104 protein-coding genes and 3 pseudogenes (1 of these 107 running past the window's edge) are annotated in these 112,319 nt (G+C 72.4%); 60 read left to right on the top strand and 47 right to left on the bottom strand.

Annotated features, from left to right (window positions below):
• Window positions 1-47: 47 nt before the first annotated feature.
• On the top strand, window positions 48-710 hold the full coding sequence (locus R2E43_RS14200; RefSeq protein WP_003974105.1) for an RNA polymerase sigma factor: 663 nt from the start codon (window positions 48-50) through the stop codon (window positions 708-710).
• Entirely contained in the window at window positions 710-1,882 is a 1,173-nt protein-coding gene (locus R2E43_RS14195) for a hypothetical protein (protein ID WP_332056248.1), read from the top strand. Before R2E43_RS14200 ends, R2E43_RS14195 begins: the two co-directional genes overlap by 1 nt.
• A gap of 242 nt (window positions 1,883-2,124) precedes the next feature.
• On the opposite strand, the gene R2E43_RS14190 is transcribed toward R2E43_RS14195, so the two are convergent.
• A complete protein-coding gene (locus tag R2E43_RS14190) occupies window positions 2,125-2,970 on the bottom strand; it encodes a L,D-transpeptidase family protein (RefSeq protein ID WP_016327105.1) in 846 nt (281 codons plus the stop codon).
• Between the two features lie 261 nt (window positions 2,971-3,231).
• Between R2E43_RS14190 and R2E43_RS14185 the strand changes: the two genes are divergently transcribed.
• The gene (locus R2E43_RS14185; protein ID WP_003974103.1) at window positions 3,232-4,812 is read left to right on the top strand and encodes an acyl-CoA mutase large subunit family protein; all 1,581 of its coding nucleotides are present in this window, start codon (window positions 3,232-3,234) and stop codon (window positions 4,810-4,812) included.
• Between the two features lie 19 nt (window positions 4,813-4,831).
• On the opposite strand, the gene R2E43_RS14180 is transcribed toward R2E43_RS14185, so the two are convergent.
• Window positions 4,832-6,283: an FAD-dependent oxidoreductase gene (locus R2E43_RS14180; RefSeq protein WP_106518306.1), complete on the bottom strand. Its 1,452-nt coding sequence runs from the start codon at window positions 6,281-6,283 to the stop codon at window positions 4,832-4,834.
• 72 nt (window positions 6,284-6,355) lie between these two features.
• Between R2E43_RS14180 and R2E43_RS14175 the strand changes: the two genes are divergently transcribed.
• Window positions 6,356-7,006 carry a TetR/AcrR family transcriptional regulator gene (locus R2E43_RS14175; RefSeq protein ID WP_003974101.1) on the top strand — a complete coding sequence of 217 codons (651 nt, stop codon included), beginning with the start codon at window positions 6,356-6,358 and terminating at the stop codon, window positions 7,004-7,006.
• On the opposite strand, the gene R2E43_RS14170 is transcribed toward R2E43_RS14175, so the two are convergent.
• Both R2E43_RS14170 and R2E43_RS14165 read right to left on the bottom strand, forming a co-directional pair.
• The gene (locus R2E43_RS14170) at window positions 6,991-8,007 is read right to left on the bottom strand and encodes a class I SAM-dependent methyltransferase (protein WP_106518307.1); all 1,017 of its coding nucleotides are present in this window, start codon (window positions 8,005-8,007) and stop codon (window positions 6,991-6,993) included. The two genes, R2E43_RS14175 and R2E43_RS14170, sit on opposite strands and share 16 nt — an antisense overlap.
• A 111-nt stretch (window positions 8,008-8,118) precedes the next feature.
• Window positions 8,119-9,057 carry a class I SAM-dependent methyltransferase gene (locus tag R2E43_RS14165; RefSeq protein WP_319710175.1) on the bottom strand — a complete coding sequence of 313 codons (939 nt, stop codon included), beginning with the start codon at window positions 9,055-9,057 and terminating at the stop codon, window positions 8,119-8,121.
• 369 nt (window positions 9,058-9,426) lie between these two features.
• On the opposite strand from R2E43_RS14165, the gene R2E43_RS14160 reads away from it, so the two are divergent.
• From R2E43_RS14160 to R2E43_RS14150, 3 genes are read left to right on the top strand one after another with little or no spacing between them, the layout of a single operon-like run.
• Window positions 9,427-12,231, top strand: coding sequence for a YfhO family protein (locus R2E43_RS14160; RefSeq protein WP_332056247.1), 2,805 nt, complete (start codon window positions 9,427-9,429; stop codon window positions 12,229-12,231).
• Window positions 12,232-12,250: 19 nt separating this feature from the next.
• Window positions 12,251-13,201, top strand: a complete 951-nt coding sequence (locus R2E43_RS14155; RefSeq protein ID WP_003974097.1) for a glycosyltransferase family 2 protein — start codon at window positions 12,251-12,253, stop codon at window positions 13,199-13,201.
• Window positions 13,201-13,647 carry a GtrA family protein gene (locus R2E43_RS14150; protein WP_003974096.1) on the top strand — a complete coding sequence of 149 codons (447 nt, stop codon included), beginning with the start codon at window positions 13,201-13,203 and terminating at the stop codon, window positions 13,645-13,647. The genes R2E43_RS14155 and R2E43_RS14150 overlap by 1 nt, the downstream gene beginning before the upstream one ends.
• Before the next feature lie 24 nt (window positions 13,648-13,671).
• Here R2E43_RS14150 and R2E43_RS14145 read toward each other — a convergent pair whose 3' ends face one another.
• Both R2E43_RS14145 and R2E43_RS14140 read right to left on the bottom strand, forming a co-directional pair.
• The gene (locus R2E43_RS14145; RefSeq protein ID WP_030872141.1) at window positions 13,672-15,006 is read right to left on the bottom strand and encodes an alpha-2,8-polysialyltransferase family protein; all 1,335 of its coding nucleotides are present in this window, start codon (window positions 15,004-15,006) and stop codon (window positions 13,672-13,674) included.
• On the bottom strand, window positions 15,003-15,983 hold the full coding sequence (locus tag R2E43_RS14140) for a glycosyltransferase family 2 protein (protein ID WP_003974094.1): 981 nt from the start codon (window positions 15,981-15,983) through the stop codon (window positions 15,003-15,005). Before R2E43_RS14140 ends, R2E43_RS14145 begins: the two co-directional genes overlap by 4 nt.
• 198 nt (window positions 15,984-16,181) lie before the next feature.
• Here R2E43_RS14140 and R2E43_RS14135 point away from each other — a divergent pair, with 198 nt between their 5' ends.
• The 12 genes from R2E43_RS14135 to R2E43_RS14080 all read left to right on the top strand — a co-directional run bounded on the left by R2E43_RS14135 (window position 16,182) and on the right by R2E43_RS14080 (window position 30,976).
• Window positions 16,182-17,513, top strand: coding sequence for a DUF6716 putative glycosyltransferase (locus R2E43_RS14135; RefSeq protein ID WP_003974093.1), 1,332 nt, complete (start codon window positions 16,182-16,184; stop codon window positions 17,511-17,513).
• Window positions 17,514-17,665: 152 nt separating this feature from the next.
• A complete protein-coding gene (locus R2E43_RS14130) occupies window positions 17,666-18,940 on the top strand; it encodes an N-acylneuraminate cytidylyltransferase (RefSeq protein ID WP_332056246.1) in 1,275 nt (424 codons plus the stop codon).
• Window positions 18,941-18,953: 13 nt separating this feature from the next.
• Entirely contained in the window at window positions 18,954-19,892 is a 939-nt protein-coding gene (locus tag R2E43_RS14125) for an N-acetylneuraminate synthase family protein (RefSeq protein WP_003974091.1), read from the top strand.
• Between the two features lie 43 nt (window positions 19,893-19,935).
• Window positions 19,936-21,003 carry a hypothetical protein gene (locus R2E43_RS14120; RefSeq protein WP_003974090.1) on the top strand — a complete coding sequence of 356 codons (1,068 nt, stop codon included), beginning with the start codon at window positions 19,936-19,938 and terminating at the stop codon, window positions 21,001-21,003.
• A 239-nt stretch (window positions 21,004-21,242) separates the two neighbouring features.
• Window positions 21,243-22,475: a M20 family metallopeptidase gene (locus R2E43_RS14115; RefSeq protein ID WP_011029925.1), complete on the top strand. Its 1,233-nt coding sequence runs from the start codon at window positions 21,243-21,245 to the stop codon at window positions 22,473-22,475.
• Between the two features lie 195 nt (window positions 22,476-22,670).
• Window positions 22,671-23,714: a BMP family lipoprotein gene (locus R2E43_RS14110; RefSeq protein WP_030872147.1), complete on the top strand. Its 1,044-nt coding sequence runs from the start codon at window positions 22,671-22,673 to the stop codon at window positions 23,712-23,714.
• A 273-nt stretch (window positions 23,715-23,987) separates the two neighbouring features.
• Entirely contained in the window at window positions 23,988-25,034 is a 1,047-nt protein-coding gene (locus R2E43_RS14105; RefSeq protein WP_003974087.1) for a BMP family lipoprotein, read from the top strand.
• 236 nt (window positions 25,035-25,270) lie between these two features.
• Window positions 25,271-26,884 (top strand): ABC transporter ATP-binding protein, encoded by a 1,614-nt coding sequence (locus tag R2E43_RS14100; protein WP_329431164.1) that lies wholly within the window; start codon window positions 25,271-25,273, stop codon window positions 26,882-26,884.
• Window positions 26,884-28,008, top strand: coding sequence for an ABC transporter permease (locus tag R2E43_RS14095; protein WP_011029927.1), 1,125 nt, complete (start codon window positions 26,884-26,886; stop codon window positions 28,006-28,008). The genes R2E43_RS14100 and R2E43_RS14095 overlap by 1 nt, the downstream gene beginning before the upstream one ends.
• Window positions 28,005-29,279 carry an ABC transporter permease gene (locus R2E43_RS14090; RefSeq protein ID WP_011029928.1) on the top strand — a complete coding sequence of 425 codons (1,275 nt, stop codon included), beginning with the start codon at window positions 28,005-28,007 and terminating at the stop codon, window positions 29,277-29,279. The genes R2E43_RS14095 and R2E43_RS14090 overlap by 4 nt, the downstream gene beginning before the upstream one ends.
• Entirely contained in the window at window positions 29,276-29,668 is a 393-nt protein-coding gene (locus tag R2E43_RS14085; protein WP_003974083.1) for a cytidine deaminase, read from the top strand. Before R2E43_RS14090 ends, R2E43_RS14085 begins: the two co-directional genes overlap by 4 nt.
• A 30-nt stretch (window positions 29,669-29,698) precedes the next feature.
• Window positions 29,699-30,976, top strand: coding sequence for a thymidine phosphorylase (locus R2E43_RS14080; protein ID WP_332057117.1), 1,278 nt, complete (start codon window positions 29,699-29,701; stop codon window positions 30,974-30,976).
• Between the two features lie 57 nt (window positions 30,977-31,033).
• Here the strand turns inward: R2E43_RS14080 and R2E43_RS14075 are convergent, their stop codons facing one another.
• The gene (locus R2E43_RS14075; protein WP_003974081.1) at window positions 31,034-31,420 is read right to left on the bottom strand and encodes a hypothetical protein; all 387 of its coding nucleotides are present in this window, start codon (window positions 31,418-31,420) and stop codon (window positions 31,034-31,036) included.
• A gap of 156 nt (window positions 31,421-31,576) precedes the next feature.
• On the opposite strand from R2E43_RS14075, the gene R2E43_RS14070 reads away from it, so the two are divergent.
• The gene (locus tag R2E43_RS14070) at window positions 31,577-32,599 is read left to right on the top strand and encodes a winged helix-turn-helix domain-containing protein (protein WP_332056245.1); all 1,023 of its coding nucleotides are present in this window, start codon (window positions 31,577-31,579) and stop codon (window positions 32,597-32,599) included.
• A gap of 48 nt (window positions 32,600-32,647) precedes the next feature.
• Here R2E43_RS14070 and R2E43_RS14065 read toward each other — a convergent pair whose 3' ends face one another.
• Window positions 32,648-33,571, bottom strand: coding sequence for an AEC family transporter (locus R2E43_RS14065; RefSeq protein WP_011029931.1), 924 nt, complete (start codon window positions 33,569-33,571; stop codon window positions 32,648-32,650).
• 134 nt (window positions 33,572-33,705) lie between these two features.
• Between R2E43_RS14065 and R2E43_RS14060 the strand changes: the two genes are divergently transcribed.
• On the top strand, window positions 33,706-34,092 hold the full coding sequence (locus tag R2E43_RS14060) for an STAS domain-containing protein (protein ID WP_078653440.1): 387 nt from the start codon (window positions 33,706-33,708) through the stop codon (window positions 34,090-34,092).
• Here R2E43_RS14060 and R2E43_RS14055 read toward each other — a convergent pair.
• Together R2E43_RS14055 and R2E43_RS14050 are read right to left on the bottom strand one after the other, a co-directional pair.
• The gene (locus tag R2E43_RS14055; RefSeq protein WP_332056244.1) at window positions 33,985-34,989 is read right to left on the bottom strand and encodes a sigma-70 family RNA polymerase sigma factor; all 1,005 of its coding nucleotides are present in this window, start codon (window positions 34,987-34,989) and stop codon (window positions 33,985-33,987) included. The two genes, R2E43_RS14060 and R2E43_RS14055, sit on opposite strands and share 108 nt — an antisense overlap.
• Window positions 34,990-35,096: 107 nt before the next feature.
• Window positions 35,097-36,416, bottom strand: coding sequence for an MFS transporter (locus R2E43_RS14050; protein WP_193486536.1), 1,320 nt, complete (start codon window positions 36,414-36,416; stop codon window positions 35,097-35,099).
• A 63-nt stretch (window positions 36,417-36,479) separates the two neighbouring features.
• Between R2E43_RS14050 and R2E43_RS14045 the strand changes: the two genes are divergently transcribed.
• Window positions 36,480-37,433, top strand: a complete 954-nt coding sequence (locus R2E43_RS14045) for a LysR family transcriptional regulator (RefSeq protein ID WP_003974076.1) — start codon at window positions 36,480-36,482, stop codon at window positions 37,431-37,433.
• A 94-nt stretch (window positions 37,434-37,527) separates the two neighbouring features.
• Here R2E43_RS14045 and R2E43_RS14040 read toward each other — a convergent pair whose 3' ends face one another.
• Window positions 37,528-38,109, bottom strand: a complete 582-nt coding sequence (locus tag R2E43_RS14040) for a TetR/AcrR family transcriptional regulator (protein ID WP_326649987.1) — start codon at window positions 38,107-38,109, stop codon at window positions 37,528-37,530.
• Between the two features lie 109 nt (window positions 38,110-38,218).
• Between R2E43_RS14040 and R2E43_RS14035 the strand changes: the two genes are divergently transcribed.
• Window positions 38,219-39,097 (top strand): SCO6745 family protein, encoded by an 879-nt coding sequence (locus R2E43_RS14035; RefSeq protein WP_011029935.1) that lies wholly within the window; start codon window positions 38,219-38,221, stop codon window positions 39,095-39,097.
• Window positions 39,098-39,185: 88 nt separating this feature from the next.
• Here the strand turns inward: R2E43_RS14035 and R2E43_RS14030 are convergent, their stop codons facing one another.
• Window positions 39,186-39,947 carry an alpha/beta hydrolase gene (locus R2E43_RS14030; protein ID WP_326649983.1) on the bottom strand — a complete coding sequence of 254 codons (762 nt, stop codon included), beginning with the start codon at window positions 39,945-39,947 and terminating at the stop codon, window positions 39,186-39,188.
• A gap of 135 nt (window positions 39,948-40,082) precedes the next feature.
• On the opposite strand from R2E43_RS14030, the gene R2E43_RS14025 reads away from it, so the two are divergent.
• Both R2E43_RS14025 and R2E43_RS14020 read left to right on the top strand, forming a co-directional pair.
• On the top strand, window positions 40,083-41,273 hold the full coding sequence (locus R2E43_RS14025) for an adenosine deaminase (protein ID WP_332056243.1): 1,191 nt from the start codon (window positions 40,083-40,085) through the stop codon (window positions 41,271-41,273).
• Between the two features lie 140 nt (window positions 41,274-41,413).
• On the top strand, window positions 41,414-41,782 hold the full coding sequence (locus R2E43_RS14020; RefSeq protein WP_093456860.1) for an ATP-binding protein: 369 nt from the start codon (window positions 41,414-41,416) through the stop codon (window positions 41,780-41,782).
• Between the two features lie 87 nt (window positions 41,783-41,869).
• Here R2E43_RS14020 and R2E43_RS14015 read toward each other — a convergent pair whose 3' ends face one another.
• The 5 genes from R2E43_RS14015 to afsQ1 form a co-directional block, all read right to left on the bottom strand.
• Window positions 41,870-42,073: a PspC domain-containing protein gene (locus R2E43_RS14015; protein WP_003974070.1), complete on the bottom strand. Its 204-nt coding sequence runs from the start codon at window positions 42,071-42,073 to the stop codon at window positions 41,870-41,872.
• 95 nt (window positions 42,074-42,168) lie between these two features.
• Window positions 42,169-42,720 carry a VanZ family protein gene (locus tag R2E43_RS14010; protein ID WP_003974069.1) on the bottom strand — a complete coding sequence of 184 codons (552 nt, stop codon included), beginning with the start codon at window positions 42,718-42,720 and terminating at the stop codon, window positions 42,169-42,171.
• A 126-nt stretch (window positions 42,721-42,846) separates the two neighbouring features.
• Window positions 42,847-43,458: a lipoprotein gene (locus R2E43_RS14005; protein ID WP_003974068.1), complete on the bottom strand. Its 612-nt coding sequence runs from the start codon at window positions 43,456-43,458 to the stop codon at window positions 42,847-42,849.
• Window positions 43,458-45,065 carry a two-component system sensor histidine kinase AfsQ2 gene (afsQ2, locus tag R2E43_RS14000; RefSeq protein WP_003974067.1) on the bottom strand — a complete coding sequence of 536 codons (1,608 nt, stop codon included), beginning with the start codon at window positions 45,063-45,065 and terminating at the stop codon, window positions 43,458-43,460. The genes R2E43_RS14005 and afsQ2 overlap by 1 nt, the downstream gene beginning before the upstream one ends.
• Window positions 45,062-45,739, bottom strand: a complete 678-nt coding sequence (gene afsQ1, locus R2E43_RS13995) for a two-component system response regulator AfsQ1 (protein WP_003974066.1) — start codon at window positions 45,737-45,739, stop codon at window positions 45,062-45,064. Before afsQ1 ends, afsQ2 begins: the two co-directional genes overlap by 4 nt.
• A gap of 208 nt (window positions 45,740-45,947) precedes the next feature.
• Between afsQ1 and R2E43_RS13990 the strand changes: the two genes are divergently transcribed.
• The gene (locus R2E43_RS13990) at window positions 45,948-46,679 is read left to right on the top strand and encodes a SigE family RNA polymerase sigma factor (RefSeq protein WP_016327117.1); all 732 of its coding nucleotides are present in this window, start codon (window positions 45,948-45,950) and stop codon (window positions 46,677-46,679) included.
• Window positions 46,680-46,921: 242 nt separating this feature from the next.
• On the opposite strand, the gene R2E43_RS13985 is transcribed toward R2E43_RS13990, so the two are convergent.
• Entirely contained in the window at window positions 46,922-47,524 is a 603-nt protein-coding gene (locus R2E43_RS13985; RefSeq protein ID WP_016327118.1) for an ATP-binding protein, read from the bottom strand.
• A 192-nt stretch (window positions 47,525-47,716) separates the two neighbouring features.
• Here R2E43_RS13985 and R2E43_RS13980 point away from each other — a divergent pair, with 192 nt between their 5' ends.
• Window positions 47,717-48,121, top strand: coding sequence for a hypothetical protein (locus R2E43_RS13980; protein ID WP_210984233.1), 405 nt, complete (start codon window positions 47,717-47,719; stop codon window positions 48,119-48,121).
• A 157-nt stretch (window positions 48,122-48,278) separates the two neighbouring features.
• On the top strand, window positions 48,279-50,333 hold the full coding sequence (locus R2E43_RS13975) for a bifunctional serine/threonine-protein kinase/glutamate ABC transporter substrate-binding protein (RefSeq protein WP_030872177.1): 2,055 nt from the start codon (window positions 48,279-48,281) through the stop codon (window positions 50,331-50,333).
• A 100-nt stretch (window positions 50,334-50,433) separates the two neighbouring features.
• Here the strand turns inward: R2E43_RS13975 and R2E43_RS13970 are convergent, their stop codons facing one another.
• Genes R2E43_RS13970 through deoC form a run of 3 tightly spaced genes read right to left on the bottom strand, consistent with a single transcriptional unit; the run spans window position 50,434 to window position 53,769 of the window.
• A complete protein-coding gene (locus tag R2E43_RS13970; protein WP_030872180.1) occupies window positions 50,434-51,333 on the bottom strand; it encodes an aldehyde dehydrogenase family protein in 900 nt (299 codons plus the stop codon).
• Window positions 51,326-52,768: an aldehyde dehydrogenase family protein gene (locus tag R2E43_RS13965; RefSeq protein ID WP_093456863.1), complete on the bottom strand. Its 1,443-nt coding sequence runs from the start codon at window positions 52,766-52,768 to the stop codon at window positions 51,326-51,328. The genes R2E43_RS13970 and R2E43_RS13965 overlap by 8 nt, the downstream gene beginning before the upstream one ends.
• 5 nt (window positions 52,769-52,773) lie before the next feature.
• On the bottom strand, window positions 52,774-53,769 hold the full coding sequence (gene deoC, locus R2E43_RS13960; RefSeq protein WP_030872186.1) for a deoxyribose-phosphate aldolase: 996 nt from the start codon (window positions 53,767-53,769) through the stop codon (window positions 52,774-52,776).
• A gap of 115 nt (window positions 53,770-53,884) precedes the next feature.
• Here deoC and R2E43_RS13955 point away from each other — a divergent pair, with 115 nt between their 5' ends.
• On the top strand, window positions 53,885-54,589 hold the full coding sequence (locus tag R2E43_RS13955; protein WP_011029946.1) for a PH domain-containing protein: 705 nt from the start codon (window positions 53,885-53,887) through the stop codon (window positions 54,587-54,589).
• Window positions 54,590-54,692: 103 nt separating this feature from the next.
• On the opposite strand, the gene R2E43_RS13950 is transcribed toward R2E43_RS13955, so the two are convergent.
• The 3 genes from R2E43_RS13950 to R2E43_RS13940 all read right to left on the bottom strand — a co-directional run bounded on the left by R2E43_RS13950 (window position 54,693) and on the right by R2E43_RS13940 (window position 58,065).
• Window positions 54,693-56,333, bottom strand: a complete 1,641-nt coding sequence (locus tag R2E43_RS13950; RefSeq protein ID WP_332057116.1) for a phospho-sugar mutase — start codon at window positions 56,331-56,333, stop codon at window positions 54,693-54,695.
• A gap of 376 nt (window positions 56,334-56,709) precedes the next feature.
• Window positions 56,710-57,534, bottom strand: a complete 825-nt coding sequence (locus R2E43_RS13945; RefSeq protein ID WP_003974056.1) for a purine-nucleoside phosphorylase — start codon at window positions 57,532-57,534, stop codon at window positions 56,710-56,712.
• Between the two features lie 93 nt (window positions 57,535-57,627).
• Entirely contained in the window at window positions 57,628-58,065 is a 438-nt protein-coding gene (locus tag R2E43_RS13940; RefSeq protein WP_003974055.1) for a gamma-glutamylcyclotransferase, read from the bottom strand.
• Window positions 58,066-58,151: 86 nt separating this feature from the next.
• Between R2E43_RS13940 and R2E43_RS13935 the strand changes: the two genes are divergently transcribed.
• A complete protein-coding gene (locus tag R2E43_RS13935; RefSeq protein ID WP_030872192.1) occupies window positions 58,152-59,600 on the top strand; it encodes an NAD(P)H-quinone dehydrogenase in 1,449 nt (482 codons plus the stop codon).
• Between the two features lie 178 nt (window positions 59,601-59,778).
• Window positions 59,779-60,768, top strand: a complete 990-nt coding sequence (locus R2E43_RS13930; protein ID WP_063646593.1) for a DeoR/GlpR family DNA-binding transcription regulator — start codon at window positions 59,779-59,781, stop codon at window positions 60,766-60,768.
• A 100-nt stretch (window positions 60,769-60,868) separates the two neighbouring features.
• On the opposite strand, the gene R2E43_RS13925 is transcribed toward R2E43_RS13930, so the two are convergent.
• Window positions 60,869-62,641, bottom strand: coding sequence for an acetyl/propionyl/methylcrotonyl-CoA carboxylase subunit alpha (locus R2E43_RS13925; protein ID WP_003974052.1), 1,773 nt, complete (start codon window positions 62,639-62,641; stop codon window positions 60,869-60,871).
• Between the two features lie 374 nt (window positions 62,642-63,015).
• On the opposite strand from R2E43_RS13925, the gene R2E43_RS13920 reads away from it, so the two are divergent.
• Entirely contained in the window at window positions 63,016-63,498 is a 483-nt protein-coding gene (locus tag R2E43_RS13920; RefSeq protein ID WP_016327123.1) for a hypothetical protein, read from the top strand.
• Here R2E43_RS13920 and R2E43_RS13915 read toward each other — a convergent pair.
• The 4 genes from R2E43_RS13915 to R2E43_RS13900 form a co-directional block, all read right to left on the bottom strand.
• Window positions 63,467-64,087 (bottom strand): nucleoside triphosphate pyrophosphatase, encoded by a 621-nt coding sequence (locus tag R2E43_RS13915; RefSeq protein ID WP_003974050.1) that lies wholly within the window; start codon window positions 64,085-64,087, stop codon window positions 63,467-63,469. The two genes, R2E43_RS13920 and R2E43_RS13915, sit on opposite strands and share 32 nt — an antisense overlap.
• Window positions 64,088-64,119: 32 nt before the next feature.
• The gene (mmpB, locus tag R2E43_RS13910) at window positions 64,120-64,248 is read right to left on the bottom strand and encodes a morphogenic membrane protein MmpB (protein WP_003974049.1); all 129 of its coding nucleotides are present in this window, start codon (window positions 64,246-64,248) and stop codon (window positions 64,120-64,122) included.
• A 136-nt stretch (window positions 64,249-64,384) separates the two neighbouring features.
• Entirely contained in the window at window positions 64,385-64,594 is a 210-nt protein-coding gene (locus tag R2E43_RS13905) for an acyl-CoA carboxylase subunit epsilon (RefSeq protein WP_003974048.1), read from the bottom strand.
• A 9-nt stretch (window positions 64,595-64,603) separates the two neighbouring features.
• Window positions 64,604-66,196, bottom strand: coding sequence for an acyl-CoA carboxylase subunit beta (locus R2E43_RS13900; protein ID WP_003974047.1), 1,593 nt, complete (start codon window positions 66,194-66,196; stop codon window positions 64,604-64,606).
• A gap of 110 nt (window positions 66,197-66,306) precedes the next feature.
• On the opposite strand from R2E43_RS13900, the gene R2E43_RS13895 reads away from it, so the two are divergent.
• Together R2E43_RS13895 and R2E43_RS13890 are read left to right on the top strand one after the other, a co-directional pair.
• The gene (locus R2E43_RS13895) at window positions 66,307-67,182 is read left to right on the top strand and encodes a biotin--[acetyl-CoA-carboxylase] ligase (protein ID WP_106518863.1); all 876 of its coding nucleotides are present in this window, start codon (window positions 66,307-66,309) and stop codon (window positions 67,180-67,182) included.
• 115 nt (window positions 67,183-67,297) lie between these two features.
• Entirely contained in the window at window positions 67,298-68,440 is a 1,143-nt protein-coding gene (locus R2E43_RS13890; protein WP_003974045.1) for an adenylate/guanylate cyclase domain-containing protein, read from the top strand.
• Window positions 68,441-68,503: 63 nt separating this feature from the next.
• On the opposite strand, the gene R2E43_RS13885 is transcribed toward R2E43_RS13890, so the two are convergent.
• On the bottom strand, window positions 68,504-69,181 hold the full coding sequence (locus R2E43_RS13885; protein WP_332056242.1) for a hypothetical protein: 678 nt from the start codon (window positions 69,179-69,181) through the stop codon (window positions 68,504-68,506).
• A gap of 210 nt (window positions 69,182-69,391) precedes the next feature.
• On the opposite strand from R2E43_RS13885, the gene R2E43_RS13880 reads away from it, so the two are divergent.
• The 3 genes from R2E43_RS13880 to hutH all read left to right on the top strand — a co-directional run bounded on the left by R2E43_RS13880 (window position 69,392) and on the right by hutH (window position 73,097).
• On the top strand, window positions 69,392-70,192 hold the full coding sequence (locus R2E43_RS13880; protein ID WP_030870176.1) for an enoyl-CoA hydratase/isomerase family protein: 801 nt from the start codon (window positions 69,392-69,394) through the stop codon (window positions 70,190-70,192).
• Window positions 70,193-70,292: 100 nt separating this feature from the next.
• On the top strand, window positions 70,293-71,441 hold the full coding sequence (locus R2E43_RS13875; protein ID WP_030870180.1) for a GGDEF domain-containing protein: 1,149 nt from the start codon (window positions 70,293-70,295) through the stop codon (window positions 71,439-71,441).
• 117 nt (window positions 71,442-71,558) lie between these two features.
• Window positions 71,559-73,097, top strand: coding sequence for a histidine ammonia-lyase (gene hutH, locus R2E43_RS13870; protein WP_003974041.1), 1,539 nt, complete (start codon window positions 71,559-71,561; stop codon window positions 73,095-73,097).
• A gap of 141 nt (window positions 73,098-73,238) precedes the next feature.
• On the opposite strand, the gene R2E43_RS13865 is transcribed toward hutH, so the two are convergent.
• A complete protein-coding gene (locus R2E43_RS13865) occupies window positions 73,239-73,577 on the bottom strand; it encodes a hypothetical protein (RefSeq protein WP_016327130.1) in 339 nt (112 codons plus the stop codon).
• 109 nt (window positions 73,578-73,686) lie between these two features.
• On the opposite strand from R2E43_RS13865, the gene R2E43_RS13860 reads away from it, so the two are divergent.
• The 4 genes from R2E43_RS13860 (at window position 73,687) to R2E43_RS13845 (ending at window position 77,872) form a co-directional block, all read left to right on the top strand.
• A complete protein-coding gene (locus tag R2E43_RS13860; protein ID WP_016327131.1) occupies window positions 73,687-74,040 on the top strand; it encodes a hypothetical protein in 354 nt (117 codons plus the stop codon).
• A 232-nt stretch (window positions 74,041-74,272) separates the two neighbouring features.
• Complete coding sequence (locus R2E43_RS13855; protein ID WP_030870184.1) at window positions 74,273-75,517, top strand: L,D-transpeptidase; 1,245 nt, start codon at window positions 74,273-74,275, stop codon at window positions 75,515-75,517.
• A 147-nt stretch (window positions 75,518-75,664) separates the two neighbouring features.
• A complete protein-coding gene (locus tag R2E43_RS13850) occupies window positions 75,665-77,155 on the top strand; it encodes an ABC transporter permease (protein ID WP_030870186.1) in 1,491 nt (496 codons plus the stop codon).
• Window positions 77,156-77,188: 33 nt separating this feature from the next.
• Window positions 77,189-77,872 (top strand): ABC transporter ATP-binding protein, encoded by a 684-nt coding sequence (locus R2E43_RS13845; RefSeq protein ID WP_003974037.1) that lies wholly within the window; start codon window positions 77,189-77,191, stop codon window positions 77,870-77,872.
• A gap of 62 nt (window positions 77,873-77,934) precedes the next feature.
• Here the strand turns inward: R2E43_RS13845 and R2E43_RS13840 are convergent, their stop codons facing one another.
• Both R2E43_RS13840 and R2E43_RS13835 read right to left on the bottom strand, forming a co-directional pair.
• On the bottom strand, window positions 77,935-78,306 hold the full coding sequence (locus tag R2E43_RS13840; RefSeq protein ID WP_265699862.1) for a hypothetical protein: 372 nt from the start codon (window positions 78,304-78,306) through the stop codon (window positions 77,935-77,937).
• 801 nt (window positions 78,307-79,107) lie between these two features.
• A pseudogene (locus R2E43_RS13835) lies at window positions 79,108-79,206 on the bottom strand (transcriptional regulator); the annotation flags it as partial.
• 98 nt (window positions 79,207-79,304) lie between these two features.
• Here R2E43_RS13835 and R2E43_RS13830 point away from each other — a divergent pair.
• Window positions 79,305-79,542 (top strand): annotated as a pseudogene (locus R2E43_RS13830) (hypothetical protein); the annotation flags it as partial.
• A 74-nt stretch (window positions 79,543-79,616) separates the two neighbouring features.
• Here the strand turns inward: R2E43_RS13830 and R2E43_RS13825 are convergent.
• A complete protein-coding gene (locus tag R2E43_RS13825; protein ID WP_265699864.1) occupies window positions 79,617-80,135 on the bottom strand; it encodes a carboxymuconolactone decarboxylase family protein in 519 nt (172 codons plus the stop codon).
• Between the two features lie 180 nt (window positions 80,136-80,315).
• On the opposite strand from R2E43_RS13825, the gene sigJ reads away from it, so the two are divergent.
• On the top strand, window positions 80,316-81,230 hold the full coding sequence (gene sigJ / locus R2E43_RS13820; protein ID WP_093456873.1) for an RNA polymerase sigma factor SigJ: 915 nt from the start codon (window positions 80,316-80,318) through the stop codon (window positions 81,228-81,230).
• Window positions 81,231-81,286: 56 nt separating this feature from the next.
• Here the strand turns inward: sigJ and R2E43_RS13815 are convergent, their stop codons facing one another.
• Window positions 81,287-82,069 (bottom strand): MBL fold metallo-hydrolase, encoded by a 783-nt coding sequence (locus R2E43_RS13815; protein WP_030870191.1) that lies wholly within the window; start codon window positions 82,067-82,069, stop codon window positions 81,287-81,289.
• 101 nt (window positions 82,070-82,170) lie between these two features.
• Here R2E43_RS13815 and R2E43_RS13810 point away from each other — a divergent pair, with 101 nt between their 5' ends.
• Entirely contained in the window at window positions 82,171-82,773 is a 603-nt protein-coding gene (locus R2E43_RS13810; protein ID WP_003974034.1) for a TetR/AcrR family transcriptional regulator, read from the top strand.
• Window positions 82,774-83,275: 502 nt separating this feature from the next.
• Here the strand turns inward: R2E43_RS13810 and R2E43_RS13805 are convergent.
• Window positions 83,276-83,935 carry a TetR family transcriptional regulator gene (locus tag R2E43_RS13805; RefSeq protein WP_003974031.1) on the bottom strand — a complete coding sequence of 220 codons (660 nt, stop codon included), beginning with the start codon at window positions 83,933-83,935 and terminating at the stop codon, window positions 83,276-83,278.
• Window positions 83,936-84,099: 164 nt separating this feature from the next.
• On the opposite strand from R2E43_RS13805, the gene R2E43_RS13800 reads away from it, so the two are divergent.
• A complete protein-coding gene (locus R2E43_RS13800; RefSeq protein WP_332056241.1) occupies window positions 84,100-85,092 on the top strand; it encodes an aldo/keto reductase in 993 nt (330 codons plus the stop codon).
• A gap of 97 nt (window positions 85,093-85,189) precedes the next feature.
• Here the strand turns inward: R2E43_RS13800 and R2E43_RS13795 are convergent, their stop codons facing one another.
• Complete coding sequence (locus R2E43_RS13795; RefSeq protein ID WP_037897841.1) at window positions 85,190-86,065, bottom strand: helix-turn-helix domain-containing protein; 876 nt, start codon at window positions 86,063-86,065, stop codon at window positions 85,190-85,192.
• 168 nt (window positions 86,066-86,233) lie between these two features.
• On the opposite strand from R2E43_RS13795, the gene R2E43_RS13790 reads away from it, so the two are divergent.
• From R2E43_RS13790 to narI, 6 genes are all read left to right on the top strand, one after another.
• Complete coding sequence (locus tag R2E43_RS13790; RefSeq protein ID WP_003974028.1) at window positions 86,234-87,274, top strand: NAD(P)-dependent alcohol dehydrogenase; 1,041 nt, start codon at window positions 86,234-86,236, stop codon at window positions 87,272-87,274.
• Window positions 87,275-87,450: 176 nt separating this feature from the next.
• Window positions 87,451-88,242: an SDR family oxidoreductase gene (locus tag R2E43_RS13785; protein WP_329431122.1), complete on the top strand. Its 792-nt coding sequence runs from the start codon at window positions 87,451-87,453 to the stop codon at window positions 88,240-88,242.
• Window positions 88,243-88,458: 216 nt separating this feature from the next.
• Entirely contained in the window at window positions 88,459-92,166 is a 3,708-nt protein-coding gene (locus tag R2E43_RS13780; RefSeq protein WP_332056240.1) for a nitrate reductase subunit alpha, read from the top strand.
• Complete coding sequence (gene narH / locus R2E43_RS13775) at window positions 92,166-93,821, top strand: nitrate reductase subunit beta (protein ID WP_037897843.1); 1,656 nt, start codon at window positions 92,166-92,168, stop codon at window positions 93,819-93,821. The genes R2E43_RS13780 and narH overlap by 1 nt, the downstream gene beginning before the upstream one ends.
• Window positions 93,818-94,480 (top strand): nitrate reductase molybdenum cofactor assembly chaperone, encoded by a 663-nt coding sequence (gene narJ, locus R2E43_RS13770; protein ID WP_011029970.1) that lies wholly within the window; start codon window positions 93,818-93,820, stop codon window positions 94,478-94,480. The genes narH and narJ overlap by 4 nt, the downstream gene beginning before the upstream one ends.
• Complete coding sequence (gene narI / locus R2E43_RS13765) at window positions 94,477-95,190, top strand: respiratory nitrate reductase subunit gamma (protein ID WP_011029971.1); 714 nt, start codon at window positions 94,477-94,479, stop codon at window positions 95,188-95,190. Before narJ ends, narI begins: the two co-directional genes overlap by 4 nt.
• A 42-nt stretch (window positions 95,191-95,232) precedes the next feature.
• On the opposite strand, the gene R2E43_RS13760 is transcribed toward narI, so the two are convergent.
• Window positions 95,233-96,270 carry an aldo/keto reductase gene (locus tag R2E43_RS13760; protein WP_030870214.1) on the bottom strand — a complete coding sequence of 346 codons (1,038 nt, stop codon included), beginning with the start codon at window positions 96,268-96,270 and terminating at the stop codon, window positions 95,233-95,235.
• 144 nt (window positions 96,271-96,414) lie between these two features.
• Here R2E43_RS13760 and R2E43_RS13755 point away from each other — a divergent pair, with 144 nt between their 5' ends.
• Together R2E43_RS13755 and R2E43_RS13750 are read left to right on the top strand one after the other, a co-directional pair.
• Entirely contained in the window at window positions 96,415-97,011 is a 597-nt protein-coding gene (locus R2E43_RS13755; RefSeq protein ID WP_121717380.1) for a TetR/AcrR family transcriptional regulator, read from the top strand.
• 47 nt (window positions 97,012-97,058) lie between these two features.
• A pseudogene (locus tag R2E43_RS13750) lies at window positions 97,059-97,253 on the top strand (TerD family protein); the annotation flags it as partial.
• Window positions 97,254-97,275: 22 nt separating this feature from the next.
• Here R2E43_RS13750 and R2E43_RS13745 read toward each other — a convergent pair.
• Together R2E43_RS13745 and R2E43_RS13740 are read right to left on the bottom strand one after the other, a co-directional pair.
• A complete protein-coding gene (locus R2E43_RS13745; protein WP_332056239.1) occupies window positions 97,276-97,869 on the bottom strand; it encodes a DUF4291 domain-containing protein in 594 nt (197 codons plus the stop codon).
• A gap of 130 nt (window positions 97,870-97,999) precedes the next feature.
• The gene (locus R2E43_RS13740) at window positions 98,000-99,223 is read right to left on the bottom strand and encodes an FG-GAP-like repeat-containing protein (RefSeq protein WP_003974021.1); all 1,224 of its coding nucleotides are present in this window, start codon (window positions 99,221-99,223) and stop codon (window positions 98,000-98,002) included.
• Window positions 99,224-99,344: 121 nt separating this feature from the next.
• Between R2E43_RS13740 and msrA the strand changes: the two genes are divergently transcribed.
• Window positions 99,345-99,863, top strand: coding sequence for a peptide-methionine (S)-S-oxide reductase MsrA (gene msrA, locus R2E43_RS13735; protein ID WP_003974020.1), 519 nt, complete (start codon window positions 99,345-99,347; stop codon window positions 99,861-99,863).
• 103 nt (window positions 99,864-99,966) lie between these two features.
• Here the strand turns inward: msrA and R2E43_RS13730 are convergent, their stop codons facing one another.
• Window positions 99,967-101,085, bottom strand: a complete 1,119-nt coding sequence (locus tag R2E43_RS13730) for a hypothetical protein (protein ID WP_003974019.1) — start codon at window positions 101,083-101,085, stop codon at window positions 99,967-99,969.
• A 96-nt stretch (window positions 101,086-101,181) separates the two neighbouring features.
• Between R2E43_RS13730 and R2E43_RS13725 the strand changes: the two genes are divergently transcribed.
• Window positions 101,182-102,336, top strand: coding sequence for a cystathionine gamma-synthase (locus R2E43_RS13725; RefSeq protein WP_332056238.1), 1,155 nt, complete (start codon window positions 101,182-101,184; stop codon window positions 102,334-102,336).
• A 10-nt stretch (window positions 102,337-102,346) separates the two neighbouring features.
• On the opposite strand, the gene R2E43_RS13720 is transcribed toward R2E43_RS13725, so the two are convergent.
• The 3 genes from R2E43_RS13720 to R2E43_RS13710 form a co-directional block, all read right to left on the bottom strand.
• Entirely contained in the window at window positions 102,347-102,604 is a 258-nt protein-coding gene (locus R2E43_RS13720) for a hypothetical protein (protein WP_003974017.1), read from the bottom strand.
• Window positions 102,605-102,650: 46 nt separating this feature from the next.
• Window positions 102,651-103,157: a sigma factor-like helix-turn-helix DNA-binding protein gene (locus R2E43_RS13715; RefSeq protein ID WP_003974016.1), complete on the bottom strand. Its 507-nt coding sequence runs from the start codon at window positions 103,155-103,157 to the stop codon at window positions 102,651-102,653.
• Window positions 103,158-103,329: 172 nt separating this feature from the next.
• Window positions 103,330-103,836: a MarR family winged helix-turn-helix transcriptional regulator gene (locus tag R2E43_RS13710; RefSeq protein ID WP_037666375.1), complete on the bottom strand. Its 507-nt coding sequence runs from the start codon at window positions 103,834-103,836 to the stop codon at window positions 103,330-103,332.
• 162 nt (window positions 103,837-103,998) lie between these two features.
• Here R2E43_RS13710 and ilvA point away from each other — a divergent pair, with 162 nt between their 5' ends.
• The 3 genes from ilvA to R2E43_RS13695 all read left to right on the top strand — a co-directional run bounded on the left by ilvA (window position 103,999) and on the right by R2E43_RS13695 (window position 107,250).
• Complete coding sequence (ilvA, locus tag R2E43_RS13705; RefSeq protein ID WP_003974014.1) at window positions 103,999-105,228, top strand: threonine ammonia-lyase; 1,230 nt, start codon at window positions 103,999-104,001, stop codon at window positions 105,226-105,228.
• A 160-nt stretch (window positions 105,229-105,388) separates the two neighbouring features.
• On the top strand, window positions 105,389-106,396 hold the full coding sequence (locus R2E43_RS13700) for a daunorubicin resistance protein DrrA family ABC transporter ATP-binding protein (RefSeq protein WP_003974013.1): 1,008 nt from the start codon (window positions 105,389-105,391) through the stop codon (window positions 106,394-106,396).
• Window positions 106,393-107,250, top strand: coding sequence for an ABC transporter permease (locus R2E43_RS13695; RefSeq protein ID WP_003974012.1), 858 nt, complete (start codon window positions 106,393-106,395; stop codon window positions 107,248-107,250). Before R2E43_RS13700 ends, R2E43_RS13695 begins: the two co-directional genes overlap by 4 nt.
• A 101-nt stretch (window positions 107,251-107,351) precedes the next feature.
• Here the strand turns inward: R2E43_RS13695 and greA are convergent, their stop codons facing one another.
• Together greA and R2E43_RS13685 are read right to left on the bottom strand one after the other, a co-directional pair.
• A complete protein-coding gene (gene greA / locus R2E43_RS13690; RefSeq protein WP_003974011.1) occupies window positions 107,352-107,849 on the bottom strand; it encodes a transcription elongation factor GreA in 498 nt (165 codons plus the stop codon).
• Between the two features lie 180 nt (window positions 107,850-108,029).
• Window positions 108,030-108,428, bottom strand: coding sequence for a DUF4307 domain-containing protein (locus R2E43_RS13685; protein WP_003974010.1), 399 nt, complete (start codon window positions 108,426-108,428; stop codon window positions 108,030-108,032).
• 151 nt (window positions 108,429-108,579) lie between these two features.
• On the opposite strand from R2E43_RS13685, the gene mca reads away from it, so the two are divergent.
• Window positions 108,580-109,440 (top strand): mycothiol conjugate amidase Mca, encoded by an 861-nt coding sequence (gene mca / locus R2E43_RS13680; protein ID WP_016327143.1) that lies wholly within the window; start codon window positions 108,580-108,582, stop codon window positions 109,438-109,440.
• Complete coding sequence (locus tag R2E43_RS13675; RefSeq protein ID WP_063739117.1) at window positions 109,433-109,669, top strand: hypothetical protein; 237 nt, start codon at window positions 109,433-109,435, stop codon at window positions 109,667-109,669. Before mca ends, R2E43_RS13675 begins: the two co-directional genes overlap by 8 nt.
• 36 nt (window positions 109,670-109,705) lie before the next feature.
• On the opposite strand, the gene R2E43_RS13670 is transcribed toward R2E43_RS13675, so the two are convergent.
• A protein-coding gene (locus R2E43_RS13670; RefSeq protein WP_162495236.1) for a tetratricopeptide repeat protein crosses the window boundary here: on the bottom strand, window positions 109,706-112,319 show its 3' portion. The gene runs 650 nt beyond the window's last position; only the last 2,614 of its 3,264 coding nucleotides appear in the window; the start codon falls outside the window, past its right edge — the gene reads right to left on this strand; the stop codon is at window positions 109,706-109,708.

Here is a 112,319-nt window from a genome sequence, read left to right as displayed (position 1 = left end):
CCGCGTCCGCGAGAGCGGCGCCGGCTCAGGCGCAGAAAGGCTTCTCGGTGCTGGGGGACGACGCGGAGCTGACCGCCGCGGTGCGTGCGGCACAGGACGGGGACGAGACCGCGTTCCGGACCGTGTACCGCGCCGTGCAGCCGCGCCTGCTGGGATACGTGCGCACGCTCGTCGGCGATCCCGACGCCGAGGACGTGGCCTCCGAGGCATGGCTCCAGATAGCCCGTGACCTGGAACGGTTCGACGGCGACGCCGACCGCTTCCGCGGCTGGGCCGCCCGCATCGCCCGCAACCGCGCGCTGGACCACATCCGCATGCGCGGTCGCCGGCCGGTGATCGGCGGCGACGAGACGGAGCTGACGGGCCGGCCCGCGGAGTCCGACACCGCGGGTGAGGCCATGGAGGCACTGGCCACCGGCAGCACCCTCTCCCTCATCGCCCGGCTGCCCCAGGACCAGGCCGAGGCGGTCGTCCTGCGCGTGGTGATGGGCCTCGACGCCAAGAGCGCCGCCGAGACCCTGGGCAAACGGCCGGGCGCCGTCCGCACGGCGGCGCACCGCGGCCTGAAGCGCCTGGCCGAACTGCTCGGCGGCGATCCGGAATCCGGCGGCGGGCTCGACGCCCTGCCGCCGCAGCGAGAACCGCACGGCCGTGCGGTGACGTCCGCGAGTGTGACGCATACGCGTGCGCGGACGCAGAAGGACATGTGATGGCCGACGAGCAGGACAAGTGGCTGGACCGCGAAACGGCGGAGTTCCTGCTGCGCGGAGAGCCACTGGAAGGTGCCGACCCCGCGGTTCGCGACCGGGCCGAACGACTCCTCGCGGCCCTGGGCGCGCTCGCCCCGCCGGTGCCGGCCGGCGAGGAACTCCCCGGCGAGGCCGCCGCGTTGGCGGCCTTCCGCAAAGTACGAGCCGAGCAGGCCGACGCGTCGGCCGGGGTCTCGGCCGCCGTCGGGCACGGTGCCGCGGACCGGCTCTCCGGCGCCGGTCCCGTCCGCGTCGGCTCGCGCGGCGAGGGCGCCCGGCGGCCGCGCCGGGGCCGCCCGCTGCGACTCGGGCTGGCCGCCGCGCTGACCGTCGGCATGATCGGCGGCGTGGCGGCCGCGGCCGGAACCGGAGTGCTGCCGACGCCGTTCGACCGCACCGAACCGGAACCCGCCGCCACCGTCTCGGCCGCGGCCTCCCCCGGCCGTCCGCTCGCCCCGCCCTCGCCGCTGGACGGCGTGCAGGGCGGGTCGGTGCCGGGTGCCACCCCGGGTGCGCCCGAGGGGGGCACCGCGCGGGACGGCGGCGAAGCCCAGGACCGCGGTGCCGACGACCGGAACCCCGGCGGCTCCGACGGCCGGCGGTCGAGCCTCGCCGCGTCCTGCCGGAAGGTGCGCGCCGGCAAGGAACTCGACACCGCCCACCGGCACGCGCTGAAGGAGGCGGCCGGGGGAGCCTCGCGGGTCGGGAAGTACTGCGGCGCCCTCCTCGCCGGAACCGGCACCGGCGGCCGGGACGACACCGGCCGGGCCACCCCCGGAGGGCCGGTCCGGGAGGGCGAGCTCCGCGGGGACACCGGCGACGGCGACGGCCAGGGCGAGAAGAGCGACGCCGGCGGCAAGGGCGGCAAGGACGGCAAGGACGGCAAGAGCGACGAGGGCGAAGGCAAGGGCAACGGCAAGGGCAACGGGCAGGGCAAGGACAAAGGCAAGGGCCAGGGCAAGGGCGACGACGACGGCAACGGCGGCGACGAGGACGACGCCGACATAGCCCCGCCCCGGCGCGGTCCCCACCACCCCGCTCGCCCCCACCACCCCGACCGGGCCCACGGCCCGCACACCTCCCCGGCCCACCGGCCCCAGCCGCAGCACACCGGCGCGCTCCACGCCGCCTAACTAGCCCACTCGATCCCCTCTGACCTGCGCTTTCGTGGGCGGCGGGGATTTTTCTCGCCGGGGGTGTGACACTTTCGGCCGCCGTGACGCAGTAATGAGTGAGCCGACTGGTCATCGGCTTTCGCACTGAGCCGGGGTTCCCCCCGTACCTGCGGCTCGTGCACCTCGGCGCGGGCGGGACACGTTCCCCCGGTCCCGCCCGCGCCCCATTCGCCGCCCGGCGGTCGTGCCGCCGCACCGCCTCACCGGTACACGACGACCTTGTCGCCGGTCTTCACCTGCGCGTACAGATCCGCGATCGCCGCCTCGTCCCGCACGTTGACGCAGCCGTGCGAGGCACCCGCGTAGCCGCGGGCCGCGAAGTCGTAGGAGTAGTGCACGGCCTGGCCGCCGCTGAAGAACATGGCGTACGGCATGGCCGAGTCGTAGAGCGTCGAGACGTGGTGGCGGGACTTCCAGTAGACCTGGAAGACACCCTCCCGGGTCGGGGTGTACTGCGACCCGAAGCGCACGGACATCGTGGACACGGTCCGCCCGTCGATCATCCAGCGCAGCGTGCGGCTCGACTTGCTGACGCACAGCACCCGGCCGCTCGTGCAGCGCGGGTCGGGCGCGGCGGCGGGCTGGCCGCCCATCAGGTACAGGTCCCACTTGCCCGGCTCGTGCGACATTCCGAGCAGCCGCTGCCAGGTGACGGTGTCCGTCCGCCCGGTCCGCGGCAGCCCGCGCTTGCCCTGGAAACCGCTGACCGCGCGCTCGGTCAGGTCGTCGTACGTCCCGGTCGGCCCGTCCACGAGCCACTCCACCTGGCGCAGCCGGGCCTGCAGCTCGCGGACGTCCCGGCCGGTGTCGCCCCGCTTCCACAGCACCCTGGCCGCCGCCGGGGCGGCCGGCGGCGCACTCGACGGCCGGTGCCGGTCCGGGGCCGGCGTGCTCTTCGGCGGGTGGCCGGTGACCTCTATGCGCACCGGCGCGCGGCCCCTGCCGTCGGGCCCCGTGCCCTGCACGGTGCAGCCGCCCGCCACCAGTACGGCCCCCAGCGCGACGGCGACCACCCGCCCCGTGCTCCCCATGCCCGTCATACGCATCACGGCCCCCCGTCGTCTCACGGCCCCGCACGGACGTCCCCAGAAATGTTCCCCGGGATGACGCGCCGCGAACGGCACGGCATCGTTGTGACCGGGCCCGCTCCGGGGCTGTGAGGAAGGTCCCAGGGTGCGCCTCTCCACCGGGCGCACGCGCGCGGATACAGTCCGTCGAAGGATCGGCCCGTACCGGCGGGTAGATGACGGGTAGATGACGGGTAGTTCGATGAGGTCGAACATGTGCTCAGCGGGAGGCATCACACCATGACGCGCGAGTCCGAGTCCGGGCTGCCCATCGAACCGGTCTACGGGCCCGAAGCCCTGGCGGACTGGGAGGCGGCCGAGAAGCTGGGCGAGCCCGGGAAGTACCCGTTCACCCGGGGCGTGTACCCGTCCATGTACACCGGCCGGCCGTGGACGATGCGCCAGTACGCCGGTTTCGGCACGGCGACGGAGTCCAACGCCCGCTACAAGCAGCTGATCGCCAACGGCACCATGGGCCTGTCGGTCGCCTTCGACCTGCCCACCCAGATGGGCCACGACTCCGACGCGCCGATCGCGAGCGGCGAGGTCGGCAAGGTCGGCGTCGCCATCGACTCCATCGACGACATGCGCGTGCTGTTCGGCGGGATCCCGCTGGACAAGGTCTCCACGTCGATGACGATCAACGCCCCGGCCTCGCTGCTGCTCCTGCTCTACCAACTCGTCGCCGAGGAGCAGGGCGTGAGCGCCGACAAGCTCACCGGCACGATCCAGAACGACGTGCTGAAGGAGTACATCGCGCGCGGGACGTACATCTTCCCGCCGAAGCCGTCGCTGCGCCTGATCGCGGACATCTTCAAGTACTGCCGGGCCGAGATCCCGAAGTGGAATACGATCTCGATCTCCGGCTACCACATGGCCGAGGCCGGTGCCTCGCCCGCGCAGGAGATCGCCTTCACCCTCGCGGACGGCATCGAGTACGTGCGCACCGCGGTCGCGGCCGGCATGGACGTCGACGACTTCGCGCCCCGCCTCTCCTTCTTCTTCGTGGCCCGCACGACGATCCTGGAGGAGGTCGCCAAGTTCCGCGCGGCCCGCCGGATCTGGGCCCGGGTGATGAAGGAGGAGTTCGGCGCGAAGAACCCCAAGTCGCTGATGCTGCGCTTCCACACCCAGACCGCGGGCGTGCAGCTGACCGCCCAGCAGCCCGAGGTGAACCTGGTGCGCGTCGCCGTGCAGGGCCTCGGCGCGGTCCTCGGCGGCACGCAGTCGCTGCACACCAACTCCTTCGACGAGGCCATCGCGCTGCCCACCGACAAGTCGGCGCGCCTCGCCCTGCGCACCCAGCAGGTGCTCGCCTACGAGACGGACGTGACGGCGACCGTCGACCCCTTCGCCGGCTCCTACGTCGTGGAGAAGATGACCGACGACGTCGAGGCGGCGGCGCTGGAGCTGATGGGCAAGGTCGAGGACCTCGGCGGCGCGGTCAACGCCATCGAGCACGGCTTCCAGAAGAGCGAGATCGAGCGCTCCGCCTACCGCATCGCCCAGGAGACCGACTCCGGCGAGCGGGTCGTGGTCGGCGTCAACCGCTACCAGCTCGACGAGGAGGAGCCCTACGAGCCGCTCCGCGTCGACCCGGCCATCGAGGCCCAGCAGGCCGACCGGCTGGCCGCGCTCCGCGCGGAGCGCGACCAGACGGCGGTGGACTCGGCCCTGGCGGCCCTGAAGAAGGCGGCCGAGGGCGAGGACAACGTCCTGTACCCGATGAAGGACGCGCTGCGGGCGCGCGCGACGGTCGGCGAGGTGTGCAACGCGCTGCGGGAGGTCTGGGGGACCTACGTCCCTTCGGACGCGTTCTGACGGCGGCCTGGCCGGGGGGTCAGGCGCCCAGCCCGAACCGGCCCAGGTAGGCGCCGAGGCCGTCCGGCGTGTCCCCGGCCCACCCCACGTACCCGTCCGGCCGGACGAGGAACAGCCCCGCCCCGTACGCCCCGTGGGCGCCCCCGCGCACCACCGGCACCGCGGCGCCCACGCCGCCGCCGGGCGCGTCGACGCCCAGCGCCAGCAGCGTCCAGTGCGGCCCGCGGAAGGCGTCGAAGAGCCGTACGCCGTCCACCCGGCCGTCGGGTGCGCGGTCCCCGGCCCGTACCGCCTCCTCGCCGACGGCGCCCCGCGTCTCCACCGTCAGCGACGAGTCCCGGTACCCGATCCCCAGCTGCCGGGTCGCGCCGCCGCGCCGTACCTCGCCGCGGTGGACGGCGGTCGACAGGTCGAGCATCTGCGCGGCGATCGGGCGCCGTTCCTCCTCGTAGCTGTCCAGGAGCGCGGCCGGGGCGTCGCCCTTCAGCACCGCGCCCAGCTTCCAGCCCAGGTTGTAGGCGTCCTGGACGCTGGTGTTCAGCCCCTGGCCGCCCGCGGGGGAGTGCACGTGCGCCGCGTCGCCGGCGAGGAAGACCCGGCCGTCGCGGAAACGGTCGGCCAGGGCCGCCCGCGGCCGGAAGTCGGAGACCCAGCGGACCTCGGTCACGTCCTCGGCGGCGATGTGCGAGCGCTCCGCGACGACCTTGCGGACGCCGTCCGCGGAGGTGTCCAGGTCCGCGCCCTCCGGGAACCGCGCCATCACCTGGAAGTCCTCGGTGCCGGCCAGGGGGCAGACGGCGAGCAGGTCGACGCCGTCGCCCGGCGGGAAGACGTGCCAGTTGTCGCGGTCCAGGCCGCTGATCCGGACGTCCGCCACCAGCGTCGGGCTCGGGTCCACGGTCTCGCCGGTCATGCCGATGCCCAGCGCGCGGCGCACCGCCGACCGGCCGCCGTCCGCCGCGACCAGGTAGCGGGCGCGCACCGTCCCGCCCGAGGAGAGGTGCGCGGTGACGCCCTCCGCGTCCTGCGCGACACCGACGACCTCGTGGCGGAAGGCGACCCTGCCGCCCAGTTCCGCGAGCCGCGCCGCCAGGATCTCCTGCGTGCGCCACTGCGGCACCATCCACGCCCTGTTGTACGGCGAGTCCTCGCTCGGCTCGGCCGGGTCGAACATGTGGTGCTCGCCGACCCGCTCGCCGTTCCGCCAGATCATGCCGATCGGGTAGGGGCCGCCCACCGCGTGGAGCGCGTCGACGACGCCGAGGTCGTCGAAGACCTCCATGGTGCGGGGTTGGAAGCCCTTGCCCCGCGAGCCCGGGAACAGCTCCCCGGCGCCCTCCAGGACCAGCGCGTGCACGCCGCGCCGGGCCAGCTCGACACCGAGGGTGAGCCCGGTGGGGCCGGCGCCGACGATCAGTACGTCCGTGTCCGGCACATCCGTGCCCGCGACATGCGTATCCGTGACATTCACGGCAACTCTCCTTAACGTCGTTAAGTCCCGTCTGGGTCCGAGGATGGACTTATCGCCGTTAAGCTGTCAAGCGTGAGTACGGAACGACGCGCCCCCCTCGACCGCCGACGGGTCGCGGACACGGCGCTGAAACTGCTGAACGAGGTCGGCCTCGACGGCCTGACCCTGCGCGCCATCGCCAGGGAGCTGGACGTGAAGGCGCCCGCCCTGTACTGGCACTTCAAGGACAAGCAGGCCCTGCTCGACGAGATGGCCACCGAGATGTACCGGCGCATGATCGCCGGGACCCCCCTGGACCCGGCCGACACCTGGCGGGAACGGCTGCTCACGGCCAACCGCGGCCTGCGCGCCGCCCTGCTCGCCTACCGCGACGGCGCCAAGGTGTTCAGCGGTTCACGTTTCACCGGCGCGGTGCACGCCGAGTACATGGAGGGAACCCTGCGGCTGTTCACCGCCGCCGGGCTCACCCTCGCGCAGGCGGTCCGGGCGACCACGACGACGTACCTGTTCACCCTCGGCTTCGTCACCGAGGAACAGGGCGTCGAGCCCCTGCCCGGCGAGCGCCGGGAGGGCTTCGACGTGGAGGAACGCGCCCGCCTGCTGGCCGACTACCCCCTGACGGCCGCGGCGGGCGCGGAGATCTTCACGGACTACGACCGGCACTTCGAGGAGTCGCTGGCCCTGGTGATCGAGGGTGTCGCGGCGACCTACGGCCTCGACTGAGCGGCTCCCGCCGCCCGGCCGGCGCCGCCCGCCTTCGCCCGCTGTGCCGCCAGGTACCGGCGTACCGCACGCGTGACGAGCGGCGGCAGCAGGTCCAGGGCGAGCTTGCGGGTGCGGTCCCGTCGGGCCGACGGCCGGGCCGTCCGGGCCGCCGGCGGCGCCGGACGGGGCTGCGGGGCCTGCTCCGGCACCGGTGCGGCGTCCGTCCGGCCCGCCTCGGGGGACGGAACCGGCGCCGGGTGCCGCGAGGACGGCAGCGAGGGCGGCCGCAGCCGCTTGACCTTGGCCCGGGTCCGCACCAGGCGGTGCCCGGCGGCCTGCTCCACGGTCACGGCGATGTCGTCGCGCCCCCGGAACGCCGCGATCAGCTCCTCCCGCACGGGATCCGGGTCGCCCCAGGTGCCGTACAGCTTCTGGCTGCTGAGGCAGACCGGGCGCAGCCCGCGGTTGAGCACTGCCTCCCAGGCCGCGACGGCGACCCCCGGGGTGTGCTCGCTGCGGAAGTCGTCCAGGACGACGATGCCGTCGGGCCCCAGCAGCTCCTTGGCCGCGCCGATGTCGCCCTCGACGTGCTCGTACAGGTGCGAGGCGTCGACGTGGACGAAGCGGCAGCTGCCGGGCGCCACCTCGCCGACGACCGCGGAACTGGGCGCCTGGATGATCGTCGGCAGGGCGTCGTGGAAGGAGAGGTAGTTGCGTTCGAAGGCCTGGCGGGTGAGGGAGGAGTACGACTTCGCCGCCTCCGCGCGGTTGGCCGCGTCCGGCGGCTGAGCCCCGAACAGGTCGCAGACGGTGAGCTTCTCGCCGTCCCGCAGCCGGTGCCCGAGCAGGATCGCGCTCTTGCCCAGGTAGGCGCCCAGTTCCAGCAGGTCGCCGCGGGTGTCCAGCCGCTCCTGCCGCTCCAGGAACCAGGAGAACAGCACCTGGTCGAGCGGCCAGAACCAGCCCGGGACGTCGTTCAGCTCACCGGGGTACTCGTGCGTCTCTTGCGCAGTGGCCATGAGGGGAGCATGCCCCCTGGGTCGCCGAAAGGGAGGGGGTACGCGCGATCCGACGGTCAGAAAATCGCACGAATTGCCCAACGTGTCCGGCCCAGCACACCGCGCAGCCGCTCAGGCCGCCCGCAGATACGCCGAGCGGGCCGCCTTGCCCAGGAACGTGAAACGGGTGCTTCCCTTCAGGCGGTCGTCCAGGGCGTCCTTGATGCCCGGCCAGCTGGGGTCGTCGTAGTCGTCCAGGACGACGATCGCGCCGGGCGCGGCGATCTCCTCGGCCCACTCGAGGTCCTTGGCGACGCCCTCGGCCGAGTGGTCGCCGTCCACCACGATCACGCCGTAGTCGCGGTCCGAGACGGCCGCCCGGGTCTCGGGGTCCTCGGAGAAACCCTGCCGGATGCGTGCCGCCGCGCCCGCCGGACCGGCGAGGGCGAGGTTGGTGCGCACGGCGTGCTCGTCGACCGGCGCCCCCGTGGGGTCCGGGCGCTGGTCGGTGCCGGGCTGGAGCTGCACACCGGCGAACGGGTCGACGATGGTCAGGTTGGGGTTGCGGCCGTCGCGCTCCATCATCCGGACGAGGCCGGCGGAGAACATGCCGTACAGCGTGCCGATCTCCAGGATCTCGTCGTTCGGCGGGTCCAGCAGGGGGATCGTGCCGAGCTTGCCGCAGATGTTCATGGTGCCGCCCGCGATCCGGCCGACGCCCAGCGACTCCAGCGCCACCAGTAGCCGGAAGGCGGCGGCGACGTTGCGCTCCGCCGCGTCGCGGTCGCCCGACAGGGCCGCGACCTCGGCGTACAGGTGCTCCAGGGATGCCTCGCCCACCATGCGGGAGATGCCGCGGCCGCCGGGGCCGAGCAGCAGTTCGACGGTGAGCTGCCGGTGCCTGAGTGCCTCGACGTCACGGACCAGTCGTGCGGTGTCCGCGGTCGCCGGGGCGGCGGAGCGGCGGACCGCCGAGCGGACCTGCCGCTCGATGCGCTGGTCTATGAGGTCGGCGACGGGGCGCAGCAGACGCCGGGAAACCGAGCTGTGGAGCAGGGAACGGCTGTTCATGGAGCAAGAGCCTCTATCCGTCATGGGGGGCGCACGGCAGTGCGTGGAGCACGTGGGAGGTGGCGTAAAGGCTAGCCTAGGGAAAGGACCCCGCATTCCGTCGGAAGACCGTAAGGAAAGGCGGAATTTACCGGTGCTTCATTTCCCGTATACGCGCCGTCTTCCTCTGAAGTGACGGCGTGCGCCGGGAATTGATCGGCTTGCCGGACTCCGCTCGCATTCGGTCATTAATCATTCGTCCATTGTTCACCGGCGATTGCACATCCAGGTAGGAACAGCCCCGGTCTAATCGATCGGACAAGCGCACAGGGAGTGACGTCCCCGCACGAGGCGCTGTACGCGACGAATATGGCTTGGGGCCCGCCGAGAATGAATCGCTCAACCCTGCGCGGCAGACCGCGACAGGCCGCCGCGCTGCTCGCGGCGGCCCTCACCGTCGCCTCGTTCTGCGCGGCCGACGCCGTCGCGCGCAGCTACCCCTTCGGCCCGCGCACCCGGGCTGTCAACGACCTGGGCAACCAGTACGTGCCGTTCCACGCCCATCTGTGGGACCTGCTGCACGGCCGGTCCGACGGCGGCCTGCTCGTCAACTGGCAGTCCGGGTTCGGCTCCAGCTTCCTGCCCGACCTCGGGACCTATCTGAGCAGCCCCTTCGCCCTGCTCGTCGGCGTGTTCCCGAGGGACGAGATCGACCTCGCCGTCTACGTGGTCACCGTCCTGAAGACGGCGTGCGCCGGTGCCGCCATGGCCTGGCTGCTGCTCCGGCTGCGCCCCGGCCGCTGGTGGGCGGCGGGCCTGCTGGGCGCCGCGTACGCGCTGTGCGGCTGGTCGATCGCCGACGCCTCGTACAACCCGATGTGGCTCGACGGCCTCGTCGCCCTGCCCCTGCTGTGCCTGGTCGGCGAGTGGGCGCTCGGCGGACGGCGCCGGCTGCTCGGCGTGCTCGTCGTGGCACTCACCTGGATCGCCAACTTCTACACCGCCTACATGGCCACCCTCGGCGCCGGCCTCTTCCTGCTCCTCCGGCTCTGGCTCTGCGGCCTCCCGCGGCGCCGGGCGCCGGCGGCGGCCGGCCGCGCCGCGGTCACCGTCGCCCTGGGTGTCGGCCTGGCCGCCCCGCTGGTCACGGTCGTCTACTTCGGCACCAAGCACGCCTACCCCGGGCGGGTCACGCACTTCGCGCCGGTCGCCACGGAGGACGTGCTGGCCCGGCTGCTGCCCACGACGTACGGATTCGGCAGCCCGGCGCTCTTCGTCGGCACCACCGCGCTGCTGCTGGCCCTCGCCCTGCCCTTCCACCGGGCCGCCCCCGTGCGGGTGCGCGCCGGGTGGAGCGGGCTGGCCGTCGCGGTCGCGCTGTCGATGCAGTGGACGCCGACCCATCTCGCCTGGCACGCCTTCGCCACCCCCAACGGCAGCCCCTACCGCCAGACGTTCGTCCTGTGCGCCCTGCTGGTGATCGCGGCCTGGCACACGCTGTCCTACGGCGTACCCGCCCCGCGCGCGCTGGGCGCGGCCGGCGGGCTGCTCGCCCTGACGGCCGCCGTCGCGAGCCGGAGCGGCCTGGTGCACTCCTACGCCTGGCCCGTGCTGCTCCTGGCCGTCGCCGGAGCCCTCGGCGGGCTGCTCCTGCTGCGCCGCGCGGACGCCGGGACGGCGGACGCCGCGTCCGGTGCCGGGTCTGGTGCTGCTTCCGGTGCCGGGTCCGGTGCTACTTCCGGTGCCGCGTCCGGTGCGGGGGCCGGTGCCGCCTCCGGTGCGGGGGGAGCGGCCGCGCGCCGCCGCACCGCGCTCGCCGGGCTCGCCGTGGCCCTCCTGGTCGGCGCCCAGCTCGGCGAGACCGCCGCCACCTCCGCCGTGGCCACCCGGCTGCGGCTGAACCACCTGGACGACTACGCGTCCTGGGGGGACCGGCAGCGCAGTCAGACTCAGGCGGTGTCCGGGGCCGACGGCTGGCCCGCCCACCGCACCGACCCGGGCCGCGAACAGACCGTGGGCAACGACCCGATGGTGGTGGGCGGCCAGGGCGCCCAGTACTACAGCAGCCTGACCGCGGACGTCCTCAGCCGCACCCTCACCGCCCTCGGCGACGGCTGGACCTCGCGCGGCCGGAACGTCCAGAGCCTGGACAACGCCGTCACCGACGCGATCTTCTCCGTGGGCGCGCGCGTGCACTCCCCGCCGGACCAGCACCAGCGGTGGAATCCCCGGGACCGCACCCCGGTGACCGTGTCCCGGCAGGACGTACCGCCCCTGGTCACCGTCCGGCCGCCCACCGCTCCCGGCGCCCGCACCGGCGTCGACGCGTTCGGCCCGTCGCCCTACCGCAACCAGGAACTGCTGCTGGGCAGCCGCGTCTACACCGTGCCCGCGCTGACCGTACGCACCGGCGACGGCGAGCAGCCCGAACGGGCGACCGGCGAACGGGCGACCGGCGACCGGGCAGCGGGCGACCGGGCGGCCGACGGCCGGACCGGCACGGTGATCGAGGCCCCCCGCACGAAGGCCGCCGCCGCACGGCGGCCGACGATCGCGGCCCAGTGCCCGGCCGGCAGCGAGGTCTACCTGTGGGCGCCGCACTTCTCCGGCACCGCCCGCCTCACCGACACCCCGGCCCGCCCGCTCACCGGCCGGTTCACCTCCGACGCCGCCAAGATCGCCGCGATGCAGCGGCTCGGCACCGCGCCGCCGTCCGGCCGGGTCCGCGTCGAACTGTCGCCCACCCGGACCGGCACCGTCCCGGACGGCGCGGTCGGCTGCCTGGACACCGCGCGGCTGCGCACCGCCGTCCAGCAGCTCAAGGCCACCGGCGCCGACCAGGTGACCGTCTCCGACGGCACCGTCCGGGCCCAGCTGCCCGCCGGCAGCACGGGCACCGCCGTCCTCGCCGCCCCCCGCATCGCCGGCTGGCGGTGCGCGGCGGACGGGGCCGCGGCCGAGCCCGCCGGGACCTACTACGGGCTGATCGCCGTCCCCCTGGACGGCTCCGCGACCAGCGTCACCTGCACCTTCCACCCGCCCGGCCTGCGGCTGGGCGCGGCCGTCGGGGGCGCCTCGCTCCTGACCCTCGTCCTGCTCGGCACCCTCACCGCCGTCCGCCGACGGCGCTCCGCACACGATCCCGCGCTCCGCCCCGCCACCCGCCCGCGCGAGCGCCTCACCAGCGCCCTCTGACCGCGCCCCGGAGACCCTCATGCTCATATCGATCGTCGCCCCCTGCTACAACGAGGAAGACGTCATAGAACGCTTCCACGCCGCCGTGCAGAAGGTCGCCGACGACCTGCTGCCGCTCGGCCACGACATGGAGTTCGTGTACGTCGACGACGGCAGCCGCGACCGGACCCTCACCCTCCTGGAACAGCTCGCCGAGCACGACCCGCGCGTCCGCTACGTCTCCTTCAGCCGCAACTTCGGCAAGGAGGCCGCCCTCCTCGCCGGTCTGCGCCACGCCTCCGGCGACTCGGTGGTGGTCATGGACGCCGACCTCCAGCACCCGCCGGAGCTGATCGGACGCATGGTCGAGCTGCGCGACGAGGGCTACGACCAGGTCCTCGCCCGGCGCAGCCGGCGCGGCGACCGGTTCACCCGGACCCTCACCGCCCGCCTGTACTACCGGCTGGTCAACCGGCTCGTCGACGTCGAACTCGTCGACGGCGTGGGCGACTTCCGGCTGCTGTCGCGGCGCGTGGTGGACGCGGTGCTGGGCCTGACCGAGTACAACCGCTTCTCCAAGGGCCTGTTCGCGTGGGTCGGCTTCCCCAGCACCACCTTCGAGTACGAGAACGCCGTACGCGAGCACGGCAGCAGCTCCTGGTCCCTGAAGTCCCTGCTCAACTACGGCCTCGACGGCCTGCTGTCGTTCAACAACCGTCCGCTGCGCGCCGCCCTCCACCTCGGCATGGTGCTGCTGACCTGTGCCGGGCTCTACACGGCGTGGATCGTGGGCGCCGCGCTCGTCAACGGCGTGGAGACCCCCGGGTATGTCACCATCATCACCGTCGTCACCGCGCTCGCGGGGGTGCAGATGGTGATGCTGGGCGTCGTCGGGGAGTACACCGGCCGGATTTACTACGAGGTCAAGGGACGTCCGCACTTCCTGGTGAAGGCGACCAACGTGGAACGGACGAAGGACCTCATCCGCTGATGCCCACCGCCCAGACCCGTCCGATGGCGAGGCAGATCGCGACCTTCGCCGTGGTCGGCGTCGTCAACACCGGCCTGTACTACGGTCTCTACCTGCTGCTCCTCACGCGCCTGCCCTATCTCCTCGCGCACGTCCTCGCGTTCCTGCTCAGCATGGTCGGGTCCTTCTTCCTGAACGCCCGCTTCACCTACCGGACCCGGCCCACCTGGCGGAAGTTCCTGCTGTTCCCGCTGACGAACGCCGCCAACTTCGCGATCACCACGGCCGGGGTGTACGTGATCGTCGACGTGCTGCGGGCCGGCAGCCGGTTCGCCCCCCTGCTGGCCTCCGCGGCGGCGATCCCGGTGACCTTCGTGGTCTCCCGCTGGATCATGCTGCCGCACGCGGGGAGGGCGCCCGGGCCCGAAACGGCAAGGGCGTCCGCCGAGGCGGACGCCCTCCGGTGACCGCGGCCCGAACCGGGCCCGACCTCACCGCTTGATCGAGCGCCGGATGGCCCGCGCCCGTCGCACCACCCTGCGTGCCGCGGCGTTGCGCGGCAGGAACGCCAGCCGCTCCGGGACCCCGCCGGGCAGGCCCAGCGAGGTCAGCCGCCGCTTCTTGAAGTACCGGCGGGTGCGGGCGTCCAGGCCGGTCCGCAGGAACTCCTCGGCCGCCGGACGCAGCTCGGGGAGGATCTTGGGCTGCATCGCGTACCCCACGGCCCGCACCAGCGCGGCCAGGGCCTCGGTGCCCAGGCCCCGCCGCCCCTCGGCGACGGCGTCCCGGTCGGCAGGCTCGGGCAGCAGCGCATCGACGATGGTGACCGGGACCCGGTTGCTGTTCTCGTACGGCGTCAGCCGGTCCAGCAGGGTCTCCGTGCCGACCCGGGCGACCGGCAGGCCGTACAGCGCGGAGGCGGTCAGCAGGGCCGTGGAGAAGCAGCCGACGACCAGCGCCGGGCGCATCCGCCGGTACAGCACCTCCGCCAGGACCGGCGTGTCCAGCACGGTCAGCTCGACGCCGAGCTTCTCCGCCTCCTGCTCCAGGGTGCGGGTGAAGCGGGCCGGGGCCGTGGGATGCGGCTTGAACACCACCCGGGAGTGGCCGAGCCCGACGGCGCCCGTCAGCATCCGGACGTGCAGGTCCTCCTCCTCCTCGGCCGTGAGGATGCCCAGCGCCGACAGGTACTGGCCGAGCAGCAGCGCCGACCCCTCGCCGCCGGGCAGCGCGGCGTCGGTGTCCGCCAGCTCCGCCAGCACCTTCGTGAACGCCGGGGTCGGCACGATCCGGGCCGGGACGTCGAACTCGGTCAGCAGCAAAGGAGCCAGCCCCGGGACCAGATCGAGGTGGAGCAGCCGCTCCACGCGGGTGCCGACCAGCGGGTCGAGCTTGTTGCGGGTGGGGCCGTAACTCATCAGTCCGTCGGCGTACACGGTGAGAGGCGCGTCGGTGAAGATCTGCGCCACGCCGAGCGCGGGATGCACCTGGATGGACTCCACGGCGAGCGCCACGTCGTCCTCGCCCAGGTCCCAGAGCAACCGCAGATGCCGCTCCCACAGGGGCGCGTCCTCCACCCGCGGCGACCATCCGCCGGGATGGAAGGGGAAGATCGCCTCGTTCCAGGACACCACGTCGTCGAACCGCGACCGCAGCCGCTCGAAGCCGGGCATCTCGTCCAGGGCGGGCGTCGTCTCGGGCGTCGCCGCGTTGTTGCAGACCAGCAGGATCCGCCGGTCGGCCGGGGCGAAGCAGCCCTCGTCCAGGGCCGCGGCGAGCGTCGCCGTGCCGTACAGCGTCGACGCCAGGAAGATCTGGGTGCTCACGCCGCCACCTCCGCGCCCTGCGGTCCGCGGCGGCGCAGCCGGCGCAGCAGCGTGGCCCGCTCGGTGTCCATCGAGCCGAGCACCTCGTCGAGCGCGCCCTGCGGCATCCGCCGCAGGGCGGCGGCGCTCATCGCCTTCAGTTTGCGGGCCACGGCAGGCTCGAACCTTTCGACGGAACCGAGATGGTGGGAGATGATCGCGCAGTACGTGCGCACGGCCTTCGGCAGCAGCCGCGCGGCGTCGGCGTCCTCGGCCGCCCCCGCGACGACCTCGTCGAAGGCGCGGATGAAGTCGAGCTGGCGGACGTCACCGATCTGGGTGAGCGAGGACGCCACCCCGCGCCGGTAGAAGACGCCGAGCAGCCCCGTCACCGCGAACGACTCCGCCTCCCGGTGGAGTCTCCAGATCCAGGGCCGGTCCTCGGCCGTGCGCAGCCCGTCGGTGAAGTGCAGCAGCCCCCGGTCGACCAGCCGGCGGTGGTAGACGCCGGCCCACGCGTAGGCGTAGTCGACGGAGGTGGACCGGTGGGCGGGGAGGATCGCGTCGCGCGGGCGCAGCGAGACGTTGCGGCGGCCGTGCGGCACCCGGTGCACGACCCGGGCCCGTGCCGTGCACTGGACGTGGTCGGTGCGCACGAAGTCGCAGCCCAGCTCCTCGATGGCGGCGAGGAGCCGCTCGTAGTAGCCGGGGGCCAGCCAGTCGTCGCCGTCCAGGAACGTCAGGTACTCGCCGCGCGCCCGGTCGATGCCGGTGTTGCGGGCGGTGGCCAGCCCGCCGTTTCGTTCGTGTCGGACCAGCACCGCCCCCGGCAGCTCGGACTCGGCCCGCGCGAGAAGGTCCGCGGTCCCGTCGGACGAGCAGTCGTCGACGAGAATGAATTCGAAGTCGTCCCGCGCGTTCGCGCGCAGACTCCGCAGGGTGTCGGGAGCGTATTGCCGCACGTTGTAGAACGGCACGATGACGGAGAGCTTGGGCACGCGAATGACGTTAGGTGCCGGCCCGGCACCGTGCTTTACCTGAACCTTGACACGCGGTGAACGAGGCGTGTCGAAGCGGTGAAGCGGGCGCTGTCGGATACTGCGCGCGGCCCGATTTCCCATTCGGCGATGTGCTGTTCACCATCTGTTGGATTCCGGTTGGGCGGTTCCTAGAAATTCCTTTTTAGCGTCTACGACGTGCCAGCAAGTGCAACGAAGGCCCTGCGAGTCGCCGTCCTGGCGGACTCCGACACCCGGTGGAAATGGGGCGCGCTCACCGCGACCCGCGTCTGCCCCGGGGACACGGAGATCCACCTCGACGGCTACCTCCTGCGCGGCCGCGCCACCCCCACCGCCCGCCAGCTGCGGGAGGTCGGCGTCGACGCGGACTCGCTGCGCGAGGTGACCGCCGTCGAGTTCCTGCGCGCCATGGAGGGCGCGGGGGAAGGCGACGGCGAGCCGTACGACGTCCTGGTCCTCGCCCTGGTCGGCGGCGGCGTCCAGGCCATGCTGCACGGACTCGGCCGCGTCTGGCGGGACCGCGCCGAGCGGCCCGTGGTCGTCACCGGCTACGTCGGCGTCGTCTACGAGAAGCTCGCCGACGGCCTGCTCCTGCGCCACGGCGCCGACCTCGTGCTCGCCAACTCCCGCCAGGACGCGGAGCGTTTCCGCGCCGTGTACGAGGGGGTCGGCGCCGACACCGCCGCGGTGACCGAGGTCGCCCTGCCCTTCCTCGGCGGAGCGGCCCACGGCGGTGAGCACGACCCGTACACGGTCGTCTTCGCCGCACAGCCCTCCGTCCCGGACAGCCGCAAGGACCGTACGTACCTCCTCGAACGCCTGATCCGGCACGCCCGCCTGCACCCCGAGCGCGAGGTGCTGCTCAAGCTGCGCTCCCGGCCCGGCGAACACACCACGCACATCGAGGAGCTGCCCTACCAGAAACTGGTGCAGCGGGCCGACCCGCCGCCCAACTTCCGCCTGGTCTACGGCCACATGGGCGAGGTCCTCGACCGCACCGACCTGCTGGTCACCGTCAGCTCCACGGCGGCCCTCGAATCCCTGCACCGCCGCATCCCCACGGTCGTCCTGACCGACCTCGGGGTGCGCGAGGCGCTCGGCAACCACCACTTCGTGGGCTCCGGCTGCCTCGCCTCCTGGGACCAGCTCGACGCGGGGCACCGCCCGGCGCCCGACGCCGAGTGGGTCGCCCGGCAGGGGGTGGCGGCGGACGGCGGCTACGAGACCGCGTTCGACGAGGCCCGCAAGCGCATCGCCGCCCTCCTCTCCCGGCCCGCCGGCCTGCCCCCGCTCGCCCCCTACTACACACCGGTCACCGCCCCCGGCTACCTCCCCGGCATCCTCGCCCGCCACCACCTCGCCCCCGACGGCGCGCCGCTGCCCGGCGCCCCGGCCGCCGACCGCGCGCCCGGCCCGGTCCGCCAGGTCGTCCGCCGCGCGGCCCGCGGCGCCTACCGGCACGGCGTCCAGCGGGTCGCCCCGGTGATCCGCCGGATGGGGGAGCTGTGACGACCCCGATTCCCGGACCGGCCTCGACACCTGCGTCGGTCCCGGCCCCCGGGGGAGCCGCGGTCCCCGATGCCGACCCGTCACCCGAGACCCCTGCGGTCCCGTCCGCGGCGTCCGCGGTCCCCGCGACACCTGCGCAAGGAGCAGTTGCCATGTCCAACAGCCAAGCGGGCCCGGGCGCTTCGGTGCGCCGGGTGCTCGCCGTGATTCCCGCCCGCGGCGGCTCCAAGGGAGTGCCCGCGAAGAACCTCGCCCCCGTCGGCGGCGTCCCGCTGGTGGTCCGCGCGGTGCGCGAGTGCCTGGCTGCCCGCCTCGTGACCGACGTCGTCGTCTCCACCGACGACCAGGCCGTCGCCGCGGCGGCCCGCGAGGCCGGCGCCGAGGTGGTGCTGCGCCCCGCCGCCATCGCCGGGGACACGGCCACCTCCGAGGCCGCCGTGCTGCACGCCATGGACGCCCACGAGGCCCTGCACGGCGCCGCCGTCGACGTGGTGCTGCTCGTCCAGTGCACCAGCCCCTTCCTGGTCCGCGAGGACGTCGACGGGGTGGCCGGCGCGGTCGTCGAGGACGGCGCGGACACGGCCGTCACCGTCGCCCCCTTCCACGGCTTCGTCTGGCGGGACGGCGCCGACGAGCCCGGCGGGGCCGACGGCGGCCACGGCGTCAACCACGACAAGGCCTGCCGCCCCCGCCGCCAGGACCGCCCCCAGGACCTGCTGGAGACCGGCGCCGCCTACGCCATGGCCGCCCCCGGCTTCCGCAAGCACCAGCACCGCTTCTTCGGCCGCACCGACCTGGTCCGCACCGACCCGGCCCGCGTCCTGGAGATCGACGACCCGCACGACCTCGCCCGCGCCCGCGCCCTCGCCCCGCACTTCGACACGGCCCGGCCCGGCGCCCTGCCGACCGCGGCCGACATCGACGCCGTGGTCCTCGACTTCGACGGCACCCAGACCGACGACCGGGTGCTGATCGACACCGACGGACGGGAGTTCGTCTCCGTGCACCGCGGCGACGGACTCGGCATCGCCGCCCTGCGCCGCAGCGGCCTGACGATGCTGATCCTGTCCACGGAGGTCAACCCGGTCGTCGCCGCCCGCGCGCGCAAGCTCAAGCTGCCCGTGCTGCACGGCATCGACCGCAAGGACCTCGCCCTCAAGCAGTGGTGCGAGGAACAGGGCATCGCCCCCGAACGCGTCCTCTACGTCGGCAACGACGTCAACGACCTCCCGTGCTTCGCCCTCGTCGGCTGGCCCGTCGCGGTCGCCAGCGCCCACGACGCCGTACGCGGCGCGGCCCGCGCGGTCACCACCGTCCCCGGCGGCGAAGGCGCCGTACGGGAGATCGCGGCCTGGCTGCTCGGCCCGTCCCTGGACGCCCTCGGCCCCGCTTCCGAAACCACCCCCACGCTCACCCAGTCCAAGTAAGGAACCCCCTGCCATGAGCACCAACTCCCGCATCCGCACCTTCGGCACCCGCGAGGCCGGCCCCGGCCGCCCCGTCTACATCACCGGCGAGATCGGCATCAACCACAACGGCGAGCTGGAGAACGCCTTCAAGCTGATCGACGCCGCCGCCGAGGCCGGCTGCGACGCCGTCAAGTTCCAGAAGCGCACCCCGGAGATCTGCACCCCGCGCGACCAGTGGGACATCGAGCGCGACACCCCCTGGGGCCGGATGACGTACATCGACTACCGCCACCGCGTGGAGTTCGGCGAGGACGAGTACCGGCAGATCGACGACTACTGCCGGACCAAGAACATCGACTGGTTCGCCTCCCCGTGGGACACCGAGGCCGTCGCCTTCCTGGAGAAGTTCGACGTCCCCGCCCACAAGGTCGCCTCCGCCTCCCTGACCGACGACGAACTGCTGCGCGCCCTGCGCGCCACCGGCAAGACGGTCATCCTCTCCACGGGCATGTCCACCCCGAAGCAGATCCGCCACGCGGTCGAGGTCCTCGGCAGCGACAACATCCTCATGTGCCACGCCACGTCGACGTACCCGGCGCAGGCCGAGGAGCTGAACCTCCGCGTCATCAACACCCTCCAGCAGGAGTACCCGAACGTCCCGATCGGCTACTCCGGCCACGAGACCGGTCTTCAGACCACGCTGGCCGCCGTCGCCCTCGGCGCCACCTTCGTCGAGCGCCACATCACCCTCGACCGCGCCATGTGGGGCTCCGACCAGGCCGCCTCCGTCGAGCCGCAGGGCCTGACCCGCCTGGTGCGCGACATCCGCACCATCGAGGCCTCCCTCGGCGACGGCGTCAAGAAGGTCTACGACTCGGAGCTCGGCCCGATGAAGAAGCTGCGCCGCGTCACCGGCGTCGTCGCCGAGGCGGAGATCGCCGCCGCCGCGGGCGAGCCCGTCACCGTCTGATCCCCGGCCACCGAGTCACTCACCACGGGACGGTCCCCCACCGATGAGCCCCCGCGCCGGGAACGCCGGCCCCCGCACTCTCGCCTTCGTCGAGAGCCCGGTACAACTGCTGAACGTGCTGGAGTGGGCGCACACCCGCGCACCCGGCGCGGAGCTCACCCTCGTGGTCCTCTCACCCGTCGACCCGATGACCCGCGGCCAGCTGCGCCGCATGGCGGAACTGGCCCGCAAGGAGGGCCACGAGATCCGCTGGGAGGAGGCGCGCGGCGGCGCCACGGCCCCCTTCCGCACGGTCGGCGGCCTGACCACCCCGCTGCGCCAGGCGGACCGGATCGTCATGGGCGACCCGTTCTCCCGCTACGTGCAACTGCTCCTCACCATCACCCGCGCCCACGACCTCGTCGTCGTCGACGACGGCACGGCCACGATGGAGTTCGTCACCCAGCTGGCCCACGGCGAACGCCTGGTCCGCTGGCACCGCAAGGGCAGCCGCCCCGGCCCGCGCGACCTGCTCTTCGCCCCGGTCTCCCGGTCCGCCCGCCACCGCCTCACCCCGGCCCCGGACCGGCAGGTGTCGGTGTTCTCCTCCATGCCCATCGAGGACGTCCCCGAAGGCGCCACCGTCACCGCCAACGACTTCGCCTGGACCAGGTCCCGCTTCGGCCCGCCCCGCATCACCAAGGGCGCCGACATGGTCGGCACCTCCCTGGTGGAGACCGGCGTCGTCGACGCCGACCGCTACGTGGACGCCGTGCACGCCCTGGCGAAGACCCACGGCGCGGCCCGCTACTTCGCCCACCGCCGCGAGAGCGCCGTGAAGCTGCACCGGCTGGCCGTGGAGACGGGCCTGCAGATCGTCCGCCCCGACCTCCCGCTGGAGCTGATCGCCCGCCGCGGCCCGATCGGCCGCACCATCCTCAGCTTCCCCTCCACCGTCGTCCACACCCTCCCGCTGGCGCTGGCCGGCACCGACGTGCGCGTCGCCGTCTGCGACATCGACCCCGCCTGGCTCACCGAGTCGGCCTCACCGCGGGCCAGCGGGTTCCTGAGCGGCGTCACCGGCTCGGCACGGGACGTACACCGCCTGTCGGCGGTGGCGGGCACGGCGTAGGGCGCGTGGAGCAGGCCACGCGTGGTAACCGTGAGGAAGAGGACGGGTGCCGTGGAGCGGTCGGACCGCTCCCGGTGATCTCATGATCGGCTCGGTCGGAAAGGCGGCCGAGTTTACCCAAGCGAGACGATGGCTATGCGTAGGGCGGCCGAGTTTTCTTACCCTAACGGGCTGAATTTTGTTGATCGTGGGTCCATCGATCGCCCGGGAGCCCTACGCTGCAAAGGGTGAACGTGTTGATGTCCCCAGAGTCCGAGGCCGACACTCCCGGTGAAGCCGCGCTGCCCGGCACCTTGCCGGACGCGCTGCGCGCGGAGCTCGTGGCCTTCCGCCGCGACCTCCACATGCACCCCGAGCTGGGCAACCAGGAGTTCCGCACCACCGCCGCGATCAAGGAACGGCTGGAGCGGGCCGGTCTGAAGCCGCGCGTGCTGCCCATCGGCACGGGGCTCGTCTGCGACATCGGCACCGACTCGGGGCAGTGGTCCGGTGGGCCCCGCATGCTCGCCCTGCGGGCCGACATCGACGCCCTGCCCATCCCCGACACCAAGAGCGAGTGCGCCTACCGCTCCCAGGTGCCCGACCGCGCCCACGCCTGCGGGCACGACGTGCACACCACCGTCGTCCTCGGCACCGGCCTCGTGCTCGCCGCCCTGCACGAGCAGGGCCTGCTGCCCCGGCCGGTGCGGCTGGTCTTCCAGCCCGCCGAGGAGGTGCTGCCCGGCGGCGCCGCCGACGCCATCGAGGGCGGTGCGCTCGACGGGGTGCGCCGCATCCTGGCCGTGCACTGCGACCCCCGGGTGGACGCCGGGAGGATCGGGCTCAGGGTCGGCCCCATCACCTCCGCCTGCGACCGGCTGGAGATCGCCCTGAACGGCCCCGGCGGCCACACCGCCCGCCCGCACCTCACCACCGACCTGGTCACCGCCGCCGCCCGGGTGGTCACCGACGTGCCCCCGCTCGTCGCCCGGCGCGTGGACAGCCGCAGCGGGCTCGCCCTGACCTGGGGGCGGATCGAGTCCGGCCACGCCCCGAACGTCATCCCGCAGCACGCCGAACTGGCCGGGACCGTGCGCTGCCTCGACCTGGACGCCTGGCGGCAGGCGCCCGACCTGGTGATGGGCGCCATCGACGAGATCGCCGACCTGTACCGGGCCAAGTCGGAGATCACCTACGTCCGCGGCGTCCCCCCGGTCGTCAACGAGGTCACCAGCACCGAGCTGCTCCAGGCCGCCATGGTCGCCCGGCGCGGCACCGACGCCGTCGAGTCCACCGAGCAGAGCCTGGGCGGCGAGGACTTCTCCTGGTACCTGGAGCACGTGCCCGGCGCCATGGCCCGCCTCGGCGTCCGCCCGCCCGGCGAGCGCACGGTCCGCGACCTCCACCAGGGCGACTTCGACGTGGACGAGCACGCCATCACGGTCGGCGTCGAGATGTTCACCGCGGCCGCCCTCATCGACGCCGTGCAGTAGGCGGCGCGGCGGCCGGTGCGGCGGGCGGTGCGGTGGTAAGTCCCCCTTCGAACCGGTCGTTGACAGGGCGGTAACCGGCCAGCGGCACGAATGGATAACGGCGCCGCGCAACCCCGTTCCCAGGAGTTTCTACGCGCGTTACTGTGCGCCGAACCGAGCGCCCGCTGCGGGGCTTTGGAGAATGGGGAACTTCAGATGCGTCGGACATCAAGACTGATCCGCGTCGCGGTGGGGGTCGCGTCGCTCGCACTCGCGGCCACGGCCTGCGGCGGCACCAGCGGCGAGAGCGGCGACGACGGCGGTGACGACAAGGGCCTCGCCATCGCCTACGACGTCGGCGGCAAGGGCGACCAGTCCTTCAACGACGCCGCGTACGCCGGTCTGGAGCGGGCGAAGAAGGAGTTCGGCTACAAGACCGCCGACATCGAGCCCACCGACGGCGAGACCGACGCCGACAAGGAGCAGCGCCTGACCTCCCTGGCCAAGCAGGGCTACAACCCGGTCATCGGCGTCGGCTTCGCGTACGGCCCGGCGATGAAGGCCGTCGCCGCCAAGTACCCGGACACCACCTTCGGCATCGTCGACTCCGTGGTCGAGGGCAAGAACGTGGCGTCCCTCGTCTTCGCCGAGAACGAGGCCTCCTACCTGGCCGGCGTCGTCGCGGCCAAGGCCACCAAGTCCAAGAGCGTCGGCTTCGTGGGCGGTGTGGACGTCCCGCTGATCCACAAGTTCCAGGCCGGCTACGAGCAGGGCGTCAAGGACACCGACCCGAAGGTCAAGGTCGTCTCGCAGTACCTGACGCAGACCGCGGAGGAGGGCGGCTTCTCCAGCCCCGACAAGGGCAAGGCCGCCGCCGAGGGCCAGATCGAGAAGAAGGCCGACGTCGTGTACGCGGCGGCCGGTCTCTCCGGTCAGGGCGTGATCGAGGCCGCCGCCAAGGCGAAGATCTGGGCGATCGGCGTCGACTCCGACCAGTACAAGCAGGAAGCCCTCGCCACGTACAAGGACTCCATCCTGACCTCCGCCCTCAAGGACATCAACGGCGCGGTCTTCGCCCTGGCCAAGTCCGTCGAGGACGGCAAGCCGCTGACCGGCACCCACACCTTCGACCTGAAGTCCGACGGCGTGGGCCTGTCCGACAGCAACCCGAAGTTCGCCGAGGTCCCGGGCGCCGAGGAGGCCGTGGAGAAGGCCAAGGCCGGCATCGTCGACGGCTCCATCAAGGTCGCGACGGAGTAGCCGCGCCCCCGCACACACCCGCACGAAGCGGACGGACACCTCCCGGTGCCCGTCCGCTTCCGCGTCTCGCGCCCTCCGCCGCCGGGCGTCACCCTCCGCCACCCCCCGTTTGCGTCCGGCAAGCCCCGTACCCCCATTCGCGGGTCCTTGCTCACGGGCGGATAACAAGGTGGACAGAAGGGGTTTTCAGGCAGGTCTACGCGCGTTAATCTGCGGCGAAGCCAGCGCCGCAGCCGAACCGTCCCCGGCGCTTGTACGACAGGAGCACCAGACATGCGCCGGATTTCCCGGATCACGGTCGCAGGCGCAGCGACCGCCTCCCTGGCCCTCGCCCTCGCCGCCTGCGGTGGTACCTCGACCGACTCCGGTTCGGAGTCCAAGGGGGACAAGGGTCTCGCCATCGCCTACGACGTCGGCGGCAAGGGCGACCAGTCCTTCAACGACGCCGCGTACGCCGGTCTGGAGCAGGCCAAGAAGGAGTTCGGCTACGAGACGGCCGACGTCGAGCCCACCGACGGCGAGACCGACGCCGACAAGGAGCAGCGGCTGTCCTCGCTGGCGAAGCAGGGCTACAACCCGGTCGTCGGCATCGGCTACGCCTACGCCTCCGCGATGAAGAACGTCGCCGCCAAGTACCCGGACACCACCTTCGGCATCGTCGACGACGCCACGATCGAGGCGAAGAACGTCGCGGACCTGGTCTTCAACGAGCAGGAGGCGTCCTACCTCGCCGGTGTCGCCGCCGCCAAGAGCACCAAGACCAACACGGTCGGCTTCGTGGGCGGTGTGGACGTCCCGCTGATCCACAAGTTCCAGGCCGGCTACGAGCAGGGCGTCAAGGACACCGACCCCAAGGTCAAGGTCGTCTCGCAGTACCTGACGCAGACCGCGGAGGAGGGCGGCTTCTCCAGCCCCGACAAGGGCAAGACCGCCGCCGAGGGCCAGATCGAGAAGAAGGCCGACGTCGTGTACGCGGCGGCCGGTCTCTCCGGTCAGGGCGTGATCGAGGCCGCCGCCGCCAACAAGGTCTGGGCGATCGGCGTCGACTCCGACCAGTACAAGCAGGAAGCCCTCGCCAAGTACAAGGACTCCATCCTGACCTCGGCCACCAAGGACGTCGCCAAGGCGGTCTACAGCCTTGCGAAGTCGGTCGAGGACGGCAAGCCGGAGACCGGTATCGTTCGGGGCGATCTGAAGTCCGGCGAGGTCGGTCTCTCGGACTCCAACCCGAAGTTCGCGGACGACGCCGAGCTCCAGGCAGCCATCAAGTCGGCCAAGGAGAAGATCATCAGCGGCGAGATCAAGGTCAAGAGCAGCTGAACGGCTGAGTAGCACCAGCAACACCTCGAACAGCGTGTAACCGCGCCGGCCCGGCCGCACGGCGGGGTACGGGGAGAGCGTCCTCGAAGTCGCCCTCCCCGTACCCCGTCGCGTCGATGTGCCGACGCTTTTGGATGCCGTAGGGGCGCTACGCGCGTAGACGGCCCCCGTCCCCAGGAGAGTGCGCCATCAACGCGTCCAGCAGCCCTCCGGCCGGAGCGGCGGTCAACGAACCGGTGACCGCCGTCGAACTCGCCGGGATCACCAAGCGTTTCCCCGGAGTCGTGGCCAACCACGACATCCACCTCACCGTCCGCAAGGGCACCGTCCACGCCCTGGTCGGAGAGAACGGCGCCGGCAAGTCGACGCTGATGAAGATCCTCTACGGCATGCAGAAGCCGGACGAGGGGACCATCGCGGTCGACGGCGAGAAGGTGGCCTTCTCCTCGCCCGCCGACGCCATCGTGCGCGGCATCGGCATGGTCCACCAGCACTTCATGCTCGCCGACAACCTCACGGTCCTGGAGAACGTGGTCCTCGGCAGCGAGAAGCTGTACGGCATCGGCGCCAAGGCCCGCCGCAAGATCAAGGAACTCTCCGACCGCTACGGCCTCGGCGTGCGCCCCGACGTCCTGGTCGAGGAGCTGGGCGTCGCCGCCCGCCAGCGCGTGGAGATCCTCAAGGTCCTCTACCGCGGCGCCCGCACGCTGATCCTCGACGAGCCCACGGCCGTCCTGGTACCGCAGGAGGTGGACGCCCTCTTCGACAACCTGCGCGAGCTGAAGGCCGAGGGCCTGTCCGTCATCTTCATCTCCCACAAGCTGGGCGAGGTCCTCTCGGTCGCCGACGAGATCACCGTCATCCGCCGCGGCACCACGGTCGGCACGGCCGTCCCCGCCGAGACCACGCCCCGCCAGCTCGCCGAGCTGATGGTCGGCAGCGAGCTGCCCACCCCCGAGACGGCGGAGTCCACGGTCACCGACCGCGCGGTCCTCACCGTCGACACGCTGCGCCTGGCCGCGCCCAGCGGCAAGGCCCTGCTCGACGACATCTCCTTCACCATCCACGCCGGTGAGATCCTCGGCATCGCCGGCGTCGAGGGCAACGGCCAGACCGAGCTGGTCGACGCGCTCATCGGCCTGCGCCACGCCGACTCCGGCACCATCCGCTTCCTCGACCAGGACATCACCGCGCTGCCCACCCGCAAGCGCCGCGAGCAGGGCGTCGGCTACATCCCCGAGGACCGGCACCGCCACGGGCTGCTCCTGGAGGCCCCCCTCTGGGAGAACCGCATCCTCGGCCACGTCACCGAGAAGCCCAACAGCAAGGGCGTCTGGCTGGACCTGAAGAATGCCCAGCAGGACACCCGCCGCATCGTCGAGACGTACGACGTCCGCACCCCCGGCATCGACGTCACCGCGGCCTCGCTGTCCGGCGGCAACCAGCAGAAGCTGATCGTCGGCCGCGAGATGAGCCACAAGCCGCGCTTCCTGATCGCCGCCCACCCCACCCGCGGCGTGGACGTCGGCGCGCAGGCCGCGATCTGGGACCACATCCGCGAGGCCCGCCGCGAGGGCCTGGCCGTGCTGCTGATCTCCGCCGACCTGGACGAGCTGATCGGCCTGTCCGACACCCTCCGGGTGATCTACGACGGCAAGCTGGTCGCGGACGCCGACCCGGCCACCATCACCCCCGAGGCGCTCGGCTCGGCGATGACCGGCGCGGCCTCCGGACACCTGGAAGACGAAGAGAACCCCGAGACCCCGGACGGCGCGACCGGCTCCCCGAAGTCCGCGGCGCCCCCCGCGTCGCCCGCGTCCCCCGAGTCTCCGGAAGACGAGGCCCGCTGATGAAGAAGTTCGACAAGGAGCGCGTGCTCCTCGCGGTGGCCGGACCGGTCATCGCGCTCGCCGTGGCCTTCGTGCTCAGCGCGATCGTCCTGATCGCCTCGGGCAAGAACCCGGTCGAACCGTTCGCCCTCATGTTCGAGCAGGCCGGATTCTCCGACATCCAGGTCCTGATCATCAACCAGGCGTCGATGTACTACATCGCGGCCCTCGCGGTGGCCATCGGCTTCCGGATGAACCTCTTCAACATCGGCGTCGACGGGCAGTACCAGCTCGCCGCCATGATGGCCGCGATCGTCGGCGCCCACGCCAGCCTGCCGGCCGCCCTCCAGGTCCCGCTCCTCCTGCTGACCGCCGTCCTCACCGGCGCCTTCTGGTCCGGCATCGCCGGTGTCCTGAAGATCACCCGGGGCGTCAGCGAGGTGGTCGCGACGATCATGCTCAACTCCATCGCCACCGCCGTCATCGGCTACCTGTGGCTGCCCGACGTCTTCGGCGTCAAGATCGGCAACAACAACACCACCGGTGAGATGCACGAGTCCGGCTGGATCCCCGGCATCGACATGGGCGCGGCCGGCGAGATCTACGGCCTGGTGATCCTCGCCGTCCTCCTCGGCATCGGCTACTGGCTCGTCCTCAACCGCACCCGCTTCGGCTTCGACCTGCGCGCCTCCGGCGCCTCCGAGTCCGCCGCCGCGGCCAGCGGTGTCGACCCCAAGCGCATGGTGCTCACCGCGATGCTCATCTCCGGCGGCCTCGCCGGTCTCGCGGGCCTGCCCATCCTGATGGGCGACACGCACACCTACAGCCTCAACTTCCCCACCGGCATCGGCTTCCTCGGCATCGGCATCGCCCTGCTCGGCCGCAACAGCCCGGTCGGCATCGCCTTCGCCGCCCTGCTGTGGGCCTGGCTCGACAAGGCCTCGCCCGAACTGGACTTCCACGGCTACGACAAGGAGATCGCGGTCATCATGCAGGGCCTGATCGTCCTCTCGGTCGTCGTCTCCTACGAGGCCGTCCGCGAGTGGGGCCTGCGCCGCCAGCAGCGCCGGGTCGGCGCGGAGCTGGCCGCCGGTCACGTCCTCGGCGCCACCGACAACTCGAAGAAGGAGGTGGCCGGCCGATGACCGCTCCGACCACAGCGACCGACGTCAACCAGCCGTCGCTGGAGCACGCACCACGCACCGGCCGCCGCATGTCGTGGCCCGTGCTGCTCCTGGTCATCGCCGGAGCCCTGGCGCTGACCTCGATCGTCCGCCTGATCACGGGCGCCAACGGCATCACCAACGTCAGCCAGATGTCCACCGCCCTCCAGCTCGCCGTGCCGATCGGCCTCGCCGGTCTCGGCGGTCTGTGGGCCGAGCGCGCGGGCGTCGTCAACATCGGCCTCGAGGGCATGATGATCCTCGGCACCTGGTTCGGTGCCTGGGCCGGCTTCCAGTGGGGTCCGTGGACCGGCGTCCTCGTCGGCATCGCCGGCGGCTGCCTCGGCGGCCTGCTGCACGCCATCGTCACGATCACCTTCAACGTCAACCACATCGTCTCCGGTGTGGCCATCAACATCCTCGCCCTCGGCGCCACCCGCTATCTCGCCCCGCTCGCCTTCGAGGGCCACCAGGGCGGCTCGGCCAAGCAGTCCCCGCCGGTCGACTCGCTCGGCCACTTCTCGATCCCGGGCCTGTCCGGCTGGCTGGACAGCCTCAACGACCAGCACTGGTTCTTCGTCTCGGACATCGCGGGCCTGCTGGGCGGACTGGTCACCGACGTCTCCTGGCTCACCCTGATCGCGGTCGCCCTGATCCCCGCCACCTGGTGGATCCTGTGGCGCACCCCGTTCGGCCTGCGGCTGCGCTCCTGCGGCGAGAACCCGATCGCCGCCGAGTCCCTCGGCGTCAACGTCTACAAGTACAAGTACCTGGCCGTGATCATCTCCGGCGGCCTGGCCGGTCTCGGCGGCGTCTTCCTGTCCATCGTGGCCAACCCCTTCTACCTGGAGGGCCAGACCAGCGGCCGCGGCTACATCGGCCTCGCCGCGATGATCTTCGGCAACTGGATGCCGGGCGGCCTCGCCATCGGCGCCGGCCTCTTCGGCTACACCGACAGCCTCAACCTGCGCGGCGGCTCCGCCAACGTGCACGCCCTGCTGCTGCTCGGCGCGCTGCTGCTGGTCGCCGGTGCCATCTGGCTGGTCATCCGCAAGAAGTACGTCAAGGCGGCGATCACCTTCGTCGTCGGCGCCCTGGTCTTCGCCTGGTACGCCGGCACCAACGAGGTCCCCAACCAGGTCGTCTCCGCCACGCCGTACGTCGTCACGCTCGTCGTCCTCGCCCTGTCCGCGCAACGGCTGCGGATGCCCAAGGCGGACGGCATGCAGTACCGCAAGGGCCAGGGCAAGTGACCGGGGCCGACTGGGAGGAGCTGCGCACGGCGGCCCGGGACGCGATGTCCCGGGCGTACGCCCCCTACTCGGGGTACGCCGTGGGCGCCGCCGCCCTCGTCGACGACGGCCGCACCGTCACCGGCTGCAACGTGGAGAACGCCAGCTACGGCATCGGCCTGTGCGCCGAGTGCGGGCTCGTCTCCCAGCTCCAGGTGACCGGCGGGGGCCGGCTGACGCACTTCGTCTGCGTCGACGGCGCGGGCGAGGTACTCGTCCCCTGCGGCCGCTGCCGGCAGCTCCTGTACGAGTTCGGCGGCCCGGAGCTGCTGCTGGAGACCCCGGAGGGGATCCTCCCGCTGTCCCGGATGCTCCCGCAGGCCTTCGGCCCCGACCACCTCACCAAGTAGCCACTCGCGTTAGGAAAGCCAGACATGGCCATGGACGTCATCTCCGTCATCCGCACCAAGCGGGACCGCGGCGAGCTGACCGGTGAGCAGATCGACTGGGTCATCGACGCCTACACGCGCGGTGAGGTGGCCGACGAGCAGATGTCCTCGCTCGCGATGGCGATCCTGCTCAACGGCATGAACCGCGGCGAGATCGCCCGCTGGACCGCCGCGATGATCGCCTCGGGCGAGCGCATGGACTTCTCGTCCCTGTCCCGCCCGACCGCCGACAAGCACTCCACCGGCGGCGTCGGCGACAAGATCACCCTGCCCCTCGCACCCCTGGTGGCGGCGTGCGGCGCGGCCGTCCCGCAGCTCTCCGGCCGCGGCCTCGGCCACACCGGCGGCACGCTCGACAAGCTGGAGTCGATCCCGGGCTGGCGCGCCCTGCTCTCCAACGAGGAGATGCTGGACGTCCTGGACACCACCGGCGCGGTGATCTGCGCGGCGGGCGACGGTCTCGCGCCCGCCGACAAGAAGCTGTACGCGCTGCGCGACGTCACCGGCACGGTCGAGGCGATCCCGCTGATCGCCTCCTCCATCATGTCGAAGAAGATCGCCGAGGGCACCGGATCGCTGGTCCTGGACGTGAAGGTGGGCTCCGGCGCCTTCATGAAGACCATCGAGGACGCCCGCGAACTGGCGTCCACGATGGTCGGCCTCGGCACCGACCACGGCGTGAAGACGGTCGCGCTCCTCACCGACATGGCCACCCCCCTCGGCCTGACCGCGGGCAACGCCCTGGAGGTCCGCGAATCGGTCGAGGTCCTGGCCGGCGGCGGCCCCTCCGACGTCGTCGAGCTGACCCTCGCCCTGGCCCGCGAGATGCTCGACGCCGCGGGCCTGAAGGACGCCGACCCGGCGAAGGCGCTGGCCGACGGCTCCGCGATGGACGTCTGGCGCCGCATGATCGCGGCCCAGGGCGGCGACCCGGACGCGACCCTGCCCACCTCGAAGGAACAGCACGTGATCAAGGCGGGCGCCTCCGGCGTCCTGACCCGCCTCGACGCCTACGACATCGGCGTCGCCGCCTGGCGCCTCGGCGCGGGCCGCGCCCGCAAGGAGGACCCGGTGCAGGCCGCCGCGGGCGTCGAACTCCACGCCAAGCCCGGCGACACGGTCACCGCGGGCCAGCCCCTCCTCACCCTGCACACGGACACCCCGGACCGCTTCGAGTACGCGCTGGCGGCGGTGCAGGACGCGTACGACGTGGCCCCGGCGGTCACGGCCTTCACCGCCGCGCCGGTCGTGCGGGAACGTATCGCCTGATCCCTGGCGGCCAGGGCAACCGGGCCGTCGCGCGGCGGCGCGACGGCCCGACGTGCGTCAGTAGGCGACCTTGCCCCACGTGCTGCGGTCGAACTTCAGGTAGAACTTCTTGCCGTTGAGCACGTCCGTCACGGCCGTGTCCCACACGCCCTGCGAGAGCCACCGCTTGGCGTAGCACTTGTGCGGTTCGCCGGCGCCCTGGTAGAAGCACGCCTGCACGTACGCGCCGACGGTTGCCTTCACGTTGACGTCGGCGCAGCGGGCCGAGGTCGTCCGCCACTGCGGGTAGGCCGGCCACACCTTGTTCGTCGTGCTGAAGTCGACCGCGCCGCCGTAGCAGGTCTGCGCCGTGCCCGCCGAGGCGCTGGAGGCGCCGCCGACGAGCAGTCCGGCGGCCAGGGTGCCCGAGGCGAGCACGGTGGTGAGCTTCGTACGAGTGCGCATGGTTCTCCTTCGTCGAGTGGGTGTTCCGAGCTGTCTGCTGCGGGCCCGTCGCGGGCTCCGGCCGACCTGGTCCCAGCTTCCGGCCGCCGCGGGCGCGCTTCGACGTGATTCGGTCTGGTCCGAAGAACGGCATTCCAGAAGGATCGGCAGAGACCGTTGGGCGAGGGACTCGGGGGAACCGTGGTCTACCGCATCCACTTCACGCTGGAAGACCTGGCGCGCACCCGGGTGGCCGAGCCGCCCCCGCTGCTGGAGCTGAGCGCCGCGCTGCGCACGCTGCGCGAGCGCGGCCACCCCGTCCGCTTCGGAGCGTGGCGGCACGCCGTCCGTGACGCCCTGGACCCCCGCGCGCGCATGGTCCTCGAACTCGTTCCGCCCGGCGGCTGGGCACCCACATTCCTGACCTCGTCCGCCCACGGGAGCGCGCAGGAACTGCTGGAGCGGGTACGGGCCACCCCCCGAGCCGTTGTCCGCGCAGACCTGGCGCACGTGGCCGAGTGGCAGCCGCTGCCGCGGTGGGCGCACCGACTGCCCGACGACGCCGCCCTGCTGGGGCGGCTCTGCGACGCCCTGGAACACGTCCACGCGGTCCTGCTGGCCCCGTACTGGGCGCACGTCACCGCCGTGGCCGGGTCGGACCGGGGCCTTCGGACCCGGCAAGCCATCGGCGGCGGCATGGACCGGATGCTGGCCTCGCTGCACCCACGGCGCATCCGCTGGAACCCACCCGTCCTGGAGATCGCGATGCTGTCCGGACTCGACGGCGACCTGCATCTCGGCGGACGCGGACTCCTGCTCGTCCCGTCGGTTTTCGGCGCCGCCGCCCCGGCCGTCGACATCGATGCCGAGCCGCAACCCGTCCTGCGCTACCCCACGGGTACGGAGCAGTCGCCGGGTCCGCTGCCCGGCGCGGCCGCGCCGCCCGGCTCCGTCCCGGGCCGCGCACGCTCACCGCTCGCCTCACTCCTGGGCCGGACCCGCGCCGCCGTGCTGTCCGCGATCGCCGAGAACCCGGGCTGCTCCACCAAGGAGCTGGCCGCCCTGCTCGGAATCGCGCCGCCCAGCGCCAGCGAGCACGCGACCACCCTGCGCGAGGCACGGCTGATCGACACCGTCCGGGACCGGAACACCGTGCTGCACAGCCCGACGGCCCTCGGCATCACCCTGCTCGGCCATTAGCCGGGACCCTACCGGGCCGGCGCCGGGACGCGGGGCGCCTGACCGGGGTCACCCCAACACCGCCGCCACCCCCACCAGCACCGGCACGGACACCACCGTCGAGACCAGGATCGCGTCGCGGGCCAGGCGCTCGCCGACGCCGTAGGTCGACGCGTACGTGTACAGGTTCTGCGCGGCAGGCAGCGCCGACGTCACCACCACGTCGAGCAGTTGGGGGCCCCGCAGACCGAAGACCCCCGACGCCAGCGCCCAGGCCACCGCCGGCTGGCCCACCGCCTTCAGCGCGACCGCGAGCAGCACCGGCCGCCGTTCCACGCCCCGCAGCGGCATCGTGGAGCCGCACAGGCCGATGCCGAAGGCCAGCAGCACCGCCGGGACCGACATGTTGCCGATCAGGGTGATCGGGTCCATGACCGGGTCGGGCACCTCGAAGCCGCTCGCCGCGACCGCGACCCCGGCGAGCGAGCCCAGCGCGATCGGATTGCGCAGCGGCGTCAGCAGCCGCCGCCACAGCGGGCCCTCGGCACCCCCGCCCGACGACAGGTCCAGGATCGTCACCGCCACCGGCGTCACCAGCACCAGCTGGAACAGCAGCACCGGCGCCACCAGCGAGGCGTCGCCCAGCACGTACACGGCGATCGGGATGCCCAGGTTGCCGGAGTTGACGTAGCCGGAGCACAGCGCGCCGATCGTCGTACGGCCCACACCCCAGCCGCGTACGACGCCCACCGCGACGAACGCCCCGGCCACCGCCAGCGTCGACAGGGCCGTCACCAGCAGCCGGGCGGAGAAGACCACCGACAGGTCGGCCGTCGCCAGGGTCGTGAACAACAGAGCCGGCGACGCCACGTGGAAGGCCAGCTTGGTCAGCACCTCGCGGCCCTGGGGGCCGAGGTGGCCGCGCAGGCCGAGCACATAGCCCACCCCGATCACCACCGCGATGACCGCGAAGCCGGTCAGCACTCCCTGCACGGCACCCCCTCGCGGACACAGAGGCGGGTGCCGGGCGGCGCGGCGGGGACGGGACAGGGTATGTGGGGCATACAGCGAACCCTCCGTGGGAGGGCACGCGCAGGTCAATGTGATCCCCGACGGCCTCGGCACCGATGATTTCCCGGCCCGGGCCGGGTCTACCGCACGTGGACGCCGTGACACCCGCCGTACTCGTGCTGCCGGGGCCCGTCTCCCGTGGGGAGACGCCCCGGTTCTGCGACGAGGTGCGCGCGCTGCTGGAAAGCACCCGGGCCGGGGTGGTCGTCTGCGACGTCGGCGGCCTCGGGCCGCCGGGGCTCGCCGTGGTCGACCTGCTGGCGCGGCTGGAGCTCACCGCCCGGCGGGCCGGGGGCCGGATCCGGCTGCGCGACCCCGATCCGGCCCTGCACGCCCTACTGGACCTCGTCGGCCTCCGCTTCGAGACGGAGCGGCAGGTCGAACAGCGGGAACCACCGCTTGGTGTCGAGGAAGCAGTGGAACCCGGTGATGCGGCCGTCTGAGATCTCCAGCACCTGGACCGCCCACGGCGCGAACCCGCCCGCCTCCGGGTCCGGCTTGTAGTGCGCGAAGGCCGGCAGCCCGTTGGCCTCCACCCGCAGCAGCCGGGAGCCCGCGCACGCGGCGCCGAGCGTCGTCATGAAGCCGGTGATGTCCGCCGGGCCGGCCAGCCACAGGTCGAACGGCGGCATCGTCATGACCGCGTCCTCGTGCAACAGCGCCGTCAGCGCCGTCATGTCATAGCCCTCGAAGGCCGCGACATACCGCTCCAGGAGCTTCTGCTGCTCCTCGTCCAGCGGGTCGGAGACCGCCGCGTCGGCGCCCCGGTCCTCCCGCTCGGCGAGTGTCGCGCGGGCGCGCTGCAACGCGCTGTTGACGGAGGCGACCGACGTGCCGAGCAGCTCGGCGACCTCGCTCGCCCGCCACGCCAGCACCTCGCGCAGGATCAGCACCGCCCGCTGCTTGGGCGGCAGCTGCTGGAGGGCGGCCATGAAGGCGAGCCGCACGGACTCCTTGGCGACCGCGGCCTCGGCCGGGTCGGCGGTCTGCGGCAGCACGCGGGCGTCGGGCATCGGCTCCAGCCAGGTGTGGTCCGGGCGCGGGGACAGGGCGGCCTGGGCGAGCGGCGTCGCCTCCGTCAGGTCCATCGGACGCGCCCGCTTGTTGCCCGCGGTCAGCATGTCCAGGCAGACGTTGGTCGCGATCCGGTACAGCCACGAGCGCAGGCTGGAACGGCCCTCGAACTTGTCGTAGCTCCGCCAGGCGCGGACCAGCGTGTCCTGCACGGCGTCCTCGGCCTCGAAGGAGGAACCGAGCATCCGGTAGCAGTACCCCGTCAGCTCGGGCCGGTGCATCTCCAGCGCGGAGTCCAGCTCCGTCGTCACGGTGCCGTTGGTCATCGTCCACCCACCCCTGTGGCGTCCCGTCGTGCGCGTCTTCGCGCCTCGCACTTCGGAAGCTACCGCAGGGGACTGACAATGGCCTGTGCAGTCAAGAAAGGCCCAGGTCAGCGCGGCAGGCCCAGAGCCCTCACCGGTGCGCCCGCGGCCTGGCGGCGGGCCGCCAGCGACCCGGAGACCGTGATGACCACGACGCCCAGCACCGCGAGCACCCCCACCGCGACCGTGCCGGCCCAGCCGCCGGAGTGGAAGGCCACCGCGCCGACCGTGCTGCCCGCGCTGGAACCCACGTAGTAGGCGGACTGGTACAGCGCCGAGGCCTGGGCCCGGCCGTGCTGCGCGGTCTTGCCGACCGCCGAGGACGCCACCGCGTGCCCGGCGAAGAAGCCCGCCGTGATCAGCACCAGGCCGAGCAGGACCAGCGGCAGGGACGGCGCCAGGGACAGCAGCAGGCCCGCCGCCGTCGTCCCCGCGCCCAGGTAGAGCGCGCCGCGGCGGCCCAGGCGGCCCACCAGCCGGCCCGCCGTCGAGGCCGAGACCGTGCCGACCAGGTAGACCAGGAAGATCGAGCCGATCAGACCCTGCGGGAGCGAGAAGGGTGCCTCGGTCAGGCGGTAGCCGATCACCGTGTAGACACCGCCGAACACCGTCATGAACAGCGCGCCGATCGCGTACAGGCGGCGCAGCAGCGGGTTGGCGAGGTGGTCGCGCACGGTGCCGACCAGGACGCGCGGACGCAGCGAGCCCGGGGTGAAGTGCTGCGGCGCCGGCAGCAGCAGCCGGAAGGCCACCGCGCACGCCACCGCGACCAGGCCGATCACCCCGACGGCGACCCGCCAGCCCCACTCCTGGGCGACCCAGCCGGTGATGACCCGGCCGCTCATCCCGCCCACGCTGTTGCCCGCCACGAACAGGCCGATCGCGGTGACCAGCGCCCGCGGCCGCACCTCCTCCGCGAGGTACGCCGTCGCCGAGGCCGGGAGTCCGGCCAGCGCCGCGCCCTGCACCGCCCGCAGTGCGACCAGCGCCGGCAGCGACGGGGCGAAGGGCACCAGCAGCCCGACACTCACCGCGACCGCCAGCGAGGCCGTCATGACCGTACGGCGGCCGAACCGCTCCGACAGCGCGCTCATCGGCAGCACGAACAGCGCGAGGCCACCGGTCGCGGCGGCCACCGTCCAGCTCGCGTCGCTCGCCGTGACGCCCAGGTCGCCGGAGATCAGCGGCAGCAGGGCCTGGGTGGAGTAGAGAAGCGCGAAGGTCGCGACGCCCGCCAGGAACAGCGCGAAACTCATCCGGCGGTAGCCGGGGCCGCGCGGAGCCATGCGCGGGTCGGACGGCTCGGAGGAGCCGGAGGAGCCGGAGGAATCGGAGGCGGCGGATGCGGCGTCCACGACCGTGGACGCCCCGGTATCGGCGGGAGTCATGCCACGAAGGTACGAAGCCCCTTACTCATCCGTCCAATGCATGGAATGGCCATAATCGTTCCTATGGTGCATCAGCAAAGCTCACGGCCCCGCCTGTCACCGTCCGGTGACACAGAAGACATCGTCGCGCTGCTCGCGCCCCGCCTCGCGCACTTCGCCGGCGTGGCCCGCACCGAGCACGTCACCCGGGCCGCCCAGGAGATGAACGTCCCCCAGTCGACCCTCTCCCGCGCCCTCGTCCGCCTGGAGGAGGACCTCGGCGTCGACCTGTTCGTCCGGCGCGGCCGCACCCTCGCGCTGACCGTCGCCGGGCGGACCTTCCTCGGCTCCGTCGAACGCGCCCTCGCCGAGGTCGAGCGGGCCGCCGACGAGGTCCGCGCCGACGCCGACCCGGCCACCGGCAAGGTCGCCTTCGGCTTCCTGCACACCATGGGCGCCGAGACCGTACCCGGCCTGCTGCACGCCTTCCGCGCCGACCACCCCCGGGTCCGCTTCAGCCTCGTGCAGAACTACGGCGAGGCCATGCTGGAGCGGCTGCGCGCGGGGGAGCTGGACCTGTGCCTCACCTCGCCGGTCCCCGACGCCCCCGACCTGGTCGCCCGCCGCCTCGACGAACAGAAACTGCGCCTGGTCGTCCCGGCCGACCACTCCCTGGCCGGGCGCCGGCGCATCCGCCTCGCCGAGGCGGCCGACGAGATCTTCGTGACCCTGGAGCCCGGCTACGGCCTGCGGCGCATCACCGACGCGTTGTGCAAGGAGGCCGGTTTCCGGCCCAGGGTGGCCTTCGAGGGGGAGGAGGCGGAGACGCTGCGGGGCCTGGTCGCGGCCGGTCTCGGCGTCGCCCTGCTGCCGCCGCCCGCCGTGCCCCGCCCCGGCGTGGTCGAACTGACGGTCACCGCCCCGCGCGCCGCCCGCGAGATCGGCGTGGCCTGGCTGGCGGGACGCACGGACACGCCACCGGTGGCGGCGTTCAAGAGGTTCCTGCTGTCACGCCGGGGCAGCCTGCTGCCGTCCTGATCCTCCGCGACCGGCGCGGCCGCCCGTACGTGGAGGCGAACCCCGGCATGGGCACCCGTCCGCACCCCGTCGCGGTCGCCGGGAGGGCGCTCGGTCACGGAAGCCGCACGACGAGGCGGTCGGCGACGAGCGCGCGAAAGGCTTCGGCGGGGTCGTCGTCCAGCGGCGGGAGGCTTCCGCCGAGCTGCAGGGTGGCGAAACCGTGGGCCAGCGACCAAGCGGTCAGTCCGGCCCGCCGGGCATCGAGACCGGCCCTCATGTCGGGGAGGTCCTCGACACCCGACGCCAGCGCCCGGGAGGCGCGCTCCCTGGCCGCGATCAGCTCCGGGTCGCCGACGTGGAGCAGTTGGGGCCGGAACATCACGTCGAAGTGGGCCGGATGGTCCAGCGCGAACTCCACGTACCGCACGCCCATTTCGCGCAGCCGGTGCGTGGTGCCGGCCGGCACCGCGGTCAGGGCGGCGGCCAGCAGTTCGAAACCCTCCGTGGCGATCGCGGTCAGCAGCCCGGCCTTGTCCTTGAAGTGGTGGGCGGGGGCGGCGTGGGAGACCTCGGCGCGGCGGGCGAGGTCGCGGAGGCTGATCGCGGCGACGCCGTCGCTCCGGATGACCTCCAGCGCGGCGGAGAGGACGGATCGGCGCAGATCTCCGTGGTGGTAAGCGCGTGTCGCGGCCATGGCCCCAGGCTATCCCATATCTAGTCATTGACAAGACGGTGGCGGCGTCGCAATCTGGTCGGTGTCAAGTTCCGGTGGGGCGCGCGGCAGTGACAGCGGAGGAAGCGACATGAAGCACAGCCTGAGCACGGTCCGGCAGATGTGGCAGTTGCTGGAGCCGGTGCATGCCACGCTCTACTACGCGCCAGAGGCCTTCGAGGAGGCCGCGGCCCTCGGCTACGCCACTGACGAGCGCTGGCCGAGCTACTTCGCCTACCGCGCCGCGCCGCTCGGTCCGGTCGGCCCGCGGCTGGTGAACGCGCTCTTCTACAGCCTCAGCCCGCAGATGGTCGAGCGCTGCACCGCACCGGCCTGGCGGACCGCCGCGCCCGAACGGGTCCTGAAGGCCCGGGAAGTGGCGGTGAACCGCGCACTGCGGAAGCTCCTCGGTGAGCGGATCGGCTCGCCGGAGCTGCGCGAGGCCGCGGACCTGGCCCGCCGCGCCGCCGAGGCCGCGGACACCGCGGGCCGCCCCCTGGCCGCCGCCAACGCCGCGCTGCCCTGGCCCGACGAGCCGCACCTGGTGCTCTGGCAGGCGGCCACCGTCCTGCGCGAGCACCGCGGCGACGGCCATGTCGCCGCCCTCCAGGCCCACGGCATCGGCCCCGTCGAGTCCCTGGTGTCGCACGCCGCCGTCGGAGCCGCGCCCGAGGAGGTGTTCCGCAGCAGGCAGTGGACCGACGGGGAATGGGCCGCCGCCCGCGAACGCCTCGCCGCCCGCGGCCTGCTGAGGCCCGACGGCGGGGCCACCGACGAAGGGCTCCGGGTGCGTACGGAAGTCGAGAAGCTCACCGATGAGCTCGCAGCCGCCCCCTGGGAAGCCCTCACACCCGGCGAAACGGCCCGGCTCGCCGAACTGCTCGTGCCGCCGGTGCTCGACATCGTCGGCGCCGGCCTCCTCCCCTCGCAGAGCACCCTCGGCATCGGTCTGAAGTACGACTACCAGTGAGTGGCGGCGCACGCGACGGGAACCGCGCGCTTCGGCCGTGACGGCCCGCACCCCCGCCGCGCGGTCCACCCGCCGCAGGAGTCGCGTGCTACCGCCGCAACGACTTCCCGAACCCCGCCGCCAACGGCATCCGCAGCCCCAGCGGCGGGGGAGCGGCCAGGGCGTCCTCCACCGGGCGGGAGAAGGACTGCCCGAACAGCACGCCCATCACGAAGTCCTCGGCCAGCGCGGCGACCTCGTCCCGGTACTGGCGCAGCCCGTGGCCGTCGGAGTGCACCTCGAACCGGCACACGCCGCGGTTCGCCTTCTTCGCCCGGGAGGCGAGCCGGAAGGACAACTCCGGGTCGCTGCGCCCGTCGTTCGTGCCGTGCACGATCAGCACCTGCCGCCCGGCGAGCTGCTTCACCGGTTCGGGTGGCGCGGCCACGTCGTCCTCCGGCAGCCAGGGGGCGATCGCCAGGACCGAGTTGACGGCCTCGTTCCCCGCCGCGCGCAACGCCGCCCGGCCGCCCATGCCGGTGCCGACCAGACAGACCGGTACGTCGCCGTAGCGCCGTACGGCCTCGTCGGCGGCCCACTCGGCGTCCCGGGCCAGGTGCGCCTCGGCGCCGTTCCAGCCGCGGTAGCGGTAGTGCACGACGTGCGTGGCCAGCCCCTCCTCCCGGCCCGCGCGTGCCAGCCTGCGCCCCAACGCGCGTACGGACGCGGCCGCGAGCAGCGCGGAGGGCCTGCGGTCGGACACCTCGTCGCCCTCGGGGAGCAGCAGCACCACCCCGCTCACCGCCGTCCCCTCCGGACCGAGCGTCCGCCCCAGCCGGGCCCGACGGACCGGCGTCGCTTGCTGTGCCATGGCAGAAGATTCTCAGAAGACCGGGTGTACGGAACCCGTCCGCGCGGTCACCGTTACATATCGGGGAGTCCGTACACCGCACCCGGTCCCCGCATTCGCCCGGCGTTCTACGCGCGTAGGAGTTAGAGTGCGCAAATGACGAGCCGAAGCACCGAGAAGAGCGCCGCGGCGAACCCCGCGGCGGTCTCGAAGACACCGTCGCCGGACCGGATCCGCCGGGCACCGAAGGTATTGCTGCACGACCACCTCGACGGCGGTCTGCGGCCGGGCACGATCGTGGAACTCGCCCGCGAGACGGGCTACGGGGACCTTCCCGAAACCGACGCCGACCTGCTCGGCACCTGGTTTCGGCAGGCCGCCGACTCCGGGTCCCTGGAGCGGTACCTGGAGACCTTCTCCCACACCGTCGGCGTCATGCAGACCCGCGACGCCCTGGTCCGGGTCGCCGCCGAGTGCGCCGAGGACCTCGCCGAGGACGGCGTCGTCTACGCCGAGGTGCGGTACGCGCCCGAGCAGCACCTGGAGAAGGGGCTGACCCTCGAAGAGGTCGTCGAGGCCGTCAACGAGGGCTTCCGGGAGGGCGAGCGGCGCGCCCGGGAGAACGGCCGCCGCATCCGGGTCGGCGCCCTGCTCACCGCCATGCGGCACGCGGCCCGCTCCCTGGAGATCGCCGAGCTGGCCAACCGCTACCGCGACCTCGGCGTGGTCGGCTTCGACATCGCGGGCGCCGAGGCCGGCTACCCGCCCACCCGGCACCTGGACGCCTTCGAGTACCTGAAGCGGGAGAACAACCACTTCACCATCCACGCGGGTGAGGCCTTCGGGCTGCCGTCCATCTGGCAGGCGCTGCAATGGTGCGGCGCCGACCGGCTCGGGCACGGGGTGCGCATCATCGACGACATCCAGGTCCACGAGGACGGCTCGGTCAAGCTCGGGCGGCTCGCCTCCTACGTCCGCGACAAGCGGATCCCGCTGGAGCTGTGCCCCAGCTCCAACCTCCAGACCGGCGCCGCCGACTCCTACGCCGAGCACCCCATCGGGCTGCTGCGCCGGCTGCACTTCCGGGCCACCGTCAACACCGACAACCGGCTGATGTCCCACACCAGCATGAGCCGGGAATTCGAGCACCTGGTCGAGGCGTTCGGCTACACGCTCGACGACATGCAGTGGTTCTCCGTCAATGCGATGAAATCAGCGTTCATTCCTTTCGATGAACGACTGGCCATGATCAATGACGTCATCAAGCCCGGATATGCCGAGCTGAAATCCGAATGGCTGTTCCAGCAGACGGCTTCGACCAGCGGTTCTTCGGAATCCGACGGCTGAACGCGGGACGACGGTAATACGGAAACGCGGACGGACATTCACCATCCGTCCGCATTTCGATGTTTGCCGCCGGGGGTGGGGCGTGTTTACGGTCAAGGACCGCTCACATCCCCGTCACCCCATTACGAGGACGCATCTTCATGAAGCAGTCTGCTGCCAAGACCCTCGGTGTCGCCGCCCTCGGCGCCGCCTTCGCCGCCGCCGGCGCGGGCGCGGCCACCGCGGCCCCCGAGCTCCCGGACACCGCGCAGACGGTGGACTCCGTCGCCCGCACCCTCCCCGCGGAGACCGTCTCCCAGGTGGCGCCCGGCGCGGGCAACGTGCTGGAGCAGGGCCGCAGGATCTCCCACACCGGTCTGACCGTCGCGCAGCCGGTGGTCGAGCAGGTGGTCGCCGAGCAGCTCGCCGAGGGCCCGACCGAGCCGGTCGCCAAGCTGCTCGGCGGTGTGCCGCTGAAGGGGCTGCCCACCCAGGGCCTGCCGGTCAACGGCCTCCCGCTGGGCGGCTGAGCACCACCGCCTCCCCCGTACGCGCCGAAGGGGCGCACCCGGTCGCCGGGTGCGCCCCATCGGTGTACCAGAGGGGTGGTACGTCTTTCACCAGGCCGTACGGGCGGCCTTCTCCTCGGACGGGAGCAGGATCCACAGGGCCAGGTAGAGCAGGAACTGCGGGCCGGGCAGCAGGCAGGAGACCAGGAAGATCACCCGCATCGTGCCGGCGGAGGTGCCGAAGCGCCGGGCCAGCGCGGCGCACACTCCGCCGATCATGCGGCCGTGGGTGGGGCGGGCGAGGCTGGACATCGCGGCTCCTTCGTGAGCGTGTGGGTGGGGCTGCCCTCCGGCTTCCCCTTCATCTGCCCTCCACGCTACGGAGACGAACCGCACAAAGCGTCGCTCTACGGGGCGATACCGACCCTGGGAATCGTCGGGGTCCGACCCTGAGCGGGCTCCTCCTGGAGGAGGCCCTCCCGCCCGCCCTGCCGGTACCAGCGGCGGAGCCGGGACCGGCCCGCCGGGACGACGGCCAGGTGTGCGAGGGCCACGCCCACCGTGTTCAGCAGCACCGAGTCGATGTCGACGACCTGGCCGGGCACCCCGGTCTGCAGCAGCTCGATGCCCACCGACAGCAGGGCGGCCGCGGCCGTGGTGCGCAGCAGGGACGCCAGCGGCGAGACGTGCAGCCGCCCGCCGGCCACCGGCAGCAGGACGCCGAGCGGTGCCAGCAGGACCAGCGAGCCGCCGATCGAACGGGCCGCCGCGCGCCCGCCCAGCGCCAGGTCGGCGCGGATTCCGGCGAACGGCTCCAGGTTGGGCGGCAGTACCCAGGGGACGTCCAGCGGCCGCAGCGCGTACCAGGCGACGAACGCGAGATGTGCGACCAGGAGAACACTTCCTGTCACACGGATGCGGAGCGCGGCGCTGCCGCCGAGGAACCCATGACGCTGCACGTCCCCCTAGACGCGCCCCCCGCCGTGTGCGGTTCCGGGCGCCTCCACGCAAGGGTGAGGCCTGCGCCACACGGCCCCCGCGGGGCCTTCGCGCGGCACCCGCCCCGTGCCGCGCGGTGCGGCCCGTCAGCCGCCCGTGACCTCGTCGGCGGGCGGTTCGTTGCTGCCCGGCCGGGCCCGGACCTCGTCCGTGCAGGAGTAGCGGCGGGCGGACCGGTCGGTGGGCCCGGCCAGGATCACCGAACCGTCGCCCTCGGCCGCGGCGGAGGCGGAGAAGGTGCACACCACCTGCGCGAGCGCGTACGAGGTCAGATCGTCGGGATCGGTACTCAGCCGCAGCGTGTCCTCGGGGTCGCCGGAACGCGGTCCCGTCACCACGATCCCGCCGCGCACGTCCGACGTGTGACCGGCCTCCTTCTCCGCGGCCGACGGCTGCGCCGCCAGCTCGTCCAGCAGCCCCTGGGCCACCAGCACGCGCCGCCCCGAGTCCGAGGCGCCGTCCGGCACCCGCACCGTGCGGTCCACGGCCACCAGCGACGAGCCGCACAGCAGGAACACCTGCGCCGGCAGCCCGGGCGTGGCCCGCGCCGACACGTCCGGCTCGGCGAGCGAGCAGCGCACCCGCGACGGCGCGGGACCGTAGTCGGTGGGCACCTCGGTGGCGCGGATGCCGCACCCGGTCAGCAGCACGGCCACTGTCGCGAGCCCGCAGAGGGCCGGCAGACGGCGTACGGTCATCAGACCTGTCCCTTCGCGTCCTTGCCCCGGTCCTCGGTCTCCTCGTCGGGCCCGCCGTCCTCGTCGGCGGGCGGCGACGGGTCCTGCGGCAGCCGCAGGGTGAACACCGCACCGCCCTCCGGGGCGTTCTCCGCGGTGATCTCACCGCCGTGGATGTGCGCGTTCTCCAGGGCGATGGACAGACCGAGCCCGCTGCCCTCGGAGCGCGGCCGGGAGGCGCTCGCCTTGTAGAAGCGGTCGAAGACGTGCGGCAGGACGTCCTCGGGGATGCCGGGACCGTTGTCCCGCACCCGGATGACGATCTCGTGGTCCGCCCGCGCCACGGACACCCTGACCGGCGACCCGCCGTGCTTGAGCGCGTTGCCGATCAGGTTGGCGAGGATGACGTCCAGCCGGCGCGGGTCGAGGCGGGCGTGGACGCCGCGCTCGGCGTCCAGGTCGACGGCGTCCAGCCAGGCCCGGGCGTCGATGCAGGCGGTGATCTGGTCGGCGACGTCGACGTCGTCCAGGACCAGCCGCGCGGTGCCCGCGTCGAAGCGGGTGACCTCCATCAGGTTCTCCACCAGGTCGTTCAGCCGTCGCGTCTCGCTCACCACCAGCCGCACCGCGGGCTCGACCATCGGGTCGAAACTCCCGCCCTCCCCCTCGCCCTCGCCCGCGTACTCCAGCTCCTCCTCCAGCACTTCCGTCACCGCGGTGAGCGCCGTCAGCGGCGTACGCAGCTCGTGGCTCATGTCCGCGACGAAGCGCCGCGAGGCCTGCTCCCGCCCCGCCATGTCCGCGACCCGCTTCTCCAGGTTCTCGGCGGCGCTGTTGAACGTCCGCGACAGGTCGGCCAGTTCGTCGGTGCCGGACACCCGCAGCCGGGTGTCCAGCTTCCCCTCGCCCAGCCGCCGCGCCGCGACCCCGAGCCGGTGCACGGGCTTCAGCACGGTCGTCGCCAGGGCCTGCGCGAGCAGCGCGGAGCCGAGCAGGGCGAGCGCGGTGGCGATCCCCAGCGACCAGGCGAGCGAGTTCAGGTCCTTGGCCTCCGGTTCCAGCGACTTGAGCATGTAGCCGGTCGGCCCGCCGCCGATCACCTTCGTGCCGGCCACCAGGTACGGGGTGCCGTCGTCGGTGATCCGCTGCCAGTACAGGTGGTACGGGTGCTTGTTGGCCGAGGTGAGCTTCTGCTCCTTGTTCACGGCCGTGCGCAGCGACTCGGGCACGTCGGACAGCGCGACGCCGCCCAGGCCGCCGGAACTGCCGTACACGGCGGTGCCGTCGGCGTTCTCGGCGACCAGCAGCACCGAGAACCGCTGGCTGCTGTTGGCCATCTGCCCCGCGGTGTGCTGCACCTCGTCCTGGGTGGGGTGCTCCGGCAGCGCGCCCGCCCGGTTCTGCATCTCCTGCTCGAAGTCCCGCAGCACGGCGTCCTGGGTACGGGTCAGCACCGCCTCCCGGTTCAGCCAGTACGCGATGCCGGACGCGGACACGGCGGCGGTCAGCGCGACCAGGCCGAAGACGAGGACCAGTCTGAGGCGCAGGCTGGTGAAGCGCAGCCCGGACCAGAATCCCTTGCGCGCCGCGGCCAGGCCGCGGGTACCCCCCTGGTGTTCCCGTGTCACTGAGGCGGATCCAGCCGGTAGCCGACACCGCGCACGGTACGGATCAGGGTCGGGGACGACGGCACGTCCTCGACCTTGGCGCGCAGCCGCTGCACGCACGCGTCCACCAGCCGGGAGTCGCCGAGGTAGTCGTGCTCCCACACCAGCCGCAGCAACTGCTGCCGGGACAGCGCCTGTCCCGGCCGCCGGCTCAGCTCCAGGAGCAGCCGCAGCTCGGTGGGCGTCAGCTGGAGGTCCTCGCCGTTCTTCGTCACGGTCATCGCCGAACGGTCGATGACCAGACTGCCGAAGCTCGCCGAGTCGGTGGACTCCCGCTCCCCGCGCCGCAGCACGGCCCGGATCCGGGCGTCGAGCACCCGGCCCTGGACGGGTTTGACGACGTAGTCGTCGGCGCCCGACTCGAGACCGACGACCACGTCGATGTCGTCGTTGCGCGCGGTCAGCAGAATGATCGGCAGCTGGTCGGTGCGCCGAATGCGACGGCACACCTCGAAACCGTCGATGCCGGGCAGCATCACGTCCAGCACGATCAGGTCCGGCCGCTGCTCGCGCAAGAGCTTCAGACCGTCCTCACCACTGGCAGCGGTGGCCACCCGGTGGCCCTGGCGGGTCAGGGAGAGCTCCAGGGCCGTACGGATGGCGTCGTCGTCCTCGATCAGCAACAGGGAAGGCACGCGCTCATTCTGGCCCATGAGGGGGCCGGTGTTCGACCTGCGGGTGCGGTTGGGCTCCCACGACGCCGCCAGACCCTGTGAAGGAAGGGTGGTGCAGCGGTGACGGACCCCTGTGACAGCTCTGTGACAGTCGGCGGACACGGCCATGAAGTCGCCGCGGCAGGCTTCTCGTCACAGGCAACCGGCAGTCCACGACGGGGGGCGCGAGATGAACACGCTGAAGGGCACCAACACCAGCGCAGTGGTCACGCGTCTGCACGACGTGCACGCACACCGGGGTTCCGAGAAGTCCGGTGCCGTGAGCGGGCGGGGGTGCGCTCGCGGCACCGGGCGTCAGCACACCGCGTACATGACGGTGGTTGACGCGAACACGGGGGAGACGGGGAACACGGGGGACCGGGGGGAGCACCGCTCCCTGTCGGAGGCGGAGTTCACCGCCTACGTCCAGGAGCGCCGCTCCTCCCTGTACGCGACCGCCTACCACCTCACCGGCGACCGCTTCGAGGCCGAGGACCTGCTGCAGAGCGCGCTGTTCTCGACCTACCGGGCGTGGGACCGGATCAGTGACAAGGCGGCGGTCGGCGGATACCTCCGCCGCACCATGACCAACCTGCACATCAGCGCCTGGCGGCGCCGCAAGCTCAACGAGTACCCGACCGAGGAACTGCCGGAGACGCCCGGCGACATGGACGCGATGCGCGGCACCGAGCTGCGCACCGTCCTGTGGCAGGCGCTCGCCCGGCTGCCCGAACTCCAGCGCACCATGCTGGTCCTGCGCTACTACGAGGGCCGCACGGACCCGGAGATCGCGGACATCCTCGACATCAGCGTCGGCACGGTGAAGTCCAGCATCTGGCGGTCGCTGCGCCGGCTGCGCGAGGACGAGGTCCTCAGCTTCGGCCGTGACCAGGAGGACGCCTTCGGCGAACTGGTCGCCTGAAGGCACGGGCCGGGGGGACCGGCCCGAGGGGGCGGGGCCCCGTGAAAAAAGTTTCGAGCCGGGGTGTATCAGGGGGAGGGACCCGGGCTCTTACTCACGGGGAAGCACCACGGGGGAACAACGGGGGACACGGGGGAACAACGGGGGACGGGGATCACGGGGGATCCACGGGGGTGGAAAGGGAGCGGGACTGGAGGGCCGGGGGGTCCGTCCAGTCCCGCTTCCGCATGCGGGGGCAGGCGTTACGCGGCCGTACGGCTGGTGGCGCACCGGCCCGCCGCCGCGGCCGCCAGCCGGCCCATCGCCTCGTCCCGGTCGCAGGCGTGGGCGCCCAGGGCGGTCTGCCGGGCGATGACCGACCGCTCCAGCCGCATCAGCCGCCAGCCCCTGCGCAGCAGGAACGGCACGGACTTGCGGCCCTCGCGCAGGTCCCGCAGGAACCGGCGGCGGAAGGTCGTCAGCGGGCCCCGGCTCAGGCACAGCGCGTCGGCCAGCACACCCAGCTCCCGGCAGCGGTCCACCAGTTCCGCGGCGAAGATGCCCTCCGCGAGGAACAGCGGCGTCCGTCCGATGTCGACGGTCTCCTCGCCGGTGCGGGCGCTCAGCGAGATGTCGTAGACGGGTACGCCGGTACGCCCCGTGCGGCACAGCTCCCCGATGGCGGCGACCGCCGCGTCCGCGTCCCACGACGCCGGGTGGTCCCAGTCGATGTCGGAACTGAGGGGCACCGTCGGCAGCGTCGGGTCGGTGCCCTCCTTGTAGAAGTCGTCGAGGCGCAGCACCGGGAGGCCGGAGTGCGCGGCGAGGAGGGACTTGCCGGAGCCGGAGGGGCCGCAGAGCAGCACGACTCGCGTCGGTATGGGCGGATGGGAGCTCACGGGAGACCAGTCTGAGGCATCCGACGGCCGGCGTACGACCCCGCGGGTGCACTTTGCCGCGTGCGTCACATCTCGGTCGCGCTGTGCGGTGACCTGATCACGGTGTGCGCTGTTGTCAGGGCAGTCCGTAGCAATCCACACCAAGAGGTGGCAGCAGCGATGGCCCGACACGCGTCCCCCCGCACCCCGCACGCACAGCGCGCCCTGGTCGCCCTCGCGACCGCCGGTGCCGCCCTGGCAGCAGGAGCGGCGACGGCTTCCGCGGACAGCGGCGAGACCCTCGCCGGTCTGGCGCACACCCGCCCCACGTCCCTGGGCAACATCGACCCGCAGGCGGGCCTGGCGGCCGTGACCGGCACCGTCGGCTACGTCACCGGGCCGGTCGCCGACCTCAAGCCCAACCCGCTGGCCGGCACGGGCGTCGACCCGCTGGACAACGGCGTCGGCACGAAGGTCGCCGACTTCCAGCCGCTGACCTCGACGGCCCTGACCGGCCCGGTCGCCCAGGCCCAGTCGCTGGGCAGCGTGCCGGTGGTGGGGCAGGTGACGGAGCTGCTGCGCTGACGCGTTCTGCGCACGCCGGGCCGCGATCCCTCCGAGCGGGGGTCGCGGCCCGTTTCCGTCGCGGTGGTCCGTCCTGTCCGTTCGCCGCGGGGGCTCTGCGGGGGGCCGTCTAATCTGTGGTGACTCACGTTTCGCGCAAGTGGTGCTAGGGGGCCGAGTGCACAACGACGACGGAATCAACGGGGCCGGCGGCGGAGCCGACGGGCATCCCGAGGATCGTCCCCCCGTCCCCCACACCGTGATCGAGGGCCGCTACGAGCTGCTGGAGCCCATCGGCAGCGGCGGCATGGGCGAGGTCTGGAAGGCCCACGACCGGCGGCTGCGCCGGTTCGTCGCCGTGAAGGGGCTCCTGGACCGCAGGGCCATGACCCCGGACACGCAGAAGGCGGCGATGCAGCGGGCCCGTCGCGAGGCGGAGGCGCTCGCCAAGATCGAGCACCAGAACGTGGTGACGGTCCACGACCAGATCGAGACCGCCGACCAGGTCTGGATCGTGATGAAGCTGCTGGAAGGGCGGTCGCTGGCCGACCTGTTGAGCCGCGACCGGGTCCTCGGCGTGCCCAGGGCCGCGGAGATCGGCCTCCAGATGGCGCAGGGGCTGCGGGCGGTCCACGAGGCGTCGGTCCTGCACCGCGACGTCAAGCCGGGCAACGTCCTGGTGCGGGACGGCGGCCAGGTGGTCCTGGTGGACTTCGGCATCGCCACCTTCGAGGGCGCGGACCGGGTGACCCGGCACGGCGGCATCATCGGCACACCCCCCTACCTGGCGCCCGAACTCTTCGCCCCCGCCGCCCCCGGCCCCACCTCCGCCTCCGACCTGTGGGCCCTGGGCGTCACCCTGTACGAGATGGTCGAGGGACGCCTGCCCTTCGGCGGCAACGAGGTCTGGGAGGTGCAGGCGAACATCCAGCAGTCGCCCGACCCCGTGCTCCGGTACGCCGGGCCGCTCGGCCCGGTCATCCAGGGGTTGCTGACGACGGACCCGGACAGGCGCCTGGACGCCGCCGGCGCGGAGGAGATGCTCCGGGACGTCCTCGCGGACCCCGGCGGGCCGACCCCCGCCCGGGCCGCCACACCCGCACACCCGCCCACGGCCCGGCCCACGCCGCCCGCCTCGGGGCCCACGCCGCCCGCCTCGGGGCCGGCGTCGCCCGCCTCGGGGCCCGTGCCGGCGGTGACCGCGGCGGTGCCCGCCGCGTCCTCCTCCGGGGCCGTTCCCTCCGCGGCCGTCCCCTCCGAGCCGTCGCCGGTGGCGTCGGGCGGCGGCCGCGGGCGGCTGGCGGGCTGGAAGGTGGCGGCGGCCGCGGCGTGTGTCGTCCTGCTGGCCGGTGGCGGCTGGCTCGTCTCGCAGGGCGACTCCGGGGGCAAGCAGGGCGACGCCTCCGGGCAGCAGGGAGGGGGAGCCGCCGGGGGCGACGCGGAGCAGGCGTGGGAGCAGTGGAAGAGCGCCAGGAAGAGGCTGACGATCGGGGCGAAGGAGGATCAGCCCGGACTGAGCTTCTACAACAAGGACACCGGCGTGTGGAGCGGGTTCGACGTCGACATCGCCTACGCCCTCGCCGGCAAACTGGGCTACGGCAAGGCGCAGGTGGACTTCTACGGGGTGACCACGGCCAACCGGGCGAGCAAGCTGAAGAACGGGGAGGTGGACCTCGTCGTCGCCTCGTACAGCATGACGCCCGAGCGCGAGAAGCGGGACGGCATCAGTTTCGTCGGCCCCTACTACAAGGCGGGCAGCAGCCTCCTCGTCCGCAAGAACTCCGCGAAGTACGACCTCGGCGAAGCCGTCGACGTGAAGCGGAACCGCGTCGAGGTGTGCACGGCGCGGGACTCCACGTACGCGGACAGGCTGGAGGAGGACGGGTACACCACGGGGAAGTGGCAGCCCGACACCTACAAGGAGTGCGTGGAAAGACTGCTGGACAAGCGGTCGAGTGTGTACGCGGTCGCCTCGGACGACGTGCTTCTCGCCGGGTACGCCCAGAACGATCCGGCGCATCTGAAGCTGCTGCCCAGCGGCGCGGGCACGGAGCCCTACGGGGTGGCGATGCGGAAGGACGACCCGCTCCTGAAGAGCAAGGTGTGCTCGGGGCTCAGGGAGATCCTGGCCGGGAAGGAGTGGGCGGAGATGTACATGAAGGACCTGTCCCCGCTGACGGGACGGAAGACCGCGCCCAGCCGGCCGGAACCGAGGCCCTGCTCGGCCGAGTGAAGACCGCGGCTCCTCCGGACGGGGAGGAGCCGCGGCCCGTCGGCGCCGGCGGCGACGTCGGACTCGGTGTGGCGTCGGCGTCGGGTGACCGTGGATTCGCTCAGTACGACGAGCCGGAGGCGCCCAGCGCGCCCGTCGGGTGCCAGACCGTCTTCGTCTCCAGGAACGCCGTCATGCGGTCCGTGCCCGGGGTCGCGGACCAGTCGGCGCCCGCGTCGTCCACAGGCTGTGGACGCAAAACGCGCTTGAGGTTGTCCGCCGCCGCGATCTCCAGCTCCTTGGCCAGCTCCTCGCCGGCGCCCGCGAGGTCGATCGCGTTGACGTCCTGGTGGGCGGCGAGCGGGGCGGCGATCTCCGCCGTGCGGCCGGAGAGGATGTTGACCACACCGCCGGGCAGGTCGGAGGTGGCCAGGACCTCGCCCAGGGAGAGGGCGGGGAGGGGGGACTTCTCCGAGGCCACCACCACCGCCGTGTTGCCCGTCGCGATGACCGGGGCGACGACGGACACCAGACCCAGGAAGGACGACTTCTGCGGGGCCAGGACGGCCACGACGCCGGTCGGCTCCGGGGAGGAGAGGTTGAAGAAGGGGCCCGCGACCGGGTTGCCGCCGCCGACCACCTGGGCGATCTTGTCGGTCCAGCCCGCGTACCAGACCCAGCGGTCGATCGCGGCGTCCACCTGGGCCGCCGCCTTCGACTTCGACAGGCCCTCCGCGTCGGCGACCTCCGCGACGTACTGGTCGCGGCGGCCCTCCAGCATCTCGGCGATCCGGTAGAGGATCTGCCCGCGGTTGTACGCCGTCGCGCCGGACCAGCCGCCGAACGCCTTGCGCGCGGCGACCACCGCGTCACGGGCGTCCTTGCGGGAGGAGAGGGGGGCGTTGGCCAGCCAGTTCTGCTTCGAGTCCGTCACCTCGTACACCCGGCCGCTCTCGGAACGCGGGAACTTCCCGCCGACGTACAGCTTGTAGGTCTTCAGCACGCTGAGTCGCTCAGACATCGAGGTACGCCTCCAGGCCGTGGCGGCCGCCCTCGCGGCCGAAGCCCGACTCCTTGTAGCCGCCGAACGGCGACGTCGGGTCGAACTTGTTGAACGTGTTGGACCAGATCACACCGGCACGGAGCTTGTTCGCGACCGCCAGGATGCGCGAGCCCTTCTCCGTCCAGATGCCCGCCGACAGGCCGTACGGCGTGTTGTTGGCCTTGGCGACCGCCTCGTCCGGCGTGCGGAAGGTGAGGACGGACAGGACCGGGCCGAAGATCTCGTCGCGGGCGACCGTGTGCGCCTGGGTGACGTTCGTGAAGAGCGTCGGGGCGAACCAGTAGCCGGCGGAGGGCAGTTCGCAGGCCGGGGACCAGCGCTCGGCGCCCTCCGCCTCGCCCTGGTCGGCGAGGGCGGTGATACGGGCCAGCTGCTCGGCGGAGTTGATCGCGCCGATGTCCGTGTTCTTGTCCAGCGGGTCGCCCAGGCGGAGGGTGGTGAGCCTGCGCTTCAGGGAGTCCAGCAGCTCGTCGTGGATCGACTCCTGGACCAGGAGGCGGCTGCCCGCGCAGCAGACCTGGCCCTGGTTGAAGAAGATGCCGTTGACGATGCCCTCGACGGCCTGGTCGATCGGGGCGTCGTCGAAGACGATGTTGGCGCCCTTGCCGCCCAGTTCGAGGGTGAGCTTCTTGCGGGTGCCCGCGACCGTGCGCGCGATCTGCTTGCCGACCGCCGTGGAGCCCGTGAAGGCGACCTTGTTCACGTCGGGGTGCGCGGTGAGTGCCGCCCCGGCGCGGCCGTCGCCGGTGATGATGTTGACGACGCCCTTGGGCAGCCCGGCCTGGCGGCAGATGTCCGCGAAGAACAGGGCGGAGAGGGGGGTCGTCTCGGCGGGCTTCAGGACCACCGTGTTGCCGGTGGCCAGGGCCGGGGCGATCTTCCACGCCAGCATCAGGAGCGGGAAGTTCCAGGGGATGACCTGGCCCGCCACGCCCAGGGGGCGGGGGTCGGCGCCGTAGCCGGCGTGGTCCAGCTTGTCGGCCCAGCCCGCGTAGTAGAAGAAGTGCGCGGCGACCAGGGGGAGGTCCGCGTCGCGGGTCTCCCTGATCGGCTTGCCGTTGTCGAGGGTTTCCAGGACGGCCAGTTCCCGGCTGCGTTCCTGGATGATGCGGGCGATGCGGAAGAGGTACTTCGCACGCTCCGCGCCGGGCAGCGCCGACCACTTCTCGAAGGCCTTGCGGGCGGCCTTCACGGCGCGGTCGACGTCCGCCTCGCCGGCCTCGGCGACCTCGGAGAGGACCTCCTCGGTGGCGGGGGAGACCGTCTTGAAGACCTTGCCGTCGGCCGCCTCGGTGAACTCGCCGTCGATGAACAGGCCGTAGGAGGGGGCGATGTCGACGACCGCGCGGGACTCGGGTGCCGGTGCGTAGTCGAATGCGGGTGCGGATGCCATGGGGATCAGTCCACCGTCACGTAGTCGGGGCCGGAGTAACGGCCTGTGGCCAGCTTCTGGCGCTGCATCAGCAGGTCGTTGAGGAGCGAGGAGGCGCCGAAGCGGAACCAGTGGTTGTCCAGCCAGTCCTCGCCCGCCGTCTCGTTGACCAGGACCAGGAACTTGATCGCGTCCTTCGCGGTCCGGATGCCGCCGGCCGGCTTCACGCCCACCTGGACGCCGGTCTGGGCGCGGAAGTCGCGGACCGCCTCCAGCATCAGGAGGGTGTTGGCGGGGGTGGCGTTGACCGCGACCTTGCCGGTGGACGTCTTGATGAAGTCCGCTCCGGCCAGCATGCCGAGCCAGCTGGCGCGGCGGATGTTGTCGTACGTCGACAGCTCGCCGGTCTCGAAGATGACCTTCAGACGGGCGGACGTCCCGCAGGCCTCGCGGACGGCGGCGATCTCGTCGTACACCTTCATGTAGTTCCCCGCGAGGAACGCGCCGCGGTCGATGACCATGTCGACCTCGTCCGCGCCCGCCGCCACGGCCTCGCGCACGTCGGCCAGCTTGACGGCCAGCGAGGCACGGCCGGCCGGGAACGCCGTGGCGACCGAGGCGACCTTCACGCCGGAGCCGGCGACGGCTTCCCTCGCGGTGGGCACCATGTCGGGGTAGACGCAGACGGCCGCCGTCGCCGGGGCCGTGCGGTCGGTCGGGTCGGGGCGGACCGCCTTCGCGCCGAGCGCCCGGACCTTGCCCGGGGTGTCCGCGCCTTCCAGCGTCGTCAGGTCGACCATCGAGATGGCCAGGTCCAGGGCGTACGCCTTCGCGGTGGTCTTGATGGATCGGGTGCCGAGGGAGGCGGCGCGCGCCTCCAGGCCGACGGTGTCGACGCCGGGCAGTCCGTGGAGGAAGCGGCGCAGGGTGCTGTCGGACGCGGTGACGTCGGCGAATCCGTGTGCGGGTCCGTTTGCGGGGCCCTGTGCGGGTCCGTTTGCGGCGGGTGCAGTGGTGGGCATGGTCACCAGACGAGCATATCTACGCGCGTAGCGGTCTGTACAGTCCCCGTGGGCTCGTCCGATGCGGCGGCACCGCATGTGAGCGCCGGGCGGGGCGTCGGGCACAATCGGCAGCATGACCACCCCGGAGCCCCAGTCATCCTCGCCGCAGCCCTCGGGACCCGTGTCCAAGGACCGGGCCTACCGCTCGCCCGCGGGCATCTCCGGAGGCGTGCTGGTACTCGCCCTCGCGCTGTGGCTCGGCATCGACGCCCTGGTCACGGGTGAGGGGGACACCCGCTGGAAGGCGCTCGCGGCGCTGGTCTTCCTCGTGCCGCTCGTCGCCGCCTACACCGTGCGGCCCGCCGTCTTCGCCAACGACGACCGGATGCGGGTGCGCAATCCCTTCCGCGTGATCGTCCTGCCCTGGGCGCAGGTCGAGTCGTTCCGGTCCGCCTACTCGAACGAGGTCTTCACCGAGGGCGGCGACAAGTTCCAGCTGTGGTCCGTTCCCGTCTCGCTGCGGGGGCGCAAGAAGGCCGCGCGGCAGGAGGACCGGCGGCTCGCCGGTGGTACCGGCGGGCGCAGGCGCGGGAGCGTGCTCGGGGGCGTGGGGCAGTTCGGCTCGCGGGGCGGCGGTGCCGGGGCCTCGGCCGTCGAGGGCGAGGGGCCGGTGCGGGCCGAGGCCGACAAGGTCATGGACGAGCTGCGGGAGCTGTGGGAGGCGCGGAAGGCGGCCGAGGGCTCGCAGGGCGGGGTGACGGTGCGGTGGGCGTACGAGATCGTCGTGCCGGTGGTGGCGGGGGCGGTGGCGCTGGGGGTGCTGTTCGGGGTGGGGTGACGGGCGGTACCGGGTAGTGGCGAGCGGTGACGGGCGCTGCCGGCGGGTGCTGGTGGGTGCCGGTGGGTGAGGGTGGCCGGGGGTGCGTTGCACCCCCGGCTTTTCAGATGCCGGCCGCCGTCGACAGGTCGCGCTTGAGTGCCGTCAGCAGGTCCGTCGCCTTTGACCGGGCCGACGGGAGGTCGGCGGGCGTGGCGACCGGGACGACCACCTCCAGGTAGCACTTCAGCTTGGGTTCCGTGCCGCTCGGGCGGACGACGACCCTGGCTCCGTCGAGCGTGTAGCGCAGGCCGTCCGTGGGCGGGAGGGTGTCCGTGCCCCGGGTGAGGTCCTCCGCGGTGGTGACGGGGAGGCCCGCGAGGGTCGACGGGGGCTGTTCGCGCAGGCGGTTCATCGCCGAGGCGATGAGGGAGAGGTCCTCCACGCGGACCGAGAGCTGGTCCGTGGCGTGCAGACCGTGTTCCACGGCGATGTCGTCGAGGAGGTCGAGGAGGGTGCGGCCGGCCTGCTTGAGGGTGGAAGCCAGTTCCGTGATCAGGAGGGCCGCGGTGATGCCGTCCTTGTCGCGGACGCCCTCCGGGTCGACGCAGTAGCCGAGGGCCTCCTCGTAGCCGTAGCGGATGTTCTCCACTCGGGCGATCCACTTGAAGCCGGTGAGGGTTTCGACGTGGGGGAGGTTCGCCTTCGCGGCGATGCGGGCCAGGAGGGACGACGAGACGATCGACTCCGCGAACGTGCCGTGCGCTCCGCGGGTGACCAGGTGTGTTGCGAGCAGGGCGCCTACCTCGTCGCCCCGGAGCATGCGCCAGCCGGTGGCCTCCGCGGCGTCGGGTACGGCCACTGCCAGGCGGTCCGCGTCCGGGTCGTTGGCGACGATCAGGTCGGGGGCCGTCTCCCTCGCCTTCGCGAAGGCGAGGTCCATCGCGCCGGGCTCCTCCGGGTTGGGGAAGGCGACGGTGGGGAAGTCCGGGTCGGGGTCGGCCTGCTCGGTGACGAGGGCGGGGCGCGGGAAGCCGGCTCGGGCGAAGGCGGCGAGGAGGGTGTCCTTGCCCACGCCGTGCATCGCCGTGTAGACGGTGCGGGCGGTGCGGGGGGAGCCGGGGGCGAGGACGGCGTCCGTGCGGGTGAGGTAGGCGTCGAGGACGTCGTCGTCGAGGGTCTGCCAGCCGGCGTCGGGGCGGGGGACGTCGTGGAGGGTGCGCACGGCGTCGATCTCGGCGGCGATGCCGGCGTCGGCGGGGGGCACGATCTGGGAGCCGTCGCCGAGGTACACCTTGTAGCCGTTGTCGCGGGGCGGGTTGTGGCTGGCGGTGACCTCCACTCCGGCGACCGCGCCGAGGTGGCGGATCGCGAAGGCGAGGACGGGGGTGGGGAGGGGGCGGGGGAGTACGGCCGCCCTCAGGCCGGCGCCGGTCATGACGGCGGCGGTGTCGCGGGCGAAGTCGGCGGACTTGTGGCGGGCGTCGTAGCCGACGACGACGAGGCCGTCGGTGTGGCCCTGCTTCTTCAGGTACGCCGCGAGGCCGGCGGCGGCGCGGATGACGACCGAGCGGTTCATGCGCATCGGGCCGGCGCCCAGTTCGCCGCGCAGGCCCGCGGTGCCGAACTGGAGGGTGCCGGAGAAGCGTGCGGTGAGCTCGGCGTGGTCCTCGGCGTCGATGAGGCGGGCGAGTTCCGCGCGGGTGTCCGCGTCGGGGTCCTCGGCCAGCCATGCCCTGGCTCGTGCGAGGAGGTCGTCTTGCACGTCTTGCACGTCGGTCAGCCTCTCGGGTGTCGGGTGGTACGGGTGCCTGCGGCGGCCTGTGCGGGTTCGGTGGGGTGCGGGTAGCGCGGTGGGTGCGGTGGGTGGGTCGGGGTCGCGCCGGGGGGTGTCCGTCCTCGGAACGGCGCGGAATCGGTCGGCCGCAGAACTCCCCGGCGCGGACGCGCCAACCGCTGCGGGCGGACACCCCCCGACACGACCCCTTCTCGCCGTACGCGGCTCTCCCCGCCCACGCTCCGCGTCCCGCTCCTCGCCGTACGCGGCTCCCCCGCCGTCGCTGCGGGCAGTCGTGCCGCTGGGGCGGCCCGCAACGCCGGGCCGCGCCCCCAACGCCCGCGCCGGATCAGTGGGCCTCGGTCTACAGCTTGCCCAGGACCTGGGTCAGCAGGGTCCCCATGCGGGCGGCGGAGTCGCGGCCCGCCTGGAGGACCTCCTCGTGGTTGAGGGGCTCGCCCGTCATGCCCGCGGCGAGGTTGGTGACCAGGGAGATGCCCAGCACCTCCGCCCCGGCCTCGCGGGCCGCGATCGCCTCCAGGACCGTCGACATGCCCACCAGGTCGGCGCCGATCACGCGGGCCATGCGGATCTCGGCCGGGGTCTCGTAGTGCGGGCCGGGGAACTGGGCGTAGACGCCCTCCTCGAGGGTGGCGTCGACCTCCTTGCACAGGGCCCGCAGGCGGGGGGAGTAGAGGTCGGTGAGGTCGACGAAGTTGGCGCCGACGATGGGGGAGGTGGCGGTGAGGTTGATGTGGTCGCTGATCAGGACCGGCTGGCCGGGGCGCATGCCCTCGCGCAGGCCGCCGCAGCCGTTGGTCAGGATGATCGTCTTGGCGCCGGCGGCGACCGCAGTGCGGACGCCGTGGGAGACGGCGGCGACGCCGTGGCCCTCGTAGTAGTGGGTGCGGCCCAGGAAGACCAGTGCGCGCTTGTCGCCGAGGGTGTACGAGCGGACCTTGCCGCCGTGGCCCTCCACCGCGGGCTCGGGGAAGCCCGGGAGGTCGGTGACCTGGAGATCGGCCTCGGGGGCGCCCAGGGCGTCCACGGCCGGTGCCCAGCCGGAGCCCATCACGAGGGCGACGTCGTGGGTCTCGGCGCCGGTGAGTTCGCGCAGGCGGGCCGCGGCGGCGTCGGCGGCGGCGTACGGGTCGCCCTGGATGTCGTCCGGAAGAAGAGATGCGTTCACGCGAAGAGGGTAGCCGGTTTGCGGCTACGCGCGTAGATGGTGGAGGTCACGGGATGGTGGTTTTTGGCTTGGAGGTTGTGACGAGGACGGTCCTCAGCAGGGGCGTTTGCGGAGTTCCATGACGTAGTCGTGGGGGGCGCCGGACGATTCGGCGGCGTCCGCGATCTCGCCCAGGTAGCGGGCCGAGGGCAGGCCGCCCTCGTAGGCGTTCAGGACGTAGGTCCAGGCACCCTCCTCGCCGTCGAGGGTGTGGATGCGGACCCGGGTGCGGCGGTAGATGTCCAGGCCCACGCCCTCCCAGCGGTCCAGGGAGTCCTCGTCCATCGGGGCGATGTCGTAGAGGGAGACGAAGACCTGGGAGATCGGGTCCTCCACGAGGGTCGCCAGGGCGCCCTCCCAGCCCATGTGCTCGCCCCCGAAGGTCAGCCGCCACCCGTTCAGCCAGCCGGTGGCGCGCAGCGGCGAGTGCGGGGCGCGGCGGGTCATCAACCGCGCGTCGAGGTTGCCGGCGTAGGCGGCGTAGAGCGACATGAGGGGAAGGGTACGGCAGGGGTGTCGGGCGTCGCCGTCGTCACGGTGGTGGCCCCGGGCGGCCTCCCGTTGAAGGGTGCGGGACAATGGGGTACGTGACTCGGATCGTGATCATTGGCGGCGGACCCGGCGGATACGAAGCGGCGCTGGTGGCCGCTCAACTCGGCGCGGAGGTGACCGTCGTCGACTGCGACGGTCTGGGCGGGGCGTCGGTGCTGACCGACTGCGTGCCGTCCAAGACCCTCATCGCCACGGCTGAGGTGATGACCACCTTCGACTCCTCGTACGAGGAGCTGGGGATCATCGTCGCCGACGACACTCCGCCCATGGAGCAGGCCGCCCGGGTGGTGGGCGTGGACCTGGGCAAGGTCAACCGTCGGGTGAAGCGGCTCGCGCTGGCGCAGTCGCACGACATCACCGCCTCCGTGACCCGTGCGGGTGCGCGGGTGATGCGGGGGCGCGGGCGGCTGGAGGGCATGCAGGGCCTCGACGGGTCGCGGAAGGTCGTGGTGCGGGCCGCCGACGGGAGTGAGGAGACGCTGACCGCCGATGCGGTGCTCATTGCCACGGGCGGGCACCCGCGGGAGCTGGCGGACGCGCGGCCCGACGGGGAGCGGATCCTGAACTGGACCCAGGTCTACGACCTGGAGGAGCTGCCCGAGGAACTCGTCGTGGTGGGCTCCGGTGTGACCGGCGCCGAGTTCGCCGGCGCCTATCAGGCGCTCGGGTCGCGGGTCACCCTGGTGTCGTCGCGGGACCGGGTGCTGCCGGGTGAGGACCCGGATGCGGCGGCGGTTCTGGAAGACGTGTTCCGGCGGCGTGGGATGAACGTCATGTCGCGGTCGCGGGCCCAGTCCGTCAAGCGGGTGGGGGACCGGGTCGAGGTGACGCTGTCGGACGGGCGGGTCATCGGCGGGTCGCACTGTCTGATGGCCGTCGGCGCCATTCCCAACACGGAGGGGATGGGGCTGGAGGAGGCGGGGGTCCGGCTCAAGGACTCCGGGCACATCAAGACCGACCGGGTCTCGCGGACCTCGGCCCCCGGTGTGTACGCCGCCGGTGACGTCACCGGTGTCTTCGCGCTCGCCTCGGTGGCGGCGATGCAGGGGCGGATCGCCATGTACCACTTCCTCGGCGACGCCGTGACTCCGCTGAACCTGAAGACCGTCTCCGCCAACGTCTTCACCGATCCCGAGATCGCCACGGTCGGGTACTCGCAGGCCGACGTGGACGCAGGCAAGATCGACGCCCGGGTGGTGAAGCTGCCGCTGCTGCGCAACCCGCGCGCCAAGATGCAGGGCATCCGGGACGGCTTCGTCAAGATCTTCTGCCGGCCCGGTACCGAGATCGTGGTGGGGGGAGTCGTGGTGGCGCCGCGTGCTTCGGAGCTCATCCATCCCATCTCCATCGCCGTCGACAACAACCTGACGGTCGAGCAGATCGCCAACGCCTTCACCGTGTATCCCTCCCTGTCGGGCTCGATCGCCGAGGTGGCGCGGCAGCTGCACACGCGGAAGGCCGGCGGGGAGCAGTAGTCCGGCGGGCGCGGCTGGAAACGACTCCCCGCTGGTCACGGGGAGTTGCGGTGCTTGCGGGTGGCATAGGCGGCCGGGGTAGGCCCGTATACCACTTCCGGTGGTGGCATGCGAACAACTTCTGTTATTCGGCGCATACTGCTGAAAGCAGACGGTCGTTGGGGTTACTGTCAGTTTCGTGTTCGCTGCAGAACGTCGCCAATTGATCCTCGAAATGGTGCGAGCGAACGGGGCCGTGTCGCTCCGTGAGCTCGCCCGCGTCGTCCAGACCTCCGAAGTGACCGTACGGCGGGACGTGCGCGCACTGGAGGCAGAAGGACTCCTCGACCGCCGGCACGGCGGTGCGGTACTGCCGGGCGGGTTCACGCGAGAGTCCGGCTTTCCGCAGAAATCCCATCTCGCGACCGCCGAGAAGACGGCCATCGCCGATCTCGCCGCGGGCCTCGTCGAAGAGGGCGAAGCCATCGTGGTGGGGGCGGGTACCACGACGCAGGAGCTGGCACGCCGGCTCGCGCGGGTGCCCGGTCTGACCGTCGTCACCAATTCCTTGCTGGTGGCCCAGGCCCTCGCCCATGCCAACCGGGTCGAGGTGGTGATGACCGGAGGCACGCTCAGGGGGTCCAACTACGCCCTGGTGGGGTCGGGGGCCGAGCAGTCCCTCCAGGGGCTGCGGGTTTCCAAGGCCTTCCTGTCCGGGAGCGGGCTGACCGCCGAGCGGGGGCTGTCCACCTCCAACATGCTGTCGGCGTCCGTCGACCGGGCGCTGGTCCAGGCCGCCGCCGAGGTCGTCGTCCTCGCCGACCACTCCAAGCTGGGTACGGACACCATGTTCCAGACCGTGCCCACCGATGTCATCACCCGTCTGGTCACCGACGAGTCGCCGGGCCACGACGACCGCGCCGCCACCGAGCTCCAGGCCCTGGCCGACCAGGGCGTGCAGATCGCCGTGGCCGGGGCGTCGGGGGGTGGTACGGCGAACGGTACCGGGGCTTCGGGGGCCCCGGGGGGTGATTCCGTGGGGCGTCAGCAGCGTCGGGACGTGCCGCTTCCGGGGCCGCGCCGTCAGGTTCCGGGTGCCGCGGGCGCGGGGTTGCGGTCTGCCACCGCCCTGGGTGAGCAGGGGGGCGGGGCGGAGCGGGCGCGCGTCGCCGACATGCGTCGCCGGTAGGCGCCCCGCGGGCCCCGTCCGCCGGGCAGTGGCAGGGGCGCCCGGCGGACCGTGTGAGGTGGTCCGCCGGGCGCCCCTGTCGTGGTGCGGGACTGCTTGATCAGTCCTTGATCTCGCAGATGGCGGCGCCGGAGGTGAGGGAGGCGCCGACCTCGGCGGTGAGGCCCTTGATGGTGCCGGACCTGTGGGCGTTGAGGGGCTGTTCCATCTTCATCGCCTCGAGTACGACGATGAGGTCGCCTTCCTGGACTTCCTGGCCTTCCTCGACGGCGATCTTGACGATCGTGCCCTGCATCGGGGAGGCGAGGGTGTCGCCCGAGGCGGCGGGGCCGGACTTCTTGGCCGCGCGGCGCTTGGGGCGGGCCCCGGCGGCCAGGCCGGTGCGGGCCAGGGACATGCCCAGGCTGGAGGGGAGGGAGACTTCCAGGCGTTTGCCGCCGACCTCGACGACGACCGTCTCCCGGCCCGACTCCTCGTCCGTCTCGGTGTCGGCGGGCGTGGTGAAGGGCTTGATCTCGTTGACGAACTCCGTCTCGATCCACCGGGTGTGGACGGTGAAGGGGTCCGTGGAGCCGGTGAGTTCGGGGGCGAAGGCCGGGTCGCGGACGACCGTGCGGTGGAAGGGGATGGCGGTGGCCATGCCCTCGACGGTGAACTCGTCCAGGGCGCGGGCCGCGCGCTGGAGTGCCTCGGCGCGGGTGCGGCCGGTGACGATCAGTTTGGCGAGGAGGGAGTCCCAGGCGGGGCCGATGACGGAGCCGGACTCGACGCCGGCGTCCAGGCGGACGCCGGGGCCGGTGGGCGCGTCGAAGAGGGTGACGGTGCCGGGGGCGGGCAGGAAGCCGCGGCCGGGGTCCTCGCCGTTGATGCGGAACTCGAAGGAGTGGCCGCGCAGGGCGGGGTCGTCGTAGCCGAGTTCCTCGCCGTCGGCGATGCGGAACATCTCGCGGACCAGGTCGATGCCGGCGACTTCCTCGGTGACCGGGTGCTCGACCTGGAGGCGGGTGTTGACCTCCAGGAAGGAGATCGTGCCGTCCATGCCGACGAGGAACTCCACGGTGCCGGCGCCGACGTAGCCGGCTTCCTTCAGGATGGCCTTGGAGGACGAGTACAGCTGCTCCGTCTGGGCGTCGGAGAGGAAGGGCGCGGGGGCCTCCTCGACGAGCTTTTGGTGGCGGCGCTGGAGGGAGCAGTCGCGGGTGGAGACGACGACCACGTTGCCGTGGGTGTCGGCCAGGCACTGGGTCTCCACGTGGCGGGGCTTGTCGAGGTAGCGCTCGACGAAGCACTCCCCGCGGCCGAAGGCGGCCACGGCCTCGCGGACGGCGGAGTCGTACAGCTCCGGCACCTCTTCGAGGGTGCGGGCGACCTTGAGGCCGCGCCCGCCGCCGCCGAAGGCGGCCTTGATGGCGATGGGCAGGCCGTGCTCCTTGGCGAAGGCGACGACCTCGTCCGCGCCGGAGACGGGGTCGGGGGTGCCGGCGACCAGGGGGGCGCCGGCCCGCTGGGCGATGTGGCGGGCGGCGACCTTGTCGCCCAGGTCGCGGATGGCGTGCGGGGGCGGGCCGATCCAGATCAGGCCGGCGTCCAGGACCGCCTGCGCGAACTCGGCGTTCTCCGAGAGGAATCCGTAGCCGGGGTGGATGGCGTCCGCGCCCGACTCGCGCGCGGCTTTGAGGACCTTGGCGATGTCCAGATAGCTGGTCGCGGGGGTGTCACCACCCAGGGCGAACGCCTCATCAGCGGCACGGACGTGCAACGCGTCCCGGTCCGGATCCGCGTAGACGGCCACGCTCGCGATCCCGGCGTCCCGGCAGGCCCGGGCCACGCGGACAGCGATTTCGCCACGATTGGCGATGAGCACCTTGCGCACGATTGAGGCTCCCTCCTTGAAACAAGCCGAGTTTAGGGACTGCCGACACGGCACTTCGACCCGTCCCCAATGGTGAGCTTGCCCACACGGAGCGTGATTCGAGGCTCGCTCGACCCCCGAAAGCCCTTGTAGTACCGCGGTACGCAGGACTCCTGGGGGAAACCCTAGCCCTCCTGTGTGGTCAAGGTCTCTGTAAGGGCGTGCTGCGGGCCACTCGGTTTCTTTGTGGAGTCCCTACTAATGGCCCAATGATTCTTTGCTCGTGCCGGAACCCTTGTGGCGAGGTTTACCCGTTAGTAGCGTTCCTCGGGTCTCGAACGTACTTGGGGTAACAGCTGTCCTGTGCGGCAGTCGTCGAAGGTGGGTGGGGACCGGTGTCAGTGCGCAGGCCGGTGGCGTGGACCGTGGCGGTCGTGCTCTTCGCGGAGGCGGTCGGCGTCGCGGCGCTGAACTGGTTCCTGGCGATCGTCGTCGACCGCCAGGACATGTCCCTGGCCGGTCTGGACCCGGACATGATGTCCGTGTCCTCGAAGATCGGCGGGGTGGTCTTCGGCCTGTACTTCGCGCTGTGCGCCCTGGTCGCCCTGCTCGTGGCGCTGCGCGACCGCGCGCCCGCGGGGCTCGGCCGGATCTTGCTGATCAGCGCCGCCGTGGTGCACGGGCTCCTGGGGGCCTTCACCTGGGGGCTGGTCGGCCCCGGCGCCTTCATCTTCATGATCGTCGTACTGGGGCTGATCGTGCTGCTGCTGATGACGTACGACGCCCGGGAGCGGCCCGCCGCCGGGCAGCGGACCGAGGACGGCAAGGGCGGTGACGGTTCCCCGGTCAGTCCTCCGCCGGCGCCCACAACTCCGTGATACCCGTCCCGAGGTCGGCGAGCAGGCGGCGCAGCAGGGGCAGGCTGAGGCCGATGACGTTCCCGTGGTCGCCGTCGATGCCGTCGATGAACGGGGCCGAGCGGCCGTCCAGCGTGAACGCCCCGGCGACGTGGAGGGGCTCCCCGGAGGCCACGTAGGCGGCGATCTCGTCGTCGGTCGGCTCGCCGAAGCGGACGACCGTGGACGCGGTCGCCGAGACGTGGCGGCCGGAGGCGGTGTCCCAGACGCAGTGGCCGGTCTGCAGCGTGCCCGCCCGGCCGCGCATCGCCTTCCAGCGGGCGGTGGCCTCCTCCGCGTCCGCCGGCTTGCCGAGCGCCTGGCCGTCCAGGTCGAGCACCGAGTCGCAGCCGATCACCAAAGCCCCGTGCACCTCCGGCTTCGCGGCCACCACGGACGCCTTGGCCTCGGCCAGGGCGAGGGCCAGCTCGGCGGGGGTGGGGGCGGTGACGGCCTCCTCGTCGACACCGCTCACGAGGACCTCCGGGGCGAGCCCCGCCTGGCGCAGCAGGCCGAGCCGGGCCGGGGACTGGGAGGCGAGGACGAGTCGACGGCGGGGCTGAGGAGTCATGGGGCCAGGTTAGTCACCCGGGCGGGGCCGGCTCAGCCCAGGCCGAGGACGACCATCGCGAGGACCATGGCCAGCGCCAGGAAGACGCTCAGCCGCCGCAGCATGTCCTGCGTGTCGCGCAGTTCCTTGGGCGGCTCGTTCTCGGGGTCGGACCACAGCATGTCACCAGCGTGGGGCTTGGCCGAGGGGGGTGACTTGAGTACGGGTACTCAAATCGGGGCGCGGGGTTCCTCTTCTGTGCGCCCACGCGGCGGAGCCGCAAATCGACACAGCCCCGCGCCCCTGGGACGGCCAGCCTCAGGTCGGCCAGTAGGTGCGGCCCCATGCCGTCGGGCCCGGGTGGGGCATGTGGTGGGTCGCGATGCGGGACGGGTCCGACCAGGCGTCGTGCGGGCGGTCGGTGGTGGACGGCTCGGCGGCCGCCGTCACCGCGCGGGCTCTGACCACCGTCAGGGCGGCGGCCAGTTCTTCCGGGGTGGGGTTGCCCCGGACGACCTTGATGGTCACAGCGGCTCCTTACAGGGGGATGTTGCCGTGCTTCTTCGGGGGCAGGGACTCGCGCTTGGTGCGCAGCTGGCGCAGGCCGCGGACGATGTGGCGGCGAGTGTCGGAGGGCATGATCACGGCGTCGACGTAGCCGCGTTCGGCCGCCGTGTAGGGGTTGAGGAGGGCGTCCTCGTACTCCTGGATCAGGCGGGCCCGGGTGGCCTCGGCGTCGTCACCGGCGTCGGCGATGGTGCGGCGGTGCAGGATGTTGACCGCGCCCTGGGCGCCCATGACGGCGATCTGGGCGGTGGGCCAGGCCAGGTTGAGGTCGGCGCCCAGGTGCTTGGAGCCCATGACGTCGTAGGCGCCGCCGAAGGCCTTGCGGGTGATGACCGTGATCAGCGGCACCGTGGCCTCGGCGTAGGCGAAGATCAGCTTGGCGCCGCGGCGGATGATGCCGTCGTGCTCCTGGTCGACGCCGGGCAGGAAGCCGGGGACGTCCACGAAGGTGAGCACGGGGACGTTGAAGGCGTCGCAGGTGCGCACGAAGCGGGCCGCCTTCTCGGAGGCGGTGATGTCCAGGCACCCGGCGAACTGCATGGGCTGGTTGGCGACGATGCCGACCGGGCGGCCCTCCACGCGGCCGAAGCCGGTGAGGATGTTCGGTGCGAACAGGGGCTGGGTCTCGAAGAACTCGCCGTCGTCCAGGACGTGCTCGATGACGCTGTGCATGTCGTAGGGCTGGTTCGCCGAGTCCGGGACGATCGCGTCCAGCTCGGCGTCCTCGTCCGTGACCGCGAGGTCCGCCTCCTCCGGGAAGGCGGGGGGCTCGGACAGGTTGTTGGACGGCAGGTACGACAGGAGCTGCTTGACGTACTCGACGGCGTCCTTCTCGTCACCCGCCATGTGGTGGGCCACGCCCGAGGCGGTGTTGTGGGTGCGGGCGCCGCCCAGCTCCTCGAAGCCGACGTCCTCACCGGTGACCGTCTTGATGACGTCGGGGCCGGTGATGAACATGTGGCTGGTCTGGTCGACCATCACCGTGAAGTCGGTGATCGCGGGGGAGTAGACCGCGCCGCCCGCGCACGGGCCGACGACCAGGCTGATCTGCGGGATCACGCCGGAGGCGTGGGTGTTGCGGCGGAAGATCTCGCCGTAGGCGCCGAGGGAGGCCACGCCCTCCTGGATGCGGGCGCCGCCGGAGTCGTTGATGCCGACGACCGGGCAGCCGGTCTTCAGCGCGAAGTCCATCACCTTGACGATCTTCTGGCCGTAGACCTCGCCCAGCGCGCCGCCGAAGACGGTGAAGTCCTGGGAGAAGACGGCCACGGGGCGGCCGTCGACGGTGCCGTAACCGGTGACGACGCCGTCGCCGTAAGGGCGGTTGGCGTCGAGGCCGAAGTTGGTGGAGCGGTGCCGGGCGAACTCGTCCAGCTCGACGAAGGAGCCCTCGTCGAGGAGGAGGTCGATGCGCTCACGAGCCGTCAGCTTGCCCTTGGCGTGCTGTTTCTCGACGGCGCGTGCGGAACCGGCGTGCGTCGCTTCCTCGATACGGCGCCTGAGATCCGCGAGCTTGCCCGCGGTCGTGTGGATGTCGGGCTGCTGCTCTTCCGGCTCGGACATCGGGATGCGGCTCCCTGCCTGCTCAAAAGGGGGGACGGTTACTCGTTCGTAGAGTAGTAGGGGCCCTTCCGTTCGGCAGTGCGGTCTTTCCCACACCTAGGGTGGGTTGCATGACGCCCCGAGATTCCTCCGACTCCCCGGACTACCCGCGCAACAGGTGGTCCGACCTGGACCGGCCTCCCCTCAGCGGCACGGCCCTGCGCCGGGGACTGGTGCGGGACGGCGGGCTGTGGCGGCAGGTCGACGTCGTGCAGCGCACCGGCTCCACCAACTCCGACCTCGTGGCCCGGGCCGCCGAGGGCGGCCTGGCGGAGGGGGTCGTCCTCGTCGCCGAGGAGCAGAGCGCCGCGCGGGGGCGGCTCGACCGGCAGTGGACGGCACCCGCCCGCTCCGGGCTGTTCTTCTCCGTGCTGCTGCGGCCCGCCGAGGTCCCCGTGCCCCGCTGGGGCTGGCTGCCGCTGCTCACCGGCGTCGCCGTGGCGACCGGGCTGTCCCGGGTGGCCGGGGTCGACACCGCCCTGAAGTGGCCCAACGACCTGCTGGTGACCGTCGGCGACGAGGAGCGCAAGGCCGGCGGCATCCTCGTCGAGCGGGCCGGGGACGACGGCGTCGTCATCGGCGTCGGCATCAACGTCTCGCTCCGCGCCGACGAGCTGCCGGTCCCGCGGGCCGGATCGCTGGCGCTGGCCGGGGCCGTGAACACCGACCGGGACCCGCTGCTGCGCGGCGTGCTGCGGTCGCTGGAGGACTGGTACGGGCGCTGGCGCGGGGCGGGCGGCGACCCGGCGGCCAGCGGGCTGCAGGAGACGTACGCGGCGGGCTGCGCGACCCTCGGGCGCATGGTGCGCGCGGAGCTGCCGGGGGACCGGTCGCTCGTCGGGGAGGCCGTGGCCGTGGACGGCGACGGGCGGCTGGTCCTCGCGACGGGAGCGGGGGTGCAGGAGCCGGTGGGCGCCGGGGACATCGTGCACCTGCGGTTGGCGTGAGCGCGTCCCCCGGGCACGCTCGGAGTGCGGACCGCACGGGAGTGAGCTGGGGCACACCTGACGTAAAGTTGGGGCCGGTCGAACCTGACCGCGGCAGATCGGAAGGGCAGCAGGCGTGACCGTCGACGACACCGGCTCCGGCGCGGACGGGGACGGCCGGGTGGACCCCGAGCCCGCCCCGGACTCCGCCGATCCCGGCGAGGACCCGCTCGCGCTGCGCCTCGAGGGGCTCATCCTGGGTGCCGAGCGCCGCTACACCCCCTTCCAGGCCGCCCGCAGCGCGGGCGTCTCCATGGAGCTGGCCTCCCGCTTCTGGCGGGCCATGGGCTTCGCCGACATCGGCCAGGCCAAGGCGCTCACCGAGGCCGACGTCCTCGCCCTGCGGCGGCTGGCCGGTCTGGTGGAGGCGGGACTGCTCAGCGAGGCGATGGCCGTCCAGGTCGCCCGGTCCACGGGACAGACCACCGCCCGGTTGGCCGAGTGGCAGATCGACTCCTTCCTGGAGGGCCTGACCGAGCCCCCGGAGCCGGGGATGACGCGCACCGAGGTGACGTACCCCATCGTCGAACTGCTCCTGCCCGAGCTGCAGGAGTTCCTCGTCTACGTCTGGAGGCGCCAGCTCGCCGCCTCGGCCGGCCGCGTCATCCAGGCCGGGGACGACGAGGAGATGGTGGACCGGCGGCTCGCCGTCGGCTTCGCGGACCTGGTCGGCTTCACTCGGCTGACCCGGCGGATGGAGGAGGAGGAGCTCGGCGAGCTGGTCGAGGCCTTCGAGACCACCTCCGCCGACCTGGTGGCCGCGCGCGGCGGACGGCTGGTCAAGACCCTCGGCGACGAGGTGCTCTACGCCGCCGACGACGCCGGTACGGCCGCCGAGATCGCGCTGCTCCTCGTCGAGACGATGGCCCACGACGAGACCATGCCGGAACTGCGCGTCGGCATCGCCTTCGGCACGGTCACCACCCGGATGGGCGACGTCTTCGGCACCACCGTCAACCTGGCCTCCCGGCTCACCTCGATAGCCCCCAAGGACGCGGTCCTCGTCGACACCGCCTTCGCGGAGGAACTGATCCGTACCCGGGACGCCCCCGCCTCGGAGGCGGCGGCAGCGGAGGAGGCCGCCGCGGCGGAGAAGGCGGGCGAGGAGCCGCCGGTGTACCGCTTCGCGCTCCAGCCGATGTGGCAGCGGCCGGTGCGCGGCCTCGGCGTGGTCGAGCCGTGGCTGCTCACGCGCCGGGACGGCGGCGGGGAGTCGTAGACCCCGGGCGTCCCGGCCCCATGCCCCCGGCTGTCGTGGCCCGCGGCCGTCGTACCGGGCTTCTCAGTCGCCGAGCAGGTCCACGCAGAGGCCGATGACCGGCACGCACAGGCCGGGATCCGCCGGTTCCGGCGCCGGATCGGACGGCGGGGGCGTGCCGGGGCCCGGCGGCGGGGGCGGCACCGGGTGCGGTACGGGGCGGTCGGACCGCGACGGCTGCGGAGTTCCCGGGGCCGGGGTTTGCTCCCCGGTGTCGTCCCCCCGTTCCCGTGCCCGTTCCCGTTCCCGTTCCCCTGCCCCTTCCCCCGGCTTCGGGGTCTCGGGGGCGCCCGGGGTGCGCACCGGCGGGGCGGTGGGCAGCGGGACCGCCGGACCGGTCGCGGAGGGGGCGGGCGCGAGACCGGGTATGAGGCCCGGCCCGGGGGAGCCGCTCAGGCCTCCCATGGCGGATGTCGTGGAGGGACCGGCTCCGGACGGCTCGCCGCCGGTGCCGGCGGCGGGGGCCGTCGCCGGGTCCGGGGCCGGGTCCCGTCCGCCGCTCTCCACGCGCGGTTCCGCCCCGGCGCGGACGCCGCCGGTGTCGCCGCCGGGCCCGGGCAGCAGGCGTACGACGCTCAGGGCGCCCGCCGCCAGCGCGAGGCCGCCCGCGGCCAGCAGCACCTTGCGGGGGCGGGGCCTGCGGTGCCGCCCGCGGCGGCCCCACGCGTACCGCGGCTCTGTCGGTGTGCCGGTCGTCGTCATGATCCCTCCCCGGTGCGCACGCGCCCCCGCTGCGCCATGGCGGAGCGAGGCTACGGGCCGGCGCGGGCCGGGGTACGGCGGTCGGCCGTATGTCACTCGAACGGGTAAGCGGGGTCGGTAGGGGCCGGGCGTGCCCGGCCTTCCCCCGGGCGGGCGCGGCTGCGATGATCGGGCGGTCTACTTGTTAACACGCGTTAACCGGAGGGTGTCATGAGCGAGGAGCGGTTCGGAGAGTTCGTCCTGGTGCGGCGGCACGGGGAGGGGCATGTCGCGGAGCTCGCGCTCGACCGGCCGAAGGCCATGAACGCCGTGTCGACCGCGATGGCCCGTTCCGTGGGCGCGGCCTGCGCGGCGCTGGGCGAGGACCGGAGCGTGCGGGTGGTGGTGCTGACCTCGACGCACGAGCGGGCGTTCTGCGTGGGTGCGGACCTGAAGGAGCGCAACTCCTTCACCGACGCCGATCTGCTGCGGCAGCGGCCGGTGACGCGCGGGGCGTACACCGCGGTGCTGGAGCTGCCGGTGCCGACGGTCGCGGCCGTGCACGGGTTCGCGCTGGGCGGCGGGTTCGAGCTGGCGCTGTCGTGCGACGTGATCGTGGCCGACCCCACGGCCGTGGTGGGGCTGCCGGAGGTGTCGGTGGGGGTGATCCCGGGCGGCGGCGGTACGCAGCTGCTGCCGCGCCGGGTGGGTGCGGCGCGAGCGGCCGAGCTGGTGTTCACGGCACGGCGGGTGGCGGCCGAGGAGGCACGCGAGCTGGGGCTCGTGGACCAGCTGGTGCCGGAGGGTCGGGACCGGGAGGAGGCGCTGGAGCTGGCCGCCCGGATGGCCGCGAACTCGCCCGTGGGCCTGCGTGCGGCCAAGCGCGCGCTGCGCCTGGGGCACGGGCTGGACCTGCGCGCGGGACTCGAGGTCGAGGACGCGGCGTGGCGTTCGGTGGCGTTCTCGGGGGACCGCGCCGAGGGAGTGGCGGCGTTCAACGAGAAGCGGGCGCCGCGGTGGCCGGGTGAGTGAGGCGGACCGCGCGAGTGACACGACCCCGCGAGCCGAAGGCAATCGCCCGGTTCGCCCCGTTTGAGTAACGTTTCTTCGTGAATCTCCCTAGCCTGGAGTGATGGGTGACGACAGGCGGCTCGCGGCCGTGGTGGCGCTTGCGCAGGGGATGGCCGCCGCGCACAGTGCGCGGGAGGCGTGGCGGGCGGCGGCCGTCGGCGGGTGCCTGGCGCTGGGCGGCAGCTTCGCCGCGCTGTCGGTGTGGGAGCGGGAGCTGGGGCGGCTGCGGGTCCTCGTGAACGTCGGCCGGCGGGCCGAGGACGAGGAGGAGTTCCCGGAGGACGAGTCCTATCCGGTGCACCAGTTCGCGGAGATCACCGAGTTCCTGCACGAGCGCTGGGCCGGCGGCGGGGAGCCCGACGCCTGGGTCGAGACGGCCCGGGGGCCAGCCGCCGGGCGCCCCGGCTACGTCCACCAGCGGGTCGCCGCCCTGCGCCGCCGGGGCCGCGGCTGCTGCGTGGTCGCGCCGATCGTGCTGCACGGGCGGGCGTGGGGCGAGCTGTACGTGGCCCGGCCGGTGGGGGAGCGGGTCTTCGAACGGGGCGACGCCGACTTCGCCACCGTACTGGCCTCCGTCGTCGCCGCCGGGATCGCGCAGACCGAGCGGCTGGAGGAGGTCAGGCGGCTCGCGTACACCGACGCGCTCACCGGGCTGGCCAACCGCCGGGCCGTCGACGCCGCGCTGGACGAGGCCGTGGAGCGGCACCGCGAGGAGGACGTCGTCGTCAGCCTCGTCGTCTGCGACCTGAACGGCCTCAAGCGGGTGAACGACACGCACGGCCACGCCGTCGGGGACCGGCTCCTGGAGCGGTTCGGGTCGGTGCTGTCGCTGTGCGGGGCGATGCTGCCGGGGGCGCTGGCCGCGCGGCTCGGCGGGGACGAGTTCTGTCTGCTCGCGGTCGGGCCGCCCGCGGACGCCGTGGTCAAGGCGGCCGAGGAGCTGTGCCGCCGGGCGGCCGAGCTGGAGCTGGGGGACGGCGTGGCCTGCGGGGTCGCGTCCACCGAGGACCCGGTCGGGCCGGTGCGTTCCGCCCGCCGGCTGTTCCGGCTCGCGGACGCCGCCCAGTACCGCGCCAAGGCCGAGCGGGCGGCCGGGCCGGTCGTCGCGGGGCGCGAGGGGCCCGACGACCCGGTCGTGCGGCTCGCGGACGAGCCCTCCCGGGCGGAGGACGGAGAGCGCAGGCGGTTCCGCGGACGGCACTCGCCGTGACGCCGGGCCCGGCAAGGGCGCGGCGAGGCGGGCGGTAAGGGGCGCAGCCCGCGCGCATCCGTGACGCACCCCCTCGTGACATCATCGAATTCACTGCGTACGCTCCTGAATATGGATATGCACACTGTGGTGGTGGGGACGTCGGGGGTCACCGCGTCCGACGTTCTCGCCGTGGCGCGCGCGGGCGCCCGGATCGAGCTTTCCGAGGAGGCGGTGGCGGCCCTCGCCGCGGCCCGCTCCGTCGTGGACGCGCTGGCCGCCAAGCCGGACCCCGTCTACGGCGTGAGCACCGGCTTCGGCGCCCTGGCGACCCGGCACATCAGCCCCGAGCTGCGCGGCCGGCTCCAGCGCAACATCGTCCGCTCGCACGCCGCCGGGATGGGCCCGCGCGTCGAGCGCGAGGTGGTCCGCGCACTGATGTTCCTGCGGCTGAAGACCGTCTGCTCCGGTCGCACCGGCGTCCGCCCGGAGGTCGCGCAGACCATGGCCGACGTGCTCAACGCCGGGATCACCCCGGTCGTGCACGAGTACGGCTCTCTCGGCTGCTCCGGTGACCTCGCCCCGCTCTCCCACTGCGCGCTGACCCTCATGGGCGAGGGCGACGCCGAGGGCCCCGACGGCACCGTGCGGCCCGCCGGCGAGCTGCTCGCCGCGCACGGGATCGCCCCCGTCGAGCTGCGCGAGAAGGAGGGCCTCGCCCTCCTCAACGGCACCGACGGCATGCTCGGCATGCTGGTCATGGCCCTCGCCGACCTCGACACCCTCTACAAGTCGGCCGACATCACCGCCGCGCTGACCATGGAGGCCCTGCTCGGCACCGACCGCGTGCTCGCCCCCGAGCTGCACGCCATCCGCCCGCACCCCGGGCAGGCCGCCAGCGCCGCCAACATGGCCGCCGTGCTCAAGGGCTCCGGCCTGACCGGCCACCACCAGGACGACGCCCCCCGCGTCCAGGACGCCTACTCGGTGCGCTGTGCCCCGCAGGTCGCCGGTGCGGGACGCGACACCATGGCGCACGCCGGTCTCGTCGCCGAGCGGGAGCTGGCGGCGGCCGTCGACAACCCGGTGGTCCTGCCCGACGGACGCGTCGAGTCCAACGGCAACTTCCACGGCGCCCCGGTCGCCTACGTCCTGGACTTCCTCGCCGTCGCCGTCGCCGACCTCGGCTCCATCGCCGAGCGCCGCACCGACCGGCTCCTGGACAAGAACCGCAGCCACGGCCTGCCGCCGTTCCTCGCCGACGACGCGGGCGTCGACTCCGGCCTGATGATCGCCCAGTACACGCAGGCCGCCCTGGTCGGCGAGCTGAAGCGGCTCGCCGTACCGGCCTCGGCGGACTCCATCCCGTCCTCCGCGATGCAGGAGGACCACGTGTCGATGGGCTGGTCGGCGGCGCGCAAGCTGCGCACGGCCGTCGACAACCTGGCGCGCGTGATCGCCGTCGAGCTGTACGCCGCCACGCGCGCGATCCAGCTCCGCGAGGGACTGACCCCGGCGCCCGCGTCGCAGGCCGTCGTCGAGGCCGTACGGGCGGCCGGTGTGGAGGGTCCGGGACCGGACCGCCACCTAGCGCCCGACCTCGCCGCGGCGGACGCGTTCGTGCGCGCGGGGCACCTGGTCGCGGCCGCGGAGAGTGTCACGGGGCCGCTGCGCTAGCGGGCGGCGGTGACAGGTCCGAGGGGGGCCCGGCGCGGCGCCGGGCCCCCCTCGGACCGTCTCCGGACGCACCGGGCGGCCGGACGGATCCGCCAAAGGGCCTTCAGGCGGTCAAGAAAGCCAAAAGAACGTCAAGTTCTCTCAAAGGTCGAGGCGTTCCCGGCGGACCGAGTAGCCGACGAAGCCGGCGCCGAGGCCGAGGCAGAGGGCGCCGCCGACGACGTACGGGGTGCTGTCGAAGCTGCCGGTGTCGGCCAGCCGGGTCGTGCCCTCGCCGGTGGCCGTCGTGGCCGTCGTGTCCGTCGAAGCGTCCGCCGAGGCGGCTCTCGCCTGGGCGGTGACCTGCGGAGACGGGTTCGCGGCGGCGGATTCGAGCACCGGTGTCTCGGGTGTCGCGTTCGCCGACGGGACGAACCACAGGGCACACAGCAGGCCGCCCGCGGAGGCGGCGGTCAGCAAGGAACGGCGAGCGGATGACACGGAATATCGATCCCCTTGTGGCGCTGGCGAATTGGCCGTGTGGGCAGATGTTAGTGAAAGGCGCGGGTCACAGGAAAGTCACGGGAGCGGTCGGCCTTACGCTCCGGGCATGAGCACTCCAGAGACATCACGGTTTGTACGTATTCGCGTCGAGCTGGTGCTAGAGATCGACGACGAGGAGGCCGTCACCGGGGCCGCCCTGCAGGCCCTCGCCGACGACACCGACCTGTCCGACGCGGAACGGGCCGACTCCGAGCGCGCTGTGACGGAGGACACCGCCGAGGCCCTGGCGCATCTCGTGGACCCGTTCGACCTGGTCAGCGTGGTGCCCGGGGTCGAGCTCCAGCAGGCGTCCTGGAGCAGCGAGCAGATCGACTACGACCCCGACTCGCCCGAGTGGGACCTCGACGAGGATGATGGCGGCGAGAACGACCCGGAAGACGAGGAAATGACGGTCGGCTGACGCGGTGTGGGGAAATTCCTGACCCCGGGCGGCAACCGCCGCCCGGGGTTTCGTCGTCTCACGGTGCGCACTGACCGACACCTCCCCGCACCGCCTCCTGCCTCCGGGCGGCAAACGTGGCATGCCCCACACCCGTGAGCGATGTGGAACGGGACGAACCGGTCGTAGCGTTGAAAGTTATTGACGGGGTATCTCGGGGTTTCGGGAATCGGCAACGATGGAGAAGCGTGTGATGACGGACGGTAAGCGGCGCAAGGGTCTGGCGGCCGCGTCCGCACTGCTCGGCGGTGTGCTGGTGCTCTCGGCATGTTCCAGTAGCGACGCCGGCACCTCCGGGGGTGGGGACAAGACCTCGCAGGCCGAGGTCGACGAGGCGGCGGCCAAGAAGACGTCCGAGGCGCAGATCAAGATCACGCCCAAGGGCGGCTCGGACAACGCCTCCATCAACAACTCCGCCGGCGTCACCGTGAGCAAGGGCACGCTCACCGAGGTGAAGATGACCGCCTCGGACGGCACCGAGGTCAAGGGCGAGATATCCGCCGACAAGACCAGCTGGAAGCCCGGCGGTCAGCTGGAGCGCGCCACCAAGTACCAGATCACGGCGACCGCGCAGGACTCCGAGGGCCGCGCCGCCCACGAGAACGCGTCGTTCACCACGGTCTCCCCCGAGAACAGCTTCATCGGGACCTTCACCCCGGACGACGGCAAGACCGTCGGCGTCGGGATGCCCGTGTCGATCAGCTTCGACAAGCAGATCACCAACAAGGCCGCCGTCCAGAAGGGCATCACGGTCAACAGCAGCAGCGGCCAGGAGGTCGCCTGCCACTGGTTCTCCACCCAGCGCATGGACTGCCGTCCCGAGAAGTACTGGACGGAGGGCTCGACCGTCACCCTCAAGCTGGCGCTCGACGGGGTCGAGGGCGCCAACGGCGTCTACGGCGTCCAGCAGAAGTCGGTCACCTTCAAGATCGGCCGCAACCAGGTCTCCTACGTCGACGCGAAGACCAAGCAGATGAAGGTCACGCAGGACGGCAAGACCGTCAAGACCATCCCGATCTCCGCCGGCTCCCCGGACAACAAGACCTACGAAGGCCAGATGGTGATCTCCGAGAAGTTCAAGGAGACCCGGATGGACGGCTCGACCGTCGGCTTCACCGACGACGACGGCAAGGGCGAGTACGACATCAAGGACGTGCCGCACGCCATGCGCCTGAGCACCTCCGGCACCTTCATCCACGGCAACTACTGGGGCAAGGGCATCTTCGGCAGCGTCAACACCAGCCACGGCTGCGTGGGCCTGGCCGACGCCAAGGGCGCCAACGACCCGAACACGCCCGGCGCCTGGTTCTACAACAACTCGATCATCGGTGACGTGGTCGTCGTCCAGAACACCGGCGACAAGACCATCGCCCCGGACAACGGCCTCAACGGCTGGAACATGGACTGGGCCCAGTGGAAGGCGGGTTCGGCGGTCTGACGCCGACTCCCTCCGGGCCGACCGCACTTCGCACGGGCGCCCGCCACCCCTCGCCGGGGCGGCGGGCGCCCGTCGTTTCCCGGGCTTCTCATCCTCCTCTTACGCGGGCCTTATCCCGTCATCACGGGCCGTGCCTAGCTTGCGCCCATGTTCTTCACCTACCTGAGGCGCGAGCTGCGCCGCCGCCGGAAGGCGGCCCTCGTCGTCGCCTCCGGACTGGCCCTGGGCATCGCGCTGGTCATCGTCGTCGACTCGGTCTCCTCCGGCATGGGCCGGGCCCAGGACAAGGTCCTGCAGTCCCTGTACGGGCTGGGCACGGACATGACGGTCACCAAGGCCGCGGAGGCGTCCTCCGCAAGCACCGCCGAACGGCCGCGCTTCCGCTTCGACGCGCAGGACGACGGCTCCGAGGAGGAGCAGAGCACCGACCGCGTCATGGTGCAGGGCTTCCAGACGCTGGCGAGTTCCACCGTCGGCAAGGTCGCCGGACAGAGCGGTGTCGCCGACGCGGTGGGCGGTCTGAGCCTCCAGGTCGTCAAGGTCAGCGGCGAGTTCTCGCGCGGTCAGTTCACGCAGGACGCCTCCGGCGGCGCCGCGGGCGGCACGGGTCAGGGCGGCGGCCCGGGCGGAGGCCAGTCCCCGCAGGGCCGCGTCCAGGGCGGCGGCGCCGACTTCGACGTCAACAGCTACTCCGTCTACGGCACCGACGTCACCGAGCCCGCCCTCGGCCCGCTGACCACGTCCACCATCACCAGCGGACGCACCTTCGAGGAGTCGGAGACCGACGCCAGGGTCGCCGTCGCCGACTCGGCCTACGCCAAGGAGAAGAAACTCAAGACCGGCAGCACGGTCACCGTCAAGGACACGAAGTTCGAGATCGTCGGCATCGCCACGGCGGACAGCGGTGATGCGGCGGCCAGCCTCTACGTGCCGCTGAAGCAGGCCCAGACGCTGGGCGACGCGAAGGACGAGGTCACCACGATCTACGTCAAGGCGACCGACTCGCAGCGGATCGACGGCGTCAAGTCCGCGATCCAGAAGAACATCTCGGGTACGACGGTCACCACCTCCGCCGACCTCGCCGACACCGTCTCCGGCTCCCTGTCCACCGCCTCCTCGCTCGCCACCGGCGTCGGCAAGTGGCTGTCGATCGTCGTCCTCGTGGCCGCCTTCCTGGTCGCCGGTCTGCTCACCTCCTCCGCCGTCTCCCGCCGGGTGCGCGAGTTCGGCACGCTCAAGGCGCTCGGCTGGCGCTCGGGCCGGGTCACCCGGCAGGTGATCGGCGAGGCCGTCGTCAACGGCCTGGTCGGCGGCGCCCTCGGCATCGCGCTGGGGCTCGCGGGCGCGTACGCCGTCACCGCCGTCAGCCCCACGCTCCAGGCCCAGCTGGGCGGCGGCGCGGGCGGTGGCGGGGGTGCGGGCGGCTCCGGCGGCGGCTTCGGCGGAGGCGGCCTGGGCGGCCCCGGAAGACAGGCGGCCGCCAAGACCCTGGACATCGCGCTGACCGCACCCGTCAGCCTCACCACCATCGCCCTCGCGGTGGGCCTCGCCGTGGCCGGCGGACTCGTCGCCGGGGGCTTCGGCGGCTGGCGCGCCTCGCGGCTGCGCCCGGCGGACGCCCTGCGCCGCGTCGAGTAGCGCCCCCCTTCCCCGTACTCCAGGAGTTGCACCATGTACGAACTCAGCGGCGTCACCAAGCACTACACCCGCGGCAAAACCACCGTGCACGCCCTCGACGGCGTCGACCTGACCATCGCCGACGGCGACCGGCTGGTCATCCAGGGCCCCACCGGCGGCGGCAAGTCCACCCTGCTCCAGATGCTGGGCGCCCTCGACCGGCCCAGCTCGGGCCGGATCGTTCTCGACGGCACCGACCTCGCCACGCTCCCCGAGGCCAGGCTGACCCGGGTGCGCAGCGAGAGCATCGGCTTCGTCTTCCAGTCCTTCAACCTGATCCCGACCCTGACCGCCCAGGAGAACGTCGAGACCGCCCTGGTCCCGCTCGGCGTCAAGGCGAAGGAGCGGCGCGAGCAGGCCGCCGAGGCCCTGGCCTCCGTCGGCCTGGGCGAACGCCTCGGCCACCTCCCCGGCGAGATGTCCGGCGGCCAGCAGCAGCGCGTCGCCATCGCCCGCGCCCTGGTGAAGCAGCCGAAGGTGCTCCTCGCCGACGAACCCACCGGAAACCTCGACGAGTCGACCCGCGACGAGATCATGGACGTGCTCGACCGCATGTGGAAGGAGCTGGGCCTCACCTTCGTCATGGTCACCCACGACTCGGCGATCGCCAGGAAGGCCCCCCGCGTGGCCACCATCCGCAAGGGCCGCATCACCGTCAAGGAGAACGCCTCGGCTTGACGGTGTGCGGTGGCCGCGGATCTGCCGGGCCGCCCGTGCCCGGCCGAGGAGGGGGAGGCCTCTCAGGCCCCCGAGTCGTGTGTGAACTCGTTGAGTTCACACACGTCAGGGTCGGTCAGGTAGTCGTAGAGCCGTAGGTCTCCGGCCGATCCGGCCACGAACAGCGTCACCCCGTAGGTCCCGCCGCCTTCGACAGTCCTCGGATAGTCCAGTCCCAGGGCTACCGAGTCCTGTTCCTTCCCACGCCCGAAGGACCATTTCCCCGCTCCTGAGACCTTCCCGTACTCTCCTCCGGAGAATTCCCAGTCCTGATAAGTGAGCTTTCCGCCAGGTGCGAAGGTCAGTCGTCCGTACTCGCTTCCCGTGTACGTGCCCAGCAGATCCTCGCTCACCACGTCGTCGACTCTGCCGATGCCGCATCCGGAGTAGTTCACGCACGACGTGAGAGACCCGGCAAGCAGCAGGGAACCGACCGCGAACACCGATCCGAGTGCGGTGCGGTGGGACCGTGTACCAAGCATTCCCAGTTCCTCACGCCGTGTGTTCGTCACTTCAGGGCCAGCGACGTGGCACGAGCGTGCCGACGACGCTAGGCAGCAGGGTAGATCCATTCGGACCAGTTGAGATGCTGTGTGATCCGTCGGAACGGTCCCTGACCACCGAGATTCGCGAACCAGTCGAGCGGCCCCCCGACGCAGGTCTCCAAGAAGCCCTGCAACGGGCCGGGCAAGTGAGTCAGGGAGGTCAGATCGGTTTCGTTCACGACGGACAGGTCCACAGGGACGGCGGCGGACCCCTAGCGTGCGCAGCACGGTTTCCCCCACTCATGCCCCGAGCTCGACATGCGTACGGGCCGATGGATCATGGGATGCGGCCGATGGGGGTGTCAAGGACATGATCAGAGTCCGCCGCGCGGCGCCGGTGAGTACGGCTGTCGTCTTCGAGACCGCTCCCTCCCGGGGGCCCTCGCGAAACGGGGAGCGTGCCGCCGACGTGCCGCACCACCCATGGAGATGGTGTTCTCGCACGTGGGGCGGCCGTGCGCGAGACGGGTCTCGGCCGCGTGACGCGGCAGCTACGCAGTGTGCGCGGGGTGCTTCGGCGTCGCGGGGCGGACAGTCTCGGCAGGTGGTTCGGTTTGCCGCTCGGCTCACCTGTGCGGTGCTTTCGTACCAGGACGGAGCCCTTGATTCCGGACTCGCGGCGGCTGCGGGCCCGACAAGGTGCCGATCGCTCTACGTCGGCAGTGAAGCCGCCGCGTCCGTCCCCCAGCTCGCCAGCAGGCGGAGCCCGTCCGCCGACGGTGAGCCGGGCTCTGCGTGGTACGTGATGAAGGCCCAGCCGCGCCCAGTTCCGCTCGGCGGCCGGGAGCTTGCCCCAGTCGCCGAAGTGGGCCGCCGCGGGCCATCCGGTTCCAGGCGAGGATCTGCGACACGGCAACTACTGGGGGACATCTTCGGCAGCGCCAACACCAGCCACGGCTGCGTCGGTCTGCAGGACGTCGAGGGCGCCAACGACCCGAACACGCCGGGCGCCTGGTCTTACGACGACCCATCGTCGGTGACGTGGTCGTCGTCCAGAACACCGGCGACAAGGCCATCGCCCCGGACAACGGCCTCAACGGCTGGGACATGGACTGGGCCCAGTGGAAGGCGGGTTCGGCGGTCTGACCGCTTCCGCGTCCGCACCACAGCGCCTGCCGCCCCGCACCGGGGCGGCAGGCGCTGTCTCGTGTCGGGCGGTGTCAGTCGGTGTAGTTCTTCCCCGGGGGCCGGCCGGGCACCGGCTTGCCGACGAGGGCGACCGGGGTGAACAGGCTGAAGTGGCCCAGGGCCATGGTGAGGTGCCAGATCTCGTCGGTGTCGTAGTGCCGGGACAGCCGGGCGAACAGGTCGTCACTCACCCGGTCCCCGAACGGGTTCGGGGTGAGGACGGCCTCCGCGAGTTCCAGCGCGGCCCGCTCGGGAGCGGTGAAGCAGGGGGCGCTCTGCCAGGTCGCCACGGCCGTGATGCGCCGCTCCTCCTCGCCGGCCTTGCGCAGGGCGTCGGTCGCCGCGACGCCGTGGTAGGTGCTGCCGATCACCTGTGCGGTGCGCAGGCGCATCAGGGCGAGGGTGGCCTGCGGGACCGGGCCGTTGCGCAGCGCCTTCTGCACGGCAGCGGAGAGGGCCGTCAACTCCGGGTAGAGCCCGGTGGGGTCGGGCAGGCGGGACCGCGTCCCGTCCTGCTCCGCGGTGGTGGTCGTGTCCTCGGTGGTGGTCATGGCTGAGACGCTCCTTCGGGTCGGTCGGACGTCGTTCCCCCTCTCCGACACCGTGGCGGCCCGAAGTGTGAGCCCGCGCTGCGGGCCGCGGGCCCCGGCCCGCATGTCACACATGGCCGCGCCGTCGCGTCGTAGGGGGTGAGGACACGCGCGCACGCGGCAGAAGGAGCGTCGGAAGCAATGACCACCCGATCCGCGCCGGTCACCGGCGAGCGGCGGCAACTGATCAACGTGGCCTACCGGATGCTCGGCTCGCTGGCCGACGCGGAGGACGCCGTCCAGGAGGCGTACGCCCGCTGGTACGCCATGCCCGCAGACCGGCGGGAGGCCGTCGGGTCCCCGGGGGCCTGGCTCACGACGGTCGTCAGCCGGGTCTGCCTCAACCACCTGCGCTCCGCCCGGGTCCGGCGGGAGCACTACGTGGGTCAGTGGCTCCCCGAGCCGCTGGCCGACCCCGCCGAGCGGACCGCCGCCCGCACACCCGGCATCGCCTCCGACCCGGCCGACCTGATCACCCTCGACGAGTCGGTCGGCATGGCCTTCCTGGTCGTCCTGGACTCGATGTCCCCCGCCCAGCGGGTCGCCTTCGTCCTCCACGACGTCTTCCGCTATCCGTTTCCCGAGGTGGCCAGGATCGTCGGCCGTACACCGGCCGCCTGCCGCCGGCTGGCGTCCACCGCGCGCCGGGGCATCCGCACCGCACAGGAGTCCGCCGCCACGTCGACGGCGCAGGACGCGGTCGTCGTACGCGATCTCAAGCGGGCCTGGGAGACCAACGACGTCGACGCGCTCATCCGGCTCCTCGACCCCGAGGTGACCGCGGTCGGCGACGGCGGCGGTGTGGTGCGCACCCTGGAGCACCCGCTGCGGGGCCGCGAGCCGATCGTGCGCGGACTGCTCCGCTTCGGGCCGCGGCAGTCCGGGCAGACGCTGCTCGAACGCACGGTCAACGGGCGGCCCGGCCTGGTCGGCTGTCAGGACGGCGCCGTTGTGACGGTGTACTCCTTCGGCGTCTCGGACCACCGCGTCCGCCACCTGTGGGCGATGCGCAACCCCGAGAAGCTGCGCTCCTGGGCGACGGCCCCGGCCGCGTGAGCCGGGGGAGGCCGGACGGGGAGGCCGGGCGGGGAGGCCGGGCCCCCGGTGCCCGGTCACGTGGCCAGGTCGAGCCACTCCCCGACGGCCAGTACGTGTGCGCGCCGCCCGGCGTGCGCGCGGAACTCGGCCTCCGGGTCGGCCACCTCGACGTAGCCCGCGATCTTGTCCGGCTGCTCCGGCTCGTAGTGGATCGGCACCGCGAACCGGGCGTCGAGGATCTCCGCGGCCGCGGCGGCCTGCCTCGGGTCCAGTGCGGCGGGCACGGGGCTCGGCGGCCGCAGGTGCGGTGCGTCGACCACCGCGCCGTTGGCGGGCAGGAACACCGCGTCGAACGGGCTGAACCGGCGCGCGACGAGCCACCAGAAGCCGTGGAACATCGTGTCGCCGCCGTGGAGGATCCGCTGTCCGTCGGCCTCCACCACCCAGTTCAGCTGCGGGTCGCCCAGCCCGTCGACGGCGGGGACCGCCGTGACGCGGAACGGCCCCAGGTCGCGCGTGGACCAGACGTCCACGACCTCGACGGCCAGCCGGTGCCGGACCAGCTCGCGCTCGGCCAGAAGCGTCGTCACGTTGTCCACGTCGTCACCGTGACCGGGCGCCGGTCGCAGCACCGGCGCCCCCTGCGTCAGCACCTCCGAGAGCGCGGACGCGTCGGTGTGGTCCCGGTGCAGGTGGGTGACGAGCGCGGCGGACGCCCTCCCGCCCGGCACCGCCACGTTCTCGCCGGGCTTCCACCCCGTGAACAGCGGCGAGAGGTCCCGCACGTAGTCGATCACCATGCGCTCGCCGCCCGCCTCGATCTCCAGTCCGGCCCAGCCCAGTCGTCGCACCCGCATCCCGCACTCCTTCGTTCCGGTTTCGTTCCGGTGGAACCCGGACGTTAGCGTACGGGCGTTCGCTAAATCAATAGCGAACGTCCGTACGCTATCTTTGCCGTATGTCACCACGACGTTCAGCTGCCGAAGCGCAGGCCACCCGGGGCCGGATCCTCGGCCGTGCCGCCGAGATCGCCTCCGAGGAAGGGCTGGACGGCATCACCATCGGCCGGCTCGCCGAAGAGCTGGAGATGAGCAAGTCCGGGGTGCACAAGCACTTCGGCACCAAGGAGACGTTGCAGATCTCCACCCTGGACAAGGCCTTCGTGGACTTCTGGCACCGGGTGGTCGAGCCGGCCCTGGCCGAGCCGCCGGGCCTGCGGCGGCTGCGCGCGGTGTGCGCCAACTCCGTGGGCTACCTGGAAGAACCCCTGCTGCCCGGCGGCTGCCTGTTGACCGCGGCACTCAGCGAGTACGACGGCCGGCCCGGCCGGGTCCGCGACGCGGTGGCCGAGGTGTGGTCGCGCTGGCGGGAGCAGCTGCGGGCGGACCTGACCGCGGCGGTGGACAAGGGCGAGCTGCCCGCCGGGTTCGACGTCGAGCAGGCGCTGTTCGAGATCGTCGCGGCCGGGCTGGCGCTCAACGCGGCCATGCAGCTCCAGCACGACCGCACGGCCGCGGACCGGGCCCGCCGCGCGATCGAACGGGCCCTGGCCCAGTCCTGACCCTCACCGTCCGCTCCGGACCGCCGGGGGCGGCGGGTGTCCGGACGTCGTCGAGCGGCGGCTCTCCCGCCGGCTCGCACCGGACCCCCCTGCGGACCCCGCGCTGCTCCACGCCCCACCGCGGCGCCGACGCGTCGAGGAGGGCGAGGCCGCGCCCGGACTCGTCGGTGACACCGGCCGGTCCGGGGAGGATGGGCGGGACCCGTGGGTCGGGGTCGGTGACCCCCACGCGCGTGTGGCCGCTGGGCAATACGGCGAGGCGGACGGTCGCGGGGGTGTCCTCGCCCTCGTGGTCGATGACGTGCGTCAGCACCTCGGTCACGCACCGGCGGGCGTCGTGGTCGTGACCGCACTGAGCCGGGGCACTCCCACGGCGTGACCGAGGCCGCCGTCACGTCCGTCTTTCAGTGGTCGGCTCCGCACGTGCCCTCACCGACCGTCTGGCCGGACGCGCGCGTTCGTCCACCAGGTCATCTTCGACGGACGTACCCGGCGGTGTGCGTCACGTCAGACGGTTGGGCCGTCGGTCCCGGTCCGGGCGAGGGAACATGTGCTCCACGGCGGTCACCAGTGCGGCGCGGCGGGCGGTGACAGAGGGGTCCACGGCCTGGTCCGCGGCAGCGGCGGCGATTTCGGGCTGACCTGCCCAGGTCATGGCGATCTGGTTGATCAGGGCGAGGACGTCGACCGGGTCCCAGGCCGGGTCGAGCAGCCCGATGCGCTGCGCGTCGCGAAGTTTGTCGAGCTTGCCGGCGATCGTGGCCTGAAGGGGGCCGCTGGTGTTGTCCGCGGACTCGGCCAGCTCCAGGCGGCCCCACGTGATCAGGCGGTAGTGGTCCGGACGGGCCGCGAAGTGGTCGAAGAGGATGCCGGCATAACCGGGCAGGTCGGCCGGATCCAGCTGAGTCGCCTCGATGAGTGCGGTCGTCTCGCGTTCGGCGACGTGCGCGTAAAGGGCTTCCTTGCTGCGGAAGTAGGCGTAGACACGTTCCTTGCTCGTCCTGGCCTGCTTGGCGATGCGGTCCACGCGGGCACCGGCGATCCCGTGCCGGGCGAACTCCTCCTTGGCCGCGGCGACGATGCGCTGGCGCGTGGAGTCGGTGGACCCGCCCCCCGAGGTGGGGGCGTCCGGGGTCTGACCAGGGCTGGGGGAGCGAGGCATGGGTCCAGGATAGGCGACCAAACCGTTCGGTTTTGCTCAGCACCCCGGACCGGCGTAAGGTCACACCAAACAGTTTGGTTTGGTCGGTTGTCGGCTATCCGCCGCCGACACGACACGACACGACACGACACGACACGACACGACACGACACGAGGAGCGATCTCATGCAGCACCGCACCCTGGGGCAACAGGGACTGCGCGTCTCCGCGCTCGGACTGGGCGTGATGGGGATGTCCCTGGCCTACGGTCCCTCGAACGACGAGGACGGCATCTCCACCATTCACCGCGCCCACGAACTCGGAGTCGACTTCTTCGACACCGCCGAGCTGTACGGCCAAGGCACCGGCAGCAACGAGACGCTGCTCGGCAACGCGGTCAACGACTTCCGCGACGAGGTCGTCCTGGCCACCAAGTTCGGCTTCGACATGACCAGCAAGTCGTTGGGGAGCGGCGTCAACAGCCGCCCGGAGAACATCCGCGAGGTCGCTGAGAACAGCCTGCGCTACCTCCGGACCGATCGCATCGACCTCTTCTACCAGCACATCTCCGACCCCGACGTACCGGCCGAGGAGGTCGCCGGCACGGTGGGTGACCTGATCACCGAGGGCAAGGTGCGGTACTTCGGCCTGAGCAACGTCGGCCCGCAGTACATCCGGCGCGCCCACGCCGTCACCCCGGTCACAGCCCTTCAGTACGAGTACTCGATCTTCGAGCGCGAGGTGGAGGACGAGATCCTGCCGGTCGTGCGGGAGCTGGGGATCGGCCTGGTGCCGTACTCGCCGCTCGGCCGCGGCTTCCTCTCCGGTGTGGTCAGGCCGGCCGGCGAGTATCCCGAGGACGACATGCGCCGCTGGGACGAGCGCTGGCAGGGCGAGAACTACGCCTACAACCTGAACGCCGCCGAGCAGCTCCGAAAGCTCGCCGCCACCAAGGGCATCACCCCGGCCCAGCTCGCCCTGGCATGGCTGCTCGCCCAGGGCGAGGACGTCGTCCCGATCCCGGGCACCCGCAGCGCCGCACGGCTGGAGGAGAACGTCGGCGCCATCGACGCGGAACTCACCGAGGCCGACCTGGCCCGTATCCGGGAGGTCATCCCCCAGGGCTCCGCAGGCAGCCGCTACCCGGCCTCGATGATGGCCGGCTTCCGCACCGACTGACAGCCCGTGCTCCACGTTCGGCGGCCCCGGGCAAGCGGCGGCGAGCAGCGGCAGCGTGTCTTCCCGGCGGGGCTGTTCCGCCGCGGCTGGTCCGAGCTCACGCCGGCAGGGAAGCCGCCGCGTCCGTCCCCCAGCTCGCCAGCAGACGCAGTGCGTCCGCCGACGGCGAGCCGGGTTCCGCGTGGTACGTGACGAAGGCCTGCTCGTCGTCGTCGACCAGGCGGAACGTCTCGAAGGACAGGGTCAGGTCGCCGACCAGCGGGTGCCGCATCCGCTTGACGCCGTAGCTCTTCTCCTTGACGTCGTGCGTGGCCCACAGGCGGCGGAACTCCTCGCTCTTCACGGAGAGTTCGCCGACCAGCGCGGACAGGCGCGGGTCGTCCGGATGGCGGCCCGCGTCCATGCGCAGGAAGCTGACCATGTCGTACGCCTTCTGGTCCCAGTCGACGAACAGCTCGCGGTAGTCCGGGTTCAGGAAGACCAGCCGCGCCCAGTTGCGCTCGGCGGCCGGGAGCTTGCCCCAGTCGCCGAAGAGGGCCGCGGCCATCCGGTTCCAGGCGAGAATCTCCGAGCGGCGGCCCGACACGTACGCGGGCACCGTGTCGATCGAATCCAGCAACTGGAGCAGCGCCACCCGCACCGGCTGCTTGCCCCGCGCGGCCCCGGCCCGCCGGCGCTGCTGCTTCGGCCGTGCCAGATGGGTCAGGTGCGCCTGCTCGGCGTCGGTCAGCCGCAGCGCCCGGGCGATGGCGTCCAGGACCTCCGCCGACACGTTCTGCCCGTTGCCCTGCTCGAGGCGGGTGTAGTACGCCACCGACACCCCGGCCAGCTGCGCCAGCTCCTCGCGCCGCAGCCCGGGCACCCTGCGCTGCCGTCCGTACGACTCCAGACCCACGTCCTCCGGCTTGAGCCGGGCCCGCCGGGTGCGCAGGAACTCGCTCAGTTCGGCCCGCCGGTCAAGCTGTCCATCCATACCCTCCAGTATCACCGGACGTATTCCCGGTCGTACGTACACGAGCCTGTCCCCGTCGGTGGTACGCACGCCGGTCGTACGCAAAGCCGTGGTCTGGGTGGATCAGCGGGCGCCAGGCAGGGTGGAAGCATCACCCAGTCACGTCAAGAGAATCCCGGAGAACCCGGCATGACCACTGTCGCCGCGTACGCAGCACCCGCCGCCAAGGCGCCGCTGGAGCGCACCACCATCGAGCGGCGCGAGGTGCGTGAACACGACGTCCTGATCGACATCAAGTTCGCCGGCATCTGCCACTCCGACATCCACCAGGCCCGCGAGGGCTGGGGCGAGGCCATCTTCCCGATGGTCCCCGGCCACGAGATCGCGGGCATCGTGTCCGAGGTCGGCCCCGGCGTCACCAGGTTCAAGGTCGGCGACCGGGTGGGCGTCGGCTGCATGGTCGACTCCTGCCGCGAGTGCGAGAACTGCAAGGCCGGCCGGGAGCAGTACTGCACCAGCGGCAACACCGGCACCTACAACGCCGTCGGCAGGGACGGCGAGGTCACCTACGGCGGCTACTCCGAGAAGGTCGTCGTCGACGAGAACTTCGTCCTCGGCATCCCCGAGGGCATCGCCCTGGACGAGGCCGCCCCCCTGCTGTGCGCCGGCATCACCACCTACTCCCCGCTCAAGCGCTGGAACGCGGGTCCCGGCAAGAAGGTCGCCGTCGTCGGCCTGGGCGGCCTCGGTCACATGGCCGTCAAGCTCGCGCACGCCCTGGGCGCCGAGGTGACCGTGCTGTCGCAGTCCCTGCGCAAGAAGGACGACGGCCTGAAGCTGGGCGCCGACCACTACTACGCCACCAGCGACCCGGCCACCTTCGAGGAGCTGTCCGGCACCTTCGACCTGATCGTCTCCACGGTCTCGGCCCCGCTCGACCTCGGCGCCTACCTGGGGCTGCTGAAGACGGAGGGCACGCTGGCCAACGTCGGCGCCCCCGAGGAGCCGGTCTCCCTCAACCTGTTCGCGCTGCTCGGCGGGGGCAAGTCCCTCTCCGGCTCCATGATCGGCGGTATCGCCGAGACCCAGGAGATGCTGGACTTCTGCGCGGAGCACGGCATCGGTGCCGAGATCGAGCTGATCGCCGCCTCCGAGATCAACGAGGCCTACGAGCGCGTCCTGTCCAGCGACGTGCGCTACCGCTTCGTGATCGACACCGCGACGATCTGATCCCTCCCGGGAGAGCCCGGGGAGGTTTTCTCGGATTCTTCCCCGCTCCCTGTCACACCGCCGCCCCGCCCCGGGTCATACCGCCACGACACACACGGCGGACGCCCGGGCGGGGCGGCCGTGCTTCGGCACCGGCCCCGCTCCCCGGACGCCACGGACACCGGGAGCAGCCAGTCATGACGTACCACGCCTCGACCCCCAGCACGCCCCTCCTGGTCACCGGAGGCACCGGCACCCTCGGCGGCCACGTGGTCCCGCTGCTGCGGGAGGCCGGCCACGACGTCCGCGTCCTCACCCGGCGGACCCGCCCCGCCACCGGTAACGGCATCACGTACGTCACCGGCGACCTGCGCACCGGCGAGGGCGTCGAGGCCGCCGTCGACGGCGTGCACACCGTGCTCCACCTGGCGGGCGGCCCCAAGGGCGACGACGAGGCGACCCGCACCCTGGTCCGCGCCGCCGCCCGCGCGGACGTACGGCACCTCGCGTACATCTCGGTCGTCGGAGCCGACCGCGTCCCCCTCGCCTGGCTGCGGACCAAGCTGGAGTCGGAGCGGGCGATCGCCGACTCGGGCCTCGGCTGGACGGTGCTGCGGGCGGCCCAGTTCCACGAGCTGACCCTGACGATGATCGAGAAGATGACCCGGCTGCCGGTGCTCCCGGTGCCCGGCGGGCTGCGTCTGCAACCGGTCGCCGCCCGCGAGGTCGCCGTACGCCTGGCCGAGCTGACCCTCGCCGAGCCGTCCGGCCGGGTGCCCGACATGACCGGACCCGAGGTCCTCGATCTGGCCACGCTGGCCCATTCCTATCTGGATCTGCGCGGCAGGCGCCGGCGCCCGAAGCTGCCGGTGCGCATTCCCGGGAAAGCGGGGCGCGCGTACCGTTCTGGCCAGAATCTCACCCTGGAAGACGCGCTGGTCGGCAAGGTGACGTGGACCGAATTCCTGGCGGAGAGGGCGGCCGTATGAGTTCTCCGGGCCTTTCTGGCCGAAAGTCGGCGTAGCTGAAGAATATGCGCATGACAACAATGGCAAAGTGGACCAAAACCTTCTCCCCCTCCTCCGCAAAGGCTGAAGAAATACCGTTTCTGCAGTGGATTCCGGCGAGATGCTGAATGCGGCACACAGCGTGCCCGCCCAATTCCGGCGGGCACTGCTCCGGCGCGTTCGCAAGGAGATGGCAGCGTGGTGCGAAGCAGGGCGAAGGCCGTGGCCGACGCCGCTGACCGGCTTCTGAAGGCAGGTCAGCTGCTGCGGAGGTCCCCTACCACCCTCGATCTGAGGGCCGTGTACCGCACGGACCAGAACGTCAACGACCGTCCTTATCGTGAGCGGTGGGCGCATGACAAAGTCGTGCGCTCCACCCATGGCGTCAACTGCACGGGATCGTGCTCGTGGAAGGTGTACGTCAAGGACGGTCTGATCACCTGGGAGACCCAGCAGACGGATTATCCGAGCGTCGGTCCCGACCGGCCCGAGTACGAGCCGCGCGGCTGTCCGCGCGGCGCCTCCTTTTCCTGGTACACCTATTCGCCCACCCGTGTTCGCCATCCGTTGGCCCGGGGCGTCCTCGTGGAAATGTACCGGGACGCCAAACGCCGGCACGGCGGCGACCCCGTGGCCGCCTGGGCCGAGCTGACCTCCGACCCCGAGAAGCGGCGTCGCTACCAGTCGGCCCGCGGCCGCGGCGGCTTCGTCCGCGTCGACTGGGACGAGGCGCTGGAGATCGCCGCCGCCGCCCAGGTGCACACCATCGCCGAGTACGGCCCCGACCGGGTCGCCGGGTTCTCCCCGATCCCCGCCATGTCCATGGCCTCGCACGCGGTCGGCGCCCGCTACCACTCCCTCATCGGCGCCCCGATGATCTCCTTCTACGACTGGTACGCCGACCTGCCGATCGCCTCCCCGCAGGTCTTCGGCGACCAGACCGACGTACCGGAGTCGGGCGACTGGTGGGACGCGGCCTACCTGATGCTGTGGGGCTCCAACGTCCCCGTCACCCGCACCCCCGACGCGCACTGGATGGCGGAGGCCCGCTACCGGGGCCAGAAGGTCGTCGTCGTCTCGCCGGACTACGCGGACGCCACCAAGTTCGCCGACGAGTGGCTGCACCCGCACCCCGGCACCGACGGGGCGCTCGCCATGGCCATGGGCCACGTCCTGCTCACCGAGTTCTTCGTGCGCCGTCAGGTGCCGTACTTCACCGACTACGTCAAGCGCTTCACCGACCTGCCCTTCCTCGTCGCCCTCGACGAGCACGCGGCGGGCCGCTGGACGCCCGGCAAGTTCGTCACCGCCGCCGACCTCGGGCTCGGCCGGCACGCCGACGCCGGGGCGCGGGCCTGGATGCCGGTGCTGATCGACGCCGACACCGAAGACGTGGTCGTCCCGAACGGCACCCTCGGCGACCGGTGGGGCAAGGGCGGCGAGGGGCGCTGGAACCTCGACCTGGGCGGGACCGACCCGCTCCTCACCCTGCACGGACACACGGGCGGCCGCGGCGACAACGGTGTCGAGGTGGTGCTGCCCCGCTTCGACGAACCCGGCGCCACCGTCGTGCGCGGCGTACCGGCCCGGGAGATCGGCGGCCGGCTCGTCACCACCGTCTACGACCTCCTCCTCGCCCAGTACGCCGTCGCCCGCCCCGGCCTCGCCGGCCACTGGCCCACCGGCTACGACGACGCCGAGCAGCCCTGCACGCCCGCCTGGCAGGAGCGCCTCACCTCCGTCCCGGCCGAGGCGGCGGTCCGCGCGGCCCGGGAGTTCGCGCGCACCGCCGAGCAGACCCGGGGCCGCTGCATGATCGTCATGGGCGCCGGCACCAACCACTGGTTCCACTCCGACACCATCTACCGGTCCTTCCTCTCGCTGCTCATCCTCACCGGCTGCCAGGGCGTCAACGGCGGCGGCTGGGCGCACTACGTCGGCCAGGAGAAGGTCCGCCCGTACACCGGCTGGCAGCAGCTGTCCACGGCCGCCGACTGGGTCCGGCCCTCGCGGCAGATGGCGGGCACCCCGTACTGGTACCTGCACACCGGCCAGTGGCGGTACGAGTCCCACGCCGCCGACGCCCTCGCGTCGCCCACCGCCCCCGGCACCCTCGCCGGGCTCCACACCGCCGACCTGGTCGCCCAGTCCGCCCGGCTCGGCTGGATGCCGTCCTACCCGACCTTCGACGCCAACCCGCTCGACCTCGGCCGCCGCGCCCGCGAGAGCGGCCAGGAGCCCGGTGACTGGATCGCGGAGCAACTCGGTTCGGGCGCCGTGGACTTCGCCTGCGAGGACCCCGACGCGCCCCGCAACTGGCCGCGCGTGCTGACCGTGTGGCGGGCCAACCTGATCGGCTCCTCCGCCAAGGGCAACGAGTACTTCCTGCGCCACCTGCTCGGCGCCCGCGACGGCGCCACCAGCTCCGAGGCACCGCCCGAGCACCGGCCGCGCTCCGTGGCCTGGCGGGACGACGCCCCCGAGGGCAAGCTCGACCTGCTGCTGAGCCTCGACTTCCGGATGACCTCCACGACGCTCTTCTCCGACCTCGTGCTGCCCGCCGCCACCTGGTACGAGAAGCACGACCTGTCCTCCACGGACATGCACCCCTTCGTGCACGCCTTCAGTCCCGCGATCAACCCGCCCTGGCAGGCCCGCACCGACTTCGAGATCTTCCACTCCCTCGCCCGCCGCCTGAGCGAACTCGCCGCCGGCCGCCTCGGCACGGCCCACGACCTGGTCGCCACCGCCCTCCAGCACGACACCCCCGGCGAGACGGCTCAGCCCGGCGGCCGGGTCACCGACTGGCGGGACGGCCGCACTCCCGTCGAGCCGGGCCGCAACGCCCCTCAGGTCTCGCTGGTGGAACGGGACTACACGGCCGTCGCCGACCGGCTCGCCGCCTTCGGGCCGCTGGCCGAGGAGCACGGCATGACCGTGAAGGGCGTGACCGTCAACCCGCACGAGGAGTCGCGCTGGCTCGCCGCCCGCTGCGGCACCGCCCCCGCCGGGCCCGCCCGCGGCCGCCCCCTGCTCGACACCGACGTCAAGTTCTGCGAGGCGATCCTCGCCCTGTCCGGCACCACCAACGGCCGCCTCGCCGCCGAGGGCTTCGACCGCCTCGCCGACCGCGTCGGGCCCGGCGCCGGGCTCGCCGAGCTGGCCGCGTCGGTGGGGGAGCGGCGCGTGGTCTTCTCCGACACCCAGGAGCGCCCCGTGCAGGTCGGGGCGAGCTTCGAGTGGTCCGGCAAGGAGGCGCCCGACCGGCGCTACTCGCCCTTCACCGTCAACACCGAGCACAAGAAGCCCTGGCACACCCTCACCGGCCGCCAGCACTTCTACGTCGACCACGACTGGATGGCCGAGCTGGGCGAGCAGCTCCCCGTCTACCGGCCCCCGCTGAACCTGGCCGAGCTGGGCGACGCCCCGATCCCGACCGGCGACGGCCGCGCGGTGACCGTCCGCTACCTCACCCCGCACGCCAAGTGGTCCATCCACAGCGAGTACCAGGAGAACCTGCTGATGCAGACCCTGGCCCGCGGCGGCCCCGTCGTATGGATGAGCCCCGCCGACGCCGACGCGATCGGCGCCGCCGACAACGACTGGGTGGAGGCCGTCAACGCACACGGCGTCGTCGTCGCCCGCGCGATCGTCTCCCACCGCGTCCCGGACGGCACGGTGCTCATGTACCACGTCCAGGAACGCCTGGTGAACGTGCCGAAGTCGGAGGCGAACGGCCGCCGCGGCGGTGTCCACAACTCCCTGACCAAGCTGCTCGTCAAGCCCACCCACCTCATCGGCGGCTACGGCCAGCTCTCCTTCGCCCCCAACTACTACGGCCCGACCGGCAACCAGCGCGACGCCGTCACCACCATCCGGCGCCGCTCCCAGGAGGTCACGTACTGATGCGCGTCATGGCACAGGTGGCGATGGTCATGAACCTCGACAAGTGCATCGGCTGCCACACCTGCTCGGTCACCTGCAAACAGACCTGGACCAACCGCACCGGCACCGAGTACGTCTGGTTCAACAACGTCGAGACCCGTCCCGGCCAGGGCTACCCCCGCGGCCACGAGGACCAGGAGAAGTGGAAGGGCGGCTGGCACCTCAAGGGCGGGCGCCTCGTCCCGCGCACCGGCGGCCGCGCCCGCCGCCTCGCCCGCCTCTTCGCCAACCCCGAACTCCCCACCCTCGACGACTACTACCAGCCCTGGACCTACGACTACGAGAACCTCACCACCGCCCCCCTCGGCGACGACATCCCCACCGCCCCGCCCCGCTCGGCGATCGACGGCCGCCCCACCGAGATCACCTGGGGCCCCAACTGGGACGACGACCTCGGCGGCGGCCCCGCACAGCTCGCCGCGGACCCCCTCCTCGCCCGGATGAGCGAGCAGGTCCGGCTCGACTACGAGCGGGCGTTCATGTTCTACCTGCCCCGCATCTGCGAGCACTGCCTCAACCCGTCCTGCGTCGCCGTCTGCCCCTCCGGCGCCCTCTACAAGCGCGTCGAGGACGGCATCGTCCTGGTCGACCAGGACCGCTGCCGGGGCTGGCGGATGTGCGTCAGCGGCTGCCCGTACAAGAAGGTCTACTTCAACCACTCCACCGGCAAGGCCGAGAAGTGCACCTTCTGCTACCCGCGGATCGAGGCCGGCGACCCCACCGTCTGCTCCGAGACCTGCGTCGGCCGGCTGCGCTACCTCGGCGTCATGCTCTACGACCCCGACAAGGTCGGCGCCGCCGCCTCCGTCACCGACGAGAAGGACCTGTACGAGGCCCAGCTCGGCTGCTTCCTCGACCCCGACGACCCCGAGGTGGCCCGCGCGGCCCAGGCGTCCGGCATCCCGCACGACTGGGTCGAGGCCGCGCGCCGCTCCCCGGTCCACGCGCTGATCACCCGGTACCGCGTCGCGCTCCCGCTGCACCCGGAGTACCGCACGATGCCGATGGTCTGGTACGTCCCGCCGCTCTCCCCGGTCGTCGACGCCCTCACCGGCACCGGGCACGACGGGGAGGACCCGGCCGCGCTGTTCGGCGCGATCGACACGCTGCGCATCCCCCTCGGCTACCTCGCCGAACTCTTCACCGCGGGCGATCCGGGGCCCGTCGAGGCCGCCCTGTGCCGGCTGGCCGCGATGCGCTCCCACATGCGGCGCGTCAACCTCGGCGAGGAACAGGACCCGCGGATCGCCGAGGCGGTCGGACTGGACGAGCCGGGCATCCTGGAGCTGTACCGGCTGCTCGCCCTCGCCAAGTACGACGAGCGCTACGTCATCCCGACCGCCTACACCGGCTCCGTCCCCGACCCCGGCGGCACCGGGGCGGGCTGCAGCCTGGACGGCGTGGGCGGGCCGGGGATGATGCCGGAGGGCGCGGGCGGCGGCCCCGGCTTCGGGGAGTTCGACCCCGAAGCCTTCCACGCGCCGCCGACCGCCGGGTCCGGCACGTCGTCCGCGCTGCGCGGCCGGGTCAACCTCCTGAACTGGAACGGGAAGGGGCGCCCGAACGGCCTCTTCCCGCGCGCCCGCGGCGCCGTGCGGACGGAGCCCGAGCTGTGAGCCGTAGCCTCGGCCGCGCCGCGACGACCACCAACGCACCGGTCGTGTTCCAGGCCGCCGCCCTGCTGCTGGCCTACCCGGACCGGGACTGGCCGCGCCGCCCGCACACCGTCCGCGACACGGTCGCCGCGCTCCCCGGCCCCGAGATCCAGCTCCTGCTCTCCTTCTGCGACCGGGCGGAACGGGAGGACCCCCTCGCCGTGGCCGCCCGCTACGTCGCCACCTTCGACCGCAGCCGCCGGCGCTGCCTCTACCTCACCTACTACACCGACGGCGACACCCGCCGCCGCGGCGCCGCACTCGCCCGTATCAAGTCCGTGTACCGCACCCACGGCTGGCTGCCGCCGGACGACGAACTGCCCGACTTCCTGCCGCTGATGCTGGAGTTCGCCGCCCGCACCCCCGAGGCGGGCACCGCACTGCTGACGGAACACCGGGCGGCGATCGAGGTCCTGCGCTACGCCCTCGAAGCCCACCGCAGCCCCTACGCCGCCCTCCTCCAGGCCGTCGGCCGGTGCCTGCCGGGCCGGGCACCGGCCAGCCGCGAGGAGGCCCTGCGCCTGACCCGTACCGGCCCGCCGACCGAGGCGGTGGGCCTCGACGTCCTGGGACCCTTCCCCGCCCAGCCCCGGCCGCACGACGACGGAGCCCGCCGATGAGGCACCTGCACACCGCCCTGTGGGGCGTCCTGCCGTACCTGACCCTGGTGGTGCTGGTGGCGGGGACGGCCTGGCGCTACCGCTACGACCGTTTCGGCTTCACCACCCGGTCCAGTCAGCTGCACGAGAGCCGGCTGCTGCGGATCGCGGGCCCGCTCTTCCACTACGGCCTGCTGTTCGTGATCGCCGGCCACGTGGCCGGGCTCCTGGTCCCCGAGTCGCTGACCGACCGCCTCCACGTCAGCGAGCATCTCTACCACGCCAACGCCCTGATCGCGGGCGGCACCGCGGGCCTGGCGACCCTGGCGGGCCTCGCCCTCCTCCTGTACCGCCGCCTGCGCACCCCCGCGATCCGGGCCGCGACCAGCCGGAGCGACCGAGTGGTCTACCCCCTGCTGCTCACGGTCGTCCTCGCCGGGCTGACGGCCACCGCGTCCGGTGCGACGGCGGCGTCCACGTACGACTACCGGCTCGGCGTCTCCGTCTGGTTCCGCAGCCTGTTCGCGCTGGACCCGGACGTGACCGCCATGGCCCAGGCCCCGCTCGTCTACCGCCTGCACGCACTCCTCGCCATGGCCCTGTTCGCCCTGTGGCCCTACACGCGCCTGATCCACGCCTTCACGGCGCCGCTCGGCTACCTGGTGCGGCCCTACGTCGTGTACCGCTACCGGGGGCGCGGCGAGGTGGGAGCGGGCCGGCCGGGGCGCTGACGGCTCGGCGTCCGCCCCGGGGCGTCCGCCGGCGGCCGCCGGTCAGCCGGCCGCCGGCCGGCGCCGCCGGCGCAGCGCCGGGTCGAGCAGCGCGGGCGTGGCGTCGAACTTCTCGTGCGCGGCGAGGTCGGTCCCCGGCGCGACGACGGCGTCGACCGCGTCGAGCACGTCGTCGGAGAGCACCGTGTCGGCGGCGGCGAGCTGGGAGTGGAGGTGGTCCAGGGTGCGGGGCCCGACGAGCGCGGCGGTGACGGCGGGGTGCGCGGTCACGAAGCCGAGCGCGAGCTGGATCAGCGTGAGCCCGGCCTCGTCGGCGACCGCGGCCAGCTTCTCGACGGCGTCGAGCCGGGCCCGGTTGGCGGGCAGCGCGGTGTCGAAGCGCTCGGGCAGCACCGCCGACCGGTGCGTGGCGGCCTCGCGCCCCGCGCGCACCGCCCCGGACAGCCACCCGGAGGCCAGCGGGCTCCACACCAGCACGCCGAGCCCGTACTGCTCGGTCACCGGCAGCACGTGGCTCTCGATCCCGCGCTGCAGGAGGGAGTAGCTGGGCTGCTCGGTGACGTAGCGGCTCAGCCGGTGCTCGCGGGCGGCCCACTGGGCCTCGACGATGCGGTAGGCCGGGAAGGTGGAGGACCCGAAGTACCGGATCTTCCCGGCGCGCTGCAGATCGGTGAGCGCGGACAGCGTCTCCTCGTCGCTCGTGGCCGGGTCCCACCGGTGGATCTGGTAGAGGTCGACGTGGTCGACGCCGAGGCGGCGCAGGCTGTTGTCCAGCGCGGTGACCAGCCAGCGGCGCGAGGAGCCCTGGTGGTTGGGCTCGTCGCTCATCGGCATGTTCGCCTTCGTGGCCAGCACGATGTCGTCGCGACGCCCGGCGATCGCCTTGCCGACCATCTCCTCCGACTCGCCGCGGCCGTACATGTCGGCGGTGTCGATGAGGTTGATCCCGCCCTCCAGGGCGGCGTCGACGATGGCGGTGGCCTCGTCCTGGGTGGTACGCCCGATGCTGCCGAAGTTCATGGCGCCGAGCGCGAGCGAGCTGACCTGCACACCGGTGCGGCCCAAGGTGCGGTACTGCATGACGGTTCCTCCAGCGGGGGCATGACTTGGTGGCGGGCTCGGTGCTCTGGCATCATGAGGACACCAAGCGGAACGCCGTCCCGTTTACTCGCCCCACAATACGGAACGGTGTCCCGTTTATCAATCGGTGAAGGGAACGGCACGGTGAAGGACGGCGAAGCGGCAACGGGACAGGCGGCCTCCCGGCCCAAGCGCGCGGACGCCCGGCGCAACGAGAAGACCCTGCTCGACGCCGCCGCCGCGGTGTTCGTCAGATCGGGCGTGGAGGCCCCCGTGCGCGACATCGCGGCCGAGGCCGGGGTCGGCACGGCCACGATCTACCGTCACTTCCCGACCCGGGCGGACCTCATCATCGGCGTCTACCGGCACCAGGTGGAGGCCTGTGCCGAGGCCGGTCCCGCCCTGCTGGCGAGCAGCCCGACCCCGTACGCGGCGCTCGCGGGCTGGATCGACCTGTTCGTCGACTTCCTGGTCACCAAGCACGGCCTCGCCGCGGTCCTCCAGTCCGACAGCGCCGGCTTCGAGACCCTCCACGCGTACTTCCTCGACCGCCTCGTCCCCGTCTGCACCGACCTCCTCGCCGCCGCCACCGACTCCGGCGAGATCGACACCGACGTACCGCCCCTGGCGCTCATGCGCGGTGTCGGCAACCTCTGCATCGGCGCGGAGACCCCCAACCCGAGTTACGACGCCCGGCAACTGGTGCGCATCCTGATCGCGGGGCTGCGCGCGGCGGACTGATCCCGGCCCGGCCGTGAAGGGCGGCGAGTGGATGTGCGCGGCAGCCATTGCTGGATAAAGTCCCGGCGCTGACGGAACTGGGGCAACTCCGGGTCTCCGACGGCCGCCCGCACGAGACCGCCCTGGTCCTCGGCTCCTTCCGCCGCAGGTCCAACGGCGACTGGGACTTCGTCGTGGGCGGCAAGGGCTACTCGGGCGGCCTGGAGGAGCTGCTGCGCGACTTCGGCGTCGAGGTGGACTGACGCGTCCACGGCGGCAGCGCCGTCACGGCCGCAGGTTGCTCAGCAGTTCCTCCGCGGCGGGATACGGCTGCTCCCGGGGCAGCAGGCGCCGCGCCGCGTCGAGGTCGCCGTCCCGGACGAGGCCGTGGATCTCGTGGGCGAGTGGAGTCACGTCGCGGATGGCGACCGTCCACTCGTCGGCGTACCGGCGCGCGGCCTCGCCGGCCAGGCCGAGCTGCAGGGAGCGGTAGGGCAGGGGCTGGAGGCACAGGTCGCGTTCGGGGTCCCACTGGACGCGGGTGGGCGAGCGCTTCACCTCGCGCTGCCAGGTGGCCCGGTCGGGGTGGACGCCGGGCTGGTAGCTCGACAGGCACGCGTGGCGCAGGGCCCACTCGAAGCCCTCGCGGCCGATCTCCACGGCCAGAACGGTCTCCTGCCCCGCCTTGGCGGCCCACCCGCAGCGGTACATCATCCACAGGAACGACGGCTTGATCCATGTCATCCTGTCCCGCTTCCAGGCGGCGGGGAAGCGTCCTTCGCGGATGGCCGGGAGGCCGATCTCCGGGGAGTACGCCTGGTAGACGGTGACGGTGGACGCGGTGTGGACGGCCCGGACCTCGCGCTGGGGCTGCTGCATGGCGTACAGCGTGGGGCCGGTCCGCCCCGCCCGGCCAGTGGTTTTTGTCGCCGTGCCGGTCGGGGGCGAGGGCGGCCGTCCTCGGTGTTCTCGGTGTCCTCGTCGTCGTACCTGGTCGTACGAGGTCGTACTAGACGAAGCCGTTGAGTCCCCACCACTCCCCGTGGGTGGGTACGCCGGACGTCAGGAAACCGTTGCCGCGGCCCCGGTACGTGACCAGCCAGCCCAGGTTGCCCGGGTAGCCGTCCAGTACGTACTTCTCGTTGGTCACGGTGGCCAGGTCCGGCACGCCGTCGCCGGAGAAGTCGCCGACCGGGAGGAAGTGCGCCATCGCGTTCCAGCCGCCGGTCCCGACGAGCGTGCGGGAACCGAGGGTGCCCGTCGAGGTGCCCGGGTAGAGCCACAGCTTGCCGGTGGACGCCTCGCGTGCGTAGAGGTCGGGCCGGCCGTCGCCGGTCACGTCGCCCATGCCGATCAGCGCGTTCATGGCGTTCCAGCCGCTCTTGCCGATCAGCTTGCGGGCGCCGAGGGTGCCGGTGGAGGTGCCCGGGTAGAGCCAGAGCCTGGCCGTGGCCTTCTCGACCGCGATCAGGTCGGAGCGGCCGTCACCGGTCAGGTCACCGAAAGCGGTGACCCGGTTCATGGCGTTCCAGCCACTCTTGCCGATCAGCTTGCGGGAACCGAGGGAACCGGTTCCGGTGCCGGGGTAGAGCCAGAGCTTGCCGGTCGAGGCCTCGCGGGCGATCAGGTCCTCGCGCCCGTCGCGGCTGAAGTCACCGTGCCGGGTGAGGGCGCTCATGGCGTTCCAGCCGCCGGTGCCGATCAGCCGGCCGGTGGTGTCGCCCGGGGAGAACCAGAGCCGTCCGGCCTCGTCGCGGGTGACGACGTCGGCCCTGCGGTCACCGTTCAGGTCACCGAAGCCCAGGGCCTTCGGTGAGGTCTCGGAGGACCAGCTGGGATAGGCGGGCTGACTGCACTCGCGCTCGGTGCGGACGAACTTGACCGAGCTGGTGGTCGCGACCGGGTCCCCGTTGTATTCGCCGGGCGAGTTCGGCTCCTGGGCCCAGTAACCGCCCCACGGCGTGTAGTTCTTGTCCTCGTAGACGCAGGCGACACTCGTCGTGCGGTTGACGTACGAACGGATCTTGTTGTCCCAGCCGCCCAGGTCCGCGACGCTCTTGTTCGTCTTCCACATCGAGCCGTTGGCGCTCTCGCCCGTCCAGCCGCAGAAGTAGCCCGACGGACAGTCGTACGAGCCGGCCGCCGCCGGAGCGGTGCCCACGGTGGCCAGGCCCGCACCGGCGAGCGCGAGCCCCACGAACGAGGCCAAGCCACGCTTGAGATGGATCTTCACAGGTTGTACTCCCCTCCCCTTGCCATGATCATATGGCCGGTCGGACGGGTGCGGAATCGTCGGGAGCCCTCCCGTGTTGAGGGGGGTGGGCGACCGAGCCGAGAGATTTTGGAGGGCCGCAATGGCTGCGCAGACACAGAGGGCCGTGCTGGCGGGCGGATGCTTCTGGGGGATGGAGGAGCTGATCCGTCGGCTTCCGGGCGTGACCGCGACCCGGGTCGGATACACCGGCGGTGACGTGCCGAACGCGACGTACCGGAACCACGGCACGCACGCGGAGGCCATCGAGATCCTCTTCGACCCCGAGGCGACCGACTACCGCGCACTCCTGGAGTTCTTCTTCCAGATCCACGACCCGAGCACCAAGAACCGCCAGGGCAACGACATCGGCCTCAGCTACCGCTCGGCGATCTACTACGTGGACGACGAGCAGAAGCGGATCGCCGAGGACACGATCGCCGACGTGGACGCCTCCGGACTGTGGCCCGGCAAGGTCGTCACCGAGGTGGAGCCGGTCGGCCCCTTCTGGGAGGCGGAGCCGGAGCACCAGGACTACCTGCAGCGCTACCCGGACGGGTACACCTGCCACTTCCCGCGCCCGGGCTGGCGGCTGCCCGCCCGCAGCGGCAGCGAGGGCTGAGCGTCCGGGGCTGAGGGCGACGAGGCCGACACGACGCGGTCCGGCCGATGACGGCCGGACCGCGTCGTCGTGAGCGCGCCCGGCGCTCAGCGCGGCAGCGTGCTCAGTGCGGCAGCGTGGCCGGGCTGCCGCCGTTCGCCTCGTACCCCGCCACCGCGAGCGCGCGGTACACCGCGAACTCCGCCGCCGGGTCGGTGGACAGCGTCCAGGGCAGGGCGCCCACGTGGCCGTCTATGACCGTCAGCTGGTTCATGGCCTCGGCCCAGCGCTCGCCGCGGACCAGGAAGAACACCAGAAGGTGGCGGACGTGCGCCTGCATGGGATCGTCCGGGCGGGCCGAGTGGACCGCGTGCAGGGCGCCGTGGACGGCCTTGGTGACGACCTCGCTCTGGTAGAAACCGCTGACCAGGTTGACCTCGGGCAGGTGCTCGAAGACCGCGAAGAGCGGCATCGCCGCGAGCAACGAGCCCCGCGGGGCGCGGGCGGCCGCCGCCTCCGCGAAGGAGTACGCCAGCTGCCGCGAGCCGTGCCACTTCTCGCACCAGTACTGCAGCGCGGCCAGGTGCGCGCCCATGTGGTTGGGGGCGCGGTCCAGGATCTTCAGCCAGAGCTGCTCGAACTCCTCGCGCGAGTACCCGAGGCCGCGGGCCACCGACAGCTCGACGATGTACGGGACCGGGTCCCCGGGTGCGAGGAGGGCCGCCTCGCCGCAGGCCGCCCTGGCCTCCTCCATGATGATCCGGAAGTCGTCCGAGCCCGGCGTCGACGTCCGCCACGCCTGCTGCACCAGGAACTCGGCGTGCACCGCCGCGCCGCCCGCGTCCTTGGGCGCCTCGGCCCGCCACACCCGCAGCCACTGCCCGCCCGGCGTCTCCCCGACACCGCCGGGCCGCTGCCGCAGCTCCAGCGACGCGGCTCCCGCGAAGGCCTGCACGCGCTGCCAGCGCCGCTCGCCCTCCGCCTCCGTCCCGGCGAGGAGCTGCATCGCTCCCCGGTAGTCCTGGGTGCGCTGCACCAGGTCCAGGACGTCGAGCAGGTCCTGGTCGGGGCCCGGCATCCGGATGTCCAGCTCCTCCTCGCGGGCGAAGCCGTAGTTCGCGGGGTCGGCGGCGTCCGGGTGGCCGGGCTCGACCAGGCCGACCGCGCCGCGCCGGCGCCGCGAGACTTGGAGCAGCACGAAGCCGAGCATGACCAGTGCCATCAGGACCCAGAGAATCTCCATGTCTCAAGCGAACCAGACGCCGCCGACAATTGGCCAACCCGTCCCCCGCCCTGTGGAAAACCCGCGAGGCGTTCCGCACGGCTACCCTCGGTGCCCATGAGCGACAGGCACATCAGTCAGCACTTCGAGACGCTCGCGATCCACGCGGGCAACACCGCCGATCCCCTGACGGGCGCGGTCGTCCCGCCGATCTATCAGGTGTCGACCTACAAGCAGGACGGCGTCGGCGGATTGCGCGGCGGCTACGAGTACAGCCGCAGCGCCAACCCGACCCGTACCGCGCTGGAGGAGAACCTCGCCGCCCTGGAGGGCGGCCGCCGCGGCCTCGCGTTCGCGTCCGGACTGGCGGCCGAGGACTGCCTGTTGCGTACGCTGCTGCGCCCCGGCGACCACGTGGTGATCCCGAACGACGCGTACGGCGGCACCTTCCGCCTCTTCGCCAAGGTCGCCACCCGGTGGGGTGTGGAGTGGTCCGTGGCCGACACGAGCGACGCCGCCGCCGTGCGGGCCGCCCTCACCCCGAAGACCAAGGCGGTGTGGGTGGAGACGCCCTCCAACCCGCTGCTCGGCATCACCGACATCGCGCAGGTCGCCCAGGTCGCCCGGGACGCCGGCGCCCGGCTCGTCGTCGACAACACCTTCGCCACCCCGTACCTCCAGCAGCCGCTGGCCCTCGGCGCCGACGTCGTCGTGCACTCGCTGACCAAGTACATGGGCGGGCACTCGGACGTCGTGGGCGGCGCGCTGATCGTGGGCGACCAGGAGCTGGGCGAGGAGCTGGCGTTCCACCAGAACGCGATGGGCGCGGTCGCCGGACCCTTCGACTCCTGGCTGGTGCTGCGCGGCACCAAGACCCTCGCCGTGCGCATGGACCGGCACAGCGAGAACGCGACCAAGGTCGCCGACATGCTCTCCCGGCACGCGCGCGTGACGAGCGTGCTGTACCCGGGGCTGCCCGAGCACCCGGGGCACGAGGTCGCCGCCAAGCAGATGAAGGCGTTCGGCGGCATGGTGTCGTTCCGCGTCGAGGGCGGCGAGCAGGCCGCCGTCGAGGTGTGCAACCGCGCGAAGGTCTTCACGCTCGGCGAGTCCCTCGGCGGCGTCGAGTCGCTGATCGAGCACCCGGGCCGGATGACGCACGCCTCCGCGGCGGGCTCCGCCCTGGAGGTGCCCGCCGACCTGGTGCGGCTGTCGGTCGGCATCGAGAACGCCGACGACGTGCTGGCCGACCTCCAGCAGGCGCTGGGCTAGGAAAACGGGCTCACCAGCCCTCCCAGCCGGTCACGGGTGGGGTCGTCTCCGAGGGCGGCTCCACCCAGGGCTGCACGGTCAGCGCCCACACCGTGAACGCCACGGCCGCGGCGCCCAGCAGCAGCCACATCAGGCGCCGGGCGGCGGTCCTGCGCCGCAGCATGCGGCCGCCCCGGCGGACGGCCTCCGCGTAGAGGTCGGCCGGCACGCGCGGGGGCGACTGCTCCATGATCCGCCGTGCGGCGGCCTCGCGCCGGGGGCGGTTCACCCGCGCCTCCCCGGGTGCCACGCGCGCGTGCCGGTCGTCGGGTCCGTCATGGCGTCGCCGCCCTCGCGTCCGCCGTCACCGGGCGGGCGGGTGACGGCGGCGGGCGCAGCAGAGCGGCGGTCGCCCGGTCGCAGATCGTCCGTACCCGCTCCACGGGCAGGCCCAGCAGCGCGGCCGTCTGCTCCTCGGCGACACCCTCGTACAGCCTCAGCACCAGGAGCAGGCGTTCCTGGGGGGCGAGCCCGCCCAGGGGTCCGGCGGGGTGCCGGCGGGTCCGGCCGAGAGCGCCGTACCGGTGCCAGGCCGCACGGGCGAAGCGGGTGGCCAGGTGCTGGCGGGCGCGGTCGTACGGGTCCTCCCCGTGCAGACGGTCCCAGTCCGCGTACGTGTGGGCCAGGCTCAGGGCCAGCAGGCGCCGCGCGCGCGGGTTGGCGTCCGGGGCCTCGGCGGTGAGCAGCGTGGCGGCGTGCAGAAGCCGCCCGGCCGCGCCCGCGACGAACGCCTCGAACTCGCGGGCCCGGCGGGCATTCCGGGACGCATGCCGTTCTCGCACCGCGCCTCCCGCCCAGACGGCGACGACCCCTGAGGTCTCATATCAGGCCAGGGGCGGGCCGCCGGTCAAGAGTTCGGTGCGAACCCCGTTCCGGAAAGCCCGGGAAAGCCGGGGAAAGCCCGGGAAAGCTCTGAAAAGCCCGGGAAGGCTCCGGAAGGGCGGGAAGGGTCGTTCAGGAGCCCGAGGGGGCGTCCGTGGGCGACACGCCGGACGGGGCCATACGGGCGGACAGGGCTCCGTTGAAGCGCGCGAGGAGCGCACAGAACGTCTCGCGCTCCTGCGGCGCCCAGTCGTGGGTCAGCTCGGCCATGAGCTGACGCCGGGAGGAGCGGACCTCCTCCAGCCGCGCCACGCCGCGCGGCGACAGCTGGAGGACCACCGCGCGTCCGTCCTCGGGGTGCGAGGTCCGCTTGACGAGTCCGGTGTCGACGAGCGGGGCCACCTGCCGGGTGACCGTCGAGGAGTCGATCCCCATGCTGGCGGCGAGCGCCTTCACGCCCATCGGGCCTTCTTTGTCGAGGCGGTTGAGCAGCAGGTAGGCGGCGCGGTCCATGGAGTTGCGCACCTGGCCGACCCCGCCGAGCCGGGTCTGTTCGGCACGTCGGGCGAAGAGCGCGACCTCGTGCTGGAGCGTCTCGAGAAGACCGGTGTCACCGGCGGTCGTCATGTCCATCGACATTTCAGGTGTTGTGGGCATGGCCGGGGGCTCACTTCGTGGAGGGCTGCTAATTGGGGGACAGGGTACGCGGCCGGGCGGCAGGGCGTACCGGCGCTGGGCAAAGCGGGTCTCGGAGGTTGGTCACAACGGCGCACGGTGCCCGTGAACTGCGATGCTGGAGCTATGAGCTACAGCACAGCGTCCCGCGTCGCTCCCGTCACCCTCGACGACGTGCGCGGAGCCCAGAAGATGCTCTCGGGCGTGGCGCGGGTGACGGCCATGGAGGGCAGCAGGCACCTCTCCCAGCTGGTCGGCTCGCCGGTGCACCTCAAGTGCGAGAACCTCCAGCGGACGGGCTCGTTCAAGCTGCGCGGCGCCTACGTGCGGATCGCCGGGCTGCTCCCCGAGCAGCGGGCCGCGGGCGTGGTCGCGGCGAGCGCGGGCAACCACGCGCAGGGCGTCGCGCTGGCCTCGTCGCTGCTCGGTGTGCGCTCGACGGTGTTCATGCCGCAGGGGGCGCCGCTGCCCAAGATCAGCGCGACCCGGGACTACGGCGCCGAGGTGCGGCTGCACGGCCAGGTGGTGGACGAGACGCTGGCCGCCGCGCAGGAGTACGCGGAGCGGACCGGCGCGGTCTTCATCCACCCCTTCGACCACCCCGACGTCATCGCGGGCCAGGGCACGGTCGGGCTGGAGATCCTGGAGCAGTGCCCCGAGGTGCGGACCGTCGTCGTCGGCATCGGCGGGGGCGGACTGGCGGCCGGGATCGCGGTCGCGGTGAAGGCGCTGCGGCCGGACGTGCGGATCGTCGGCGTGCAGGCGGAGGGCGCGGCCGCCTACCCGCCCTCGCTGGCCGCCGGACGCCCGGTCGCCGTGCAGAACCCGGCGACGATGGCCGACGGGATCAAGGTGGGGCGGCCCGGCGACGTGCCGTTCGGGATCGTCGGCGAACTGGTGGACGAGGTCCGCACGGTCTCCGAGGACGCGCTGTCGACCGCGCTGCTGCTGTGTCTGGAGCGGGCCAAGCTGGTCGTGGAGCCGGCCGGGGCGAGCCCGGTGGCGGCGCTGCTGAGCGAGCCGGACGCCTTCGAGGGACCGGTCGTCGCGGTCCTGTCCGGCGGCAACGTGGACCCGGTGCTGATGCAGGGTGTGCTGCGGCACGGCATGGCCGCGCAGGGCCGCTACCTGGCGGTCCGGCTGCGGCTGACGGACCGGCCCGGCGCCCTGGCCACGCTGCTCGGGGTGTTGTCAGTGGTCGACGCTAACGTCCTCGATGTGAGCCACGTCCGAACCCATCCGCGGCTCGGGCTCACGGAGGCGGAGGTCGAGCTGCACCTGGAGACGAAGGGCCCGGAGCACTGCACCGAGGTCGGCCGCGTGCTGCGGGAAGCGGGATACACGGTCATCGCCTGAGCCCGGGCGGCGCACCGGCGGCCACTTCGTCACTCGTTCGAGCAACTGCATTGTGAGACGCGATACATCGCGTTATGGTGTGTCGTAAATCGCTCGCTGAGCGCGGCGAAACGTACAAACCTAGGCTTTCCGAAGAATCCCCGACGACGTGGAGACTCACATGCCAGGCGCCATCTATGCCGAAGGCCTGGTGAAGACCTTCGGTGACGTAAGGGCTCTCGACGGCGTCGACCTCGACGTTCCCGAGGGCACGGTCCTGGGCCTGCTCGGGCCGAACGGCGCGGGCAAGACCACCGCCGTCCGCTGCCTCACGACCCTGCTGCGCCCCGACAGCGGCAAGGCGGTCGTCGCGGGCATCGACGTCCTCAGGCAGCCCAACGAGGTACGCCGCTCCATCGGCCTCTCCGGCCAGTTCGCCGCGGTCGACGAGTACCTGACGGGCCGCGAGAACCTGCACATGGTCGGCCAGCTCTACCAGATGAAGGGCAAGGCGGCGAAGGCGCGGGCCGCCGAGCTGCTCGACCAGTTCCACCTCTCGGACGCCGCCGACCGCCCCACCAAGACGTACTCGGGAGGCATGCGCCGCCGGCTCGACCTGGCGGCCGCCCTGGTCGTCTCCCCGCCCGTCATGTTCATGGACGAACCCACGACCGGCCTGGACCCCCGCAACCGGCAGGAGCTGTGGGAGGTCATCAAGCAGCTGGTCGCGGGCGGTACGACCCTGCTGCTCACCACCCAGTACCTGGAAGAGGCCGACCACCTCGCGCACGACATCGCGGTCGTCGACCACGGCCGCGTCATCGCCCGGGGCACCTCCGACCAGCTCAAGGCCCGCACCGGGGGAGAGCGCGTCGAGGTCGTGGTCCACGACCGCGGCCGCATGGCGACGGCCTCCGAGGTGCTCGCCGGATTCGGCAAGGGCTCGACCACGGTCGAGGAGCACACCCGCAAGCTGACCGTGCCCGTCACGGGCGGCGCGAAGCTGCTCGCCGAGGTCATCCGCGAACTCGACGTCCGCGGTATCGAGATCGACGACATCGGCCTGCGCCGCCCCACCCTCGACGACGTCTTCCTCTCCCTCACCGGCCACGTGGCCGAGGCGGCGGACGAGACGAACGGCTCGGCGGACGACGCCGACCACGAGCAGGAGAAGGAGACCGCCAAGTGAGTGCCGCCACCGACGCCGCGCCGGTCACGGCGTCCGCCAACCCCATCGGCCAGTCCGTCCGTGACTCGCTGGTCATCGCCCGCCGAAACCTGATCCGGATGACCCGGATCCCGGAGATGGTCCTGTTCGGGATCATCCAGCCGGTGATGTTCGTCATCCTGTTCACGTACGTCTTCGGCGGTTCCATCAAGGTCGGCAGCACCACCGACTCGGACGTCTACAAGGACTTCCTGATGGCGGGCATCTTCGCGCAGACCGTCACCTTCGCCACCGCCGGATCGGCGGCCGGTATCGCCGACGACATGCAGAAGGGGCTCGTCGATCGCTTCCGGTCCCTGCCGATGGCGCGAGGCGCGGTGCTGACCGGGCGGACGGTCGCGGACCTGGTGCAGACGTCGATCACCCTGCTCGTCCTGGCGATCGTCGCGCTGCTCGTGGGCTGGCGCACCGGATCGGCGGAGCCGACCAACATCGGGAGGGTGCTCGCGGGCTTCGGGCTGCTTCTGCTCCTGGGGTACGCCTTCACGTGGATCGGCGCCCTGATCGGCCTGTCCGTACGGACGCCGGAGGCGGCGACCTCCGGAGGGATCATCTGGCTGTTCCCCGTCACCTTCGTGTCCAACGCCTTCGTCGACCCCACCCAGATGACGCCGTGGCTCCGCCATGTCGCCGAGTGGAACCCGTTCAGCGCGGTCGTCCAGGCGTGCCGCGAGCTGTTCGGGAACCCGGGCGTCGTGCAGTCGGACGCCTGGCCCATGCAGCACCCGGTCTGGGCGACGCTTACCTACTCGATCGTGATCGTCCTGATCTTCAGGACACTGGCAGTGCGCAAGTACCGCAGAGCGGCCGGCTGACGGCGAGGCCGAGAGGCACGACCGATCGGCAAGGCGGCAGGACGCCGACGAGCCCCCGGCGTCACGGGGACACCGGGGGCTCGTCGCCGATGGGCGGCGGGTCAGCCGTTGTACGGCTCGGCCTTGAGGATCCTCACCGAGGCAGGCTTGCCGTTGGGCAGCTCGTACTGCGCGTCGTCGCCGACCTTGTGGCCGAGGACGCCCGAGCCGAGCGGGGACTGCGGAGAGTACGTCTCGATGTCCGAGCTCGCGTACTCGCGCGAAGCGAGCAGGAAGGTCAGCGTGTCGTCCTCGTCGCCGTCGAAGGCGATGGTGACGACCATGCCGGGCGCCACGACGCCGTCGGCGGCCGGGGCCTCGCCCACCTTGGCGCTCTCGAGCAGCTGGGTCAGCTGGCGCACGCGGAGCTCCTGCTTGCCCTGCTCCTCCTTCGCCGCGTGGTACCCGCCGTTCTCCCGCAGGTCCCCCTCCTCACGAGCCGCGGCGATCTTGGCAGAGATCTCGGTGCGCGCAGGACCAGTAAGGTATTCAAGCTCCTCCTTGAGCTTGTTGTACGCCTCCTGGGTCAGCCAGGTGACGTTCTCGCTGGTCTGGGTCACGGGTGCTCCTCGTTGGTACTGGGAATACAAATCAACGCCCTACCCAGAAGGATGTTCCTTCACGGAAGGGCGAAACCACGAGCCTAACAATTCAGTGGCCAAAGGGGGAGGACATAAGCCACCAGATTCCTGTCATCGCAGGTCAGGTGGCAGGTATTGGCGCCAGTGGGGCTCGCCGCATCACTCCGGATGGCAGCCGAGCAGCTCGGCCGTCGTCCCGGCGGCCTTGGTCCGCAGCGTGACGACCTTGTCGATGCGGGTGTCGTCCCCGTCGAAGCGGAAGTCGGCCCGGCCCACCTCGTCGCCGTCCTCCGCCTGGGAGCGCACCGTGCAGTAGCCGGTCACGCCGGCGTCCTTGCGGACCTCCAGGTGCACCTGCACCGAGTCCTCGGCGAGCTCGAAGCCGATCAGCTCGCCGCTGATCTTGTTCTGGCCGACGTAGTGGTAGCCGAACCAGCCGATCAGTGCGAGCAGGAGCGCGCCGAGCACGGCGCCGACGATCTTGAGCGTGCGGTCGGCCTGCTCGTCCGAGGAGCGGCCGTAGCGGCCCTGCGGAGTCCGCGTGCTCGCCGTACTCATGATCGTCCTCTCCGCGGTAGCGGGTCCGGGTTCTCGGGCCCCGGAATTATTCCGCTCCCGATTCGGTCACTATAGAAGCCTGCGATTGCGCCGCTGCACGCCGGGGCGCCGACTGACCGAGGATTGAGTCTTGACTGACCAGCTGCGACTGATGGCCGTTCACGCCCACCCCGACGACGAGTCGAGCAAGGGCGCGGCCACCATGGCGAAGTACGTGTCCGAGGGGGTGGACGTGCTGGTGGTGACCTGCACGGGCGGGGAGCGCGGCTCCATCCTCAACCCGAAGCTCCAGGGGGACGCGTACATCGAGGAGAACATCCACGAGGTGCGCCGGAAGGAGATGGACGAGGCCCGGGAGATCCTGGGCGTGGGGCAGGAGTGGCTCGGCTTCGTCGACTCCGGGCTGCCCGAGGGCGACCCGCTGCCGCCGCTGCCGGAGGGCTGCTTCGCCCTGGAGGACGTCGACAAGGCGGCCGGCGAGCTGGTGCGGAAGATCCGCTCCTTCCGGCCCCAGGTGATCACCACCTACGACGAGAACGGCGGCTACCCGCACCCCGACCACATCATGACCCACAAGATCACGATGGTGGCGTTCGAGGGCGCGGCGGACACCGAGAAGTACCCGGAGAGCGAGTACGGAACGGCGTACCAGCCGCTGAAGGTCTACTACAACCAGGGCTTCAACCGGCCCCGCACCGAGGCGCTGCACCACGCGCTGCTGGACCGCGGCCTGGAGTCGCCCTACGAGGACTGGCTCAAGCGCTGGTCGGAGTTCGAGCGCAAGGAGCGCACCCTCACCACGCACGTGCCCTGCGCGGACTTCTTCGAGATCCGCGACAAGGCGCTGATCGCGCACGCCACGCAGATCGACCCCGAGGGGGGCTGGTTCCGGGTGCCGATGGAGATCCAGAAGGAGGTCTGGCCGACCGAGGAGTACGAGCTGGCCAAGTCCCTCGTGGAAACCTCCCTCCCCGAGGACGACCTCTTCGCGGGCATCCGGGACAATGCCTGACATGAGTGCAAGCGCAAGCCTGGCAATGACGCACCTCGTCACCCTCGCCGAGCTCGACGAGGACAAGGTCACCCCCGGTGTCCTCGGGTTCATCGTGTTCGCGGTGATGGCCCTGGCGGTGTGGGGTCTGATGAAGTCCATGAACCGGCACATGGGCAAGGTGGACTTCAAGGAGCCGGCGGAGCAGGACGCCTCCGCCGGCCCCGAGGCGAAGCCCCAGCAGGGCTGACCCCGGTCGGCCGCCCCGAGGCGGGCGGCCCCGGCCTCACGCCGTGACCGCCACGCCCATCACCTCCCGAGCCTGGCGGCCCGGGACCATGCCCAGGCGCCAGGCCTGCCAGCCCGCCTCCAGTTGCACGCCGCGCTCCAGCAGGAGCTGGTAGGCGTCCACGTAGTCGTCCAGCTTGGTGTCGCGGGCGGGATGGCGGGCGCGGGACAGCTGGGTCAGCTCCTCCTGCGCCACCGCCGTGCCGATCTCCACCCCGCCGGGGGCGGCGTAGGGCAGCAGCGTGCAGCGCAGGAAGCGGGCCCAGTCCTCGCCGCGCCGGTCGCCGTACCCGGCGAACAGTGCGGCGGCCTCGTCGCACAGGGCCAGCGCCTGCGGCGTACGCGCGTTGCCCGCGTCCACGACCGCCAGCTCCAGGCAGGTCCACGCCTCGCCGTGCCCGACGCCGATGCGCTGGAAGTCGGCGCGCGCGTCCACCAGGAGCTGGCGGGCGAAGCCCGAGTTGCGCAGGGATCCGGTCTGGGCGGCGCGCTGGTCCCGGGTGACCCGCGCCGAGTGGTGCCGGGCGCAGGCCAGGCCGTACACGTCCCGCATCCGGGAGAACATCGTGCGGGAGCGTTCCAGTGCGCGCACCGACTGGTCCAGGGCGCCCGTCTCCTCCAGTGCCTGGCCGAGGTAGTAGATGCTCCACGCCTTGCCGCGCGCGTCTGCGTTCTCCCGGTGCCGGGTCTCCGCCCGTCGCAGCCCCTCCACCGCCGCGGACACGTCCCCGTCCACCAGCCGGGCCCGCGCCAGCTGGGTCAGCGCCCAGGCCTCGCCGCGGGCGTCCTGGGTGCGGCCGTACAGGTCCAGGGCGACCCGCAGATCCGACTCCGCGCCCGGCACGTCGCCCATCCGCAGGTGCAGCTGGCCGAGCTGGAAGTGGGCCCACGCCTGGCCGTGCACCGACTCGCCCGCGCGGTGCAGCACCAGCGACTCGGTGAGCAGCTCCAGGGCCTCGGCCAGCCGGGCCCGGTCGCGCTGCACCGCCGCCAGCGCGTGCAGCGTCCAGGCCCGGTCCGTGGCCAGCTCCGGCGCGGCCTGGAGGTCCAGTGCCTCCTGGAGCTTGGCCGCCGCGTCGGTCAGATTGCCCTGGTGGTGCAGCGTGATCCCCAGCGAGCACAGCGCCCGCGCCGCACCGGCGTCGTGGTGGGCGTCCCGGTACAGGTCGACCACGGAGGCCAGCGTCGTGCGCGCCTTGTCCAGCTCGCCCAGCTGCCGGGCCGCGATACCGGTGCGCCACTGCACCGAGCGCACCAGCAGCCCCTGGTCCACGGACTGCGCCAGCTCGCTGATCTCGCCCAGCCGGTACAGGTCGCCGCGCAGCAGGCAGTAGTCGCACAGCGCGCCCAGCAGGTTCAGCACCGTGCCCTGGTCGACGCCCTCCGCGTGCCTGAGCGTCGCCGTGATGAAGCTCGACTCGTCGTCCAGCCAGCGCAGCGCCTCGTCCAGGGACGTGAAGCCGTACTGCCCGAACTGGTTGGAGCGGGTCGACATGTTGCCGTCGACCAGGCGCAGTACGGAGTCGGCCAGCTCGGCGTAGTTGGCGATGAGCCGTTCCTGCGCGGCCGTCCGCTCGCCGGGCTCCTCCTCGTCGGCGAGGCGGGCGCGGGCGAAGGCGCGCACCACGTCGTGCAGGCGGTAGCGGCTGCCCCGGACGTGGTCGAGCAGCCCCGCCCGCGACAGCGCCGCGAGCTGCCGGTTCGCCTCCGTCTCGTCCGTGGCCAGCAGCGCGGCCGCGGCCGCGGCACCCAGCGAGGTGCGTCCCGCCAGCGCCAGCCGGCGCAGCAGCCGCCGGGCCGGCTCCGACTGGTCGGTGTAGCGCAGCCACAGTGCCCGCTCGACCGGCTCCACCGGGCCGTAGGCGGCCAGGTCGGTCGCCAGCGCGCGCGGCGAGCGCGGGCCCAGCGACGACCCGGCGACCCGCAGCGCCAGCGGCAGCCCGCCGCACAGCTGCCGGATCTGCTCGCTCGACTCGGCGTCGTACGGGCCCGACGCGTCCTCGGCGGCGGCGCCCAGCAGCTCCTCCGCGCCCGCCGCGTCCAGCGCCTCCACGGGCAGGTCGTACACCCGGGCGGGCAGGTCCGGTGGGAGCCGCAGCGCCTGGCGGGCGGTGACCAGCACCAGGCTGTCCGACCGCTCCGGCACCAGCGTGCACACCTGCTCGGGATCCGAGGCGTCGTCGAGCACGACGGTGACCGGGACACCCGTCAGATGCTGGTGGTACAGCTCGCTGAGCCGCTTGACCTGCTGGTCCGCGGAGGAGCGCTCCCGGAACAGCAGCTGCTCGCGCGGCGCCCCGAGCCGGTTCAGCAGGTGCAGCAGGGCGTCCCGGGTGCTCAGCGGCGACTCCCCGCCCTCCACGGAGCCGGCCGGTCCCGGTCCGCCGGACCCGCCGCCGCCCGCCGTGGAGCCGCCCGCAGCCGACCCGGCCCCGCGCAGGTCGACCAGGCAGGCCCCGCGGAAGTAGTCCCGCAGCTCGTGGACGGCCCGGACCGCGAGCGTCGTACGGCCGCTGCCGGGCGCCCCGTGCAGCACCACCACCGTCGGTTTGGTCTCCGTGCTCGCGCGGGCCGCCTGCACCCACTGCCGCAGCCGCGCCATCTCCGCCCGC

Source organism: Streptomyces violaceoruber (assembly GCF_033406955.1).
Classification (GTDB): domain Bacteria; phylum Actinomycetota; class Actinomycetes; order Streptomycetales; family Streptomycetaceae; genus Streptomyces; species Streptomyces violaceoruber.
The sequence above is the reverse complement of the archived record's forward strand: the minus strand, read 5'-3'. Positions and strand labels throughout refer to the sequence as shown.

Excerpts from the sequence above, each read along its gene's own strand:
- R2E43_RS14195 (WP_332056248.1), top strand. The coding sequence starts at position 710 with ATGGCCGACGAGCAGGACAAGTGGCTGGACCGCGAAACGGCGGAGTTC.
- R2E43_RS14190 (WP_016327105.1), bottom strand. The coding sequence starts at position 2,970 with ATGCGTATGACGGGCATGGGGAGCACGGGGCGGGTGGTCGCCGTCGCG.
- R2E43_RS14185 (WP_003974103.1), top strand. The coding sequence starts at position 3,232 with ATGACGCGCGAGTCCGAGTCCGGGCTGCCCATCGAACCGGTCTACGGG.
- R2E43_RS14170 (WP_106518307.1), bottom strand. The coding sequence starts at position 8,007 with ATGGCCACTGCGCAAGAGACGCACGAGTACCCCGGTGAGCTGAACGAC.
- R2E43_RS14165 (WP_319710175.1), bottom strand. The coding sequence starts at position 9,057 with ATGAACAGCCGTTCCCTGCTCCACAGCTCGGTTTCCCGGCGTCTGCTG.
- R2E43_RS14160 (WP_332056247.1), top strand. The coding sequence starts at position 9,427 with ATGAATCGCTCAACCCTGCGCGGCAGACCGCGACAGGCCGCCGCGCTG.
- R2E43_RS14155 (WP_003974097.1), top strand. The coding sequence starts at position 12,251 with ATGCTCATATCGATCGTCGCCCCCTGCTACAACGAGGAAGACGTCATA.
- R2E43_RS14150 (WP_003974096.1), top strand. The coding sequence starts at position 13,201 with ATGCCCACCGCCCAGACCCGTCCGATGGCGAGGCAGATCGCGACCTTC.
- R2E43_RS14130 (WP_332056246.1), top strand. The coding sequence starts at position 17,666 with ATGTCCAACAGCCAAGCGGGCCCGGGCGCTTCGGTGCGCCGGGTGCTC.
- R2E43_RS14125 (WP_003974091.1), top strand. The coding sequence starts at position 18,954 with ATGAGCACCAACTCCCGCATCCGCACCTTCGGCACCCGCGAGGCCGGC.
- R2E43_RS14120 (WP_003974090.1), top strand. The coding sequence starts at position 19,936 with ATGAGCCCCCGCGCCGGGAACGCCGGCCCCCGCACTCTCGCCTTCGTC.
- R2E43_RS14115 (WP_011029925.1), top strand. The coding sequence starts at position 21,243 with ATGTCCCCAGAGTCCGAGGCCGACACTCCCGGTGAAGCCGCGCTGCCC.
- R2E43_RS14110 (WP_030872147.1), top strand. The coding sequence starts at position 22,671 with ATGCGTCGGACATCAAGACTGATCCGCGTCGCGGTGGGGGTCGCGTCG.
- R2E43_RS14105 (WP_003974087.1), top strand. The coding sequence starts at position 23,988 with ATGCGCCGGATTTCCCGGATCACGGTCGCAGGCGCAGCGACCGCCTCC.
- R2E43_RS14095 (WP_011029927.1), top strand. The coding sequence starts at position 26,884 with ATGAAGAAGTTCGACAAGGAGCGCGTGCTCCTCGCGGTGGCCGGACCG.
- R2E43_RS14090 (WP_011029928.1), top strand. The coding sequence starts at position 28,005 with ATGACCGCTCCGACCACAGCGACCGACGTCAACCAGCCGTCGCTGGAG.
- R2E43_RS14080 (WP_332057117.1), top strand. The coding sequence starts at position 29,699 with ATGGACGTCATCTCCGTCATCCGCACCAAGCGGGACCGCGGCGAGCTG.
- R2E43_RS14075 (WP_003974081.1), bottom strand. The coding sequence starts at position 31,420 with ATGCGCACTCGTACGAAGCTCACCACCGTGCTCGCCTCGGGCACCCTG.
- R2E43_RS14060 (WP_078653440.1), top strand. The coding sequence starts at position 33,706 with ATGATTTCCCGGCCCGGGCCGGGTCTACCGCACGTGGACGCCGTGACA.
- R2E43_RS14055 (WP_332056244.1), bottom strand. The coding sequence starts at position 34,989 with ATGACCAACGGCACCGTGACGACGGAGCTGGACTCCGCGCTGGAGATG.
- R2E43_RS14050 (WP_193486536.1), bottom strand. The coding sequence starts at position 36,416 with ATGACTCCCGCCGATACCGGGGCGTCCACGGTCGTGGACGCCGCATCC.
- R2E43_RS14045 (WP_003974076.1), top strand. The coding sequence starts at position 36,480 with ATGGTGCATCAGCAAAGCTCACGGCCCCGCCTGTCACCGTCCGGTGAC.
- R2E43_RS14040 (WP_326649987.1), bottom strand. The coding sequence starts at position 38,109 with ATGGCCGCGACACGCGCTTACCACCACGGAGATCTGCGCCGATCCGTC.
- R2E43_RS14035 (WP_011029935.1), top strand. The coding sequence starts at position 38,219 with ATGAAGCACAGCCTGAGCACGGTCCGGCAGATGTGGCAGTTGCTGGAG.
- R2E43_RS14030 (WP_326649983.1), bottom strand. The coding sequence starts at position 39,947 with ATGGCACAGCAAGCGACGCCGGTCCGTCGGGCCCGGCTGGGGCGGACG.
- R2E43_RS14025 (WP_332056243.1), top strand. The coding sequence starts at position 40,083 with ATGACGAGCCGAAGCACCGAGAAGAGCGCCGCGGCGAACCCCGCGGCG.
- R2E43_RS14020 (WP_093456860.1), top strand. The coding sequence starts at position 41,414 with ATGAAGCAGTCTGCTGCCAAGACCCTCGGTGTCGCCGCCCTCGGCGCC.
- R2E43_RS14015 (WP_003974070.1), bottom strand. The coding sequence starts at position 42,073 with ATGTCCAGCCTCGCCCGCCCCACCCACGGCCGCATGATCGGCGGAGTG.
- R2E43_RS14005 (WP_003974068.1), bottom strand. The coding sequence starts at position 43,458 with ATGACCGTACGCCGTCTGCCGGCCCTCTGCGGGCTCGCGACAGTGGCC.
- R2E43_RS13990 (WP_016327117.1), top strand. The coding sequence starts at position 45,948 with ATGAACACGCTGAAGGGCACCAACACCAGCGCAGTGGTCACGCGTCTG.
- R2E43_RS13980 (WP_210984233.1), top strand. The coding sequence starts at position 47,717 with ATGGCCCGACACGCGTCCCCCCGCACCCCGCACGCACAGCGCGCCCTG.
- R2E43_RS13970 (WP_030872180.1), bottom strand. The coding sequence starts at position 51,333 with ATGTCTGAGCGACTCAGCGTGCTGAAGACCTACAAGCTGTACGTCGGC.
- R2E43_RS13965 (WP_093456863.1), bottom strand. The coding sequence starts at position 52,768 with ATGGCATCCGCACCCGCATTCGACTACGCACCGGCACCCGAGTCCCGC.
- deoC (WP_030872186.1), bottom strand. The coding sequence starts at position 53,769 with ATGCCCACCACTGCACCCGCCGCAAACGGACCCGCACAGGGCCCCGCA.
- R2E43_RS13955 (WP_011029946.1), top strand. The coding sequence starts at position 53,885 with ATGACCACCCCGGAGCCCCAGTCATCCTCGCCGCAGCCCTCGGGACCC.
- R2E43_RS13940 (WP_003974055.1), bottom strand. The coding sequence starts at position 58,065 with ATGTCGCTCTACGCCGCCTACGCCGGCAACCTCGACGCGCGGTTGATG.
- R2E43_RS13935 (WP_030872192.1), top strand. The coding sequence starts at position 58,152 with ATGGGGTACGTGACTCGGATCGTGATCATTGGCGGCGGACCCGGCGGA.
- R2E43_RS13915 (WP_003974050.1), bottom strand. The coding sequence starts at position 64,087 with ATGACTCCTCAGCCCCGCCGTCGACTCGTCCTCGCCTCCCAGTCCCCG.
- mmpB (WP_003974049.1), bottom strand. The coding sequence starts at position 64,248 with ATGCTGTGGTCCGACCCCGAGAACGAGCCGCCCAAGGAACTGCGCGAC.
- R2E43_RS13900 (WP_003974047.1), bottom strand. The coding sequence starts at position 66,196 with ATGTCCGAGCCGGAAGAGCAGCAGCCCGACATCCACACGACCGCGGGC.
- R2E43_RS13895 (WP_106518863.1), top strand. The coding sequence starts at position 66,307 with ATGACGCCCCGAGATTCCTCCGACTCCCCGGACTACCCGCGCAACAGG.
- R2E43_RS13885 (WP_332056242.1), bottom strand. The coding sequence starts at position 69,181 with ATGACGACGACCGGCACACCGACAGAGCCGCGGTACGCGTGGGGCCGC.
- R2E43_RS13880 (WP_030870176.1), top strand. The coding sequence starts at position 69,392 with ATGAGCGAGGAGCGGTTCGGAGAGTTCGTCCTGGTGCGGCGGCACGGG.
- R2E43_RS13875 (WP_030870180.1), top strand. The coding sequence starts at position 70,293 with ATGGGTGACGACAGGCGGCTCGCGGCCGTGGTGGCGCTTGCGCAGGGG.
- hutH (WP_003974041.1), top strand. The coding sequence starts at position 71,559 with ATGCACACTGTGGTGGTGGGGACGTCGGGGGTCACCGCGTCCGACGTT.
- R2E43_RS13860 (WP_016327131.1), top strand. The coding sequence starts at position 73,687 with ATGAGCACTCCAGAGACATCACGGTTTGTACGTATTCGCGTCGAGCTG.
- R2E43_RS13855 (WP_030870184.1), top strand. The coding sequence starts at position 74,273 with ATGACGGACGGTAAGCGGCGCAAGGGTCTGGCGGCCGCGTCCGCACTG.
- R2E43_RS13850 (WP_030870186.1), top strand. The coding sequence starts at position 75,665 with ATGTTCTTCACCTACCTGAGGCGCGAGCTGCGCCGCCGCCGGAAGGCG.
- R2E43_RS13845 (WP_003974037.1), top strand. The coding sequence starts at position 77,189 with ATGTACGAACTCAGCGGCGTCACCAAGCACTACACCCGCGGCAAAACC.
- R2E43_RS13825 (WP_265699864.1), bottom strand. The coding sequence starts at position 80,135 with ATGACCACCACCGAGGACACGACCACCACCGCGGAGCAGGACGGGACG.
- sigJ (WP_093456873.1), top strand. The coding sequence starts at position 80,316 with ATGACCACCCGATCCGCGCCGGTCACCGGCGAGCGGCGGCAACTGATC.
- R2E43_RS13815 (WP_030870191.1), bottom strand. The coding sequence starts at position 82,069 with ATGCGGGTGCGACGACTGGGCTGGGCCGGACTGGAGATCGAGGCGGGC.
- R2E43_RS13810 (WP_003974034.1), top strand. The coding sequence starts at position 82,171 with ATGTCACCACGACGTTCAGCTGCCGAAGCGCAGGCCACCCGGGGCCGG.
- R2E43_RS13805 (WP_003974031.1), bottom strand. The coding sequence starts at position 83,935 with ATGCCTCGCTCCCCCAGCCCTGGTCAGACCCCGGACGCCCCCACCTCG.
- R2E43_RS13800 (WP_332056241.1), top strand. The coding sequence starts at position 84,100 with ATGCAGCACCGCACCCTGGGGCAACAGGGACTGCGCGTCTCCGCGCTC.
- R2E43_RS13795 (WP_037897841.1), bottom strand. The coding sequence starts at position 86,065 with ATGGATGGACAGCTTGACCGGCGGGCCGAACTGAGCGAGTTCCTGCGC.
- R2E43_RS13790 (WP_003974028.1), top strand. The coding sequence starts at position 86,234 with ATGACCACTGTCGCCGCGTACGCAGCACCCGCCGCCAAGGCGCCGCTG.
- R2E43_RS13785 (WP_329431122.1), top strand. The coding sequence starts at position 87,451 with ATGACGTACCACGCCTCGACCCCCAGCACGCCCCTCCTGGTCACCGGA.
- narH (WP_037897843.1), top strand. The coding sequence starts at position 92,166 with ATGCGCGTCATGGCACAGGTGGCGATGGTCATGAACCTCGACAAGTGC.
- narI (WP_011029971.1), top strand. The coding sequence starts at position 94,477 with ATGAGGCACCTGCACACCGCCCTGTGGGGCGTCCTGCCGTACCTGACC.
- R2E43_RS13760 (WP_030870214.1), bottom strand. The coding sequence starts at position 96,270 with ATGCAGTACCGCACCTTGGGCCGCACCGGTGTGCAGGTCAGCTCGCTC.
- R2E43_RS13745 (WP_332056239.1), bottom strand. The coding sequence starts at position 97,869 with ATGCAGCAGCCCCAGCGCGAGGTCCGGGCCGTCCACACCGCGTCCACC.
- msrA (WP_003974020.1), top strand. The coding sequence starts at position 99,345 with ATGGCTGCGCAGACACAGAGGGCCGTGCTGGCGGGCGGATGCTTCTGG.
- R2E43_RS13730 (WP_003974019.1), bottom strand. The coding sequence starts at position 101,085 with ATGGAGATTCTCTGGGTCCTGATGGCACTGGTCATGCTCGGCTTCGTG.
- R2E43_RS13725 (WP_332056238.1), top strand. The coding sequence starts at position 101,182 with ATGAGCGACAGGCACATCAGTCAGCACTTCGAGACGCTCGCGATCCAC.
- R2E43_RS13710 (WP_037666375.1), bottom strand. The coding sequence starts at position 103,836 with ATGTCGATGGACATGACGACCGCCGGTGACACCGGTCTTCTCGAGACG.
- ilvA (WP_003974014.1), top strand. The coding sequence starts at position 103,999 with ATGAGCTACAGCACAGCGTCCCGCGTCGCTCCCGTCACCCTCGACGAC.
- R2E43_RS13700 (WP_003974013.1), top strand. The coding sequence starts at position 105,389 with ATGCCAGGCGCCATCTATGCCGAAGGCCTGGTGAAGACCTTCGGTGAC.
- R2E43_RS13685 (WP_003974010.1), bottom strand. The coding sequence starts at position 108,428 with ATGAGTACGGCGAGCACGCGGACTCCGCAGGGCCGCTACGGCCGCTCC.
- mca (WP_016327143.1), top strand. The coding sequence starts at position 108,580 with ATGGCCGTTCACGCCCACCCCGACGACGAGTCGAGCAAGGGCGCGGCC.
- R2E43_RS13675 (WP_063739117.1), top strand. The coding sequence starts at position 109,433 with ATGCCTGACATGAGTGCAAGCGCAAGCCTGGCAATGACGCACCTCGTC.